This window comes from Kitasatospora sp. UYEF31, from assembly GCF_057291755.1.
Map to the genome: position 1 here is coordinate 1 of NZ_JBXAWK010000008.1, position 115,343 is coordinate 115,343.

Below are 115,343 nucleotides of genomic sequence, written 5' to 3' on the forward strand. Positions count from 1 at the left end.
GGACAGTCTGACTGCGTGTCAGTGGCGCAGATCACACAGATTGGCCACTGGTGCGGCTGCCGGGAATGATGGGCGACATGCACAAGGAAGACGCCGCCACACAGGTCCACGGACTCCTCCTCGCCGCCGGCGGCGGTCGCCGACTCGGCGGGCGGCCCAAGGCGCTCCTCCCGTACCAGGGCCGGCCCCTGGTCGAGCACGGCGTCGAAACCCTGCGCGCGGGCGGCTGCGCGGAAGTTCACGTCGTCCTGGGTGCGGCGGCCGGTGAAGTCGAAGCGAGAGCCGACCTGACCGCTTGTCATCCCGTACGCAATGAAAGCTGGGAAACCGGCATGGGTTCGTCCCTGCGTGCGGGCCTCGCGGCGCTTGACAAGGCAGAAGCCGGCTGTACGGGCGCGCTCGTGGCGTTGGTCGACATGCCGGGGGTGACGGCGCAGGCGGTGGCGCGGCTCCTGGCGGCGCACACCGGTGCGGACGACCTGCTGGCGGCCTCGTACGACGGGAAGCGTGGCCACCCGGTGCTGTTCGGGCGGAACTGGTGGCCCGAGGTCCGCGACAACGCGGTCGGCGACGAGGGCGCCAGGGCCGTGCTCGCCCGGAACGCCGAACGGCTCCGCCTCATCGAATGCGCCGATGTGGCGGAGCCGTACGACATTGATCACGAGGGTGACCTGAAGCGACTCGGTGGCTGACGGTCGCTCAGGTCACCAGGTGCCGTCCTCACGCACCCGGGGCATGGCGCTGCCGGCGACCAGGGTGTTGAGGGCCGCGTTGATATCCACGCCGAGGAAGTACTCGCCGGTGTGGTCCGCGGAGAAGACCCGCCCTGTCGCGTCGGCCACCAGGAACGCCGCGCCGTCCTGGAGGTTCCCGAGCGGCGCTACCGCGTGTCCCAGGCGCTTGCCGAAGGCGGCGCAGAACCCGGTGGTGTGCAGCGCGGTGGTCGGGTCGACGGTGAAGGACGGGAGCGCGAACTCCGCACCCGCGCCGCGCTGTTCGACGTGCATTCCGCCGTAGACAGCCCAGATCTCCACGACCGCGGAGGGGACGGTGTGACTCTGGCCGCTCCGTGAGTAGTGCGCGGACAGTTGGAATCGCCAGAACCGGGCCCGGCTTTCGTCGCGTCCGCCGGGCGCCGAGCCGGACAGGGCGAGTTTGGTGCCGATGCTGAGGGGCGTGGGGGTGCTCATACTTCGTGGGCCTCGATCCCGAAGTGGTCCAGCATCGCGGCGCACGCGCGGCACGGGGGTTGGTAGGTGCCGTGTGTGGGGTCGCCCTTTTCGCGGATCCGGCGGACGGTCACCGCGGTGTTGTACCGCTGGAAATACTCGCGAGCCCACTTGGAGCCCATCACCCGGTCCCCCCAGTCCTCCTGCATCTCCCACAGCATGTTGGAGACGAGTACCGCTTCGGCACAGCGGCCCATCCCGGGCTCACGGGATCTGGCAGGCAAACCGTCGAAGAAACTCTGCAACAACGGGTGGAGGTCGGGTTCGCCATCGCCCTTAGCGCTCGTGTGGCTGTATACGTAGTCGCCGCATGCCATGCTTCCCGCCGTGGCGGGGAGGAAGTCCGCGGGGACCGCCTGGTTGACTGTGGTTGGTGCGTCTTCCTGTCCTTGGGCAGCACCGGGAGTCTCCGGGATCTCTACTTTTTCCCCCTTGACCCCACGGACGAGCGCGATGAGTGTGGCATCCATGGAGTTGCCTTGATGGAAGAGTCCGCCGACCGGATGAAAGAGGTAGACCCTTCCGCTTTCGCCCATGATCAGTTCGCTGGGGCCGTCCGCCGCGCTACCGAACCAGAGAGTCAACTCCCCGAGCCAGTCCCTGAATTCCTGCGTGTCACCGGCGTTGAGCCACGGCTCGACGTCTCCGATGGCAAAGTCGCATCGGGCGACGTCCACCCCCGGGCCGTTCAGTTCGACCGAGAGGCCACCGAATTCGGCCAGAGCGGCCCGTAGGGCGGGAAATACCTCGCCCGGAATCCCCTTCTCCTGCATCTGCTGTTCCATCGCAGAGACCCAACCGGAGAAACCTTCGCCGACATCGCGACCGGGGAACCATCCTGCCGCGCGCAGAATTTGCGATACATCTTCTGGGAACCGTTCAGCAGGCAATGCATGCTCCTTATCGGGTCGTCATGGAAGGGGAATGTGGTTGACGCCAAGGTAATCGATGACTGGGCGGCAGGATTTGCACGCATCCACATACTGACCGTGAGGTGTCAGCGACTTGTGATCGTAGGCGATGGCGTGGGTTGTCATCTCCCCACCTCTGAGGAGGTCCCGGGCTTCCTCGCGTGTCATTGGGGGAAGCCCGTCGATTGCCCGCTGTGCGTCTGCGGCGTACATCCGGTCGGACAGTAGGGGGACCTCGGCACATTGGCCGTGGCTACGCCGCTGTTGGTCTATAGGGACCTCGTCGTAAAGTTCTTTCAGAACGGGATGAGTGTCGGGAGGAGCGCCGCCGCGCATCGACGTGTGACTGGTGACGACTCCGTCGTGGTTGAGCGCTCCGGCCATTCCAGGCCGGGTTTTTCTGCCGACGGTGTCATCTAGGGTGACCTCGGCGAGGGTGTCGTCCGCGAGAGTCATAGAGGTGTCCCGCATGACCTCGTGGGGAGTCCGGGGATCGTCGGCCAGATTCGTCGTCGGGCCTTCATAACTGACGTGTGCAGGCGCAGCGGTTCGGCCTTCACTCCGGCGGATCCGGGGGTTTTGACCTGGACCGCCAGGGGCGGGCGGTTTGCCGCCGCCATTTCCTCCCCCACCACCTGAGCCGGGCCCTTTCTTTCCAGGCCCCTTCGGCGCTGAGCCTACGGGCTTGTTCAGCGACGGAGCCTGACCCGGCTTCCCGCCCGCAGGCACCGAAGTGGCGTTCGGCCCCTTGTTGTTCCCGACGCCGTTGCCGGCCGGGCCGCTCGGCCCGCCGGGCGGCCCGCCCGTCCGCCCCGTCGGCCCCGTACCGCCGGTCCCCGGTGTCTTGACCGCGTCGATCCTGGTCTTGGCCTTCTTCTCGCCGCCGCGCATTGTGGTGGCGTTGCCCTTGAGTCCGTCGCCGGTCTTGGCGACGGTCTTCTGGAGGGTCTGTCCGGCGCGGCTGTGGCCGTCGGCTAGGGGCTGGAAGGCTTTGGCGAAGGCCTGGCCGATGCTGTCCCGCTGCATGAAGTCGCCTTTGGCGGTGATCACGCCGGTGAGTTTGTCGTGCGGCCCCGAACTGGGCGGACCGTGCGGGCCCTTGCTGTGTTTGCTCACCGGCCACCGACCTTGTCCAGCCACCCGGGAATCGTGCTCCGCATCCGCGATCTCTACAACGTCGACTGCCCCGTAGTCCCACCGGGCTCACGGGCCCCGGGAGACAAAGTCGCTGCCGAACCTACCGTCGGATAAAGGCTGGTGCGTCGACTGACTACATGTCAGTGGGCCAGGTCACCTGCTGGGGGAAGTCCTCGCCTGGAACGCCGAACGGCTCCGCCTCATCGAATACACCGATGTGGCGAAGCCGTACGACATTGATCCAGAACCGACGATCCCGAACGATCAGACCCGAACAATCAGGCCTGGTTGAAGAAGCCGTCCTGGTTGTGCTGCGACGGGTCCCCGGTGAGCATCGCGGTGTCCGCCGGCAGCAGCAGGAAGACCCGCTTCGCCATGCGCTCTATGGCACCGCGTCGGCCGAAGGTCAGACCGGACGCGAAGTCGACGACGCGTTTGGCGTCACTGTCGTCCATCGCGGTCAGGTCGATGATCACCGGCACGTCGCGCCGGTAGTACTCGCCTATCGCGCGAGCCTCGTGGTAACTCTTCGGATGCACGACGGCGATATTGCTCGTCGTCGGGCGCTCCGGCTCGCGTGCTGCGAACACCTCAGACGACGGCACCACAGCACCCTCCAATGGACGGGAGCGGGATTCCTCCGGCTCTTCGTCCTCGTACACCCAGCCTGTCCCGGACTCCGCGTCGTACGTACCTGTTTCGTACCTGCCCGCACCGTCCCGGTAGAGATCGTCCTCGTCCCCGGAGCCGAGTCCGAGCCAGGAGCCCGCCTTGCGCAGTGCGCCGCCCATGGGCACCTCCTTCTCCGACTGTCCCGGCCCCGACCGGGATATGAGATGACCCTCCACTCGACCGAACTTTATTCCAGTCGGCACCGTGCCCAGCGCAGCGACGCGCGGGCGGAAGTGTGACTATCGCAGCAGGTCAACTAGGCCGATGGTGATTCCGGTGCGCCAGACGGCGTAATCGTGGCCGCCACTGAGCTCTGTATAAGTCAGTTCATATCCCTGCGTTTCCAGGGCGTCGCGCAATTCCCTGGCCTCGTCCAGCAGCATCCACTCCTGGAGGCCGACCTGCACGTGGAAGCGAGCCTCGACCCGGGGCCCCGCGGTGATCCGCGCGGTCAGCCGGCCGTCCTCCCACCAGAAGGAACCCGACTGGACGAGCGCCGCGCCGAACCTGTGCGGCGCGGTGAAGGCGGTGAACGCGGCGCACAACCCGCCGAAGCTCTGACCCGCGATGACCGTGCGGGCGGGGTCGTTGGTGATCGGGAAGCGCTGACCGACGTACGGGAGAAGTTCTTCAGTCAGGAAGGTCGTGTATGTGTCTTCACACGCGTAATCCGTCCCACGGCTGTCCCCGCCGGAGACCATCACGGTCAGCAGCGGCGGTGTGAGGCCGGTGGCGTCCAGCATGTCCAGGTCACGGCCGAAGTCGAGGTGCTCGGCCCACACCTGGCCGTCGAGCAGGACGAGTACGGCGAACCCCCCGGGCGGCGGCGGTGTGGCGGGGGTGTGGACCCACACCTCGCGCCCGGCCACCTCCATATGGTTCACGATGCCGGGCTTGGGGGTGTCACTGCCGGGCGGCACGGGTGCGTCGGGCAGTTCCAGCAGCGAGGACTCGCCCTCGCCGGCGCGCACGGACGGGAAGCGGTCCGGGTTCAGCGGGTCGGGCACAGCCTGGGCGAGTACGGATTTCCAGGTGTCCCGGTCCGCTTTGAGGCCGGCGCCGAGGATCTTCCGGATGCCGGGCAGCAGTTGGTACGAAGCGCGGTGGTCGGCGCGCAGCCGGTACGTACGGAATCCGACGCCCGTGCCCGGGATCTCCTCCGTCACATGTGGTGACAGATCGTCACGGTCCTTGTCGGTGACGGTGTGCAGGAGCACGAGTGTGTCCGGCTCGTCGAAGGTGACAAAGGTGACCAGCCGGTGGTCCGCGTCGTCGGCGGGCTCGACGAGGGGGGTTCCCGTACGGCCGACCTCGTCTTTGAACTCCTGGACGGTGTCAGCGGTCACGGCGGCGATGCGGGGGCTGTTCATGGCTTGCTTCTGTCCTCACGCTCGGTTTCCAATCGCACAGGCGTTCACGCCTTCCGGTCGGTCAGCAGAACCCACAGCAGGAAAGGCCCGCCGACCAGCGAAGACACCACACCCACCGGCAGCTCCGCGTTGTCCACCGCGACCCGGCCGAGCGTGTCGGCGAGGGTGACAAGCAGCGCTCCGGCCAGCGCGGACGCCATGACGGGCACCCGGATCTCCCCGGTCAGCCGGGTGGCGATCACCGGCGCGGCCATCGCGATGAACGCGATCGGCCCGGCGACGCCGACCGCGAGTCCGGCCAGCGCGACGGCGAGCAGCAGCGCCAGGCCGCGGGCGCGGCGGACGTTCAGGCCGAGCGAGGCGGCGACGTCCTCGTCCAGCCGCAGGAGTCGCAGCCGGCGTCCGGCGACCAGGGCGAGCGGAAGACAGACCACAAGCCCGTACGCGACGGGTGTCGCATAGGTGTAGTCCCGCCCGTTGAGACTGCCGATGGACCAGGCCTGCACAGCGGACGCGGCGGACAGACTCTGCCAGGACATGACCACGTCGGTGACCGCACTCGCGACCGTGGTCACGGCGAGGCCGACGACCAGGATCCGGTAGCCGTGGGTGCCCGAGCCACCGGCGATCAGCAGGACCACAAGTGCGGCGATCGCGGCACCGGCCGGCCCGGCCCACCACAGGCCCACGCCGCCGGCGGTGGTTCCGGCGGCGGCGATGACAACCATGACGGTCGCGCCGTGGTTCACGCCCAGCAGGTCGGGCGTCGCGAGCCGGTTGCGGGCGAGGACCTGGGTGAGGCAGCCGGCCGCGCCGAACGCGGCCCCGGCGAGGATCCCCGCGACGATGCGGGGGAGCCGGATGTCCTGGATCAGCAGGACCTGCCCGCCGGTTCCCTCGCCGAACAGTGCGCGGAGCGATTGTTCCGGGGACATCGCCGACTGACCGGCGACCACCGCGAGGGCGACTGCCGCGCAGAGCGCTACTGCCAGGGCCACGCCGACGACGATCGTACGGATGTCAACCAGGAAGGAAAGGTTTTTCACCCGCACAGTGCGCGGCTGTGCGGGAGCCGCCGTACGCGATTTGCCCGACCGTTGTTCCCCGCCCTGCTCCAGCGTCAACAGCGACTTCGACCGCGCGATGACGATCAGCAGTGGCCCGCCGAGCACCGCGATGAACACCGCCACCGGGCTTTCGTACGGTCGGGTGACCGTCCGGGCGACCAGGTCGGCGGCCAGGAGGACGGTCGCGCCCACGCCTGCGGCGATCGCTGTCTGCGCGACCGTCCGGGGCCCGGCGATCCGGCGGGCGACGAACCCGGCGAGCAGGCCGAGGAAAGCCACCGGGCCGACCAGTGCGACGGAGGCGGCGGTGAGCGCGGTGACCACACCGGCGACCAGGATGCGGGTGGCGGTGGGCCGGTGGCCGAGCGCGCGGGCCGCGTCGTCGCCCAGGGCGAGGGCGCTGAGGGGCCGTGAACAGACAAAGGCGACGATCAGCCCGACGGCGATGACCGGCAGCATCTTGACTGTCGCGTCCTTGGTGACGCCGGACAGTGAGCCCAGGATCCAGAAGCGGTACTGGTCGTACGTGGCCGGTTCGCGCATCAGGAGGTACGAGGTCGCCCCGCCGAACGTGGCGGACAGTGCGGCTCCGGCGAGGATGAGCCGCAGTGGCGAGACGGCCTTCCTGGCGGCGGCGATCAGCAGGACGAGGGTCCCCGCCAGTGCCGCGCCGGCGAACGACCAGCCCAGATAGGCGTACGGGGTACCGGCCGAGGCGTAGGTGATGCCCAGGACGACACCCAGCGCGGCACCGCCGTTGATGCCGAGCAGCCCGGTCTCCGCGAGGGGGTTGCGGGTGACCGCCTGGAGCATTGATCCGGCCGCGCCGAGGGCCAGCCCGACGCCGAGCCCCGCGAGGGTGCGGGGCAGGCGCAGATCCATGACGACCAGGTGGAGTTGGGCGTCGGAGCGGGCGTCCGAGTGGTCGAGCAGGTAGTCGATGATCCGCCCGGGGGCGGTGTGCCCGGCGCCGACCAGCATCGAAGCGGTGGTCAGGGCGAGCAGGACGATCGGGAGCCCGATGGCCGCGTACGTGAGAACTTGCGCTTTTGTGCCGGATGCTCGGGTCTTTTGCGGCTTTTGATACCGGTTGCCAGGTATCGGCGGGTCGATTGTCGGGCTGGCCACTTGCGTCACTCGGCTAAGGTAAGGCTAACCTAACTTCGGGTCAATCGGCCGGGCCTGTTCCCGCTCGGCCGCGGCCTTGTCGCGCTCCTTCGCGGCACCCGCCTTTCCGCGTGACCTCGTTCTGTTCAAGCCTTCCCCCGGAGTCCCCTGATGTCGTCCCGTCGCCGTCTCACCATCGCCGCAGTCGGCCTGCTGGCCACCAGTCTTTCCCTGACCGCCTGCGGGGATTCAGATTCCGGATCCGGCGACAAGAAGGCCGCAGACGCGAAGTCGGCCGCCCCGGGCGCGCCCGCCGTCGACCAGAAGGGCGACCGTCAGATCAAGGACGCCACCGGCGCCATGGTCACCGTCCCGGCCAACCCCAAGCGGGTCGTGACACTGACTCAGGAAGACCTCGACTCGGCGGTCTCACTCGGTGTGAAGCCGGTCGGCATCACCAACGGGCAGGGCCAGACCACCCCGCCGAAGTACCTGGACAAGGACATCCAGGGCATGACGGTGGTCGGCGACCTCCTGCGCCCGGTGATGGACAAGGTCGTCGCCGCACAGCCCGACCTGATCCTCGCCGGCGACATGCAGGACGCCGCGGTGCTCGCCCAACTGAAGAAGATCACCCCGGCGGTCGTGGTCACCATGGCGCCGGCCGACGACTGGAAGCTGGCGTTCAAGGGCGTCGCCAACGCGCTGAACAAGATGGACAACGCCAACTCGGTCCTGGCCGACTACGACAAGAAGGTCGCCGACGCCAAGGCGAAGCTCGGTGCCAGGGCCACCTCGAAGATCAGCATCGTCCGGTGGAACCCGCAGGGCCCGAGCTGGATGGAGAAGGGCCAGTTCGCTTCGACCGTCGCCACGGACCTCGGTCTCCAGCGCCCCGAATCCCAGCAGAAGGACGGCACCGCGCACTCCGCGCCGGTCAGCCTGGAAGCGCTGAAGGAGATCGACGGCGACTGGCTGTTCGTCAGCAGCCTGACACCGGACGGTGCGAAGGCACTCGCGGACATCAAGAAGAACCCGGCGTTCGGTCAGCTGGAGTCGGCGAAGGCCGGGCACGTGAGCGACGTGGACGGCACGGTGTGGTCCACCCGCGGAGCGCCGAAGGCCGCGCTTAAGGTCGTGGAGGACATCACTAAGGCGCTCGCCGGGTCCTGATGTCGAGTCAGGCTTTGAGTCCGGTTCTGAGCCGGACTTTGCGAGCTTGAAAACCGTACAAAAAAGATTGCCGGATGACGGGCGACCGTCACCCGGCGATCTCCTCCGTGGTGGTTCTACTCCGCTGCGATCACGGTGACCGGGGCGATGTCCAGCGCCTCGATCTCCGCGCGGATCACTGCGGCGTCACCCTCGATGAGGATCAGCAGGTTGCCGGGCTCGACGCGCGCCGCGGCCACCGCGTCGAGCTGAGCTTTCGTCAGGGCCTCGACGCGGGCGTACTCCTGGGTGACATGGTCGTCGGCCAGGCCGAAGGTGACGATGTCCACCAGCCGCGGGCCGACCGCGCCCGGGGTCTGTAGCTTGATGGGCAGTGAGGCGTTCATCGCCGTACGACTGTCGGTGACCTCGGCCTCGGTGACGCCCCCGGCGTGGATCTTCTCCACCTCGGCCAGCATGTCGGCCAGCGCCGGGGCGGTGACCTCGGTCTGCACATTGGCCTGGGTGTAGAACATGCCGGTGTAGCGCTCCAGGGACAGCGTGCCGGACGCGCCGTACGTGTAGCCCTTCTCCTCACGGAGTTTCAGGTTCAGCCGCGACCCCAGGTGCCCGCCGCCGAGGATGCGCGACACCGCGGACATCTCGGTGGCGTCCACCGCGTCCCGCTTCGGGGCGTGGTGCGCGGTCAGGAGCACCGACTGCACGGCACCCGGACGGTCGAAGACGATGATCTCCCGCCCGGTCCGTTCCCTCGCCCCCACGAACGGCACGGAGACGTCGACGTCTGACGCGGTGTCACCGAACGCGGTTCGCGCCAGATCGTCCAGGTCAAGCGTCGCCAGGTCGCCGACGAGCACCAGGGTGCCGCCTGCGGCAAGGCGCTCGGCGTGGAACTCCCGCACGTCGTCGAGCGATACGGCCTCCAAGCCCTCGACGGAACCGCGTTCCATGATGGAGAACCGGCTGTCGGCCGCGTACAGCAGCTCGTGGAGTTTGACGATCGGCTTCACGCCCGGGTTGCTGAGCATCTGCTTCATCCCCGACACCAGGTCCTGGCGGACCCGGATGAGGTCGTCGGCGTCGAAGCGCGGCGTGCGCACGGCCTCGGCGAGCAGCGCCACCGCCTCGGACAGCCGGTCGCCCGGCGCGCTGACGGTGAGCTTCATGACCTCCGCGCCGACACCGCCGCCCCAACCGCACCCCAGGGATTCGAGCGCCAGCGAGAACTCAGCCGCGTCACGTTTTGTGGTGCCCTCGCGCAGGAGCGCCCGCACGACGCGGGCGACACCCTCCTTGCCCCGCGGCTCACGGACCGCGCCGGCTTCCAGGACCAGGCAGGCGTACGCCATCTGATAGCCGGGCATGTCGGCGGCCACGATGGTCCCGCCGTGCGCCGAGTACCGGACGACCGGCGGGAACGTGTAGGGCCGGGACGGCTTTCCGGCCGGGCGCTCGGAAACGATGGTCGTCGTCATGCTGCGTCCTTCGCGGTGTCCGTGCTGTCCTTGGCGTCCGTGGCGTTCCTGCCGCCCGTGTTGCCCGTGTTGTTCGTGCGGTCTGTGCGGTCTGTGCGGTCTGTGCCGTCTGTGCTGCCGGCCGGCACGGCTTCGGCCCCGGGGTCCGCCACCGGGAGGTAGGTCAGCGTGATCCGGTTGTCCGGGTGCAGGTAGGTCTCCGCGACGGCGCGGACGTCCTCGGCGGTGACCGCCGCCAGCTCGTCGAGGTAGGTGCGCAGCCGGTCGGGTGAGCCGAGCACTGTCGTGTAGTTGTTGATCAGGTCCGCGCGGCCCGAGTAGCCGGCGACGCCGTAGTGCCACCCGGCGGTGAGCCTGGCTTTGGCGCGCCCCAGTTCGGCGTCTGTGAGGAGCGTCTCCGACGCGTCGTCGAGGACTGCGTAGTACGCGTCGGCCAGGTCGCCGACCGCCACACCCGCACGCGGGTTGAGGGTGCCGAACATGACTGACGCGCCGTGGTTCAAGTCCCAGACGGAGGAGAACGACTCGGATGATTCGGCGAGCTGCCTGTCAGTGACGAGTGCCTTGTACATCCGCGACCCGCGACCGCTGCCGAGTGCGACGGACAACAGCTCCGCGGCGGCGAACCGCTCATCGGTCCAGGCGGGGAACCGCTGGATGATGAACAGGCGTTCGGTGGGCACCTTCGGGTCGTAGACCGTCTCGCGGACCTCCGCGCCGATGCGCTCGGGAACGGTGCCGTCCGGCGCCGGGGGGATGTCCGCGCACGGCTCGATGCCGCCGAAGTACTTCCCGGCCAGCGCGACGACCTCGTCGGCCGTCACGTCGCCGACGACCGTCAGCACCGCGTTGTCCGGCGCGTAGTAGGTGTCCCGGAAGATCTGGAAGTCCGCCAGCGTCGCCGCCGAAAGGTCCTCCATCGAACCGATGGTGGTGTGGTGGTACGGGTGCCCTTCGGGGAACAGCAGCGCGAACGCGCGCACGGGCCAGTCACCGTACGGCGGGTTCTCGTAGTTCTGCCGGCGCTCGTTCTTGACGATGTCGCGCTGGTTGTCGAGGTTCTCCTGGGTGAGGTTCAGCCCCGCCATGCGGTCGGCCTCAAGCCACAGGGCCACCTCCAACTGCCCCGCGGGGACCGTCTGGAAGTAGTTGGTGCGGTCCGGCGAGGTGGTCGCGTTCATCGCGCTGCCGCCGATGTTGTTGACCGTGGCCATGTGCTCGCCCTTGGCCACGTGCGCGCTGCCCTCGAACATCAGGTGCTCGAAGAGGTGCGCGAAGCCGGTCTTGGTCTTCGGCTCGTGGCGGGAACCGACGTCGTACCAGAGGTTCACCGTCGCGATGGGCGCGGTGGAGTCCGGACAGACGACGACGCGCAGGCCGTTGGCCAGCGTCGTCTGGTGGAGGGGCCAGGGGAAGGACGCGTTCGCGCCGTCGTTCGTGGTGGGGCTCTCCTTCGACAAGGAGGGGCTCCCTTCAGTGGGTTTTGTGGGAATGGACCGGTCGGTCTTCTACCCCAACCTTCACGCACTGGCGTCGTAATCCCTGTACCGATGCCGGAAATTGGTGGAGGCCGCCGACGCGGCGGGTAGGTCCGCGTCGACTGTTCACCCAGTTCGCCGCTTGGACCGGCGTGGTGAACGACTGCGCGGAACAAATGTGGAACTCCATGCTCCAAGTCCACTCGATCGAATGAAGATGGTCCTTTTTTTCTGGTTACGCATCCAAGGCTCTGGCAACGTGTCCTGACATGGTCGATCAGAACGAGAACGCAGCCGCCCGGCTTTGGCCGGATTCGACTAGGCGACAGTCTGTTGCTCAATTGTCCTGGGGTCGCATCATCGACCTGCTGGGCACGCTGAAAACCAGCTCTGGCCAGGGAATGTGTGCTGTCAGCGCGGAAAATCGCCGCTGTTCGGCACCCAAGGAACAATCCGGGATGCCAAGAACGCGGCAAGCCCATCGCTGAGCTCATCCCTGCCGGAATCGCTTCCACCGGCAGCCTCTGGCTTGACCGCCTGATCGCCGAAGGCAAGGTCAAGCGTCCCGTTGTGCAGGGCCCGCTGCGTCGACCTCTCCGTGGGGACGCAGGGATCAGCGCGTCCGACGCTCTCGTTGAGATGCGTGAGGAGGAACGGTGGTGATCTATCTCGATTCCTGCGCATTGATCAAACTGGCACACCCAGAGCAGGAGACCGACGCCCTGATCAAACACCTCACTCTGCGTGACGAGGCTCTCCTGGTCGCCTCGGCGCTTGCGCAGGCCGAAGTCAACCGGGCCCTACGTCGGGCCGATCCCGCTGCGCTGGTAGAAGTGCCCCGCGTTTTCGACCAGGTGATGTGCGTGCCGATCGACGCCACAGTCCTGGCCACTGCGGGAGCCTGGCAGGATCCCCTGCTTCGCACCCTGGACGCCATCCACCTGGCGACCGCGCATCTCATCGGAAACGTCTCCGAGTTCATCACCTACGACAAGCGCTTGGGTGAGTGTGCGGAGAGCATCGGGCTCACGGTGGTCGCACCTGAAGGCTGAGCTGAAGCGCGACGCAGAGGTGGCCGTGGTCAAGGTGGAATCGTTCAAGCAGGCGCTCAGGGCGTTGTGCCCCATCGATCCCCAGGTTCGGATCGGCGAGGCCTCGGTAAGCATCTGGTCGCCAGGTCTGCCGATCAGTGCTCAGAGTGCTGACTTCGGCGGTGCTGTCGACGAGTTTCTCGGCGCGATGCGCGATTACGCAGAGCTGTGGGTGCAGGACCTTCGCCAGTACCCGAACCATCATGAATTCTGGGATCTGGTGAACCTGACACTACTCAGCGACGACGAAGAACTGCGCAGGCACGCGTTCGGGGAGTGAGTGGCAGACCTGGCTGACCACAGGCCAGCGGCCTCCCGACGGTGAACATACGCCGCAGGAACGATGACGCCGAGTCAGGCCCGCCACTTCGCGATATTCACCAGCACCCGGTGTAGGTCGAAGACCGGACCCGCCCCTGAGCGGCGGGCGCCGTCAGGCGTTCAAGTAGGCCAGCACCGCCAGCACCCGCCGGTTGTCGTCCTCCGACTGCGGCAGCCCGAGCTTCCCGAAGATGCTGTTCGTGTGCTTGCTGACGGCCTTCTCCGTGACGAACATCTTCGCCGCGATGGCCGCGTTCGACCGGCCCTCGGCCATCAGCCCCAGGACTTCCTTCTCGCGCGGTGTCATCCGCCCCACGGGTTCGTCCTGCGCGCGCCGGTCGAGGAGCTTCGAGATCACCGTGGGGTCCATGGCCGTGCCGCCGTCGGCGACGCGGCGTACGGCGTCCACGAACTGCTCGACGTTGGACACCCGGTCCTTCAGTAGGTAGCCGACGCCGCCGGTGCTGTCGGACAGCAACTCCCGTGCGTACAGCGGCTCCACGTGCTGCGACAGCACCAGCACCGGCAGCCCGGGAACCTGCCGCCGGGCCTCGATCGCGGCCTTCAGGCCCTCATCGGTGAAGGTCGGCGGCAGCCGGACGTCCACCACGGCGACGTCCGGGCGGTGCGCCAGCAGTGCCCGCAGCAGCGAGGGGCCGTTGTCGACGGCTTCGACGACTTCGAAGTCGTACGCGGTCAGCAGTCGGATCAGGCCGTCCCGCAGGAGGGCGAGGTCTTCGGCGAGGACGACGCGCAAGGCAACTCCATGGTGACGACGGTGGGCCCGCCGGGCGGACTGGTCACCGAGAGTGTGCCATCGAAGGCCGCCAGCCGTCGCTGCACACCCGGCAGCCCGCTGCCCTTACCCAGTTCCGCGCCACCGCGGCCGTTGTCCGTGACGGTGATCCCCAGTGCGCCGTCCGCCTGCCACAGGTCCACCGCCGCGGACGTGGCGCCGCTGTGCTTCACCACGTTGGTCAGGACTTCGGCGATGGCGAAGTACGCGGCCGATTCGAGCGGGGCCTCATGCCGGGAGACGTCCACACAGACGTCCACCGGCATCGGCAGGGCCATCGCGAGCGCCCGCACAGCGCCGTCGAGCCCTCGTTCGGCCAGCACGGGCGGGTGGATTCCCCGTACGAGGTCCCGAAGTTCGATCAAGGCTTCGCCGCTGGCCTCGCGGGCCTCCGCCACCAGGGCCATGGCCGCTTCCGGGTCCTTCTTGAACAGCACCTCAGCCAGGCCCAGGTTCATGCCCAGGGCCACCAGACGGGCCTGTGCCCCGTCGTGCAGGTCGCGCTCGATGCGGCGCAGTTCGGCCGCCGACGCGTCCACAGCCTCGGTCCGGGTCTCGGTCAGCATCCGCACGCGGGCGGCCAGTTCGGCCTTGCGGGTGGGGGCGAGGAGCGTGCGGTCGTAGCGGGCCTGCAAGCGGAAGATGACCGGCGTCAGGTAGAGGCCGAGCAGCAGGACGGCGACGCCCTGCGGACCGGCGAACCAAGCTTCGGCGCGGTTTTCGATCGGCCAGTCGGCGAGGTAGCCGTACTCGGCGGGCAGCAGGCCGCCCTCCCACAGGAGCGGCACGACGAAGATGCCCTCCAGCCCTTCAAGGAGCAGCGCGGCGGGCAGGATGCCGAGCACGAAGCCGAGGACGGACCCGGGCAGCAGCCAGGCCATGTCCCGCCACGTCGCCGGGTCGCCCATGATCCATTTGCAGCGCTGCCAGCAGCCGATCACGCCGTAGCCGGTCCCGGGCGGCAGGGTCCGGTACGGGACGGTGATCTGCACGTCGGTCCACCGGCAGGCGGCCTCCCGGCGCAGGTTGAGCAGCCCCCGTACGGCCGTCGTGACCGCCGGCAGCAGGAACACACCGACCCCGATCGGCACCAGGACGAGCGACACCACCGTGAAGACGAAACCGACGATCCCGCCGACGAGGGTCAGGACCCCGAGCATCAGCCCGCGGGCAGCGGCCAGCGGGCTGCTCGCCGCCCGGTCGCTGATCGTTCCGTGGGTCATGGCAACAGTCCCGCCGTCGAGGTCGTAGTCGTACGGGATTCATTCTGGTGTCCGGCGCCAAGCCCGGAGAGTAGGGGTACGTCCACCAGTCTGGTGGGGTCGGCTCACCGACGCATCGGCAACCGCACGCTGAACACCGACCCCCGGCCCACCGTGCTCGTGGCGGTCACCGTCCCCCCGTGCGCCCCGACCAGCTGCTGGACGATCGCCAGACCCAGCCCGCTGCCGCCCGTGTGCCGGTTGCGTGACTTCTCGGCCCGCCAGAAACGATCGAAGATGTACGGGAGTTCATCCGGCGCGATGCCGCTCCCGGTGTCGATGACATCGATGACCGCCGTCGGCCCGTCCGGATAGGCCAGGAGCTGCACCCGGCCGCCGGCCGGAGTGTGCCGGACCGCGTTCGACACGAGGTTCCCCACAGCCTGACGCAGTCGTACGGCATCCGCTTCCACGATCAGGTCCGCGGCGGCCGACAGGGTCAGCTCCAGACCCGCCGCCTTCGCCCGCGCGTAGTGCGCCCCGGCCACCTGCTCCAGGACTTCCACGACCGGGACCGGCGTGGGGTGCAGGCTCAGCTTGCCCGCGTCCGCGGCGGCCAGGTCCCGCAGGTCGTCGATGATGTGCTGGAGCAGCAGCGCTTCCTCAAGCAGCGACCCGATCAGCGCGGGATCGGCGTCGGCGACACCGTCCTCCACCGCTTCCAGCCAGCCGCGGATATTGCTCAGCGGAGTCCGGAGCTCATGCGCCACGTCACTGACCATCGCCCGGCGCTGCTCCTCCAGACGGGCCCGCTGCTCGGACATGTCGTTGAACGCCGCGCCCAGGCGGCCGATCTCGTTCCCGGTGGTGACCGGGACCCTGGCCGTGTCGTCGCCGTCCTTCATCCGCTCGGCCGCGCCGGTCAGCGCGCGCAGCGGACGGATGAGGCGGGCCGCGACCAGGAACGTGACCAGCGCGGTGCCGGCCAGGACCAGGCCGGTCACCCCGGCGATCCTGGCGGTGTCGGAACGGGAGAGGCGGAAACCCGGCACAGGGGAGTCGACGCCCTCGTTCCCGACGAACACCAGCGCGGCGGGGGCGACGTAGGCGCCCAGCTGTTCGCGGCGGTTGCTGTCGACGCACGCGGCCGTGTCCCGGTCCCGTGCGCTGAACTCCTCGATCACGCTGGGCCTGATTTCCTCCGGGACCCAGGTGAGGTTCAGATTCAACCGGACCGGCGGGATGCTCCGGCGCTTGAGGCAGTCGTTGACCAGACCGTTGAGTTGACTCAGCGCCTTCTTCTCACCCGCTGTGGGCTTGTTGAGCCGGGTGGCCACCCCGCAGAAATCGGGCTCGAGCCGGCTCGGGAGCCCGCCGAGGACCGAAACCTGGGGCCGCCCGGTGCCGGTCTCCGTGATGCTGCCGGCGATGCCGCTCAGCCGCAGACACGAGACGATGTTCTCGGCGGCGCCGCGCAGGTCGGTGCGGTCCTGGCCGGACAGAGTGAACGGCCCGGTGGCGCGCGGGTCGATCCGGTCCGCACCCGTGCCGGTGACCAGCGACGGGTCCACGTTCAGCGGGTCGATGACAGCCGAGACCTGAGCGGGGAGCGGGCCCGGCGGAGCGTCCGAGTCGGCGAGCGGCTCCCGCGCCGAAGTGGTGAGGCTGATCCGCCGACCGGTCTCCCGGGCGAGATCCGCGACGACCGGACCGACCTCCACCCACGTGTGATGCGTCGCCGCGTAGCCGGACAGGGTGCTGTAGATACGGGCGTCGTCGGCGAGCAGCCGGCCCTGTTCGTGGCGGATCGCCCCCGAAGTCGTCTGACTGGCCAGCCACGCGGTCGCGGCCACCGCGCAGGTCGCGATCAATATGGACGACGCGAGCAGCCGGACAAGCAGACTCCGGTGGAACGGAACCCTGCCGCCGTTACGCGCCACGGGTGCCGTCGACCAGTTTGTAACCCACACCGAAGACGGTCACCAGATACTTCGGCCGCCGCGGCTGCGCCTCCAATTTCTTGCGCAGGTTCATGATGTGCACGTCGACCGTACGGGTCGTGATGTAGCGGTCGAAGCCGTGGATCCGGTCGAGCAACTGGTCGCGGCTGAACACCCGCCCCGGCTGCGTCGCCATGGCCACGAGCAGCTGGAACTCGCCGGGAGTCGACTCCACCAGCTGTCCGTCCAGGGTGACTTCGTGCCGTACGGGGTCCACACTGAGCGGCCCGACCCGCAGGACGGGGTCAGGTTCGGGCACCGCCTGGGCGACCTTGCTGCGGCGCAGCAGCGTCCGGACCCGGGCCATCAGCTCACGGGGGCTGTACGGCTTGGTCATGTAGTCGTCGGCCCCGAGGTCCAGACCGAGCAGCAGGTCGTCCTCGGCGGACCGGGCGGTGAGCATCAGCACCGGAAGATCGGTCTCAGCGCGCAGGACGCGCAGCACGTCCAGGCCGTCCGCCTTAGGCATCATCGTGTCGAGGACAAGCAGGTCAGGACGACTGCGCCGGACCTCGTCGATGGCAGCCCGGCCGTCGTGCACAACGGTGACCCGGTGCCCCTCCCGTTCCAGGTAGCGGCGGACCAGTTCGGCCTGTTTCTCATCGTCTTCGGCAACCAGGACATGCACAACCATGCGCATGATCGTATGCGAGCACCAGAACCAGGACGGTCGCGTACGGGAGCACCCGTACGCGATCGTCATGCTCGCCTGACAACTTCCTGACAACTGTCCGGAAGCATCGGCCGCATGTCGAAACCCTCCCTGCTGCGCACCGTCGCGGTCTCCCTCACCACCGTGGTCTGTCTGACCGTGCTGAGCGCCTGCAGCGGTTCCGGCGACGGGAAATCGGACAAGTCCGCCGCGAAGTCGGCGAAGGTGGCCACCGCGGCCGTGGTCAGGACCGATCTGTCCGACGCCCGCAACCTGCCCGGCGCGCTGGGCTACGGCACCGAGCAGTCGCTGAAGGGTTCCGGGAAGGGGAGGGTCACCTGGCTCCCGAAGACCGGCGAGACGATCGACCGCGGCAAGCCGGTGTACCGGGCGGACGACAAGCCGGTGACCCTGTTCTACGGGGGCACTCCGATGTTCCGGGCGCTGGGGAAGCAGCCGGAGGAGACCCCGCCGGTCGGACCGCCCGCCAGCGCACCGCCGGACCCGAAAAAAGACGACGTCAAAAAAGACGACGTCAAAAAAGACGACGTCAAAAAAGACGACGTCAAAAAGGACGACCTCAAGAAAGACGACGTCAAGAAGGCCTCGCCCCCAGCTCAGGGCCGCGACGTCAAGATGGTCTCCGACAACTTCAAGGCCCTCGGCTACCCCGTCGGCACTCAGCCGAAGGGCAACAAAGAGGGCGAGTACACCTGGACCCCGGCGCTCACCGACGCACTCAAGCGCTGGCAGCAGGCCGTCGGCCTGCCGCAGAGCGGCACCCTGGAGGTCGGCGACCTGGTTGTACTGCCCGGCAGTGTCCGGATCGGCGCGCTGAGCGCGGCCCTCGGTGACGAAGTCGCCGCCGGTGCGCTGCTAATCATCACCCCGACCGACCGCGCGGTCACCGTGTCGGTCGCGGCCACCGAAGTCGGCGGGATCGTAGCCGACGCCCCGGTCGTCGTCATCCTCCCGGACGGCACCGAGGCACCCGGCAAGGTGTCCGCCGTGAGCCGGGTCGCGGAGAGCAAGTCCGTTATGGGCGAAGCCGGTCCGGCCAGGATGAGCGTGAACGTCACGCTGGACGACGAGGCCCCGGTCCGTAAGCTCGACGCGGCCTCCGTCCAGGTCAGGTTCACCACCGAGACGAAGAAGGACGTGCTCGCCGTACCGGTCGGATCTCTGGTGGCGCTGCGCGAAGGTGGTTACGCCGTGCAGGTCTCCGGCGGCGGTCTCATCGCGGTCAAGACCGGACTCTTCTCCAAGGGCATGATCGAAGTCAGCGGGGAAGGCCTGAAGGCCGGCGACCAGGTGGTGACCGCCTCATGACCGCGGTCCTGGAAGTCAACGGCGCGACCAAGGCATATCCCGGCGGAGTCAAGGCGCTTGACGATGTGTCATTGATCATTGCGTACGGTGAACTCCTGGCCATCCTCGGCCCGTCCGGGTCCGGGAAGTCCACCCTGCTCAACCTGATGGGCACGCTCGACAAGCCGACCAGCGGCACGGTGTCGATCCTCGGCCAGGACATCGACGATCTCTCCGACCGTCAGCTGTCCGCCCTGCGCGGGCGCTGGCTGGGTTTCGTCTTCCAGCAGTTCCACCTCACCGACGGGCTGAGCGCGGCGGAGAACGTGGCCACCGGCCTGCTCTACGCCGGAGTTCCGCGCCGCAGGCGCCACCCGCTGGCCGTCGAGGCGCTCAACCGGGTCGGCCTGGGGCACCGCGTCAAGAACCACCCGAACCAGCTGTCCGGCGGGGAGCGCCAGCGGGTCGCCATCGCCCGCGCCCTGGTCAACGAACCGGCGCTGGTCCTGGCCGACGAGCCGACCGGCGCCCTCGACACCGCCAACGGCCGGACGGTCCTTGACCTGCTGATGCGGCTGAACGCCGAGGGGACCACCATCGCGATCATCACCCACGACCGGGACATCGCCGCGCGGTTGCCGCGGCGGATCGAGATCCGCGACGGCCGGCTGATCTCCGACACGGCCCAGCCGTCCCTCCTGCCGCTCCTGGAGACCGGACGATGAAGCAGCCCGACCACACGAAGACCAAGCCCGTACGGCTCGCCCCCACGGACATCGTCCGGCTCGGCCTCCTCGGCATCCGCACCCGTAAGATGCGGGCGGCGCTGTCGGCCCTGGGCATTTCCATCGGCATCGCCACGATGATCATCGTGATCGGCATCCCGGCGTCCAGCCAGAAGGCCCTCATGCGGGAACTGTCAGCGATGGGCACCAACATGCTCCGCGCAGAACCGCAGCCCGACCAGAAGCCGCCGGTCAAACTCCCCGAGGAATCAGTGGCGATGGTGGCCCGGATCGGACCGGTCATCCTCAGCAGCGCCGTCGCCAACACCCATACTGTGGTGCGTCGTTCGGACCGCGTCGACCCCACCGACGGCTCCGGGCTGACCGTCCTGGCGGCCAGGCTCAACCTCCTGGAGGCCGTGCACGGCACCGTCCGCTCCGGGAAGTTCCTCGACCCGGTCACGGAGAAGTTCCCGACCGTGGTCCTCGGCTACGAGGCCGCCGTACGACTCGGGTTCGGCATTCTGACACCGGGCCAGCCCCCGCCGCAGGTCGCCGTCAACGACCGCTGGTTCACCGTCATCGGCATCCTCGACCCGATGCCGCTGGCCCCCGACCTGGAACGCTCGGTGCTGGTCGGCTGGGACGCCGCGAAGGCGAACCTCGGCTTCGACGGGCACCCGACGGTGGTGTACGTCCAAGCGGAGGAGGACCAGATCGAGAACGTCCGCGCTGTCCTCGGCGAAACCGTCTACCCGCAGCTGCCCGGCACGGTCCAGGTGAGCCGCCCGTCCGACGCGCTGGCCGCCAAACGGGCCACCGAGTCCACCTTCTCCGCCCTGTTCCTCGGCCTGGCCGGGGTGGCGCTGCTCGTCGGTGGCATCGGCGTGGCGAACACGATGTTCATCTCGGTCCTGGAGCGCCGCAAGGAGATCGGCCTGCGCCGCGCGCTCGGCGCCAACCGGGGCCAGATCCGCAGCCAGTTCCTCACCGAATCGGTGGCCCTGTCCGGTCTCGGCGGCATCGCCGGCACGGTCCTGGGCGTCCTGGCGACGCTCGGCTACGCCTACTACCAGGGCTGGCCGCCGGTGATCTCGTTCAGTTCGGTGGCCGCCGGCTTCGGGGGAGCGGTGGTGGTCGGCATGCTCGCGGGGGTCTACCCGTCGATCCGGGCCTCCCGGCTGACCCCCACCGAGGCACTGGCCTCGACGTAGGACCTCGCACGACCAAGGACCCGCAGCCCTCTCAGGGTTTCGGGTCCTTCGTCAGGTCGGGGGAGCGGTCAGACAGCGTGCGAGTGCGTGGCCGGGCGCGGGTGGTAGTCGGCCTCCGGGCGGACGATGCCGTAGATCTCGTCAGCCTTGCGCATGAATTCAGCCTGCTGCTCAGGCGTCCCGTCGTCTGGGATGTCTAGGTTGTACTTGAGGCAAAACTCCATGACCCAAGCGTGGGCACGCTTGTGCCGAGCCAAACGCTCAGGCGAGGGGCGGACAGCGCTCATAGCCACAGCACTCCCTTCCAGCTGGCCTTGTCGTCCAGCACGCGCTTCCCGAGGAAGCTTTCGGATCCAGGATACCGGCCAAGCGCAGCGATCTCCGAAGGAGCCGGATATCTGGAGTCCTCGTACGGCAGATTTCGGAAGCGTTCCAGGACCTCCAGTCCTGCGGCCTGCTCAGCGGCGGTATTCGGAACCCTGGGATCCTTGAGTTTTGCAGCCAGCCGTCGCATGATGCCGCGAGCGCTCGCCTCGTCCGACCCTTCGTATTCGAGTTTGGCCCAGCTGTAAGCTCCGTCGTCCTTGCCCGCAGTCAGTTCGATGCGAACCAGGCCTGAAGCCCGGTACCAGGCTTCGAGTCGTCCACTGACCTGGATGCCGAAGCCGCTGCGCCGAAGATGTGCGTACTCGTTTTCGATCTTGACGATGTCGTGGTGCACCCACAATCCCCGTCTACCTCGCGGTGAAAGGTCCGGACGATGCGGCCGACCGCAGCCCCGTCAGGCGCCATAATCCGACCGTCCCAGCCGAGACAGTCCACGCCCGGATAAAGATCAGTGATCTCGATCCACAGTCGGTTCCTGCCGTATTCCCCGGCCACCGCCCGCTGCAGCTCAGCACGCACCTTCGCCGGGTCAAAGCCCGCCGGATCCACCGGAATCAGCTCTCCGACGGCGGGCAGGTCCGCATCGTCACCGGCCGTGCCGTACCCCACGCCGCGTCGCCTCCGTCTACACCTCCCACTACTCCTTGGGAGTGGTTCATGTACCGAAAGCAACGAGAAGGAGGTGCATGTGGTTACGCCGTACGGCGGAAAAGTGCGCACGCGAAGGATGCCGGGCCGGTCCGTCACAGCCCCCGGGCAACGCGAAAGCCCCAGTCAGTGAACTGACTGGGGCTTTCGTTTCAGGTGCGCCGCCAGGGACTCGAACCCCGGACCCGCTGATTAAGAGTCAGCTGCTCTAACCAACTGAGCTAGCGGCGCTTGACCTGCTTTTCCCGCCTGCGCTCCCAGCCGGGTTTCCCTGGCTCGTCGCGCTGACAGAAGAAATACTACATGATCCGGAGGATGCTGCCGCACCGGTTTCTTTCCGGAGTCGCCCCGCAGGTCAGCGGCTCAGCCGGGTGCGGATCCGGTCGAGGAGCCGACGGCCTTCCAGGGTGGTGAACCACTGGGTGTGCCCGGTGAAGTAGTCGTACGCCAGTGCGGTGCTGGCGGCCGAGCCGACCACCCCGTGGAAGTAGTCCACCTCGGAAAGCGCGAAGTCGGTCTGGACCAGCGGCAGCAGATCCGGCAACGCGGCTGACTCGGCCGCGGAGAGCTGCCGCACCGACAGGTAGCCGTCGAGCAGCGCGTCCAAATGGTCGAGATGGAGCGCCTGCGGCCCCAGCGTGTCCAGGTCCAGCCACTGCACGATGTTCCGCTCGATCGCGGTCGCCAGGTCGTGCACGGCGGTTGTCAGATCGCACAGTCCGAAGTCCAGCACGGTGGAAACCCGGCCCTCAGCAGTCCACAACAGGTTCGACGCGTGCCAGTCGCCGTGCGTCCACAGGGGCTCCAGGCCGACCAAGTGCACCCGCAGCCGATCGTGGAACGGCAGATGGACCGCCCGTACGTCCGCTTCCCAGGCTCTTCCCGCCAAGTAGTCACCCAGTGCGGGCCGCGCCGCGGCGAACCGCCGCAGCGCCGCCAGGGGATCCTGCGTGGAGAAGACCTCAAACGAGGTCACCAGCGGTTGCGTCGCGCGCTTCGACGCGGCGTACGGCGCGGCGGCCAGGTGCAGCCGGGCCAGCTCCGCGCCGGCCGCCTCCGCATGGCCGGTCGAACTGAAGGGCGACCACGAGATCGCATCCCGGTACAGGTCCGCGCCGGTGCCGACCGTATGCACCTCGTACGTCCAGACGCCCCGCTCAACGGCCGTCCGGCCGTCGTCGGCACACAGCACCTGGACCACCGGGACACCCCGGGTGCTGAGGAAGGCGATGAAATCGTGCTCCTCAGCGAGCCCGGCGGGTGTCCGGACCCGCTGGTGGTGGCGCTTGATGAAGAACTTTCCCGTACGGGATTCAACCAGCGCGGCCGACGACAGCGGCCGCGGACTGTGCCAGGTGACCCGTACCGAATCGGTGTCTTCGACCTGTGGATAGTGCCGCAGGACGGCCGCGACCTCGGCCGTCGTCAGCAGCGGCCAGTCCGGTTCGACCCACTCGGTGCCCAGCCCGTGGACAAGGGTCGGCTGGGCGGGCGGCTGGACTGTGCCGGTCATACGGTTTTCTCCGGGTCGGACGGATTCGCGCTGCCGCGCCGGAGCGCGTGGAGCACCCGCTGTTCGAGAGCGGTGAATTCGGTGGCGGCGAAGTCGTCGGTGCCGCGCGGGCGACTCAGGCCGACGGACACACTTTCGATGATGCGGCCCGGCCTGGCTGACAGCACATGCACGGTGTCCGCGAGCAGCACGGCCTCCCGGATGTCATGCGTGACCAGGACGACCGTCCAGCCGAAACGCTGCTGCATGTCGGCGAGCCACAGCTGCATATCCGTACGGGTGAGCGAATCAAGCCCGCCGAACGGCTCGTCGAGCAGCAGCACGGGACGGCCCAGGACAACCGTCCGAAGGAGTGCCGCACGCTGCCGCATGCCGCCGGAGAGCTGCCGGGGGTAGACGTTCTGGAACCCGTCCAGGCCGAACGCCTCGAACAGCTCCCCGGCCTGCTGACGTGCGGCTTTCTTCGGGACTCCGGTGGCCTCCAGGCCCAGCGCGGTGTTCGCGAGGACCGTGCGCCACGGGAAGAGGAGGTCCTTCTGTGGCATGTAGGCGACCTTGGGAGCCTTCGTTGGCGCAGTGGCGACCTTGGGAGCCTTCGTTGGCGCAGTGGCGACTTTGTCGCCGCGCACGGAGATCGGCTCGCCGTCCACCAGGACCGTGCCGGTCGTCGCCCGCTCCAGGCCGGTGACCAGGTTGAACAGCGTGGACTTGCCACTGCCGCTGGGCCCGACGATCGCCGCGAACTCACCGGAGCGGACGGCCAGATCGATGTCCCGGAGGACTTCGAGGTCACCGAACGACTTGCCGAGGCCGCTGATCTTCAGGCTTTCCGCCTTTTCCGCACTCATGCCCCACCCCGGTGCTTGTACGGCAGGACCAGACGTTCCAGCGCGTACGTCGCACCGAACAGCGCGATGCTCAGCAACGCCACGATCCCGACGGCGGCGAGCACCAGGTCGGTGCGGAACGCGCTCTTCTGCGCCTGGATGAAGATGCCCAGGCCCTTCTCCGCCCCCGCGTACTCGGCGAAGACCGCGCCGCTGACCGCGTACGTGATCGACACCCGCAGTCCGGTGAAGAAGTACGGCATCGCGCTCGGGACCCTGACCAGCAGGAACGACCGCCAGGGCCCCGCGCCCATGGACTTCAGCAGGCGCATGGCGTCACCGTCCGCCGAGGCGAACCCGGCGGCCAGCGAGGTCGTCAGCGCGAAGAACGTCACCAGCGCCACGATCAGCATCTTCGGCAGCAGCCCGAACCCGAACCAGATGATCATCAACGGGGCGATGACCACGATCGGGATCGTCTGCGAGGCCACAAGCAGCGGGTAGAGGCTGCGCCGGGCGAACGCGGAGAAGTCGAGCAGCGTGGCCACCAGCCACGCGAACACGAACGACAGTCCGAACCCGGCGGCGGTCTCCTTCAGCGTCGGAACTGTCTGGTCCCACAGGATGTCCCGGAACGCCCAGCCCATTTCAACGACCCGCTGCGGCGACGGCAGCGTCGTCGGGGCGATCCCGGAAGTGGTGCAGTACAGCTGCCAGCCCCCGATCAGCACCGCTGCCAGCAGGATCGGGGGCCACAGGAGAGCGAACGTACGTTTCACTTCACCGTCAGGAAGTCGTTGCTGAACATCGCCTTCGCGTCCGGGGCCTTGTCGAGCTTCTTGCCCTGGGCGTCGGCGAGGATCCCGGCTGTTGCCATGAAGTCCGTGAACTGCTGCCAGCGCGGGCCGTCCTGCACGCCGAGCTTGCCGTCGGCGGTGCGGTAGTAGTCCTTCACCAGCATGTCGATGCTCTGCTTGACCAACTCGGTGTTGGTCAGCTCGGCCTTGTTCGCGTCGAGCAGGATCGTCGCGGCCTCCGCCGGGTGGTCCACCACGTACTGGTATCCGCGCTCGGTGGCCTGCACGAACTTCTTCGCGGCGTCGGGGTTCTTCTTCAGGTAGGTGTCCGAGGACGCGACCAGGAAGGAGTACGCCTGCGGGGCCCCGAAGTCCGACAGCGGCCAGCCCTTGAGCGGCTTGCCCATGAGCTTCGCCTCAAGCATCTGCCACGTCGGCACGGGCATCGCGAAGTCGGCCTTGTCGGCGTACAGCGCCTCGTACGCGCCCGTCTCCAGGTTGACGTTCTTGAAGTCGCCCTTGCCGCCGGCCTTCTTGATCACGTACTCCAGCAGCGGCTTTTCGTACGGCGCGCCGTAACCGGCGTACGTCTTCCCGTCGAGGTCCTTCGGGGACTGGATGTCGTCCCGGTTGGCCTTGACCGCGATCTCGACGTCCGGCTTCTGGGTGATCGCGTACACCGATGTCAGGTCCTGACCGGAGGTCCGGCCGAGGATCACACCCTCGCTGTAGGAGATGCCGAAGTCCGCCTGGTGGCTGCCGACCAGCGTCTCCGCCGACGTCGAGCTGTACGGCAGGAGCTTCAGGTCGATCCCGGCGTCCTTGTAGTAGCCGAGCTTCTGGGCGACGTAGATGCCGGTGTGGTTGGTGTTCGGCGTCCAGTCGAGGGCGAGGCTGACCGAAGTCAGGCCGTCGGCCTTCTTCTTGCCGCCGCTGTCACCCCCGCAGCCTGCCGCAGTCACCGATATCGCCGCGACCAGGGCGAAGGTGGTCAGGTGGCGGCGCATGGGGTTCCTCCGGGGAGCGGGCTGTGGCGGGTACCACTCAATGATCCCGGGTCCCCGGGTGCTTGGCGCACCGGGGAGGGGCTGCACGTGTAAGCGCAACCCCTCACCCGAACGTCAGCGCCGCAGGAACGCCCACGCGTCCGTGATGATGTCCGTCAGTTCCGGCCGCTCAGGGACCCAGCCGAGCTCCCGCTGCGCCTTCGCGCCCGACGCCACCAGGACCGCCGGGTCACCGGGGCGGCGCGGGGCCTCGACCTCGGGGATGGCGTGCCCGGTCACCCGGCGGCACGCGTCCACGACCTCCCGGACTGAGAACCCGACCCCGTTGCCGAGGTTGCAGATCCGGTGCGTGCCGGGCACGCCCTTCTCCAACGCGAGCAGGTGGGCCCTGGCCAGGTCCACCACGTGGATGTAGTCGCGGACGCACGTGCCGTCCGGCGTCGGCCAGTCGGAGCCGCAGACCTTGACGTCCGTGCGGCGGCCCGCCGCCACGGCCAGGACCAGCGGGATCAGGTGGGTTTCCGGGTCGTGCAGCTCACCGACCCGGCCTTGGGTTCCTCCGTACGCCCCGGCGACGTTGAAATAGCGCAGGCTTGTCGCCGCCAGCCCGTATGCGGGGGCGTAGGCGGACAGCAGGTGGTCCACGGCGAGCTTCGACGCACCGTAGGCGTGCCCGGGGCGGGTCGGGTCGGTCTCCAGGATGGGCGTGCGCTCCGGCTCCCCGTAGGTCGCGGCGGTGGACGAGAACACAAACCGCCGCACGTCCGCCGCGCGGACCGCGTCGAGCAGCGCCATCGTGCCGCCGACGTTGTTGTGCCAGAAGTCCTGCGGATCGCGCACCGAGTTCGCGACCACCGAACGGGCGGCGAAGTGCAGCACCCCGTCGAAGAAGCCGCGCTGGAGGACCTCGTGGGAGTTGCGGATGTTCTCGACGACCAGCTGCGCCTTCACCGGGACCGCCTCACGGTGCCCGGTCGACAGGTCGTCCAGGACCGTGACGTCGTGCCCCGCGTCGAGCAGGACCGCGGTGGTGATCGAACCGATGTAGCCGGCGCCGCCGGTGACCAGCAGTCTCATTGGATGTGAACCCTCCCCTGAGCAGTGGGATGAGCCATGGGATGAGCCGTGGGACGGGGCGTGTGCGTCCGGAAACCCCGTCCCAGCACCCTCGCACGGCCGATCGGCTGCGGGGCGGAATCGTCACTCATTCAGCAGGACGGGTGACTCCACGGTGACGCGCCCGCCCGGCTCAGGACCGCAGCAGTAGCGCGCTGTCCCCGAACTCGTGCCACAGGTATCCGCCCGGCACCGCTGCGGCGTACGCCCGCTGGACCACCTCGGGCCCGGCGACCGCTTCGAGCAGCAGCAGGTGCGACGCCTCCGGTTCATGCCATCCGGTGACGATCCCGTCGACGTTCCTGACCGGATTGTCCGGACCGAGTACGGTCTCAGTCCACCCTTCGGGACCCGGGCTTTCCAAGGCTCGGACTACCGTCGTCCCCACCGCGATGACCCGGCCGCCGGCCGCCCGGGTGTCCGCCACCAGACGCGCGGTGGACGCCGGGACCTTGAACCGCTCCGGCTGCGGCGGCTCGTGCGCCTCAAGCGAGGAAACCCCGGTGTGCAGGGTGATCGGGGCGACCGCGATGCCCCGGGTGATCAGGTCGAGCACCAGATCCATGGTGAACGGACGTCCAGCGCTGGGCATTTCGGCACTGGCCCGACCGTCGGGACCGGTCCGGGCGAACACAGTCTGATAGTCCGTCAGCGGCCAGCGTCCGGAGACGTAGTCGTACGCGATCGGCCGGCCGTGCCGCCCGAGCCACTCCGGTACGGCGAAGGACGGCTGCGTCGTCCACAGTCGGGGCGAACTTCTATAAGGCGCCCGGAGCGTGAGCACGGAACCGTCCGGCAGCGTGAAGTTTTCCCCGGAGTACGCGCCGCTCAACGGACCCGGACCGCTCGCCGGACGGGGTTCGACCACCCACGTCCCGTCGTCCAGGTCCGTGGAGAAGTGGATGAGCGCGGGACGGCCGTCGCCGCGCACGGCGTCCACGGCGGCGGGCAGCGTCGCCGAGGTGTTGACCACCACGAGGTCGCCGGGGCACAGATGGTCGCCGATCCGGTTGAACGACGTGTGCGTGACCGCGCCGGGCGAGCCGACCAGGAGCCGGACCCGGTCCCTGGCTGTGCCTGACACCTCCGGCGGTTCGACGGCGGAGAGCGCGGGGGGGAGGGTGAAACGCGTACTGGGCAAGGCGAGTGTCGTCATGTCAGATCTCCCAACAACTTCAGTGACCCGGAAACTCAAGTAGTGCGGTGACTCGGTAGTGCGGTGACCCGGAAGTCCGGTGACTCAGTGGCCCAGCAGTTCGGCCGCGCGGTACCGGCCGTTCGCGGGCGGTGCGTCGAGCAAGCGCAGGAAGGCCGGGACGACGCTCTCCGGAGTGGGCCGGTCGGAGATGTCCTCGCCCGGGTAGGCGTCCTGGTGCATCTGCGTCCGCATGTCGCCGGGGTCGACGGAGAACGTCCGCAGCTTCGGATGCTCAGCCGCCAGCACGGCGATCAGCTAGTCGAAGGCGGCCTTGGTCGCGCCGTACAGGCCCCACCCTTCGTACGTCTCGACGGCGGCGTCCGAACTCACGCTGACGAGCGTCCCGGAGCTGGCGCCCAGGAGCGGCAGGACCAACTGGGTCAGCGCGAGCGGCCCGAACACATTGGTGCGGAAGGCCGTTTCGACCGCGTCCTGCGAAATGGCGTTGACCTGCGGCAGCGGGCTCGGTCCCAGCGTGCCCGCGTTGTTGACCAGCAGGTCGAGCCGGCCGACGCGGTGGACGGCGCTGGCGAGCTCGGCCCGGTGGGCGGGGTCGGAGATGTCGCCGGGGAGGACGGTCACCTCGGCGGCCTCCTTCCGGAGTGAGATCGCGGCGATGTTCAGGGCCTCGGTGCCGCGGGCGTTCAGGACGAGCGTCCAGTGGCGTTCGGCGAGGGCGCGGGCCAGGGCGAGACCGAGGCCGCGGGAGGCTCCGGTGATCAGGGCTACAGGCATGGTGTGAACTCCCAGGAATCGGTGGTGTTCTGCTTGTTTCCGATCCTGCAAGTTGAACTAGGGTTCAACTCAAGGCTTGCGCGGGGGAGATTTCCAGAAGGAGCAGTCGTGAAGGACACAGACCTGCTGACGGTCAGCGAGGTTTCGCACCGCAGTGGCAGTGCGGCCTCCGCTCTGCGGTTCTACGAGCGCGAGGGGCTGATCCACGCGCACCGGACCGCCGGGAACCAGCGGCGTTACGAACGCCACGTGCTGCGCCGCCTCGCGTTCATCCGCGCGGCGCGGAACGTGGGCCTGAGCCTGGACGAGATCCGCGCGGCCCTGGGCACGCTGCCGGAGTCGCGGACGCCGAACAAGGCGGACTGGACGCGGATCTCCCTGGCCTGGCGCGGTCGCCTCGACGACCGGATCGAGGCGTTGGTGCGACTGCGGGACGGCTTGGACTCCTGCATCGGCTGCGGGTGCCTGTCGCTGAAGCGCTGCAAGATGTCGAACCCAGACGACGCCGTGGCGGCGTACGGCTCGGGCGCGCGCTTCCTTCCCGCGGCGGTGCGGGATGAGAACGGCGCGAGCGCGCAGTGCGGCGCCACTGCGTCCGGTTAGCCCAGTCGGTGGTCATGCCGGGCCGTCCAGGTGACAGAGATGTCCAAATTGTAGGTTTTTTATAACTTAATACCGATTTGTTGTTATTTTCCGGACTCGCGGGTACTGATCGCCCAGACCGGCAGCTCAGGTACGACAAGCGGAGATGGCCATGACAGATCTGGATCGCAGAACCGTACTGAAAATCGGCACGGCCGCAGCCGCGGGGACCACTTTCCTCGCGTCATCGACCACTGCTCAGGCGGCGCCGGTGATGTCGGCCGCCGCCGCGGCGGACCCGGGGCTGATGACACTTTCCAAGGATCCGAACCTGACCTTTCAGACCCAGATGGTCGTAGGCGGCGAAAAACTGCGCCTCAACGTGCTCCGCGTCTCGGGCGAGGGGCGCTACAAGTTCACAAAACAGCCGCAGCTGACGACCCCGCTGACCCCCGCACAGATCGCCACCTGGCGGCTCAACAACGACTGGCTGGCGCTGATCGACTTCTTGGCCCCCGACCTCGGGCCGCTGACCGGCGGGGATGTCACGCACCGGCTCGACGGCTACCGCGAGCTCTACAGCGCGCCGCTCGTTCCGCTGCCCGACATCGCGGCCGGTTTCCAAAACAACGAGCGGTATGCCGACTTCTTCGTGGCCGGCCCCGACCCCACCAGGCTGACCAGGCTGACGAAGATCCCCGGCAAGTTCCCGCTGACGACCGCCCATCTGCGCTCGGTGAAGGAATTCGCCAGTGACAATCTCGCGACGGCGGTCAACGCCGGCCGCGTCTACTGGGTCGACTATGCCGGCACGTCGAGCCTGGTGCCCGGAAGCCAGGACGGAAAGCCGAAGTACACCTACTCGCCGATGATCGCGCTCTGTGTTCCGCCGGACGGCGGGGCGCCGCGACCGTTCGCGATCCAGTGCGGCCAGGATCCGGCGGGCCGCGAGATCTACACCCCCGCTGACGGGTACAGCTGGATGCTGGCGCGCAACTGTGTCCAGGTCGCCTACACCGTCCAGCACGAAATCATCGCGCACCTGGCCAACACCCACATGGTCGCCGACACCCTGTTGCGTGCCGCGCTGGCGAGCTTCCCGGCGAAGCACCCGGTCGCGATGTTCTTGGCCCGGCACTTCGAGGGAACGCCGTTCATCAACAGCCTCGTGCCGCCGATCCTGACCGATCCCGGCCGCTGGCTCGACCGCCTGTTCGGCACGGATATGCCGAGCATGAAGGCCTGGCTGGCCAAGGAGCGCGCGTCCTTCTCCTTCCGCGACAATTCCCTGCCCAACCGGCTCCGGCGGAACGCCACCGCGGACAACAAGGCCCTGCCGTACTACCCCTACCGGGACGACGGGCTGCTGGTCTGGAACGCCATCGAGGCGTGGGTGTCGGCATTCGTCGACGGCGTTTATCCCTCGGACGCCGCAGTACGCGCCGATGCGGCTCTCACCAGCTGGTCCAGCCGTGTCGCCGCGACCGGGGAGATCCGTGACTTCGGTGCCACACCCGGCGCGATCACGGACCGGAAGGACCTGATCGAGATCCTCACCATGACGGTGTGGACCGTCGGCCCGGAGCACGCCGCGGTCAACTTCCCGCAGCCCGACTACATGGGGTACACCCCGGCCTGCCCGACCGCGGGATTCACCCCGGAACCCCGTGGGAAGGGCCACAGTCAGCAGGACTGGCTGGACAACCTGCCGCCGATCGACCTGTCGTTGCTTCAGATGTGCATGATGGTCACGCTCGGTCAGGTCCACGACGTCGCCCTCGGCGAGTACGGCAACGACTTCACCGGGACAAAGGCCGAGGGACCTCTCCGGGTGTTCAAGCAGAAGCTCGCGTCGATCGAAACCGAGATCGGCCAGCGCAACAAGAGGCGCAAGACGCCCTACAACTACCTGACGCCGTCGCAGATCCCGAACAGCATCAACGTCTGATCCGAAGTGGATCCGGGACCGTCCCGGGTGTCGGTCCGAGTGCGCTGATGCGCACTGGGGCGACACCTGGGGCGGTCTCTTCTTGCTGAAGAGCCTCAGCCCGCCGTTGTGACCGGCGTCCGGCGGCGCGACAGCACCGGCCGCCGGACCGCCGGTGTGCGGCGGCCCGCCGCGCGGTGCGGCGACCCCGTACGCAGAACCGTGGTGCGGCTGACCACCCGCCCGCGGCGGAGCACGATGCGGTCCTCGGGTGCCGCGGCGATCGCCTCGGCGAGCGACGAGGCCCGTACGGCCAGCAGATCGGCCCGGAGACCCGGCTCAAGACCGGCCTCCGGAAGTCCCATCGCCCGGCGGGCGTGTGTACTGACGGCCGCGTACGCCTGATCGACCGTCAGCCCGGCGCAGGTGATCAGCAGCGAGGCCGTCTCCAGCGCGTCGGCCCGGCCCATCGGGTTCATGGAGTCCCGCAGGTGGTCGCCCCCGGCCGCCACCGGGATGCCCGCCGCGAGCAACGCCCGCACCGGCAGCGGCACACCCTGCTGACGCGGCCCCGCCGGCCAGTTCGGGCCGTGCAGCCGCAGTTGCGTCGACGGCAGGCCGATGACGCTCATCCCGGACGCTGTGATCAGCTCGGCGACCCGGGACAACGCGGGACCGCGCAGCAAACCGAGCCCGCTGACGTGGCTCGCGGTGACCGGCTGGCTGAAGCCGGAGGCGCGCAGCAACCGGGCCAGGTCGGCGACGGCGAGGATCCGCGGGTCGGGCTGGTCGTCCAGGTGCAGGTCCAGGCCCACTTCGGCGCGGTCGGCGAGGCGGAGCAGCGACCGGGTCTCGGCCCGTACGTCTTTCGCCCGGCCCGGCGAACCGCCGAGCAGGTCGGCTCCGGCGTGCAGCGCGTCCAGGATTGACTTCTCGTTCAGGCCGGGCTCGGCCACGGCGACGATCTGGAGGTCGATGGTCCGGCCGAACTCCTCGCGTAGGTCCCGCAGGCCCTCCACGGCACGGATCCCGGCCGGTGTGCCGTCGATGTCGATGTGGGCGCGTACGGCGGTCGTCCCGTGCGCGGCCAACGTGTTGAGCGCGGCCCGCGCCCGGCGGCGCAGGTCGTGGGTTCCGTAGTGGGCCGGCCACGCGCGCCAGGCGCGTACTGAGTCAGAGGGCCGGTCCGGTTCGACCGGCTGCCAGGTCAGTGCCCGATCCAGGTGGATATGCGGCTCAGCCGGCGCGGGCATCAATACGTAACCGGTCAGGTCGAGTGTCGAAGTGGTCGGATCTGGCATACCTACGGGCCGCACCTGCTTGACGCAGCCGCCTTGCAGGACCACGTTCCTGATCCGTCCGTCCGGCAGGGTCGCGCCGGTCAGCGTTGTCGTGTCTTCGCGCACAGCGTCTCCTCGGGCAGCGTGCCGGGTGGTCGCTTACTACTTTGACCGGGAGAGGTTGCCGCTCGGTTACTTGCGGGTTACATCAGCCGAGGTGTGTTTGAAACTGCTGAAGTGTGTTGATTTGCCTGGGTATTGCCTAGTGCGTAAAGAGTTTGCGCAACACCGGGAACCCGTTCGATAACGTCGCCTGCAACACAAGGAGACCCATGCTGATCACCGATGCGCATCCGTGGCCGACCGGCGAGACCGAGGCGCGGGCCGTGCAGGAACGGCTGCGGCCGTTGGTCGACACCGTCGGCCCGGGCCCGTCGACGGTCAGATACGTGGCCGGCCTTGATGTCGCCTACGCCGAGGACAGCGACCGGCTGGCGGCTGCGGTTGTTGTACTCGATGCGGCTTCTTTGGAAATCGTGGAAACGGCGACGGTCGTCGGCGTGGCCCAATTCCCGTACATCCCCGGGCTTTTTGCCTTCCGGGAGGCTCCCGCTTTGCTCAAGGCCCTCGAACTGCTCACCATCACCCCGGAGTTGCTGGTGTGCGACGGCCAGGGCCTCGCGCACCCCAAGCGGTTCGGGCTGGCCTGCCACCTCGGGGTCCTGACCGGCCTCCCGTCGATCGGCGTCGGCAAGACCGCGTTTGTGGGGACCTTCGAAGAACCAGGCGTCGTACGGGGTTCAGCAAGCGGTCTGCTGCTCGACGGTGACCTGGTCGGGCGGGTCCTGCGTACCCAGGACGGGGTCAAGCCGGTCTTCGTCTCGGTCGGCCACGCCGTCGACCTCGACACCGCGTGTGCGCATGTCCTGTCGCTGGCTCGGGAGTTCCGTCTTCCGGAGACGACCCGGGCGGCGGATTCGGCCTGCCGCCAGGCGCTCAAGGACGTTCAGCCTGACGTGCAGTCTGACGTTCGGTCAGACGTTCAACCGGACGGTCAACCAGACGGTCAACCAGACGGTCAACCAGACGTTCAACCGGACGGTCAACCGGACGGTCATTGAAAAACCCCGGCCCGCGTCGGTGCGGACGCGGACCGGGGCTCTTCCACCCGGTCAGCCGTCGCTGGCGATCGCGTTCAGGATGTTCAGCCGCGACGCCCGCAGGGCCGGCATCAGCGCGGCGAGCAGTCCGACCACCGCGGAGGCGATGGCCACCGTGGCGATCGTGCCCCACGGGATGACCAGGACGTCCAGTCCGGAGACGGCCAGGACCCGCTGGGCGGTGATGCCCCAGGCCATGCCGAGCACCAGTCCGATGACCGCGCCGAACACCGCGATGACCAGGGACTCCAGGCGGATCATCCGGCGGATCTGCCGCCTGCTGGAGCCGATCGCCCGCATCAGGCCGATCTCCCGGGTGCGTTCGACCACCGAGAGCGCCAGGGTGTTGATCACGCCGAGGATCGCGATGATGATCGCCAGGCCGAGCAGCCCGTAGATCATGTAGAGCAGTCCGTTGATCTGGTCCTTGACCAGCTTCTTGTAGTCGGCCTGGTCACGGGACTTGACCTGCGGGAACGGATCCAGGGACTTCTTGATCGAGGTGCCCACCGCGGCCACGTCCTGGCCCTTGGCCGCATCGGCGAACATGATGATGATCTGCGCGTTCGGCATGGCCTTGAGCAGCGTGTCCGCACTGAGCATGATCGCGTTGCCGTTGCCGACCGAGGCGCCCTTGGCCTGCTTGCGGATCGCGCCCACCGGGACCTTGACCGTCGGGCCGTCGGCGAGGGCGACCTCGATCTCGGAGCCGACGGTCAGGCCGTGCTCCTTGGCCCAGTCCTCGGGGACGATGGCCTGGTTCTTCTTCAGCGCCTCGTCACCCGTGCCCTTGATGTAGTCGGTCGTGATGGCACCGTCCAGACCGGGGTCGCTGCCGAACACTTCCTCCTCAAGCGGATTGCCGTTGCCGCCCTTGATCTTCGCCAGGACGCTGTACTCACGTACGACGTTGTCCACACCGGGGGTCTTCTTGACCGCGTCGGCGATCTCCGGAGTGAACGCTCCGGTCATCGACTGGACGGTGAAGTCCGCGCCGAAGGCCTTCTCGATCTGCTTGTCGAACGATCCGCTGATTGAGGAGGCGACCACCGACAGCGCGGCGACCAGCGAAACGCCGATCATCAGCGCGGCGGCGGTGGCACCGGTGCGACGCGGGTTGCGCAGCGCGTTCTGCCGGCTGAGGACACCGACCGGGCCGAACATCTTCGGGAAGCCGGCCGACAGGACCGGGACGATCAGCCGGGCCAGGACCGGGCCGAGCACGATGAACGCGATCATGGTGAACAGCACACCCAGGCCGAGCAGTTGGCCGCCGGTGCCGCCGCTGTCCGCGGTGGCACCGCCGATCAGGCCCACGGCGCCGATCAGGGCGAGCACGATGCCCAGGATCGTGCGCTTCCGCAGCGACTTGTGCGCCGGGGCGCCGGCCTCACGCAGGGCCGCCATGGGGGAGACCCGGCTCGCCCGGCGGGCGGGGATGTACGCGGCGAGGAGGGTGACGATGATGCCGACGACGTACGCGGCGATCGGCGCACTCGGGTTGATCACCAGTGAGGTGCCCTTGAGGTTCATCCCGAACGACGTGATCAGCGCCTTCAGTCCGAGGGCCAGGCCGATGCCGCCCACGAAGCCGAGGGTGGAGCCGACGACACCGAGGAGGAGTGCCTCCGTGAGCACCGACCGGTTGATGTCCCGGCGGCTGGCGCCGATGGCCCGCATCAGGCCGATCTCCCGGGTGCGCTGGGCGACCAGCATGGAGAAGGTGTTGAAGATCAGGAAGATGCCGACCAGGACGGCGATGGCGGCGAAGCCGAGCAACGCGTACTTGATCACGTTCAGGAACTGGCCGATCGAGTTGGCGGCTGACTTGGCGGCCTCCGCGTTCGTCTCGATCTTGTACGACTGCGGGTTGCCCAGGGTCTGCGCGACCGTCTTCTTGAGCTGGTCGTCGGTCGTTCCGGGCACGGTGTCCAGCGCGACGGAGGTGACGACGTCCGGCTTGCCGAGCAGTTTGCCGGCCGCTGTCGACTCGTCGAGGAACACCAGGGTGGCGCCCGGGTTCGTCGTCGTGAAGGTGGCGATTCCGACGACCTTCACCTCGAAGCCGCCGGGCGCGGCGATGATCCGCAGCGTGTCGCCCAGCTTCACCTTCTTGTTCTTGGCGGTGTCCGCGTCGATCACGGACTCGTTCGCGCCCTGCGGCGCGTGACCACTCGTCAGCTTCACCGGGCTGCGGTCCGTCTGGTACCAGGTGGTGCCGATCGTCGGCGCGCCGCCCGCCGGGCCGACGGACTTGTTGTTCTTGTCGACGACGGTGAGATTCTCCACCGAGACGTCGCCGTGCGCCTTCTTGACCCCGGGGACCGTGCCGAGCTGCTGCACCAGGCTGGCCGGCAGCGTCGAGGTCTGGCCGTTGCGGGCGAGTCGATCGGCGTCGAACTCGGATTCCGGTGAGACCGAGACGTCCGCGGCCGTCGACTTGAACAGGTCGTCGAAGGTCTTCTGGATCGTGGCGGTGAACACCAGGGTGCCGGCGACAAAGGCGACCGACAGCATCACGGCAAGGGCGGACAACACCATTCGGCCCTTGTGGGCCAGGAAGTTCTTAAATGTGGCTCTCAGCATGACCTGCCCCTTACTGCTTGCGCTGGCGGTCGAAACGCTTCATGCGTTCGAGCACCGCGTCGGCGGTCGGGCGCAGCATCTCGTCGACGATGCGGCCGTCGTCCAGGAACAGGACACGGTCGGCGTACGACGCCGCGGTCGGGTCGTGCGTGACGATCACGATCGTCTGACCGAGCTCGGTGACCGAGTGGCGAAGGAAGTTCAGCACCTCGGAGCTGGAGTGCGAGTCGAGGTTTCCGGTCGGCTCGTCACCGAAGATGATCTCCGGTCGGCTCGCGAGCGCCCGGGCGCAGGCCACCCGCTGCTGCTGGCCGCCGGACAGCTCGGTCGGGCGGTGCTTCAGCCGGTTGCGCAGGTCCACCGTGTCGATGACCGTGTCCAGCCACGCCTTGTCGGGCTTCCGCCCGGCGATGTCCATCGGCAGTGTGATGTTCTCGTACGCGGTCAGCGTCGGCAGCAGGTTGAACGCCTGGAAGATGAACCCGATGTTGTCCCGGCGCAGCTGGGTCAGCTGCTTGTCCTTGAGCGAGGTGATCTCGGTGTCGCCGATCCACACCTGCCCCGCGGACGGGGTGTCCAGGCCGGCGAGGCAGTGCATCAGCGTGGACTTGCCGGAGCCCGACGGGCCCATGATGGCGGTGAACTGGCCGCGGCCGATCTCCACATCCACATTGTCCAGGGCGACGACCCTGGTCTCGCCGTCCCCGTACGCCTTGGTGAGCTGGCGGGCGGCTGCTGCTACACCGGCGCCCTGTGGCTGAGTTCCGGTCGTGTCGGCCATGGCCGTGGTCACGGTGATTCTCCCCGCGGTCAGCCGGACAGGGCCCGGCGTGAAGGTTGTTGACGCACCGTCCGGAGTCTGCGCCGGCGGGCTGTGATCACCGTACGGTCCAGGCGGTGTCCGGCGGATCGTCCGAGGGGTGTGACCGGACAGTCCTACGCAAGGAGGACCGGTGACCGCCTTGTCACTCGTTTCCCGTAGGGGGTGCCCTGATCTTCCGCCCCGAGGCTGACCCTGCCGATGAGGGTGCGGTCTGCGCATGATGGTGGGATGACAACTTGGGACGACTTCGCCAAAGCCGAGCCTGACCTCGAAGAGGCGGTACGGACCCGGTTCGGCAAGCAGAAGCACCACATCCTCGGCACCCTCCGCAAGGACGGATCGCCCCGGCTGACCGGTTTGGAGGCGCACTTCCGCAACGGGCAACTGCTGCTCGGCATGATGCCCGGCTCGCTCAAGGCCCGCGACCTGCGGCGTGACCCGCGATTCGCGGTGCACGCGAACCCGGGCCCGGACGCCGCGATGGCGGGCGGCGACGTCCGCGTCTCAGGGCGGGCCGTGGAGCTGACCGACCCCGCTGAGAAGTCAGCCTACCTCGCGGAGGGCGATCCGGCCGGGCCCTCGCACTACTTCCTGGTCGACGTCACCGAGGTGATGCGCACCGCCATCGACGGTGACGAGCTGGTCATCGAGACGTGGAAACCGGGCGGTCCGGTCCGCACGGTACGCCGGAATTAGCCGGAGGGGCGGCCACCCGGGCGCCCCTCCCGCCTTGCTTACCCAGTGGCGGCACTCCCGCCTTACTTACCCAGTGGCGCCATCCGCGCCTTGCTTACCCAGTGGCCGCGTTCGCGCGCTGCTTACCCAGTGGCCGCGTTCGCGCGCTGCTTACCCAGTGGCCGCGTTCGCGCGTTGCCGCTGGACGAACAGCCCCACCACGACCCCGACCACCGCGACCAGGAGCATCAGCCCGGTCTGGATCTCGAAGGCCCGGCTGAAGCCGCCCACCGTCGCGTCCGCCGGACTGGTGCCCGACTTCATCAGGTCCTTGGTGTGTGTGGTGGCGATGGTCACCAGGACGGCGATGCTGACTGCCGCGCCGATCTGCTGACAGGTCGTCACCATGGCCGAGGCGAGCCCGCCGTCGCTCTCGCCGACACCGCCCGTCGCCACCTGCATCAGTGCGACGAAGGCGAAGCCGAGGCCGGCACCGGTGATCAGCAGCGCGGGGGCCAGACCCGTCCAGAACCCGCTGTCCGCGTGCAGCCGGCCGAGCAGCCACATCCCGGCCGCCGCGACGGCCGGGCCGACGGACAGCGGGATGAGCGGCGACTTCTTCTCCAGGAACTTCGAGGAGACGCCTGCGCCGACACCCATGCCGAGGCTGAACGGCAGGAACGAGAGCCCGGTCCGCAGCGGACCCCAGTGCTGCACGTTCTGCATGTACAGCGTCATGAAGAAGAACATCGCGAACAGCCCGCTGGAGGCCAGGAAAATCATCAGCTGGGCGCCGAGGATGCTGCGCATCTTCAGCAGTGCCCGGGGGATGAGCGGGTCGGCCGCGGTGCGCTGGCGCAGGGCGAACCCGGCGGCGAGGACGGCCGCGCCGACCAGCCCGAGGACCGTACGGGCCGACGTCCACGCGTGGTTGCCGGTCTCCACGACCGTGTAGACGAGCAGCAGCACCGCTGATGTGCCCAGGAGGGCGCCGGGCAGGTCCGGGGAGTTCCCCCGTACGTCCGGAACGTCGGCCGGGAACACCCGCGGGATCGCGATGAGGGCGAGCAGCCCGATCGGCAGGTTGATCAGGAAGATCCAGCGCCAGTCGGTCAGTTCGACCAGAGTGCCGCCGAGCAGCAGGCCGGTGGCCGCGCCGACGCCGGTGAGCGCGGCCCATACGCCGAGGGCCTTCGCCCGCTCGGCCGGGTCGCGGAAGACGGCGAGCAGGATCGACAGTGCCGCGGGGGAGAGCAGCGCCCCCGCGACGCCCTGTATCGCGCGGGCGCCGATCAGGACTTCGGCGTTCGGTGCGGCCCCGCACAGCGCGGAGGCGGCGATGAAGCCGATCAGGGCGATGGTGAACAGCCGCCGCCGGCCGAGGCGGTCGGCCAGTCGGCCGCCCAGGAGCAGGAAACCGCCGAAGGTGAGGAAGTACGCGTTGGTCACCCAGGTCAGCCCGCCGGTTGAGAAGTCGAGGGACTTGCCGATATGCGGAAGGGCGACGTTGACGATCGTGTCGTCGATCAGGAGGACGAACTGGGCGACGCAGACGAGGAGGAGGACCAGCTTCTGGTTGACCCGCCCTCCTGACCCTGTGGTGGGAGCGGAGCCGACGGTTGTGGCAGACATCGCGTTCTCTCCTGCGCTTGGAGAAATGACTTCTACGATTGTAGAGAATTCTTCGCCAACTGTTAACGATTGGTGCATGCTGCTTCTATGCAGGACAAGAGCGAGGCCGCAGACGTGACATCCCGTCGGCCCGACCGCCGCGTCCTCCTCCTTGACGCGGCGATCGGGCTCACCGCCGCGCAGGGGCTGCGGGGCGTCACCCACCGGGCCGTCCAGCAGGAGGCGGGACTGCCGCACGGGTCGGTCACGTACTACTTCAAGGACCGGCGGCAGCTGATCGCGGCCATGGTCGAACGGGCCGCCGAACGCGACAAGGAGGCCGTCTCGGCGATGGTCCACACGTTGCTCATGGCGCTTGTGGGCACCGCTGACGCACCCGACTACGAGGACCTCGCGAACCGGTTCCGGGTCTGGCTTGAGGACGGCCGGGAGGTCCATCTCGCCCGGATGGAACTCGACCTCGAAGGCGCCCGCGACCCGCAGCTGATGGCCCTCATGAGCCTGGGGGCGGCCGAGTTCTGGAAGGTCGGCGAACTCATCGCCGCGGCCCGGGGGGTCGCGGACCCGGCGCTGGACGGCCGCATCCTGGTCGCCATGCTCCTGGGGCTGATGACCGACTACTTCACCCGCACGCCGCCGGACCCCCGGGTGCTGTCCGCGGGGTTGCGGCGGGCGGTGGAATCGTTGCGGCTCTGAGCCGGCCGGCACCGCCGGGGCCGCCTCGCTGGGGATGCGTTCCTGACGCGTCCTGACGGCAAAAAGAACCGGCCTCCCTGAAATGTGTCAGGAAGGCCGGTTCTCTACTGTGCGCCGCCAGGGACTCGAACCCCGGACCCGCTGATTAAGAGTCAGCTGCTCTAACCAACTGAGCTAGCGGCGCGTGCTGGCGTGCGGCACCTTGCGGTGTCGTGCGCTTGCGGAAGAGACATTACCAGGATCGGCCGGGGATCCGGAAACCGAGTCCCGACGATTGCCCAAGAGGGGCGGAACGGGCGGATCGGACGTTGATCCGGTTGGTTGTGCGTGCCGCCTGCGGGCTTGCGGCGGCGGGAGGCCGCGGACAGGACGCGGGTGAGGACACGGGGAGGACATCGAAAGAGGGACATCCCGCAAGAGGTCCCCAACGGGCCCCTGCGGCGGGTACCGTCAGGATCACGGCCCGCACAGTCCACATCTGTAAGAGTGAAACCAACGAGTCTGCCGGGGAGGACGCCGATGGCCATGCGGCAGGGTGCCGGCTCCGCATCGGGAAATGTCCGACTGAAAGCACTGCGGCACGCATACGGCTGGGTCTCCCAGCAGCAGCTCGCCGACGCTTTCGAGGAGAAGGCCCGGGAATGCGGGTTACGGCTCGCGGTCAGCGTGCGCCAGGTGCGCCGCTGGGAGAGCGCCGACCCCCCGTGGCCGACGCCCGACTACCAGCGCGTCCTTCAGGAACTCTTCGGCCGTCAGCTGGACGACCTCGGTTTCACGCCACCGTGGGACCTGACCGTCCTGGACGACATCGGCCTTGAGGGCGCTCCGGCGGACCACGGGATCAGCGGCACTGTCGTCCGTGGCCGCGACGCGTACGACGATGAATACCCCGGTCAGCACCCCGACGACGGCTTCGGCCAGTTCGGCGGGGAGCGTGCGCACCGGCCCGACTCCGGAGCGCCGTCGCGCGGGCCCGGCGGCAACCAGGGCAACGGGCCGTTGCACGGCGCCGCCGAGATCCCCAGAGCGAAGGTCCGCCACCGGCAGCCGGACAACACCGGACACGGTCAGGCCGGGCGCGGCCCCGGCGGCACCCGGGGACCGGTCGGCGGCGCGGGCGGCAACGGCCGACGGCCGGTGCCGCGGCCACTGCCCTGGCCGTCGGACACCCCGGGGACGCCGGACGGGCACGACTACGACGACCACCTGAACCGCGACGGTGCCGACTTCGACCGGGCCGGTCACATCGGCACCGGTCACCACAGTGCCGACTTCGACCGTGCCACCTTCGGCCGCGCCGGGTTCGACCCGCGTACAGCCCCCGGGCACCCCGACAGGGACGCCGACGGACCTGACGCGCTGCTGCCCGGATTCCCCGCCCCCGCCCGGGTGGTCGGGCCGGGCACCACGCTTCCGCTCCCGCCCCGCAGGGGACACCCGGAACGGGCCCCCGGCATCTTTCCGGAGTCGGCGCGGCAGCCGCTGCCCGGACCGGCCCAGTCCGGGCTGATCCTCCCCGGCGACCCGCGCATGCTGGACCGGCCGGTGCCGGCGACCCCGGCAGTCCACCGGGCCCGCCGCGACCCGCACGCCGCCACTTCGCGGCTCATCGGCGGTCTGGGCGACGACGACGGGCGCTGGCCGACGATCGACATGCCGTCGGACGGGCCCGGCGTGAGCGGGCGCCTGGGCACCGTGGTCGCCGAGCAGTACGGCCAACTGACCGCGACCTACCGGCAGATGTACTGGGTGGCGCCCGCAATGATGACCTTCCAGCCGGTGCGCGAGCACATCCGGATGGGCCAACTGCTCATGCGGGCACCGGGCCCCGCCCGTGCGCGGCGGATCGTCGCGGCGTCGGTGGCCGAGGCCGCGATGCTCGCGGGGCGCATCGCGTTCTTCGACATGGCCAAAGAGCAGGTCGCACACGAGTACTACAACTTCGCCTGGGAGGCGGCGGTCGAGGCCCAGGACGCCATGCTGGCCATCGCGGTGCGGGCGCACCAGTCGTTCATCCCGGGCTTCAGCGACAACTACGCCGAGGCCGAAGGGCTGATCCAGGTGGCCCGGCGGATGGCCGAGCAGTACGACGCGCCGTCGCAGATGCGCTCCTGGCTGATGGCGGTCCACGCCGAGATCGAGACCCGCGCGGGCCACCCCGATGACGCGCTGCGCCTGATCGACCTGGCCGAGGGCCTCGGCCAGCACCCGGGGGACCAGCCCAAACCCGTGTGGATGGACTTCTACGACGGAGCCAGGCTCTGGGGTTTCCGCGGTGCGGCCGAGCTGGCGGCGGGCCGCCCCGACCGGGCCAGGGACGCCCTCAACGACGCGATGGCCGATCTACCCGCCCTGGCGGTCAAACAACGCGCGGTGATCTTCGCCGACCTGGCCGACGTCGCCTATGTCGGCAACGACCTGGACGAAGCCTGCGGAATGCTGTCCCGCGCCCTCGACACCCTCACCCAGCAGTGGTATTCCACCGCGATGGCGAGGATCGTCATCGTCCGCGGCAAGCTGCACCAGTGGGGCAACGCCCCGTGTGTGAAACGCCTGGACGAGTCCCTTGAGCTGTGGCGCGGCGGCGCGGAGAAGCCGTCCGAACCGCAGGCCGACCGCCCGGCCGCCGGCCGGGGCGTGCCCCGGGCCAGGGTCAGCCGCGGCGACGACCGCAGGCAACTGCGCTCCGGCGAGGAGGACGGCAGACGCTGAGCGTTTCCAGACGGCCTGATGTCAGTCCCGTCCGTCACACTGGGTCGGGACCACGCAGTCGTCAGCCGCAGGAGTAGCCGAACACACCATGAGCACCACCGACACCGGCTCCAGGCTGGACCTCCTGCGCGGCACACTCCCCGCCCGCAACCACACCGCCCGCACCGTCGCGGCACTCGCCGCCAACCCCGGCTGCGCCCGCCGCGGCGTGCTCGACGCGGCCGGGATCGACAAGACCGCGCTGGCCCAGAAGCTCGGCAACCCGGCCCGCTACGGGCAGTCGCCGTTCGCGATCGCCCGCGGCCACTTCTTCGAGAAGCAGGTCAAGGCCGACAACGGGGCCGGGCTGCGCGAGTTGCTGGCCGACAAGCTCGGCGCCGACCTCGACGAGGGGCGCTACGAAGAGGTCGGCGGCGACCGCGACGGGGACAGGCTCACCCGTGAAGAACGGGTCGGCCGTACGAGAAGACTCCTCGCCACGGGCGACTGCGCGATCCTCGACCACCCCATGCTTCCGATCGACGTCGCCGGACACCGTGCCTACCTGGAACCGGACGCCCTCGCCTGCCGGATCGACGGCCGGCTCCACATCGTCGAGATCAAATCCTTCGCGATCATCGACGGGCAGGCCGACCCCGGCAAACTCGCCGCCGCGGCCGGACAGGCCGCCGTGTACGTCCTGGCTCTCCAGGACCTCGCCCGCGACCTCGGCCTGCCCGACGGCACCGTCGCCACCGACATCGTCCTGGTCTGCCCGCAGGACTTCTCCAACCGGCCCACCGCCGCACTCATCGACGTGCGCAGGCAACTCGCGGTCAACCGCAGGCGGCTGGCCCGGATGGCCGGTGTCGACCTGCTGCTCGCCGACCTCCCCGAGGGCTTGAGCTTCGACGTCGAAGCGGTCCACGAGGCCGTCGCCCAGGTCCCCGCCGCGTACGTCCCGGACTGCCTCGCCGCGTGCGAACTCGCCCTGCACTGCCGCGCGGAGGCCAGGGGCTGCGCCGGCGGCGGGACCGTCGGCGCGCTCGGCACCAACGTCCGCGGCGCACTCGGGGGCCTCGACCGCGTCGACGCGGCCCTCGACCTGGCCGACGGACGTCGCGCGCCCGCGCCGGGCGAAGAGGAGACGGCGCGCCTGCTGCGCCGGGCCGAAGAACTGCGACGTGAGGTCCTGGGACAGCCGTGAGCACCATGCAAAGCCTCGCCCGCCTGCGGGCGGCGAAGACCGGCTGGGCCCAGCCCAAGGCGACCGTACGACACCGCCATCTGTCCGACCGGCCGCTGGTCTTCGTCCCGTACGCCCTGGCCGGTGAGGCCTTCGCCCCGCTCGCCGCGCTCGTGGGCACGCACCTCGACGGTCCACAGCTGCTGATAGTCCCGCAGCCCCGCGACCGCGGAATGCGGTTCGCGTACGCGGCCGGCCTCGCGGACATCCTGCTGCCGCACCTGACCTCCCCCGCGGCGGACACCGAGACGGTCGAGCCCCGCCGCAAGGACGCCGAAGCGTACGAGCGGTCGCTGGACGCGCCGCAGATCCTCGTGCCCAGCCACAGCGGCATCGACTACCTGCGGCTGCTGGGCCGGTCCACCCGGTTCCGGAAGACCGAGGGCGAGTACGCGGTCGCCGAATCCGTGCCGCTCCTCGGCCGTTGGTGCACCTACCTCGCCGAGCGGACCCGTACGCCCGGGTCCTCGGTCCTCCTGGCCATAACCGAACTACTGACGCAGACCTGGACCACCGGGCAGAGCTCGGTGGAGGACGGCGACCTGGCCGCACTGTCCGGCTGGATCGACCCGGCACCGGGGTTGACCGGCGCGCAGGCGGCTGCCGGGGCCGAGAGTGAACCGAGCGCGGGTCCGGCCACCGATCCGGAGTTCGACGAAAGACTGGCACCGCTGGTCGCCGACTTCGACAAGGCCCGGAAGGCGGAGGACTCAGGCGCGCGGGAAAAAGCCGAATCGGCTCTCTCCGACATACTGCGCGCCGAGCTGATGCCGACCTGGCGGCGCATGTGGCGCGGCCTCGACCTCCTGCGTGAACTCCCGGCGGGGGCCTCTGTGGCCGGACGCTGGGAGTCCGACCGTACGTCCTACAGCTTCTTCACCGTCGGCCTGGCCGAGCCTGATTCCCGGCCGCAGCCCAGGGTGCCGCAGGCCGTCGCCGCCGCGGCGCAGCTGAACGCCCGCGAGCGGGCCGCCGAACGTCTGATGGTCGAGGAAGTACGGGACGACCCGCTGCTGATGGCCGAAGTCCGGTTGGGTGGCGAGGCGTTCCGCGGCCCGGTCACGATGGTCGAAGCGGACCGCACGGTGCTCGAACCGGGCAAGAAGTCGACGCGTCCGCGTCCGCTTCTGGTCATCCGTACCCAGGACAGCCCGGTGATGCTGCCCGGGACGACCCTCTCCTGTGTCGAACGCCCGGACGCCAAGGCGCGGTTGGTCGACATCGACGGTGCCGCTGTGACCCTCGAACTGACCGGCGGCATGGGCGGCGCGAAGAAACCCAAGGAGGGCAGCGTGCCCGAAGTCGGCGAAGTCCTGTGCTGGACCTCGTTGTCCGCGGACTTCCGGGGCGGTCCGGTGTGGCCCGAAGTGGAGGACACCCCGTGGACACACGGCGGTCCGCCGGTGGAGCCGACCACGGAAGAGGAAAGGCGCGACGCGACGGAGTCCTGGGCATGAGTTCCTTCAATCCGGCGCATGAGGCCGGCCTGGTCACCGACGCGGTCCTGGCCGACCTGGTGTCCGGAAAGCACCGCGGAGTGGTCGTCGACTCGCCGCCCGGTGCGGGGAAGTCCACGTTGGTGGTCCGGGCGGCCGGGGAGATCGCCGGGCGCGGCGACCGGCTGATGGTCGTCGCCCAGACGAACAACCAGGTCGACGACCTGCTCGAGCGGATGGCCGAAAAACATCCGGGCCTGCTGATCGGACGGCTGTCCGCGACTGGACACACCCCTGCGGTCGCGCTGCTCCAGGCCGGAATCCTCAACGCGGAGAAGCCGGACGCCCTCGAAGCCTGCGCGGTCATCGTCGCCACGGCGGCGAAGTGGGCCACGGTGAAGGAACGCAGCTGGCCGTGGGCGATCGTGGACGAGGCCTACCAGATGCGCTCCGACGCCCTGATGCTCGTCGCGCCACTGTTCGAACGGGCGTTGTTCGTCGGGGACCCGGGCCAGCTGGACCCCTTCGCCACCGTCGAGGTCGCGCACTGGCACGGCCTTTCGTACGACCCCTCGCAGAGCGCGGTCGTCGTGTTGCGGCGGCACAATCCGGACCTCCCGGTCCACCGGCTGCCAGTGTCCTGGCGGCTTCCGGCCACCGCCGCGCCGCTGGTCTCCACGGCTTTCTACCCGTTCACGCCGTTCCGCGCGGGTACCTCGTACGAAGACCGCAGTCTTTCCTTCGCCCGGCCCTCCGGTGGGGATCCCTACGACCGGGTCACCGACCTCGCCGCGGAGACCGGCTGGGGTCACCTCGAACTGCCGGCCCGGTTCACGCTCCCGGCGGATGAAGAGACGGTCCTGGCAGTCGCGACGGTCGCGGCCCGGTTGCTGCAACGACAGGGCACGGCCGTCAGCGAACGGGGGAGTGCGGCGCTGGACGCCTCCCGGATCGCGGTCGGTGTTGTGCACAGGGAACAGCGCTCCCGCGTCCAGGCGGCCCTGAGAGGACTCCGGGAGGACGTGCCCGGGGCGGAGGACATCACCGTGGACACCGCGAACCGCCTCCAGGGGCGGGAGTTCGACGTCACCGTGGTCCTCCACCCGCTGTCCGGACGGCGCGACGCCACCGCTTTCCACTTGGAGACGGGGCGGTTGTGCGTGCTTGCCTCCCGGCACAGGCACGCCTGCATCGTGGTCGGCCGCGCCGGAATCCCGGAACTCCTGGACGCCCACCCCTCAGCGGACCCGGTGCACCTGGGCGTCCCGGTGAGTTTCCCGGACGGCTGGGAGGCGAACCAGGCGGTGCTGGAGCAACTGTCCCGGTCCCGCGTGCGGATCGGCGCAGGTAGCGTGCAGGAAAACCAGGCGGTCGCACCATCGAACGCGGACGGGGTAGGGATGTGAACGCAAGCGTGAAATACCGGGTGCGGATGAGTCCGACGTCAGTGCCTGACCGGACCCTTCAGTGGACCTCGTCCGCGAGCAGTTTCCGCCCGTGCTCGACCATCTTCTCGGTGTAGGCCTCGCTCCAGCCGGTGCGCTGGGCGAGTTCAGTGGTGGGGAGGCGGTCGAAGCGGCGTGGGTCGGCCAGTCTGGCCACGGCGGTCGCCTGGTAGTCCACGGCCTTGTCGGCCGCCGCCCGGAAGGCTTCGGCCAGCTGGGTGGCCCGCGCCAGCTGCTCACCCGGGTCCGCGATCTCCTCCAGGTCGAAGAAGTGCTCAGGTCCCTGGCCGGGCAGTTCCGGGTCGAACTTCAACTGGACCGGACGCACCCGCCGGGTCGCTGCGGACTCTGACGGCTTTGCGGACATGGCGCACTCCCGGGCGGTGGGGGACTGTCGGGTGGATCAGTCCATTGTCACTGCCCGGGAGTGCGGGGGAAGCCCTCAACGGAGGGTGAAGTGCCAATACCGGCCGGGGTCGAGCAGTTTTGGGGGAGCCGCTCGTGTGGATGTCAGGTCTCCCCGACCGGTACTGCCTGTGGGGAGGTCCGCGTCAGCAGACCTGGGGGCGCACCTCGGCGAGGGTTCCGGCGGCCTCGGCGATGGCCGCGTGGACGTGGCGCAGGGACGTCAGCCTGTTGTCGCGGTCCGGGGGGACCAGCCACACCAGCGGGCCGTCGAGGGAGTCGTTGGGCGGCACGGTGATCCAGGCGCCGCGCCCGTGGTGGCGGGGGCCGACCCGGCGGTCCCGGGCGGACATGCCGGTCACCGGGGCGGGTGGGACGAGGAAGCCGATCCGCCGGTAGCGCCGGTCGGAGATCACCGGGCCGACCGGTACCCCGTGGGCCCGGAGCGCGCCCAGGGCCTCGTAGCCGAGGCGGTCCTCCACCTCGATCACATCGAACGTCTCGCCGGCTGCGACCAGGCGGGGCGCATGCGGGTTGCGGAGCGCGTTCTGCGGCACGACCGCGGTCATCGTCCGGTTCAAATCGGCGTTCACGATGGGGTCCTTCCCCTCTTCCTCGGATTCCTCGGATCGTCCCCGGCTGCGTCCTGGAAAGCGACGAAAGCGTCAGTGGCGGTCTTGCTGTGTGCTTTCCGTGCGCCTGCTGTGTGCCGCACGGAACCCGGGCTCACGCTGTGTTCGTCTGGCGTTCAGCTCCGTGTTGCCCTGCGATGACGATGCAACCAAAGTCACACACCCTGTGACGAGGTCCCGGACGGGACATCTGTAGGACGCGTACCGGCCAGCTCACTCGTACGGGGGACATCCGACCGGGGTGCTCCGGACGTGCGAAGGACGGCTTGAGGACTTCTGGTGGCACCGGACGGGTTACGCGTAGCGCCATTGGTGACGCTAGGTCAGGATCCTGATCAGAGCAGGTCTCTCCCGATACCGGCCCCCGCCCCGCCCGCAGTTTTCCCAGCGGTCACCGTCGGCGGACACCGGACAGGACGGGGGCAGCAGCGGCACCGGACGGGTGGACACGGACCCGGGGTCGTGAACAGTTTCGTCGAGTCGGGCGGTTGTGCGCTGATGACCTCAACGCGTATGGAGGACGCAGTGCAACGACGAACTTTCCTCGCCGGCGCCGCGGTGGCAGGGCTGGCCGCGGCCGGCCCGGTCGCCGCGGCCGCCGGTGTGCCGCTCGACGGCCGCAACGTGTCCCCCGATCCGGCGGACTACGTGAAGGCCACCGCCGCACTGCGCCAGCAGTACTGGACCCAGACCCCGGAGACGCTGCTGCCCCAGGTCGCCTGGCATGCCCGGACGGGCGCCGCGCTGATCGGGCGTACCGCCTACCGCAGGCTGGCCCCGGCGGTGGCCGAGACGGCTCTGCTCGCCTTCCGGCTGTCCTTCTTCGACCTGAGACAAGGCGAAGCGCAGTCCCGTTCCTGGCAGTGCCTCGCCTTGGACGCCGCCGACGCGGCCGGGGACGACGCGCTGGCCGCCGCCGTACTCGGGCACGCGGCCTTCCCGCCGGCCTGGGCGGGCCGGGCGGACGAGGCCAGGGGTGCCCTGGAGGCCGCCCGCGAACGCGCTAGAAACGGGGTGCCCTCGATCCTGACCGCCTGGCTGGACGCCATCGCGGCTGAGGCGGAGGGCCGCCTCGGGAACCCGGAGGCGGCGTTCGCACTGCTCGACCGGTCGGCGCAGACGCTCAGCAACGGGGAGACCGGCTCGTGGACGGGGTCCTCACCCGCCTGGTTCGACTGGTTCTCGGTCGCCAGGCTCGCCGGATTCCGCGGCGGCGCACTGGTCGCCGCCGGGCGGGGTGCGCAGGCCAGGGTCACCCTGGAGGGCATGCTCGCCCAACTGCCGGCGAAGGCCGGGAAGCAGCGCGCGGTGGTGTACGCGGACCTCGCGGCGGCGGCCGTGTCGGACGGCGAGCTCGAAGGGGCTTGCGTCGATCTGGACCGGTCGCTCGACGAACTTGAGCGGCAGCGTTACGCCACGGGTTTCGAGCGGGTCAATGAAGTGCGCAGGCGGATGGACACCTGGGCGGACACGGCGATAGTGCGCGGTCTGGACGAGCGCCTGCGGTCGCTGACCGCGGCCGGGGCCAGGTGAGGTGGCCGGGCGGTGGCGTCGGCAGCGGGACTGAGGCAGGGGGAAAGTGAGTGCGTACCAGGCAACAGGAGGAACGGCGATGAGCGATAGCGTCACATGGGAACCGGTGGAGATAGCACGGAATGTGCGGCCATCGAGGGTAGGAGCAGGAGTCATGAGAATCAGCGCTGTGGTCTTCGATGTGGGCGAGACCCTGGTCGACGAGACCCGCGAGTACGGCACCTGGGCCGACTGGCTCGGGGTGCCCCGGCACACCTTCGCCGCGGTCTTCGGGCAGACGCTCGCCCGGGGACGTGACTACCTGGAGGTGTTCCAGGCGTTCCGTCCCGGCTTCGACCTGGCCGTCGAGCGGGCCGCCAGGACGGCTTCGGGGCGGCCCGAATGGTTCGGCGAGGACGACCTCTACCCGGATGTGCGCGACTGTCTCAAGACACTGCGCGACCAGGGTGTGTGGCTGGGTGTGGTCGGCAACCAGACCACGAACGCGGGACGCCTGCTGCGCGGGCTCGACCTGGGTGTGGACCTGATCGCGACGTCGGACGACTGGGGCCTGGTCAAGCCTGAGCGGGAGTTCTTCCAACGGCTGGCGCACGAGTGCCCGTACCCGGCCCGGGAGATCCTCTACGTCGGGGACCGGCTGGACAACGACATCGCCCCGGCCCACGCGAGCGGCCTGCGCACCGCGCACGTCAGGCGCGGCCCCTGGGGCTATCTCGTCGCCGACGACCCGGTCCTGCGGGCCATCGCCGACCTGCGGCTGAACGGGCTCGACGAGTTGCCGGCCGCGGTCCAGGAGCTGAACGCCAAGGTCGGCGACGAGGTCGCCGCCTGATGCGTGACGGGCGGCGTCAGCCGCCCTTACCCACCGACTGTGCGGGGTCGACCCGCCGGCCGGCCTGCGCCGGGATACGGGCGGCCGCGGCGGTGCCCCCGTCGTGCCGGCCGCGCAGGCGGTCGGTGCCGCGCAGCACCAATGGCGACAGGGCCGCGCCCGCCGCCATCACGGCGAGCCCGGCCAGCACGTCGGCGAGGTAGTGGTTCGCGGTGCCGAGCACCACGACGATGATCAGCAGGGGGTAGAGCACCCCGGCCGCCCGCGTCCACCGGTGCTGCCCGTGCAGCCACAGCTGCCAGCCGCACCAGGCGGCCCAGCCCACGTGCAGCGACGGCATCGCCGCGTACTGGTTGGTCAGGTGCCCCAGGCCGCGCGGCGCGCTGGCCTCAGCACCCCACCAGCCGTAGTGGGCGAACTGCGCCATGGTGTCGGTGAAACCGTCCAGCATCCGCGGCGGCGCGGTCGGGAAGAGCATGAAACCGGCGAGTCCGATGATCGTCGCGACGGCGAGGGTGGTGCGCGCCCGCCGGTAGGTCTCCCCGCTGGTCCGCCACAGCCACACCAGCACCACCGGCGTCACCACGTAGTGCAGGGTCGCGTACGCGTAGTCCAGCGGCACGCCGAGCACAGCGTGGTCGGTGATGATCCGGTTGAGCCAGGTCTCCGGGTGCAGCCCGGTCAGCTTCTCCAAGTGGAGTATCCGCGCGGCGTTGTGCGTCGCGTCGGCCACGTCACCGCGGACGATCATCCGGGAGCCGCTGTACGCCGCGTAGAGCCCCGCGATCAGCAGCAGCTCAGTCCACCAGCGTGGCCGTCGGCCGGTCCTCCACAGGTCTGTCCGGACCGTCGGTGCGGTGCTGCTCATGTCGCCTCCGGGGAACGTGCGCGCCCGTGGCGACACTTCTCGATGCCCTTGTCGATGCTCGTGGCCGACGTCCGCGCGCTCAGGTTCTCCGCGCGCCGGGGACGACCGGCAGTGCCTACCAGGGTACGTCGTCGGATTCCGGCCACAGTCACCGTCGAGGTTTTGGCGGGGCCGCCGGTGCCGTGATGATCACAGGCCCGGTACGGGCTTTGCCCCTTGAGGGCACGTGTCGACCGTGATAGAACGCGTTGCACTTTCCGGTGCGGATCCGCACCGGGGCCTGGAGGGGGAAACCGTGTCCGACGCCGTCGACAAGTCCGAGGTCGAAACGGGGGGCAGTGCAGCTCCCAGCAGCCCGGAGGCCATGGTCCGCCCGCAGACCAGCACCCGGGACGCGGCCGAGATCCAGGGGAAGATCACCGCCTGGCTGGCCGGGCACCTGCCTGCGGGGGCCGACCCCGGGGTCTCCGAACTGACCACCCCGTCCGGAAACGGCATGTCCAGCGAGACGCTGCTGTTCGACGTCGAGTGGAACGAACAAACCACGGACGCGGAAGGCGTGGTCCGGCGCCGTGAGCGCTGCGTCATGCGCATGCGCCCCGCCCTGGACGCCAAACCCGTCTTCCCGACCTACGACATGGCCAGGCAGGCCAGGATCATGCGCCTGGTGGGGGACAGGGCCGACGTCCCCGTCCCGCAGGTGCTGTGGGCCGAAGACGCGGAGGAGCCGCTCGGCGCCCCGTTCTTCGTGATGGCCCGCGTCGACGGCGCCGCCCCGCCGGACGTCCTCCCGTACACGATCGACAGCTGGCTGCTCAAGGCTTCACCTGAGGACCAGCGCCGGCTCCAGCGGGCGTCCGTGGAGGTCGTGGCGAAGATCCACGGCATCACCACGGCCGACGGCGAGCTCGACTTCCTGCGCCTGGACGTGCCGGGGGACACCGCGCTGCGCCGCCACCTCACCGACCTGCGGGCCTACTACGACTGGGGCATCGAGGGGCGCACCGTCCCTGTCATCGAACGCGCCTTCGCCGTGCTGGAAGAGCACTTCCCGGCCGACCTGGAAGACGACTTCATCAGCTGGGGCGACGCCCGGATCGGCAACGTCCTCTACGAGGACTTCACGCCCACCGCGGTGCTGGACTGGGAGATGGCCACCACCGGGCCCCGGGAACTCGACCTGTCCTGGATGATCTTCATTCACGACTTCTTCCAGGACATCGCCGAGCGTTACAAGCTCCCAGGCATCCCCGCCTTCATGAACCGCGACGAGGTCGTCGCGCAGTACACGGAACTCACCGGGTACGCGCCTCGGAACATGGACTACTTCCTGCTGTACTCCGCGCTGCGGCAGGGCGTGGTGATGGCCCGCGTCGCGCTGCGCCGCGACCTGTTCGGCGAGGCGCCGCTGCCGGAGAACCTCGACGACGCGCTTCCGCACGCGAAACTGCTCGCCAGAATGCTGGACGAATACGGACAGTGACGACCTGACAGTGACGGACCCCACGGCGGAACGGCCCCGGCCGGAACCGCTGTGGGGAACAGCACCCCGGAGTCCGGAGTACGATCACACATCGCCGTTTTCACCCTTGAGGGTGATGCTTTGCGGTGAGCGACATCACGCGGACACGGTCCGTGGTGTTGTCGGTAGCATGAATCACCGGGGCTCCCCCAGGTCCGCTCCGGTGCTGGCTGCCGGAGGTGCCTCATGACGATCGGCGGACTCAACCCGCCCGCCGGCGCGGGCGTGCCCGACCGCGGTCTGACCCGTTCCACGAAGTACGAACCCCGGACCGTCGAGGACCAGGTGCCCCAGGACACCGTCCCCGGCGAGGCGACGGGCCCTCCCGCGGGCCGTCCCGACGCAGTCCGGCCGGGCGGCGCCCGGCATGTGCCGGGCACGACTTTCTCCGGGCGCGCGCTGCGCCGCTCCGGGCAGCGCTTCAGTCTGGCCGCGGTCACCTTCATCACCTCAGGCCTGTCCGGACACCGCAGGCGCGGCACCCACGACGCCATCGGGCCGCTCGTCCAGGTGCACCGGACCCACCACCCCAAAGCCGACTTCGACCTTCTGCAGCAGGCCTACGCGGTGGCGGAGCTCTCGCACCGCGGCCAGATGCGCAAGAGCGGCGAGGCGTACATCACCCACCCCATCGCGGTGGCCACGCTGCTCGCCGACCTCGGCGCGGACACCACCACGCTGGTCGCCGCCCTGCTGCACGACACGGTCGAGGACACCGAGCTGACCCTCGCCGAAGTCCACGAGCGCTTCGGCGGCGATGTGGCCTACCTGGTCGACGGCGTCACCAAACTGGAGACGGTCGACCTCGGTGACGCCGCGGAGGCCGAGACCATCCGCAAGATCATCGTGGCCACCGGACGGGACGTCCGGGTCACCGTGATCAAACTGGCCGACCGGCTGCACAACATGCGCACCATCCGCCACAAACGGCGGGCCAGCCAGATCCGTACGGCCGAAGTGACCCGGGACGTCTTCATCCCGCTCGCCGAACGCCTCGGCCTGCACGTGGTCAAGACCGAGCTCGAAGACATCGTCTTCGCGACCCTCGAACCCGAGCAGCACGCGGCCACCGCGCACACCGTCACCGAGCGGGCCGACCTGCGCGACGCGGCCCTCGCCGACTTCACCGACGCTGTCGGCGGCGCGCTGCGCAGTGCCGGCATCAACGCCGAGGTCACCACCCGGATCCGCCACCACGTCTCGGCGAACAGGGTTCTGCAGCGCCGGGGGGTGGACTTGGCCGGCCCGTTCGACCTGGCCCGCGTGATGGTCGTCGTGGACGAGGACACCGACTGCTACGGCGCGCTCGGTGTGCTGCACACCCACTGGTCGCCGATGCCCGGCGGCTTCAAGGACTTCATCGCGACACCGAAGTTCAACCTCTACCAGTCGCTGCACACGGAACTCTCCCTCCCCGGCGGGGAAGTGGCCGAGGTGCTGATCCGCACCCGCCGCATGCACCGCATCGCCGAGTGCGGCGTGGTCGCCCACACGGCGGAGAAGATCCCCGGGCAGCTCGAGGGCGAGGAGGCGGTGGGCGGCGATTCGGGATCGCAACTGGGCTGGCTGCGCAGGCTCCTGGAGTGGCAGGGCGGCACCCCCGACGCCGAGGAGTTCTGGTCCTCGCTGACCGCCGACCTCTCGGTGGACCGCGAACTGACGGTCTTCACCCCCGGGGTCGGCGCGCTCACCCTGCCCGCCGGTTCGACGTGTGTGGACGCCGCGTACGCGATCGACGAGCAGACCGGGAACCGATGTATCGGCGCCCAACTCAACGGGCGCCTGGTCGCACTGTCGTCAATCCTCGCCGACGGCGAGACCGTCTCGATCATCACCGCGAAACCGGTCGCGGGCGCACCCGCGCAGGGGCCGTCCCGCGAGTGGCTGTCCTTCGTCCGCAGCCCGCTGGCCCGGGTCGCCATCGAGAAGTGGTTCATCGAGCACGCCGGCGACGAAGCGGTGGCGGCCGAACCCGCCGTGGTCCTGCCGCCGGCCGCTGACCAGTCGACGCCGCGCCCGCGGGCCGCGCGGATCCCGGTGAACGTCCCCGAAATCCCGGACGCGGTGATCCGGCTGGCCCGCTGCTGTACGCCGGTCCCGCCCGACGAACTGGCCGCCCTGCCCATCCGCGGCGGCGCGGTGGCGGTCCACCGGGCCGACTGCGCGAACATCGTCCAGATGCGGGCGGCCGGCCGCACGATGGTCGCCGCGGAATGGCCGGAGCGGGACCAGGCGGCGGCGGAGCCGGGCTACCGGGTCACCGTGCAGCTTGAAGCGCTCGACCGCCCCCGCCTGCTCGCCGACGTGACCTCAGCCATCGACGCGGCCGGCGCGGACATCAACTCGGCGTCGATCTGCGCGCCGCGCGAGATGCGGGTGCGGCAGACGTACACGATCACGCTGTCCGACCTGGCGGGCCTTCCACAGCTGCTGCGGACGCTGCGCCGGGTCGAAGGGGTCTACGACGTGTACCGGGCGAAGACGGCCTGACCGCCGGGTCGACGGGCGGACGGCCGGGTCGACGGGCGGACGGCCGGGTCGTCGGGCGGGTCGCCGGGTCGCCGGGTCGCCGGGTCGTTGGGCGGACGTGCCTACGGCCTGACCGCCGGGTCGACGGGCGGGCTGAACGGTTTCGCAGCTGGATCTGCATCAGAAGCGGGAAAGCCCGCTGTCCAGACCTGTGGACAGCGGGCTTTCGCGTTCGTCCGGCGTGCGGCCTATTCGCCGCGCAGCACCTGGTTGAACCGGGTGAGCTGGGAGGCCAGCAGTTCCAGCTCCTTCTCCGGCCAGGCGGAGAAACGTTCCAGCAGGACGGTGAGAGCACGCTGCCGGGCGTCGACCAGGCGTTCGCGGCCCAGCGGGGTGAGCGTGATCAGCTGGGAGCGGCGGTTGGCAGGGTCCACCGTCCTGGTGATCATCGCGGCGTCCTCAAGGGCGGCGAGCTGGCGGCTCACCGTCGTCTTGTCCAGGCTCAGGCTGGTCGCCAGGTCCTTACCGGTCGAGGTGTTGTACTCCTCAAGCAGGGCCAGGAGGTAGTACTCAGCCTGGGTGATGCTCGCGGTCGCCAGCGGCGGTGCCATCAGCTGGCGCAGCAGCCGGGCGGTCGAGCCCACTTCCCGCAGCACCCGGCGCCCGGGGCTCTGCTCGTCCATGCCTGGCCCGGCCGGTGCCTGGTCGTTCGCGTTGCTCGCAACGTTCGCGGCGTTCACGGACATCTGCCCTTTCTCACGCCCCGCCGGTCCTACCGCCGACGAGGAATCCAGGGTGCACCACAACAGTTGCTTTACACAACAGCAGTGCGGCGTGCAGCCCTGTCCAGCGGCAGGGGGGCAGCCTCCGGCAGGCTCAGTAGCTCAAGGTCGGATACGGCGGCATCAGTTCCGGCGGGATGTCCGAACTCACCCGCATGGTGAACTTCGGGTCGCGCTTCTCCAGGAACGCGGTGACGCCCTCGCGGACGTCCGCCGACTGACCCGTCCAGTACAGCGCACGGGATTCCAGGACGTGGGCGGCCTCGGGATCTGCCACCGACTGCATGGACCACAGGAGCGCGCGGGTCAGGGCGACCGCCACCGCCGGGGTGTTGCGGGCGATCTCGCCGACGATCTCCAACGCCCGTTCGAGCAGCCGCTCCGGGGCGACGACCTCGCGGACGAGCCCGGCGGCCAGCGCCTCGTCGGTGCCGAAGATCCGGCCGGTCACGCACCACTCAAGCGACCGGTCCACACCCACGACGCGCGGCAGGAACCAGGTCGAACAGCCGTCCGGAGTTATCCCGCGGCGCAGGAACACGAACCCGAACTTCGCCTGAGTGGAACAGATCCGTACGTCCATCGGCAGGGTCATCGTCGCGCCGACGCCCACTGCCGCGCCGTTGATCGCGGCGATCAGTGGTTTCTGACTGCGGTAGAGCCGCAGGACGAGTTTCCCGCCGTCGTCCCGGAAATCGGCGGGGATGTCGGAGACCGCCTCCGTGCCCGCGAGCTCAGCCCTGGCCTCCTTGTGACGTGACGCGTTGAAGGTCTCCGCGCCCATCTCCAAGTCGGCGCCCGCACAGTACGCCTTGCCATGGCCGGTGAACACCACCGCGCGCACGTCGTCGTCCGCGTCGGACTTGTCCAGGACGTCGGTGATCTCCTGGCGCATCAGATATGTGTACGCGTTCATCCGCTCGGGCCGGTGCAGCGTCACGATCAACGCCGGGCCACGCTTCTCCGTGGTGATCTGTTCGTACGGTCCGTACTCCATGAGCAGCCTCCTGGAAGTCCAGTTGATCGCGGGCCACGATGCCCTGCGCGACGCGCGGAAACCAGAGCCGGAAGAAAAGTGTTCTGATCCCCGCCGCGATGACCTACCGTGGTCGCGCTCCGCCGGGGGTCCACCGAAACACGGCCGCACCCCCGCGCCGTCAGCGCAGACCGATGGAGGTGCGACGTGACCATGTCCAGCACACCCGGCACAGCCCGAACCGTCCCAGGCGGCCCACCCACCGCCAGGGACGAAGCCATCGCCGCGCTGACCGGACCCGGATCGGTGTACGAGATCGAGGAGACCGACCACGACGGGATCCCGTGGCGGATCTTCCCCCGCGCCCCGCAGACCCTGCGGGAGGCGTTCCTTTCAACCATCGCGTACGGGGAACGCGAGGCACTGACCCACGACCAGGGAAGAATTTCGTACGGGGAACAGCACCGCCTTGTCTCGCACCTGGCCCGCCACCTGGCCTGCCGGTACGGCGTCCGCCGGGGCGACCGGGTGGCCATCGCCATGCGCAACCACCCCGAGTTCGTGCTGTCCTTCTGGGCCGTGCAACTGCTCGGCGCGGTCGCCGTGCCGCTCAACGCGTGGTGGGCGGTCAGCGAACTGCGGTACGGGCTCACCGACTGCGAAGCCGTGCTGCTCATCGCCGACGGCGAACGCGCCAAGCTCCTCGCCGGACACCTCGACGACCTGCCGCTGCGCGGACTGCTCGTCGCACACCCGGTCGAGGGCAGCGCCCCCGCCGAGGATCTGACCGCGTTCCTCGCCGGCGTCGAAGGCCCGTGCGAACCGCCGGAAGCCGACCCCGACCCGGACGACCCGGCCGTACTGATCTACACCTCAGGCACCACCGGCCGGCCCAAGGGCGCCGTCGGCACCCACCGCAACCACTGCACCAACCTGCACACCATGCACCTGAGCCAGGCCGTCCAGATCCTCGGCCTGGGCCTGCCCGCCGAACTGCTCACCGACGGACCGGCCGCGCTCCACCGGGCCATGCCGGACCTCCCGCAGTCCTCCGTGCTCCAGTGCTACCCGCTGTTCCACATCGCGGGACTCTCCGGCATGTACGTCACCGCCGTCGGCGGCGGGAAGATGACGCTGATGGGCCGCTGGGACACCGAAGCGGTGCTCCAGACCATCGAACGCGAACGCATCACGAGCGCCACGATGGTGCCGACCCTGCTGCGCCGACTCCTGGAGTCCCCTGAGCGCGGGAAGTACGACCTGTCCTCGCTGCTGATGCTCGGCGCCGGGGGTGCTCCCGTACCGCCCGACCTCGTCGGGGAGGTCGGCCGGATGTCGAACGAGGCGATCAACCCGCTGAACGGCTACGGGATGACCGAGACCACGTGTGTGGCCACCGCCAACACCGGCGCGGACTACTACGAGCACCCCGACAGCGTCGGCCTGCCCGTCCCGGTGATCGACCTGCGGATCGCCGACCCCGTCACCGGAGACGAGGTCCCCACCGGCGGGCTCGGTGAGATCTGGTTCCGCGGACCGCACATAGTCGCGGGCTACTGGCGACGCCCCGAGGAGACCGAAGCGGCCTTCCCCGACGGCTGGTTCCGCACCGGCGACCTCGGCCACCGCGACGCGGACGGTTATCTGTACGTGGTCGACCGGCTGAAGGACGTGGTGATCCGCGGCGGCGAGAACGTGTACTCCGTCGAGGTCGAGGCGGTCCTGTTCGAGCACGAGGCGGTGGCCGACGTGGCGATCGTCGGGGTTCCGCACCGCGACCTGGGTGAGGAGGTCGCCGCCGTGGTCGAACTCCAGCCTGGCGCGACCGCCACCGCGGCCGAGCTGCGCGGACATGTGGCCAGACGGCTCGCAGCGTTCAAGGTGCCCACGATCGTCCACTTCGCCCGGGACCCGCTGCCGCGCAATGCGGTGGGGAAGGTCCTCAAACGGCAGTTGCGGGACATGCTGACGGGGTGACCCCGCTGAGTCAGCCCCGGCGTGGTTGAAAACCGTACGAAGACCTGTCTGCTCCGGTCAGCGGTCTGGGTCGGCGGTCTGGGTCGGCGGTCTGGGTCAGCGGTCTGGGCTTTGGTTTGGACTTTGACCCGGTTGTGACCCGGCAGGCCACGACGTCGCTGAGCGGCCGTATGAATGTTCACCCCGGACCGCCCTGGTGAACGGGTGGTTCGGGCCGAACACCCGCACGCTGTCGGTCAGGAGCTCACCGAACAGGTCGGCGGCGACCCGTTCGTCGCCGGCCTGCCGGGTGTACGCGGCCTGCTCGCGGCGCACCGCCAGGCGTTCGCGCAGGGCGGGCTCGTTCCCGGCGGGCAGGTCGGGGAGTAGATCGCGCAGTATGCGCGCCGCCGTCCGCGGTTCGCCGCCGGCCGCCGTCCAGTAGGCCAGGTTGCGGCGGCAGCGCAGGACCGCCGTGTGCCCCGGGCCGTGCAGCCGGCCCTGGTCACCGATCAGGGCGCGGACCCAGCGCACCGCGCTCTGCGGCGATCCGCCCGTGCCCAACTGGTAGGCGACCGCCTCGCGGATGGTCAGCGTGTGCCGGTGGTCGGGCCCGTGCCCGGCCAGGTGTTCGGCGAGCAGCGCGCGCAGGATCCGGCCCGCCTCCGGGTCGGGGAGGGCGAACGCCTCGTCGAGGCGTTCGCCCAGCTCCCGCGGACGGCCGCGCAGCGGCGGGTGCAGCCGCAGGACCCCGCCGCTGTCAGCACTGTCGACCTCGCTGTTGCCGCTGTTGCCACCGGCGGCGCGGGGCGTACTGAATATGTCCGTCAGATCGGCGGAGAAGCTGCCGCTCGCGGCGTAACGCCCTGAAGTCATCGTCGACACCCCGGAGTCCGACCACCCGGCGGACGAACCCGGTGTGTCGAAGCCGCCCGGTGGCGGCATCAGCCGGGTGGGCGCGGGCGTGGGACGCGCGGCGGCCGGGGACACGGCCCGCAGCGGAGCGCGCGCCGGCATCGGCGGGACCGGCGGGGACAAGTCCTCGACGGTGTTCGGCGGCAGCAGCGCGCACAACCGGTCGGTGACCGTGCGGGCGTCCGCCGGGCGGTCCTGCGGGCGCTTCTCCAAAAGCTCCAGGACCAGCTTCTCCAAGTCGCGCGGCAACTCCGGGCGGCGGGCCCCGGGCGGCGTCGGCCGCTGCGTCAGGTGCGCCCGGACCAGCCTGCCCGGCTCGTCCACCCCGAACGGGGGAGCGCCGGTCAGCAGTTCGTACAACAGACAGCCCAGCGAGTACAGATCCGTACGCGCGTCCACCCGGCGTCCTTCGAGTTGCTCGGGGGCCATGTACGCGAGCGTGCCGATCACGCTCCCCGGCTGGGTGATCACCGCACTGGGGTTGAGGGTGCGCAGGAACTTCGCGATACCGAAGTCCAGGACCTTGACCCGGCCCTCCCAGGTCACCACGGCGTTGCCCGGCTTGATGTCCCGGTGGATCACCCCGCCCTCGTGCGCCGCCCGCAGCGCCTCGGACAACTGGACCGCCCACCCCACGGCCTTGAGCACCGGGACCGGCACCCGGTCGGCGACTATGTCGGCCATCGACCGGCCGCGGACCAACTCCATCACAACGTAGGCGGTGCTGCCCTGCCCGTGCGGGGCGAGCGGACCCTCCCGCCCGCAGTCGTACACAGTCACGATGCTCGGGTGGTCCAGGTTGCCGGCGACCTCGATCTCCAGCTCGAACCGTTCGTAGGCATGCGGCAGCCCGGTCAGGTGGTTGAGCACCTTGACCGCGACCGCGCGCCGGACCCGGTCGTCCCAGCCGCGCCACACCGTGGCCATGCCACCGGACCCGACCACCTCGTCGAGGCGGTACCGGCCCCCGAGCACCCCGCCGGCCGGGGACACCTGCACCTGCGACCACCTCCGCTACTCAGAGCGACCGACAGCAGGTCTCGTCGCGTCACTCTTGACGGGCCCGATTCTTCCGCAGGGCGCGGGCTGAGGGAACGCACTTGAGTACCGACCGGGTCCCGAACACGAACCAACCGAACAGGCGGATCAAATTCTGCGGCCTATTCACCCGTACACAATGATTTGCGCTCCCTGCCTGTTCCCTGTCTGATGACCTCAAGTGATCCACAGCTGATCGAAAAAGCGCGAACAAGGGGACGTGGCGACCGGTGACAACCGCAGGAGGACCTCCGGTGCGGTCGCTGGACGCCCCCGACGAGCACTGGCTCGCCCGCGCGCTGCGCCCACAGCGCCCCGCGACCCCCTGGTTCGCCGCACTGCGCGCACTCATCGGCATGGCCGCGCCCGTCGCCGTCGCGATGGCCTGTGACAAGACGGCGTACGGAATCCTCCTGGCCCTCGGCGCGATGATGGCGGTGTTCGGCGACCGCCCCGCCCCCTACCGGCTGCGACTCCTCGGCTTCCTCCCCGCCCAGACCGGCGCCGCCGTCGGGATCCTGATCGGCAGCCGGTTCTCCGGCGGCGGCTGGACCGCCGTTGCCATGATCACCCTGATAGCGATGGTCGCCGGGCTGATCAGCCCGATCGGCGCCTTCGCATCTGTCGCCGGCCTCAACCTCGTGGTCATGGCCGCCGTGGGCACCGGCGTACCGGTGCCCGACCCGTGGTGGCTGCCGCCACTCCTGATCTTCAGCGGTGGGCTCACCATCCTGCTGCTCTCCCTGCTGCCGTGGCCGCTGCGCCGCAACCTGCCCGAACGCAGCACTGTCGCCGAGGTGTACCGCACCGTCGCGGCGCTGCTGCGGACATCCGCCGGGACCCCCGAGGAGACCGCGGTCCGGCGCAGACTGAGCGTCAGCATCGACACCGCGTACAACATCCTCGTGCGCTACCGGGCCCGTACGCCCGGCCGTGTCCCCGCCGCCCAGCGGCTGATGGTCCTGCTGAACGGCGTCACCCCGCTCCTTGAGGCGTCGGCCGCCGCCACCCGGCAGAAGGGCCTCGACGGTGTGTACGCCGACGCCGTCGACCGGCTCGCCGACGCGGTCGAACGCGGCGACCGGCAGGCAGTGCTGCCCGAACTGACACCCGCGACACCCGGCGAACGCGCGCTGGCCGCGGGGCTGCGGCACGCGGTCGGGTGCCTCAACCTGCGTCCTCCGGACCGGGCCGCCGGGTCGGGTGGTCCGGGTGGCCCGGTCGGCCCGGTCGGCCCGGTCGGCCCGGTCGGCTCGGGTGGTCCGGGTGGTCCGGGTGGTCCGGGTCGCCCGGTCGGTTCGGGGGAATCCCCAGCGGCACCCGGCACCGAACCTGACCTGCTCGGCCTGCCGGACCGCCCCTGGGGCCCGCGCGGAGCCGTGGTCCACCTGCGCAGAGTGCTGGCCGGACCGGCGCCCTGGCTGTACGGCCTGCGCCTCGCCCTGTGCATGGGGGTCGCCGGGACCGTCGGCGAAGTGTTCGAGCTGCCGCGTACGTACTGGATCCTGCTCACCGTCGGCCTCGTCCTCAAGCCGGACTTCGGCTCGGTGTTCGTCCGCGGCCTCCTCCGGGCCCTCGGCAGCGTCGTCGGCGTGGCCGTCACCGCCGGACTCCTCATGGTCGTGCCCCGCGGCTGGCCGGACGTCGTCACCGTCGCGGTGTTCGCCGGGCTGCTGCCGATCGCGATCTCCCGCAGTTACGGCATGCAGACCGCCGCGATCACCCCGCTGATCCTGATCCTCACCAACATCCCGCACCCCGGCGACCCCGCGACCATGGCCCGCGAGCGGCTGATCGACACCTTCATCGGCTGCGCGGTGGTGCTCGTCTTCGGCTACCTCCTGTGGCCCGGCTTCCGGCAAGCGAAACTCCCGCTCCGGCTGGTGGAAGTCACCGGGCAGGCGGGCGACCACCTGCGGCGGCTGCTCGACCCCGAGAACCCGGGGACGCCGGACGCGGGGGGTTACGCGGCACGCTCCCGGGCCCGGCGCGGGGCGTACGCGACCCTCACCCGCACCCGGACCACCTTCCAGCAGGCTCTGGCCGAACCGCCCCCGGCGTCCCGGCGGGCCGCCGCGTGGTGGCCGTACCTCGTCCAGATCGAACGGGTCATCGACACGATCACCGCCGCTTCCGCGTTCGTCGACCACGGCGGCATCCGGCCCGCGCAGGCACAGGTGGACCACCTGGCGGATGAGCTGACAGCGCTGGCCGCGTCCATCGGCGCCGGGGAGCCGCCGTCCGCGCTGCCCAGGGCTACCGTGCTGGAGTCCCTGCTCTCCGACGCCGCGACGACCGACAGCGCCGCCACCGCGCTCGACGGGGTGGCGGTGGAGATCAGCACCGCGCGAGCGCTGGCGGCGCAGATCCTGGCCCCCAACGGTGACTCCGCCTCACCACGGTGACCCCGCCTCACCACGGTGACCCCTGAGCAGTCGCCCGCCTCGACTACCGTGGACGGATGCATCCGGTCGCCGTCCTCCTCCCCGCAGATCCGCCGCGCGAAGGCCGGGTCGCCCTGTGGGCGCCGGACGGCGGCGAACTGCCCGAGATCGGCGAACCGGGGGAGTGCCCGGTCGTCCTGCCATCAGCCGGATCAGCCGGATCAGCCGGATCAGCCGGATCAGCCGGATCAGCCGGATCAGCCGGATCAGCCGGATCAGCCGGATCGGACGGATCAGCCGTACGCCGCCAGGATGTCCCCGTACGCTTCCTGACCGCACGCGAGGCCGTCGCGTGGCTGCCGCGCGCCGCGAAGAGCCCGGACGCGCACCCCGCCCTCAAAATCTGGGCCTCGGCCACCGTCCTGGCTCTCCAACTCGCGGCGCGCGGCCGACTGCTGCCCGGCGTCACACCCGACGGCAACGACGCCTGGCGGGCCGGGCCGCTCGACATCGCCGACGGCGACCGGCTGCGCTCCCTCGCCGCCGCGCTGCCACCCGAGGGCTACGCGGTGCCGCTCCCCGACGCCGAGCCGTTGACCGTCCCCGACCCCGAACAGCTCCTGCGCGCCTGGCTCGACGCGGTCGCCGACACCCTGCCGCGGACGCCCGCCGCGACCGCGCTCGCCCGCAGCCGGCCCTTCGCCGCCGCCGAACCCCAGAAGGTTCCGCACCTGCGCGAATGGGCCCGCGAGACCGCCGCGGGACGAGACCAGGGGGTGCGTGTCGTGCTGCGCCTCGACCTCCCGCACGACCACGACGGGCTCCAGGTTGTCGTCCAGGTCCGTTCACTCGCCGACCCAACCCTCGTCGTCGACGCCGCCGAACTGTGGAACGACACCCCGGCCGGCTTCGGCGACCGCGCGCACCTCGACGTGCTCCTCGCGCTGCGCCGGGCTGCCCGCGTCTGGGAACCCGTCGGCCGTCTGCTGACCCGGCACGTGCCAGACTCGCTCGACATCGACGACACCGAACTCCTGGAACTCCTCGGCCCCGCCGTCGCCAAACTCAGCGCCTGCGGCATCGAAGTCCACTGGCCGCGTGAACTCGCCAAGGACCTCACTGCCACCGCCCGCATCGCCGACAAACCGCCTCAGGGCGGCCGCAAGGAGCCCACCGGCCTCTTCGGGCCCGACCAACTCCTCGACTTCCAATGGCAGTTGGCCGTCGGTGGCCGACCGCTCAGCGAAGCTGAGATGGAAGCGCTCGCCGAAGCGCGCCGCCCCATCGTCCGGCTGCGCGACCAGTGGGTCCTGGTCGATCCCGAACTGGCAGCCAAAGCGCGCCGCCGCAAGCTCCGGGACCTCCAGCCCATGGACGCCCTGCAAGCGGCCCTCACCGGCACCGTCGACATCGGGGGACGTCCCGTCGGAGTCGACGTCACCGGGCGCCTTGCCGACCTCCGTGCCCGCATCGCCGACCCCGCCGCCCGCGAACTCCTCGACCCGCCGGCCAAGTTGCACGCCACTTTGCGTGCCTACCAGCAGCGCGGCCTCACGTGGCTCGCCACCATGGCCGACCTCGGCCTCGGCGGCTGCCTCGCCGACGACATGGGCCTGGGCAAGACCGTCACCCTCATCGCGCTGCACCTGCACCGGCAGGAGTCTTCCCAAGCCCCGACTCTGGTGGTCTGCCCGACGTCACTGCTCGGCAACTGGCAACGCGAGATCGAACGCTTCGCCCCGGGAACCCCCGTACGCCGACACCACGCGGGCACCCGCGACCTCACCGACATCCCCGCCGACGGCTTTGTCCTCACCACCTACGGCACGCTGCGCCGCGACCGGAAACTCCTCGCCGACATCCCCTGGGGGATCGTCACCGCCGATGAGGCCCAGCACGTCAAGAACCCGAACTCGGCCACCGCCAAAGCCCTGCGGACCATCCCCGCGCAGGCCCGCATCGCGCTGACCGGAACCCCCGTCGAGAACGGCCTGTCGGAACTGTGGGCGGTGCTGGACTGGACCACACCCGGCCTCCTCGGCCCGCTGAAGACCTTCCGCACGCGCTACGCGAACGCCGTCGAAGCCGACCGCGACCCGAAGGCCGCCGCGCAACTGTCCGCGCTCATCCGGCCGTTCCTGCTGCGCCGCCGCAAGGCTGACCCGGGAATCGCCCCCGAGCTGCCGCCCAAGACCGAAATCGACGACACGGTCCCGCTCACCCGCGAACAGATCGGGCTCTACGAAGCCGTCGTACGGGAGAACCTGGCCGCCATCGGCGACTCCGCGGGCATCGCCCGGCGCGGACTCGTACTCAAACTCCTCACCGCGCTCAAGCAGATCTGCAACCACCCCGCGCAGTTCCTGAAGGAGACGGGCCCGACGGCCCGCCGCTCGGGGAAGCTCGACCTGCTCGACGAACTCGTCGACACGATCACCGCCGAAGGGGAGTCCGTGCTCGTCTTCAGCCAGTACGTCGCGATGGGAAAGCTGATCGAGAGCCACCTCGCCGACCGCGGCGTGCCCACCCTCTTCCTGCACGGAGGAACCCCCGTCAAGAAGCGCGAGGAGATGGTCGAACGCTTCCAGAACGGCGAAGTCCCGGTGTTCCTCCTGTCGTTGAAGGCCGCCGGAACCGGCCTCAACCTCACCCGCGCCGGGCACGTCGTGCACTTCGACCGCTGGTGGAACCCGGCGGTCGAGGACCAGGCCACTGACCGGGCCTACCGCATCGGACAGGACAAACACGTGCAGGTCCACCGCATCGTCACCGAGGGCACCGTCGAGGACCGCATCGCGCAACTGCTCCAGTCGAAACGCGAATTGGCCGACGCTGTGGTCGGATCCGGTGAGGCCGCGCTCAGCGAACTCACCGACGTCCAGCTGGCCGAACTGGTCGCCCTGCGCAGGCCGTGATGATTTCCCGTACGAAAGTCTTCCGGGCTCTGCCACCCACGACCGGACGCGGCGCGCTCGCCACAACGTGGTGGGGCAACGCCTGGGAGTCGGCGCTCTCTTCCATGGACCCGGCCAGGGCGTCCCGGGGGCGCTCCTACGCCCGCGCCGGCAACGTCCTCGACATCACGGTGTCCCCGGGCAAGCTGTCCGCCCCGGTCAGCGGCAGCCGCACGCGCCCCTACCAGGCCACGATGTCGATCCCCGTCCTGGCCGACGCCGACTGGGAGCGCTTCCTCGACACCGTCGCCGCCAGCGCCGGGCATCTGGCCGCGCTGCTCGACCGCGACATGCCCGCAGGCCTCATCGAGGACGCGCTCGAAGCCGGAGTGACTCTGCTCCCGGGCGGGCGCGAACTCCGGCCGACGTGCACCTGCCCCGACTGGGGCAACCCGTGCAAACACGCCGCCGCGCTGTGCTTCCAGGCGGGCCGCCTGCTCGACCAGGACCCCTTTGTGCTCCTGCTGCTGCGCGGCCGCACGGAGGACGAAGTCATGGCGGCGCTGCAAGCGCGCAACGTCCGGGCCGCGGTGTTCAACCCCAGGGAAGAAGGCGTACGGAAGACATCCGGCGTCCCGGCACAGGAGGCCTACGCGCGAACCCTCGGTCCGGTGCCGCCCGACGCTCCCGGCGTTGAGATTTCCGGTTCGGCACCTGAGCTGAGCAGCGCACTCCTGGGCGCCCCCGACGGTTCGGGCCTGGAACGGCTGGTCGCCCAGGCTGCCTCGCAGGCCCTGGAGCTGCTGCGCACGGGCACCGACCCGGTCGCCGGGCTCAGCCGCGCCGACGACTCAGTCCGCCTCGCCGCCACGTTCACCGAACTGCGTACCTACACGGCGCTTCTGAAGGCCTCAGGCCGCAACCCGACCCTGTTCGCGTGCGCGGTCCGTGCGTGGCGCCACGGCGGACGGGAGGGCCTGGAGGTCCTGGAGCACCCGTGGAGCCCGCCCGCCGACGTCGCGGCCAGGCTGCTCGTCGTGCTGGCCGGGGACGAACTGCCGGCCGAGGGGGCACCGTCGGCCGGAGTGGTGCTGTCGGCCGAAGTGGCGCCGGGGCCGCTCAAGCAGTGGCGCAACCGCTGGACGGCAGGGGACATCCAACTCCGCTACGGCCGGGACGGCCGCTGGTATCCATACCGCAGGGAGACCGACGGCTGGTGGCCCGCGGGGCGACCGGGGACGGAGCCGGGGGAACTGCTGGCGGAGCTCGCTGAGCCTGTGGGGTTTGCAGGTTAAGGGAGATCTATAGGCCAAATGACGTAACCCTTGCCGGAGTAGTGCGTTAGTCGTGACGGAAAGGTGCTCCGACTTTGATGTGGTGCACCTTGAGGCCGAAGCGGCGGCGAAGAGGGCTGCGACGTGAGCTTTCTGATCGACAAGTCCGCACTGGCCCGCTGGTCTCAGGAGCCCGTGGGGGAAGTCTTGGACCGGCTCTCGGAGAAGGGCTTGCTCACGGTGTGCGGCGCGGTGGAGATCGAAATGATCCACAGCGCACGCAACAGCGAGGAGGCTGACCGAACCCGTGACATGGTTTCCTGAGCCAGGAGGCGGGCTCCTGAGGGTCCTTCATGACGGTTTCCTGGGCGAGCACCCAGCCGGGCGGCCAGTTGTGCTTGTGATCGTTGACCAGGCCGCGGAAGGTCTCGGCCTGGGGGAGGTCCTGGAAGTTCTCGGACTCCTGCTTGCCGCCGCGTTTGCCGCCGGCGTTCCACCGGACGGTGTACGTGACGCCGCCGTCGCGGCGGAGGCGATCTCGGATGCCCGCCATGCGGGGGACTGTAGTCAGGCGACCGGGCGGATGTTTGACGCCGTATTGACACGGCCCCGGAAAACGATCAACGGTCTGACCGTTCTTGCTGGTCAGACCGTTGATCTTCTGGGGTGAGTAACGGGACTTGAACCCGCGACTTCCTGGACCACAACCAGGTGCTCTACCAACTGAGCTATACCCACCATCGCGTTCCCGGTCAGTAACCTGTCCGGTGCGGCGAAAAAAACTATACAGGGTCTGGGCAGGTGCTCGCCGCCAGGTTTCCCCTAGCGGCCCGCACGCGCGTGCGAACCCGGCGTGACACCGGGCGGACGCGGGCCAGGCGGCGGTCAAGTCGGGACGGACAGCGATCAAGTCGGGACGGACAGCGATCAAACCTGAGCGGACAGCGGTCAAGCCGGGACGGACAGCGACGGCCCCGAGGTCAAGCCAGGGTCGGACAGCGCTCGCCCTGAGGTCAGGCGGTGTCGGCGGCAGTCGGCGCGGGGGTTTCCGCGGCGTCCTGCGGCATGACCGGCAGCTTGTGCCGGGCGGAGATCGCCTTGGCGGTCTCGGTGTCCGGGCCGGGCTGCGGCACGAACAGGGCCTCGCGGTAGTAGGCCAGCTCCTGGATGCTCTCCCGGATGTCCTGGAGCGCCCGGTGGCCGCCGGCCTTCTTCGGGCTCTGGAAGTACACCCGGGGGTACCACCGGCGGGCCAGCTCCTTGACCGAGGACACGTCGACGATCCGGTAGTGCAGCCAGCCTTCGAGGTCCTTCATGTCCCGCGAGATGAACCCGCGGTCGGTGGCGATCGAGTTGCCGCACAGCGGGGCCTTGCCGCTGACCGGCACCCACTCCTTGATGTACGCCAGCACCATCGCCTCGGCCTCGGCGAGGGTCACCCCGTTGTCGAGCTCGTCGAGGAGCCCGGACGAAGTGTGCATCTTCCGCACCACTGCGGGCATGTTGGCGAGCGCCTCGGCGGGCGGGCGGATCACCACGTCCACACCCTCGCCGAGGATGTTCAGGTCGGAGTCGGTGACCAGTGCGGCCACCTCCACCAGCGCATCTTTATCCAGCTCGAGGCCGGTCATTTCGCAGTCGATCCACACCAAGCGGTCACTCATGGAGACCAACCCTAAGCGGTGTCAGCGGTGACCGGTCGGGACGGGCACCTCCTCGGCGGCCGACTTGCCGCGGAACGCCTCCCGGTACGCGGCCGGGGACAGACCCACGTGCTTGCGGAAGTGCCCGCGCAGGGCCACCGGTGAGCGGAAACCGCACCGGGTCGCTATCTCCTCCACCGGGGTGTCGGTGGATTCGAGGAGCCGCTGGGCCTGGAGCACCCGCTGGGTCAGCAGCCACTGCAGCGGAGCGCTGCCGGTGAGCGTGCGGAACCGACGGTCGAACGTCCGGCGGCTCATGTACGCGCGGGCCGCCAGCGCCTCGATGTCGAACCGCTCGGCGAGGTTGTCCCTGGCCCAGGTGAGGACCGGGGCGAGCGGGTCGCCGCTGATCTCCTCGGGCAGGGCCAGGTCGAGGTACTGTCCGGCCGGGAACGCGGTGGCGCTGCGCTGGGTGGGCAGCACGAGGCGGCGGGCCAGTGCGTCCGCGGCCTGCGGTCCGTGGTCCGTACGGATCAGGTGCAGGCACAGGTCGAGGCCCGCGGTGGTGCCGGCGCTGGTGAGGATGTCGCCGTCGTCGACGTACAGTTCGCGCGGGTCCACCCGCACCTGCGGGTACTTCTTGGACAGCGCAGGCGCGTACATCCAGTGCGTGGTGGCCGGTCGGTCGTCGAGCAGCCCGGCGGCGGCCAGGACGAACGCCCCACCGCCCAGGCCGACCACCCGCGCGCCGTCACGGTGGGCCCGGCGCAGTGCTTCGAGTATGGGCAGGGGCGGGATCCGTCCGGGGGAGCGCCAGGCCGGGACGATCACGGTTCCGGCCTTGTCGACGGCGTCCAGGTTGTACGGGGCGGTCAGTTCGACACCCGCCGTGGTGCGGAGCGGTCCGGGTTCGGCCGCGCACACCATTAATCGGTAGGCGGGGACTCCGGCGTCGCGTCGGTCCACGCCGAACACCGAGATGGGGATGGAACTCTCCAGCATCGGCGCGCCGTTGAACAGCAGCACCGCGATGGTCTCCGCGCGGCGCCGGCCGGTGAGCCGACGGGCCCACGCGGGCGTGGTCAGGTCGGTGGGGGCTTCGGGGGCCGGGTCTGCGGCGGCTGGGTCCCGCTGCGGGTCGGCTTCGGCGGACTGCGGTCCGGGCGAACGAGGAGCGGGGACCGCGGGTCTGCCGTCCGGGCGCGGGCTGGTGTCGGTCACCGGGGTCGGTGAGACTCCGGGACCGCCGCTGGACGCCGTCGGCTGGTTCTGTGTGGCAGTCGCTGCGACGGTCTGTGCCCGCCGCCACGTCTGGTGCTTGTCGTCCCCGCGCATGGCTCCGATCGCCCCCTTCGCTTCCTCCGCGCCCCGTCGGCGATCGCCGTACGAGGGATCAAGCGGTGTGCTGCCTGCCCCAAGGACAGTGAACCCCACGAGTTCACAGCAGTCACACGCGCAACCCAAGATCGGAACTTACTCTCTCTCACCTTCCCTATGCATGATGTTCTCGACGTGGCGTTAAGTAGATATTCCTGTTTGTGACCTCGGTCACACCAAAATCAACGCAGTATGTGGGCAAACGAGGGCAGAACCCCCGATCATGCGAGTCGCGTCTGATATATGGTCAAAAGCCTCACTGGGGAGCATAATTCGGACTTGATTCATCGGTCCGAGCGGAAGATGATCAAGTCGTCAAATCGACAAAACGTGGTCACCGCCCGCGGATCAGCCTGAACCGCGTCCCGTGGTCCGGGCGACGTGCAGGAGCCGCACCGCCGACTCGGGGAGCTCGCGGCCCCGCACCCACACGGCACGCAACAGCCGTTCCAGGGGCGGCTTGAGCCCGTCGTCGAGGACGACCTCGACCAGCCGGCCCTCAGTCAGGTCGTCGCGGACCGCCAGTACGGACAGGGCCGCAGGTGCGGAACCGGACACCGCGGCCGACCGCAGTGGCGCGGTCGCGCCGAGCTCCAGTACCGGGACGGCCACGCCGTCGTACGCGGAAAGCGCCCGCTCCAAGGTCTCCCGGGTTCCTGAACCCGGCTCGCGCAACAGCAGTGGCGTGGCGGCGAGTTCGGCGGCCGACACGGGACGCCGCCGCCGGGCCCACGGGTGGCCGGGCGCGACCACGACCACCAGTCGGTCCCGGCCTACGGTCGCCGCCCGCAAGTCCTCGGGGACCCAAGGGCCTTCGACGAAACCGAGGTCGGCTTCGCCCGCCCGCAACGCCTCGACCACGTGGTGGGTGTTGGTCACCTGGAGCCCGACGTGCACATCCGGCTCGGCCTCGCGCAGCGCCACCAGCCAGCCCGGCACCAGGTGTTCGGCGATGGTCAGGCTCGCGGCCACCCGCAGCCGCCCCTGGGGTGCGGCCCGTAGCGCCGCCGCGCCCTCCACGAGGGCCCGCGCCTGCTCCAGCACTCCCCGTGCCCAGTCGGTGACTACGAGGCCCGCAGGGGTGGGCTGGGAGCCGCTGGTGCTGCGCAGGAGCAACTGGACGCCCAGGCGGCGCTCCAGGGTGCGCATCCGGGCGCTGGCTGAGGGCTGGCTGATGCCGAAGCGCGCGGCGGCCCGGCCGAGCGAGCCCGTCTCGACCACGGCGACCAGGAGGTCGAGGGTGTCGAGGTCGGGGAGGCGGCGGGGCGGCTCGGCGATCGGCGACGGAGAAGCCGGTGGCCGGGAGGTCGGCTGCGGGGTCGGAGGCTGTGGGGTCGGAGGCTGTGGGGTCGGAGGCTGAGGGGTCGGAGGCTGAGGGGTCGGCGACTGAGGGGTCGGAGGCTGTGGGGTTGGCGACCGAGGGGTTGGCGACTGAGCGGTCATAGGCAAACCCTATGAGCTCCCAGTCGATCGGGCGCTACCGGCGGCGCGCGGCGGAACCCAGAGTTGATCAATGTGACCCTCCTCCACCGGCCCTCCGGTCCAGCCCGCGACAACGATCCTGGAGTCTCCGGGGCGCTGTGCCCGTCATCGGGCGCCCCGGAGACTCCAGGATCGTTGCTGTGGCGCGGCCGGGAGGCCGGAGTGCGACAGGCCCCGGGTGTCGTGTACGCGGCCGCCGGAACCGCTTTGGCCTGGTTTGTGCACCACTTCGTCCCCGCCGTGCCGATGCTCAGCGCCGCGATCGTGTTCGGCGTCCTGGCCACCAACCTGCGCGCCGTGCCGGAGGTCGCCCGCCCCGGGCTCAGGACCGCGGGCAGCCGCTTCATGCGGGTCGGCGTCGTACTGCTCGGCCTGAGCCTGGCGCTCGGCGACATCCTGGACCTCGGCTGGGCCGTCGTCGCCATGGTCGTAGCGGTGGTCGCCGTCACATTCTCCGGCACCCAGTGGCTCGGCCGTCGCCTCGGTCTCCCCGGCGACCAGCCGCTGCTGATCGCCACCGGCTTCTCCATCTGCGGGGCGTCAGCCGTCGCTGCGATGAGCGGCGTCACCCGCAGCAAGGACGAGGACGTAGCCGTCCCGGTCGCGCTGGTGACGCTGTGCGGAACCCTCGCGATCATCGTCCTCCCGCTGCTGCGCGGGCCGCTGGGGCTGCACGACGCCGACCTGTTCGGCATGTGGGTGGGTGCCAGCGTGCACGACGTCGGGCAAGTAGTCGCCGCCGCCCAGCCGGCCGGTCCGGCGGCGCTGCACGGAGCCGTGGTGGTCAAGCTCATGCGGGTGCTGCTGCTGGCCCCGCTGGTGGCCGCCACAGCCCTGACGTTCCGGCGGCGGCGGACCGCCGCCGTCTTCGAGCACGGCAGGCGGCCCGCGCTGGTCCCGCTGTTCGTCGTCGGTTTCACGGCGATGGTCGCGGCCCGCAGCACGGGGTTGCTGCCGCAGGGGTTCCTGGACACCGTGACGGCCGTACGGGAGCCGCTGATGGCGGCGGCCCTGGTGGGCCTGGGCAGTGCGGTGGACCTGCGGAGCCTGGTGCGCACCGGCGGGAAGGCGCTGCTGACGGGGCTGCTTTCCTGGGTGCTGATCGGCGCGGTGGCCTACGGGGGTGTCCTGCTGGTCGGCTGAGACCGGGCCTGAGGGTCAGGTGGAGCCTGAGGCTCAGCGCCTGCGGGTGTTCTGCGGCCGGTCCGCGCCGGTGACGCCCAGGACGTAACGGGTCACCGCGCCGACGATCAACAGACCGCCGCCGACACCCGCCGCGGTCCCCGCGCCCTTGCCGCCGACCAGCAGGGCCAGTGCGGCCGTGGCCGTGCTGAAGGCGTACCACCCGGTCAGCTCGCCCACCGCGACAGCGGGACGCGCGCTCTCCTCCCGCGCGCTCTCCTCCCGCGCGTTCTCCTCCTGGGCGGTCTCCTCCCGCACCGGCTCCTCCATGGCGGGGATCCCACGGCGCCGTCCCGTAGGGCGGACGGCTTCAGCGCGGGAGTCATCCGTACGCACTCGGCTGCTTTGGTTTTCGTTGTTCCAGGGCTCTGTGTTCCAGGGCTCCGCCGCAGGGGAGACAGCCGGGAACAGGGCGGTCGCCGGTTCATCCCACGGTGTCGGTGGCGGGTCGAAGACCGGCTCCCCGGCGCTGCCCCAGTCCTGGACGGACGGCGGAGCGGTCACGGTGAACTCCTCAGCGGCTGGCAGGGGGACCGGACGGTGAAGCCTGCTGACGGCCCGGCGCTTGCCGGACCGTCAGGAGGGTGTGCGGGTCGGCGTCCCGGAACTGCGCAAAATGGGATCGCCGCCCAATGCGCACGGTGTCTACCTGTGCAACGCCGCAACCACCGGATCGGTCACGGTCCACGTCACCCGGACGGGCGTTCGGTACCCGCCGGATGGGCGTCGGCCGGGCCCCGGATGGGCGCGGGATAGCGCCGGGGACTCCCCACAGAGCCGCTCGTGCGGATATCGTGCCGTCCACCTCCCGATGAGGCCTGTCCGATTCCCGCCTCACCACGTAATCTGTCCTATATATCCACACGAAGAATGATGTTGGGCTGTTCGCAGGCCGACAGGGTTCTTTCAGGCACGGATGTCTGATTGCCATGGCTGCTTTCGAGTTCAGTGACCTGCCGGATGGCACCCCATTGGTCCGGTCCGAAGACGCGCGTGCGCGCAACCCCGCGTTCCTCCACCCGGTCGTCGTCGGATTCGACGGATCCGACGCCAGTGAACGGGCCCTTTGCTATGCCACCGGCATGGCCCGGCGCCAAGGCGGCGGCCTGGTGATCGTCCATGTCGCCAACCGCATCCCCGCCACCGTGTGGGCCGGCTGCGAACCGCCGGTGTTCATCGATGTGCCCGACGGCCGTTCCGAGGCGCTCGGCCTGGAGCTGTCCTGCGCCGACCACCTACGGGACGTGCCGTGGGTGCTGGTCGAGCGCGGCGGTGACATCTGTCACGAACTGGAGGAAGTGGCAAAGGAGTTCGCTGCCGACGCCATCGTGGTCGGCTCGTCCACCGGGCTGGTCAGCCGGGTGTTCGGGTCAGTGTCCGGGCGACTGGTGAAGCACGCCCGGCGGCCGGTGGTCGTGATCCCCTGAACACCCCTGCGCCGGAAGTCGACTGACGGTGTGTCGGCCCGGTACGGGGTGGCGGTCTCGATCGTCCGCCCCGTACCGGGTGGGTTACTGTGCCTTGCCAGGTGATGTCCTCGTACGTCTGCCCGCTGCGGAGCAGCCGTACAGCAGAGTCGCGGCGCCGCGGGTGGACCGGGGCGGGGGCCGGAAGTGCAAGGGAACGTCATTCGTGGTTGATCGCGTGGCTGAATACCGGATCGAGGACCTCGCGCGCGAGGGCGGCACAACGGTCCGCAACGTACGCGCCTACCAGGACCGCGGGCTGCTGCCCCGGCCGCGCCGACAGGGCCGGGTGTCGCTGTACGACGCCGGTCACCTGGCCCGGCTGCGGCTGATCGGCCGACTGCTCGACCGGGGTTACAGCCTGGTCAGCAGCAAGGAACTGCTCGACGCCTGGGACGCGGGCCGGACGCTGGGCGGGGTGCTCGGTCTGGCCCCCGACACCGGCGGACTGTGGGGCGACGAGACCGCCGGACGGATCACCCGCACCGAACTGACGGGCCTGCTCGGCGGCCTCGACGACCCGGTGGTCCTGGCCGGCGCGGTCCGGCTCGGCCTGCTCGAACCCGAGGACGACACCCTGACCGTCTTCCGGGTGCCGAGCCCCCGGGAACTGGCCGTCGGCGCCGAACTGCACGCCGCCGGTGTCCCGGCGACGGTCGTGCTGGAACACCTGAGTGCGTTGCGTACGGATATGGAGCGCGTCGCCGACGGCTTCCTGGAGCTGGTGGAGACCCACCTGTGGCCCCGCCGGCTGGCCGAGGACGCAGTGACCGATGAGCCACAGATCGCCGAACTGGTCGGCAGAATGCGCCCGTTGGTCCAGCGGGTGGTGGAGAGTGAGCTGGTGCGGGCCATGCGGCAGCAGACCGCCCGGCGGGTGGGCGGGACGCTCGGCCGGGCGATGCTGGACGACGCGCGGACGACCCCCGCGCGGACGGCCCCCGCATCGACGCCCCCCGCACCGGAGGAGAAAGCCGGCCTGGAGCGCTACGCGTTCATGTCGGACGACTGGATCTCGGCGGTCGCCAGGCTCAGCCGCATGATCACCCCGGACCCGGAGCGACGGACGAAGCACCCCGCGGTGGTGGACATCATGGTCGTCGACGTGCCGGGGCGGGACGATCCCGCGGAGCTGCACCTGGACGTGTTCCGCGGGCGGGTGCTGGTGCGTCCCGGGCATCTGCCGGGCCCCGACCTGATGATCCACATGGATTGCGGCACCGCGCGGAGTCTGATCCTGGAGAACGACCGCTCCATTGCGCGGGCGGCACTGAAGGACGGGCGGCTGAGTGCTACCGGGGACCTCTTCGCGCTCACCGTGTTCAAGGAGGCGCTGGCGAGTATTTCCGGGTGGGACCTGGGGGCCGTCCTCCAGGAGCTGACCGCTTAGCGGCCGCTGCGCTGCCCTGCGGCAGAGGGACTAGGAGTGCTGCTTGATCCGCGCCAGCAGGTGTTGCGCGTACTCCCGGAAGATCGACGGCATGTCCACGTCCTCCGGGGCGAGCAGCCACTGCAGCTGGATGCCGTCCATCACCGCGAAGAGCTCCCGCGCGGTGTACTCCGGATTGACGTCCGGGCGCAGCTCGCCGCTCTCGATCCCGTGGCGCAGTGACTCGGTGAGCCCCACAGTGAGGGCGCGGTAGCGCTCCTTGGCCCAGGCGTGCGCCGGATGGTCGGTGGTGACCGCCTCGCCCGTAAGTACGGTGAACAGTTGGACCAGGCCCGGCACCCGGGCGTTGTGGTCGACCAGGGCGATCAGGTGGTCCAGTGCAGCCTCGGCCCCGAGACCCGGAACGGCGGTCAGGTCGAGCCGCTCGCTGTCCATCCGGTCGCGCAGGTCCAGGACCGCGATCAGCAGGTCCTGCTTGCTGCGGAAGTGGTGCAGCAGTCCGGCCTGGGTCAGCTCGGCCCGCTCGGCGATCCGGGCCAGTGAGGTGCCCCGGTAGCCGTTCTCGGCGAACTCCTGCAGCGAGATGTTGAGGATGCGTGCCCTGCGGGCGTCACCGGTGGCGTAACCCTGCCCGCTGCGCCGTCCGCGACGCGGTGGGGTGCTGCCCGTGCTTTCGGCGGCTTCAGCCGCCCCTCCTGCTGCCATGGCCCCATCTTGTCGTGCCCGGGTGCCGCTCCGGCCTCCGGTGCGAGATAGATCTCGTACTGGTAACAAAACTACCGCCTATTAGGTTTTGGAGTTACGGTTTCAGCAGAGAAACCCCGGCAACACGGGCGACCCCGGCCGCAGAAGCTGTGACCACCCGGGGGGCGGCCCCCGGACTCCCCGAAGGTGGACGATGACGACCACGCCCAACGTCGTAACCGACGCACAGCTCACCGCGCTCCTGGCACAGCTGACCCTCGACGAGAAGGTCTCACTGCTCTCCGGTGCGGACTTCTGGTCCCTGCCCGAGCTGCCGAAGATCGGGCTGCGCAAGCTGAACATGTCCGACGGCCCCGTGGGCGTCCGCGGCGTGGTGTGGGACGAGCGCGAGACCTCCCTGCTGTTCCCGAGCCCGACCGCACTCGCGGCGGCCTGGGACCCGGAGGTCACGCGGACCGCCGGTTACCTCATGGGCACCCAGGCCCGCAGCAAAGGCATCCACGTCCTGCTCGCGCCGATGGTCAACATGCAGCGCACCCCCAAGGGCGGCCGGCACTTCGAGTCCTACTCCGAGGACCCGAAGCTCACCGCGGACCTCGGCGTGGGCTTCGTCACGGGCGTCCAGTCGGCCGGCGTCGCCGCGACGATCAAGCACTACGTCGGCAACGACTCCGAGGACGAGCGCTTCACGTACGACACCCGGGTCGACGAGCGCGCCCTGCGCGAGGTCTACCTGCTGCCGTTCGAAGAGGCCTGCAGGACCGGCCACGTATGGCTCATGATGACCGCGTACAACTCGGTCAACGGCACCTCCATGGAGAAGAACACCCACCTGCAGAACACCGTCGCCCGCGACGAGTGGGGCTGGGACGGCGTGTTCGTCTCCGACTGGGGCGCCGTGCGCTCCACGGTCGACGCCGTGCTCGGCGGCACCGACATCATGATGCCGGTCGGCGACCTGCGCGGCGCCAAGCTCGTCGCCGCAGTCAACGACGGCGAACTCGCCGAGTCCGAGATCGACAAGCTGGCCGCCCGCGTGCTGCGCCTCGCCGCCCGTGTCGGCGTCCTCGGTGACTACACGCCCGTCGGCGGACACCCGACTCCGGACGACGCCTCGCAGACGCTGCGCCACATCGCCGCCCAGGCCATGGTCCTCATGACCAACCCGAAGGGCATCCTGCCGCTCGACACCGCCAAGCTCGGCAGGGTCGCGCTGATCGGCCCGAACGCCGGTCGCACCTCCGTCCAGGGCGGTGGCTCGGCGCACGTCAACGCCGCGTACGAGGTCTCCGTCGTCGAGGGCCTGCGCGCCGCGCTGCCCGCCGGTGTCGAGCTCGACGTAGTCGAGGGTGCGTTCACCCACGACGTGCTCTCGCAACTGCCCAAGGACCGTACGGTCGACCCGGTCTCCGGCGACAAGGGCCTCAGCGTCGAATTCATCGACGCCGGAGGCAGGTCGCTCGGCACCGACCACCGCCTCGGCTCGGTCCTGCTGTACTGGCCGGGCACCTTCCCCGCCGGTACCGCCCGGATGATCGCCCGCGCCCGGGTCACCCCCGAGGTCGACGGCACGCACCTGCTCGACGTCATCGGTGTCGGCCACTACGAGCTGACCGTCGACGGTGGTGGGACGCAGATCATCGACGGCGCCCTGCCCGAGGGCTCCGACCCGGTGCTCGCGCTGATGGCCCCGCCGGCCACCCGTGTCACGGTCGAAGCCAAGGCCGGTCAGCCGGTCGAGATCGTCCTGGACGCCCACCTCGTCTCCGGCGACAACGCGCTCGGCATCGACCTGGCCTCCTTCGGCCTCGGCTGGGGCAACCCCCAACGTACCGAGGAGGACGAACTCGCCGCCGCCGTGGAAGCCGCCCGCGGCGCCGACGTGGCCGTGGTCGTCATCGGTACGACCGACGCCATCGAGTCCGAGGGCTTCGACCGCAAGGACCTTGAACTGCCGGGCCGCTCCAACGCACTGGTCCGCGCGGTGGCCGCGGTCAACGCGAACACCGTCGTCGTGGTCAACGCCGGTTCGCCGGTGATCCTGCCGTGGCGCGACGAGGTCGCCGCCGTGCTGTTCGCCTGGCTGCCCGGCCAGGAGGCCGGACACTCGGTCGCCGACGTCCTGTTCGGCCACACGGAGCCCGGTGGGCGCCTGCCCACGTCGTACCCCGCGGTCGAGGCCGATGTCCCGGTCATCATCCCGACCAACATCGACAACGACTACACCAAGCAGTCGTCGGCTGTCGGCTACCGCGCCTGGGAGGCGGCCGGTGTGACCCCGGCGTACCCCTTCGGTCACGGCCTGGGCTACACCACCTGGTCGTACGACGGCGTAGTCGCGAAGGGCGGTGCTTCCGGCGTCACCGTCGGGGTCACGGTGTCCAACACCGGCGCCCGCGAAGGCAGGGAGGTCGTCCAGGTCTACCTCGACACCCCCGGCGCCGAGTTGCAGGGTCACGCTGAGCCGACCCGCCTCGTCGGCTACGCGGCCGTCGACGTCGCCGCGGGCACGTCGAAGACGGTGGAGATCACCCTCGACACCCGCACGCTGTCCCGCTGGGACGTCGCCGGGAACGCTTGGAAGGTCTTCCCCGGGACGTACGTCCTGCGCACCGGCGGCAACGCGGCGACCGCCGCGCTGACCGCGCGGATCACGCTCTGACTCATCGTCAGTAGCGCTCAGAGACCGACGCGGGCGGCAGGGGGTCACGGCCTCTGCCGCCCGCGTCGCTGTGTCCCGGCTGAACCGGACCGCCGCGGCGGTCCTGCCGACGGGGCGACCCAGGAGGCTGAAAACAGCGAACGGCGGCGGCGGGCGCATTGTGCGCCCGCCGCCGCCGTCGTACTGTGCGTGGCGCGCCACCGGGGTGACGGCCAGTCAACTCACTCCGGCCATTTCTCCCCGCCCGTACCGGAAGGGACACGACGAGCTGATGGACGACGAGAAGACCGCGCTGTACTCCATGGACATGACCGGAGCCGAGTGGACGCGCTTCGGCGAGGACACGACCGGCGAAGGCTGCGTCGAGCTGGCGCACCTGCCCGGGGGCAACGTCGCCATGCGCAACTCGGCGAGCCCCGAGGGGCCGGTGCTGAGGTTCACGCCCGGCGAGTGGGAGGCCTTTGTCCTGGGAGTCCGCGACGGGGAGTTCGATCTGGACCGGCTCTGACGGGTCGGCGCGGAGCGCGGGTCCACCCGTACGGCGCATTCCTGCCCTTGGGCTTTCGGCCCGTTGGGTGCGGCCTGCGTGTCGGTTTGCCCACAACGATGGGGTGATTTGGGGGAAATCGCCTAGCGCGCGTTATATGCCGTAAGGGTGACGTCGGCGTACGTAACCAGCCTCGACCACAATCGGATACAACACACGCTTTAAGCTCGCGGCCGGGAGACACCCAGCAGGAGCGCCGACTTGCACAGCCGCGGGGATGCTCCGCCACAAACGGGGAGGACACGAGATGAGCGACGACGTGACCGCCGACTCCATGGGCACCGGCGAGGCCGCGGATGTCGAGGAGACGATCTTCAAACTGCGCAGGGTGGCCGAACGCAAGGTCGAGGACCTGGGCGCCGACCACCCCGAAGCGCTCCAGGCCCGGGCCGCCTGGGCCCGCGCGGTGGCCGACGCCGGACGCTTCGCCGAGGCCGCGGGTCTGTTCTCCGAAGTGGCCCAGGACTACTCCCGGGTTCTCGGCGCGCAGTTCCCCGAGGCCCTGCTCGCCCGGCACAACCAGGCGTTCTGTATGGGGGTGAGCGGCAACGCCGTCACCGCCGAAGCGCTGGCCCGTGAAGTCGCGGCCGACTGCGTCCAGGCACTGGGCGCCGACGACCCGGACACCCTGAACGCCCGCGCCGCGTGGGCGCGCTGGGTCGGGGAGACCGGCGACGCCGCGCAGGCCGCCAGGCTGCTCAAATCAGTCGTGGCGGGTTACGGGGATGTGCTGGGCCCCGTACATCCGGATGTGTTGACGGTGCGTCACCAACAGGCGCACTGGCTGGGCCGCTCCGGGGACGCCACCCAGGCCGCGGCGCTGTTGTCCGACGTGGCCGGTGAACGCGGCGAGGTGCTCGGCGCGCAGGACGAAGCGACGCTGTCGGCCCGGCACGACCACGCGACCTGGACCGGAGAGGCGGGCGATGTGTCGCTCGCCCGGGACCTGCTGCACACGCTGACTGAGGACTACGTGGCCGAGCTCGGGGCCGACCACCCCGACACGCTCATCGTGCGGCACAACCACGCGCACTGGACGGGTGCGGCCGGGGACGCGGACGGCGCGGCGGAACTGCTGGGCCAACTGGTCACCGACGGTGAGCGGGTGCTCGGGGGAGACCACCCCGACACGCGTAATGCCAAGCGGGCGCAGTTCTGGTGGAGCGAGGGGCCGAGGGCGCCGATTCCGGTGCCGGGGTCGGCGCAGGCGGCCTGAGCGCTTGTGCGGCGCCGCCGCGTGGTTCCTGACCGGATTGCTGTGCCGGGAGATCGGTCCACAACAGGTCCGCGGACCCGGCCACCGGGCAGGCGTGGCGGGGCCCTGACCGGTCCGATGGAGGTGTAGCCACCTGCTCTTCCGGCTGCGCGAGGCCCGGCCGCGAGCGGCCCGGTGCCCGGAGCTCCGGACCTGCCCATGATCAGAAACTCGCCGAAAATGTGAAATATGGAACAGTAAGGTCATATCCGGAACCAGTGCGGTCGCGCGACTCGTCATGTCGGTCACGGAACCGGTCCACCAAGGGACCGGAAGCGGACTCGGGGGTTCGGGTTCGACGAAGGTGACAGACACGCCGTGCAGGACAAGGACAGAGACGACGCGAGGACGCCTGTGGGCGCCGAATCCGGCTCCCCGGGTGCCGACACCCCGGGTACCGCTTGGCCGGGCCCGGCCGGCCCCGGCCGGGCCGCACGCCGCCGGGCCGGGCGCAGCCGCCGCAGGCGCCGGATCCTCGGCGGGACGGCGATCGGCCTGGCCGTCCTCCTGATCGCGCTCGGCGGCGTCGCCTGGTGGGCCTACGACCGGCTCAACGGCAACATCAAGTCCGAGGACTTCGCCGCCAGCCTGGACGAGAAGGAACGCCCCATCCCCACCGAGGCGACCAACGTGCTGATCATCGGAACGGACTCGCGGGCCGGGGCCAACTCGGCGTACGGCGGCGCGGAGGACAGTGAGCGCTCCGACACGGTGATCCTGGTGCACGTCCCGGCAGGGCGGAAGACCGCGACCGCGGTCAGCTTCCCCCGCGACCTGATGACCGGCATCCCCGCGTGCGTGCTCAAGAGCGGCGGCCGGTCCGACGCCACCTTCGGGATGTTCAACAGCGCCTACCAGACGGGCGGCGCGGCCTGCACGATCAAGACCGTGGAGAAGCTCACCGGTGCCCGGGTCGACCACCAGGTCACCGTCGACTTCACCGGCTTCAAGGGCGTCGTGGACGCGCTCGGCGGGGTGCCTATGCACCTTGACCGGGCGATCGACGACAAGGCCGCCGAGTTGAAGCTCCCGGCCGGCGACGTGGTGCTCAACGGCGAACAGGCGCTCGGCTTCGTCCGGGCCCGCAAGACGCTGGGCGACGGCAGCGACATCCAGCGCATCGAACGCCAGCAGCAGTTCATGAAGAACATGCTGGCCAAGGCGGACGACACCGGGCTGCTCAGCGACCCGAAGAAGCTGTTCAACGTCATGGAGGCGGTGACCAAGTCGATCACCACCGACCCCGGTCTGGCCTCGCTGAAGTCGCTGTACGACTTCACTTCCGGGTTCCGCGGCATCCCGCGGGACAAGATCGAGTTCGTCACGGTGCCGCTGACCGGGTACGTCCCCGACCCCAACCGGGTGGCCCTGAAGCAGCCGGAGGGCGGGCAACTGTTCGCCCGGTTGCGCGATGAGGCGACCCCGGGCGCCGCAGGTGGGACGCCGTCCGGCGCCACCGGATAGGGCACTCTTACGGGGGGCTGATCCCCGTACGGCACGTAAGCGACCTTGGACGCCGTTACCGTGGTGCCTTATGACGGGTCGTGTTCTACAGGTCGTACAAGCCACACGCTGGCGCCGCCGGACGGGGGAGTACCCCACCATCGGCTCCGCGGTCCAGGCCGCAGCACCCGGTGACACCATCACCGTGCAGACCGGCACCTACCGCGAAGACCTGGTGGTCGGCATCGCGGTGATCATCACGTGCAGCGACGGCCCCGTCATCCTGCAGCCGGTCGACACGGTCGCCCTGACCGTCACGGCCGACGCGACGCTGCACGGGCTGACTGTGGAAAGCGACTTCGGCGGCCTGTCGCCCGCGGTCGTGATCGCCAAGGCCGCGCCGGTCCTGGAGGAGATCACCGTACGGGCGGCCTCGGTCGTCGGCGTCGAACTGCGCGACGGCGCGGACCCCGTCCTGCGCCGCTGCCGCATCAGCAACCCGCAGGGCATCGGTGTCGGCGTCACGGGCGGTGCGCGGGGCACGTTCGAGGACTGCGACATCTCCGGCACCGGGCGGGAAGGCGTCGACGTCCGCGAAGGCGGCCAGCCGACCTTCGTCAACACTCAGATCCACGACTTCTGTGGGCACGGCCTGCGGTTCTCCGGGCCCGGCACCCGCGGCACGCTGCGCGGCTGCACGGTCTACAAGGGTTCCGACACCGAGCCTGCCGTGTTCCTCGGCGACCAGGCGATCGTCGGGCTGACGGGCTGCCGCATCTACGACGTCACCGGCGGCGGCGTCTGTGTGGCCGGCGGCGCGACACCCACCCTGACCGACTGCCGGATCGAGCGGGTCGGCTGGGCCGGCATCTCCGTCGGCGGCCAGGGCAGCGGCGGCAGCGCCGTACGCACCGAGATCGGCCCGGTCGACGGCACGGGCGTCCAGGTCGACGACCTCGCCTCGTTCACCCTCGCCGAGTCCACCCTGCACGACATCAACAACGACGGCGCCTCCGTCGACCGGGGTGCGAACCTCACCCTCGTCGGCTGCACCATCCGTGACACCGGCCGCAACGGCGTCGACCTGCACGGGCACAGTGAAGTCACCCTCACCGGCTGCACCGTCCGCAGCTTCGGCCGCAGCGGTCTGTCGCTCAGCGACACCGGCGCGCGCGGCTCGGCCATCGACTGCGAGTTCCACGACTCCACCGGCGGCCACCCCGCGGTCAGGGTCGGCGACGGCGCCGACGCGGCCCTGGGCGACGTCCACATCCACGACGTCCTCGACGGCATCCGGGTGGACGGCACCGGCACGGGCCTGTCCATGCAGGGCTGCAAGATCCACGACGTGGACGAGACCGCGATCGGCATCGGCACCGGGGCCGTCGTCTCGGTGAAGGACTGCCGCATCCGCAAGGCAGCCACCGGCATCTGGTTCAAGGAAGCCGACTGCGGCGGCATCGTCACCGACACCAGCATCGAAGACGTCACCGACGGGTTCTCCGTCACCGGCGCGGCCAGCCCCACCGTCCTGCGCGTCACCGTCGACCGGGCCACCGGCGACGGCATCAGGATCACCTCCGGGGGCCGCGGCGACTTCGAGTCCTGCGAGGTCACCGGCAGCACGGGCTACGGCATCCACGTCCGCGAAGGCTGCCAGCCGGTGTTCACCGGCTGCACCACCCGGCGCAACGCCAAGGGCGGCTTCGAGTTCGCCGACGCCGGAGCGCTCGCGCGGGACTGCAACTCGCAGGGCGACGGCACCGGCGAGGTCGCGCCGCCCGCCGTCGCCAAACTCACCGCTGACGGCATCCCGACCCCGCGCGCGGGCGAGACCGACGATGACGACGAGCGGGTCCCCGGCCGCGGCGCTGACGAACTCCTCGCCGAACTCGACCTGTTGGTCGGTTTGGAGTCGGTCAAGACCGACGTCCGCAACCTGATCGACCTCATCGTCGTCGGCCGCCGCCGCGAAGAGGCCGGGCTCAAAGCCCCCACACTCCGGCGCCACCTGGTCTTCACCGGTTCACCCGGCACGGGCAAGACCACCGTCGCCCGGCTGTACGGGGAGATCGCCGCGGCCCTCGGCGTGCTCAGGAAGGGCCACCTGGTCGAGGTGTCCCGTGTCGACCTGGTCGGCGAGCACATCGGTTCGACGGCGCCCCGGACAAAACAGGTCTTCGACGCCGCGCGCGGCGGCGTGCTGTTCATCGACGAGGCGTACGCGCTGTCCCCGCCGGACCCGTCCCGTGACTTCGGCCGCGAGGCCATCGACACGCTGGTCAAGCTGATGGAGGACCACCGCGACGATGTGGTGGTCATCGTGGCCGGGTACACCGACGAGATGGCGCGGTTCCTGGAGACGAACCCCGGTTTCGCGTCCCGGTTCTCACGCACCATCACTTTTGACGACTACTCCGCCGACGACCTGCTGCACATCACCCGCAAGCTTGTCGGCGAGCAGGAGTACGAACTGACGGACAAGACCGAGACGGCCCTGCTCACGCACTTCCGCCGGATGCCGCGCGGGGCCTCCTTCGGCAACGCCCGCGAGGCCCGCCGGACGTTCGAGGCGATGATAGAGAAGCACGCGACCCGGCTGGCGAAGCTGCCCGGGGCGACGATGGACGAGTTGCAGACGCTGCATCCGGAGGATCTGGTCGAGGTGTGAGCGGTCGAGTCAGAAAGGTGACATCTCATCGAGCCCGCGTCCGGCGAGTTCGATGACCGCTTCGACGTGCTGGAGGTCTTCACGTACGTCGGCGGCGGTGATCTCGGGAGTTTCGCCGGAGGGGTAATCAGCCTGGTTGCGACGTCGGCGCATCCGGTCGAAAGGGCGCAGGACTTGGTGCGGATCCCCAGGTTCGATCGCGGGGATCCGCACCGTCATCGGGTCACGGCATCGCCGGCGTCCCCACCCCCGAGTCCGCGCACTTCAGCTCCGTGAACGAGTTCCGCAGCCTCTCCCACAGGAACGCGTGCAGGTTCAGCGCGTCGTCCGGGGACTTCGCCGCGGTCAGCAGCGCCTTGGCGAGCTCGAAGCGGGCCGGTGCGACGGTGGCCAGGTTCCGGCAGTACGCCTTCGGGCTGCCGGGCGCTTGGGCGAGGGGCGGCCAGTTGATCGCTGCGCGGCGACACGGAAGGGTGGCAGGTTGCGGATTTCCCCTCACGAACCGGTTAATCTACATAATATGAGGCTGATTTTAGGTAGATTAGCGGGTCCGTGAGGGGAAACGATGCGTAGCTTTGCTGACCTGGACCAGGTCATCGGGCATGTCCCGGGCCGACTCGTCACCGTGCTCAGTGGGATCGACATCGGCCGTGGCACTGAGGCGCTCTATCGAGAACAGCTGCCCGGACTGCTCGGCACGCTGGCACACCGGGCGCGGGTGGCGAGCGTGACAGCTTCCTCGGCCATCGAGGGGATCATCGTCCATGACCCCACCCGTGCGGACCAGATTCTCCAGGGTCGGGCGAAGGTGCTGCGCGACCGCAGCGAGCAGGAACTGGCGGGATACCGCGACGCCCTCGACTACCTGTTCCAGGAAGACTGGAAACCGTTCGGTAGCGGACTGCTCCTGCATCTGCACCGACTGCTCTTCGCGCATACCCAGGTTCCAGGCGGCTCCTTCAAATCCCAGGACAATCTGGTGGTCGACCGAGCTGTGGACGGTAGCGTCGCGGTGCGTTTCCGGCCTGTTCCGGCAGCGCAGGCGGATTTTTACGTCAGGGAGTTGGTCGAGCGCTTCGACAGCGCGATGCGGGGTGGCCAGCATCATCCGGTGTTGCTCGTGGGTCTTTTCATCCTCGACTTCTTGACAGTTCACCCTTTCGAGGACGGCAATGGCCGAGTCGCCCGGGTGGTTACCAACGCACTACTGGCGGACGCGGGCTACGGCGCCGTCCGGTACGTAAGTCTTGAACAGGTGATCGCTGACAGTGCGGAGGAGTACTACCGGGCGCTGCTCGGCTCGACCCGGGGCTGGCATGAGGATGAAGCCGATCCGTGGCCCTGGCTGGAGTACTTCACGAACACCCTGGCCGACGCTTACCGGATCTTCGCCCAGCGAGCCGCAGCTGATCGCTCGCCGGGAACCAAGCAGGAGCGGGTGCGTGAATATGTACTGCGGCATGCGCCTGACGTGTTCAACGTCAGTGATGTGCGTGGTGCTCTGCCGGGGATCAGTGACCCGACGATCCGGGTCGTCCTCAGTCAGCTCAAGGTAGAGGGCGTTATCAAGCCTGACGGGGCGGGACGCTCTGCGGTCTGGAAAAAGCTGCGGGGCGCGGGGGTGGAGCGTGAAGCGAACCGGATTGCCGATGCGGCTTGGCTGAAGGATCATCCAACTGGTCAGGCGGATCCAGCTGTGTACAGGTGATGGACTGGTGTGAACACTCAGCTCCGTTCCCCGTGCGTGAAATCCCGCACACCCGCGGCCGGGGTGTGTGGGATTTCGCACACCGTCAGCGCATCAGCGCATCACGGCATCGCCGGCGTCCCCACCCCCGAGTCCGCGCACTTCAGCTCCGTGAACGAGTTCCGCAGCCTCTCCCACAGGAACGCGTGCAGGTCCAGCGCGTCGTCCGGGGACTTCGCCGCAGTCAGCAGCGCCTTGGCGAGCTCGAAGCGGGCCGGTGCAACCGTGGCCAGGTTCCGGCAGTAGGCCGTCGGATCGCCGGAGGTCTGGGCCAGCGGCGGCTGGCCGACGGCCGCGCGGTACAGGTCGGTCTTGGCCCGGCTCGGCCTGTCGTCCACCAGTGTCATCGGATTGTTGAGCGGCAGGTAGGCCACGGGCGCGGCCTGGGCGGCGGCCTGGAGTTCGAGCAGCGGCAGTGCGGCGACGGCGCTGCCCGGGTCGGCCAGGTCGGGTGCGGTGAACGGCGTACAGCCGATCGCCGGGTCGACGAACCGGGCGAGCAGCGTGTTGTCACTGCCGTTGGCCAGCGGCGTCGCGCCCTTGAGCTTCGCCGCGTTGGCGGCGGTGGCCTGCGCGGTACGGCCGTTCCGGGTCGCCAGGTAACGCGTCGTCAGATTGTCGCTCTGGTCCTGGTCGACGATGGAGAAGTCACGCACGGTCGGGCAGGGCTGCCCGTCCTTCGCGGTGCCGGGCGGCGGGACGGTGAGCTTGCCCTCCTTGACCGCGGCGTTCGCGGCCGTGAAGAACGCCGGGCCGTTGCAGTGCGCGAACTGACCGAACTGCGAGCCGCGCAGCCCGTTCACGCACTGCCCGGCACGCAGGGCCCGGCCGTCGGCGCCCTGGAGGGTGAGCGTGTCGCCGTTGAAGCCGAACCAGATGCCGACCACGGCGTTCGCGGGCAACTGCGGCGGAGTCGGCCGTACGGCGGGCCTGGACCGCTCGTCGACCACCAGCGGCTGGTAGACGCCCAGCGTTCCGGTGGCCGGGTCCAGGATCACCGCCTGCGCGAACGCGCCCTGGCCGGCGTTCGCCTCACGGCAGCCACCTTGGCGCCGGTCCGTCGCGGTGAGGCGGTACGGGGTCGCGAGTCCGGCCGCGCTCAGCGGATCGGCCGGGACGGTGAGCGTGCAGTTGGGGTTGGGCTCGGCCGGCTGCTGCGGCCGCTTCTTGTTGTCCTTCTCGACGTCCCCGGCGTCCGGCGGCTGCCCCTTGCGGGCGTCCGCCTCCGCAACGGGCCTTCCCTCCTTCTGCCACGGCGGGTCCGCCGCCTGGGAGACCCCCAGGAACGCCAGGATCAGCACCGGGACGAGCAGCGGAAGGCCGAACAGGAACAACCGGCGGCGACGCCGGGTCCGTTGGGTGGAGCGCAAGTGTGCGGGGCGCACGTGGGTGGAGCGCATGGAATTCCATTTCGTACGGATGTCGGAAACGCGGGCCGGATCCAGGAGTGGATCCGCCGGGCACCGTACGCACACTCGAAGACCGCTCCGGAGCGCTTCGGGGCAACTGACCGCCACCTGATCGGGAGGCTTCCGTGAATGGCCGGAGGTGTTCCAAAACGCCCGCGCAGCGACCGGAAACGCAGCTCAACTCCGTACAAAATCCTCTAACGATAGACCCAACAGGCTTGCCGTACACGGTAGTTCCAAGACTGTGACCCCTGCGTGGCTGAGTTGCCTACTGTCGCGGCCAACAAGGAGGTGACCCGAGCCGTGTCCGACACAGCCACTCACAGCACCGCTCCGCCCGACCCGGCCGCCGTCCACCTGCCGGCCAGCCACCGCATCCCCCGGGGGCCCGGGACCTGTGCGCGGCAGCTGTCGCGGATCGCCAGACTCGCGCTCTTCCTGCCGGCCGCGGCCGTCCTGTGGTTCTGGCACACCGCTATGCCACCCGGAGTCAGCGCCGTCGCCGCCGCCGGACAGGCCTGCGGGCTGCTCGCCGGCTACCTGCTCCTGGTCCAGCTCCTGCTCGTCGCACACGTCCCCTGGCTCGACCGGGCGGTCGGCGTCGAAGGACTGCTGCGCATACACGCCCGCCTCGGCATGGCGCTTGTCCTTTTGGTAGCCGCGCACGGCGTCTGCGCCGTCGAAGCCGAACGGCACCGCATGGGCAGCCGGGTCCAGGTGCTGTCCGAGACGCCATATGTTCTTCCCGCGACGCTCGGCGGCCTGTTCCTGATCGTCCTAGCCGTGTTCTCGTTGCGCCGGATCAAGAGCAGACTCCCGTACGAAACCTGGTATTTCGTGCATCTCATCGGCTATCCGGCGGTCGCGCTGGCGTATGTCCACCAGGTTGTCGTGGGGCTGCACTTCCTCAACTCCGAGCGCGCCCGTACGGTATGGATCGTGCTGCACGCGGCCACCGCTGCGGCGCTCCTGCACTACCGGGTGCTGCGCGTTGTGGGGCGTAACCTGCGGCACCGGCTCAAGGTCGTCAAGACCGTGCAGGAAACCCCCGGGGTGGTCTCGCTCTACATCACCGGCCGCAATCTGGAACGGCTCGGCGCGCAGGCCGGGCAGTACTTCCGGTGGTATTTCCTGACCCGTGGACGCTGGTGGCAGGGCCACCCCTTCTCCTTGTCGGCCGCACCGACGAGCACCTGCCTGCGGGTGACGGTCAAACAGATCGGCGACCACACAAGGTCGTTGGGTGAACTGCGGCCCGGCACCCGGGTTGTCTTCGACGGGCCGTACGGGGGACTCGCGCCGCGCGCGCCCGGCGGACGCCGAGTCCTGCTGATCGCGGGCGGCATCGGTATCACCCCGATCCGCTCGCTGCTCGCCGGAATCCCCGCAAGGCGCGGGGACATCACCCTGATCTACCGGGCCCGCAGCGCCGAAGACCTGGTGTTCCGCGCGGAGTTGGAGGAACTGGCGCGGCAGCGGCACGTACACGTGCGTTATCTCGTCGGCCGCCGACGGCCCGGCACCGACCCGATGGGGCCCGCCGTACTGCGTGGTCTGGTCCCCGGGCTGCACCGGCACGAGGCCTACCTGTGCGGCCCCGACAGCCTCGTCGACGCGGCGGTCGCCGGGCTCCGCGCGGCCGGGGTACCGTCGGGCCGCATCCACACCGAACGCTTCGGCGGGTGATTGCGCCGGGCGTCCCACTCGCGGATCATCGCGATCCAGGCGATGCTGACCTGAGCTATGACATCGGACGGCTGCGGGAGGACACACGGTGACGCAGGTCGCAGGGCCCGTGATGGGCATCGACATCGGCGGTACGGGGATCAAGGGCGCGCCCGCGGATCTGAACCTCGGAGGGCTGGCCAAGGAACGCGTGCGGTTGCTGACACCGCAGCCGTCCGAGCCGGCGGCGGTGGCCGAGGTGACCCGACAGGTCGCGGAGTCCTTCGGGAAACTCACCGGGCCCGTGGGTGTCGCCTTCCCCGCTGTGGTCACCCAAGGGATCACCCGTTCGGCCGCCAACGTCGACAAAGGCTGGATCGACCTCGACGCCGACGCGCTGTTCACCGAGGTGCTGGGCGTCCCGGTCACGATGATCAACGACGCGGACGCGGCCGGGCTCGCCGAGATGCGCTTCGGCGCGGGCAAGGGCAAGCGGGGCACGGTCCTGCTGCTGACGTTCGGCACGGGCATCGGGAGTGCGTTGTTCGTGGACGGGGTTCTGGTGCCCAATACGGAGCTCGGCCACCTCGAACTCGACGGACACGACGCGGAGAAGCACGCCGCCGGGAACGTCCGGCAGGACAAAGGGCTGTCCTGGGAGCAGTGGGCCAAGCGGGTCGAGCACTACCTGAAGCACGTCGAAATGCTGTTCTCCCCCTCGATGTTCATCCTCGGGGGCGGAGTGAGTAAGAAGCCGGAGAAGTTCATCCCGCTCCTGAAGGGGATCCGGGCTGAGGTGGTCCCGGCGACGCTGGGGAACGACGCGGGGATCGTGGGGGCGGCGATGGCGGCTCGGGAGGCGGCGGGGCGGTCTGCGGAGCAGGAGTACTTGCACTGAACTGTTTTGCCGCTGCTGCCGCTGCTGCCGCTGCTGCCGCTGCTGCCGCTGCTGCCGCTGCTGCCGCTGCGTCGATCGGGTAGAAAATCTTCTTTTGGAGATCGCTGGGGGATTTTCTACCTGATCGACGCGGCGGGATTCCGGCGGGACGTGTCCGGCAGCGGGGTGGATCGTTTCTTCTAGGTGATCTTCAGTAAGAGGACGAAGCCCCCGGCCACACGTACGGTCCTGCTCCCCGGGTTGCCGGTCCCGGAGGCGGGTGCGGCGGTGGCGGTGCGGGCGCTGGCGCTCTTGCGCGACCCGTACGTGCGGCTGGTCGCCCGTACGGGACCTGAGGACTATCGCGTCGAGCTGGAGAAGCTGGCTGCCGAGCTCGGTGTGCTCGACCGGCTGACGTTCACTGGGGATGTCAGTGGGCGGCTGTACGGGGCGGTGGATGTGGTGGTGTGCCCGTGGACTTCGGCGGAGCTGTCGGGGGACTGCGTGGTGACTGCGATGGCTGCCGCGCGGCCGGTGGTGGTGTCCGACATCGGCTGCCTGCCCGGGATCGTGGGGCTGTGCGGCGACGCGGATGCGATTCCCGGGATGTGTGTGGTCACGGCGGGGGAGGCGCTGAGTCTGTCGATTGCGCTGCGGGTGGTGCTGCGGAATCAGGGGTTGGCGAAGGGGATGGGGCGGGCGGGGAGGCGGCGGGTCCGGCGGCTCCGCGTCAGACGCTGAAGTCGACTCAACCGATTGCTGTGCTTGTGTCCGGGAATCTGACACGACATCGCCCGGTTCTCAGGATTCGCTGGTTACTTTTGTTGTGTTCTCAAACTGCGGATAGTTGAATATGGTGAATCCCGGGCCTGCGGGGTTGAGGATCGAATTTTCGGCACACCAGTGGAATTTGCGTGTCTGCATACGCGCGGCCTGTCCGTGTTTCGCAACTCAGTTCCTTTCTGCAAGGCGCTGCCCGGAACCTGTCGATTGTCGCTGTTGGGGGAGATTGTGGGTTTTGGTCGGATTGATCTCAGGGCTGGCATATTTCCCGTCGGCTTCGGGAGTGCTGGATGATGTCCTCTGACTCGGAAAATATAGGAACGATAGCGATATTGCATTGGGCCCGACTCCCGGTCGTGGGTGGTGTCGAATCACATTTGTGGGATTACTGCCAGCGCTTGGTGGCGGATGGGTATGATGTCTTACTGATTACGGGAGTTCCGGATGTTGAAGCAAGCGGCCTGGATGCCCGAGTCGTTTACCATCCGCTGCTGAATCTTGACAACTATCAAAAATCAATACGCTTGGAAGACGTAGATTCATTCGTCGCAGAGCTTTCCGGGTTCCTGTGCGAGATATTCTCGGAATTCTGTGTGAAGATCGTGCACGGGCATAATTTGCATCTCTTCGACTGTGTGCCGGCCAAAGCTTTGTTGGCGGTCAGGGAGCGTCTGGGTGAGATTGGGACCGAGGTTCTTTTGTTTCATACATACCACGGTAACCAGGGGCTCCAGGTGCGTGCGGCAGAGCAATGCATTGATTTCGACACACACTTCACGGTCTCCGAATTCATGCGCGAAAACTGCAGACTTGAGCTCGGCATTGACGCTGAGGTGGTATATATGGGGATAGAATCCTCATATTTTTCCGCAGCGGAGTTCAAGGGGCCAGGTCGGATCAACTCTATTTTGTTGCCCGGCAGGTTGGTCCCCGCTAAGGGAGCCCTCGTTGCTGTTCGGGCGTTGGCGTTGATCCGGAAGTGGCAGCCGCCGGAGCTTGCGGAAGTCGAGCTGATTCTGACGGAGACACCGAGTGCGTTGGACTTGAAGTCCGAGGGGGTCGATTTCAGAGAGGAAATCCAACAGTGTGCGGAATTTTTGGATGTGTCTGACGGGATTCGATGGGTCACCGCACCACATGACGAAATGGGCGCCCTGTACCGCCAGGCGGATATAGTAATCTGTCCTTCGATTTATCCTGAACCATTCGGGCTTGTTGCCCTGGAAGGAATGGCATCGGGTCGGCCCGTTGTCGTATCGGACAACGGAGGACTTCCGGAAACCGTGGGAAGACCGTCGTCCCCGTGGGCCGTTCCTGGTCCGTGCATAGTCACACCGGATGATCCGGTGGCTCTGGCTTCCGCAATCCTCGAAGTGCTTATCGATCGAGATCTGGCCGTGCGGATGGCTGAGGCCGGTCGCCGCCGTATCGCGACGTTGTTCGATATCGGAATTTATACCGAAGAGATGACAGGACGATACAGAAAAGCGATAGCGCAGAGGACCCCGTCGTTGCCTGGGCCGCGCCGGCGGGAGGCACACGATGCTTCCGCGACCTGATGGTTCTGTAGTTGCCTCAGCGGACTGAGCGGCGCACAAGCCTGTGCGCCGCCACCCGGGCCTGCGTTCCCCTCCTCGACGCGGTCCCGGGTGCAGGCCCGGATCCGGTGTCGGCGCAGGTCCCGGGCGCGGCGCGGTCTGGGTGACCCGCTGGCCAGGGGGTGGATCAGTGTCGCGGCAATACGTCAGTACGGCGGTCCAGCAGTCCAGCGGTGTAGCAGTGCGGCGGTGCCGTCAGTTGTCCAAGCACCGGTAGACGGACTCCACCAGAGACAGCGCCCGCTGGTCGGTGTGGGCCGGGGTCTGCCGGTTGCTCACGTACGCGAAGGCAAGCCCGGTGGCCGGGTCGGCGAAGGCGATCGTGCCGCCGCTGCCCGGGTGGCCGAAGCCGTCCGGGTTCGGGGTGACGCCGAAGAACGCGGTCTGCGGCTTCATGAACCCGAGGCCGAACGCGGTGTGTTCGCCCAGGATCCGGTCGGTGCCGGACACCGCCGTGGCGGTGACCGCGTCGACGACCTGCGGGGAGCAGAGCCGTACGCCGTCCAGAGAACCTCCGCCGGCGAGTGCCGCGTACATCCGGGCCAGGCCGCGGGCGTTGGTCACGCCGAGACCTGACGGCACCTCAAGGCGCAGGATCTCCGGGTCGTGGTCGGCTCCGGGGCGGGCCAGGTCGGGCAGGGCGAGCATCGCGCGCAGCAGCGGCGATGCGGTGTCCGACCAGATCTGCCGGGCCGGCTGCGGGTCGGGCACCAGGACCGCGGCGCGGGCCGCGGCGTGCGCGGGGGTCCCGATGTACGCCTCGAAGTCCAGCGGCCCGGCGATCTCGTCGGCGAAGAACCGGCCCACCGTGCGCCCGTCCATCCGCCGGACCAGCTCGGCGGCGTAGAAGCCCCACGTCACCGCGTGGTACCCGTGCGCGGTGCCCGGCTCCCACACCGGCTTCTGCCGGGCCAGGTCGGCGGCGAGGCCACCGGGCTCGGCGAGCCTGGCCAGCCGTACGGGCTCGTCGAGGTAGGGCAACCCGGCCTGGTGGGACAGGAGCTGACCGACGGTCACATCCTGTTTGCCGCCTTCGGCGAACTCCGGCCAGTAGCGGCACACCGGCAGCCCGGGTTCGAGGCGGCCGCGGTCGATCAGCACCGCGAGGCAGGTGGCGACCAGGCCTTTGGTGGCCGACCACAGCACCTGGAGCGTGTCGGATTCCCAGCGCCGCCCGGCGGCCGGGTCGGCGTACCCGCCCCACAGGTCCACGACAGGGCGGCCGTGCACGTACACGCACACCGACGCGCCGATCTCGCCGCGGTGGCTGAAGTTCGTCTTGAACGCGGCTTCGACGGCCGCGAAGTCGATGGAGACCTGGCCGTCGACCAGACCGCTGCCCCGGTCGATCCGGGTGACGCGGGCGTCGCCGGGGAACGGGTTGACGCCGTGGCGCCGGGCAGCGCCGGGCGGGGCCACGTGGTTGGTGACCGATGCGGTGTCGGCGGGACCGAAGGTGGCGTGCAGGGCGGTCTTCACGGCGTGCTCCTACTCTCGGTTCGTTTTGGTCGGCAGGTCGTCGCGGGGGCGGATCCCGTCAACGCCGCCGACCGGTATGGGATCCGGAGCGGTGGGCGGCGTCGCCGCGCGGGGGATCACGCCGTCCAGGACCAGGCTCAGGAACTGCTCTTCGAGTTCATCGAGGCTGAGGCCGCACGTGCGGTACCAGCCGACGGAAAGCCACAAGGGGAAACTCAAGTAGCGGTAGGACACTTCGGGGTCGATGTCGCTGCGGAAGTCACCGCTCGCGGCCCCGTCCTTGAGCGTGTCCACCCACAGGTCGTGCAGGGTCGCCCCGGCCTCGGCGAGGTAGGCGAACCGCGGCATCATCGATAAGTACGCGTAATCACGCAGGTAGAGGGTGCATGCCGACGGGTGTGCGCTGATCGTCTGCAGGGCGGCCCGGACGAGACCGCGCAGCCTTGCACGCGGGTCGAGACCGGCCGGTGCGGCCTCGCGGTGCCAGCGGCCCAGGTCCTCCATCGCCCCGCCCAGCAGCTCATCGACCATCTCCTCCTTCGATTCGAACCAGTGGTAGAGGCTGCCGGCGAGGATTCCGGACGCGTCGGCGATCTCCCTTACTGTCGTGGCCGCCACGCCCTTCTGCGCGAACAACAACGCGGCCTCGTGGAGGATCACGTCTTTGCGCGGGGGTGCCTGCGGCTCGTCGGGTCCGGGTTTCCTGCGGCGCATACGGGTGTCCGTTCGTGCAGTCGACAGGGCGCTGGTCGCAGCGCCTGTCCGGGCTGTTCATCCGGGACTGTGGGGTGCTCTGAACTGTGCCGCGGTGGTGGGGGACGGACGCGGGGCGGTCCTGGTGGGTTCCGTGCCGGTCGCCTGTCTAACGCTTGTTAGGGATCTGTCTAACGCTTGTTAGTGATCCACCTAACGCTTGTTAGGTTGTTGACTCCACTTCTACGCCTGCGGTTGAGTCACCGTCAACCCCCTTTGGATGAACGGTCTTTCCGGCGATCGATGTGAGGGATTCCCCTCCAGGCCTTGTGGGCTTCGACGCGCCCGCCCTACCGTTGCCGCACATCCGTGGGGGATGGGCACGAAACGGGCGGAGACCGACCGAAAGGTGTCTCCCATGAGCCCCGCAAGCACCCCGAGGAAGCAACTCCTGCGCCTGGCCTGCGTCTTGTCGGCCGCGGCCCTGGCCGCCACCGCCTGTGGCGGATCGGACGACGACCAGGACAAAGGCTCGTCCAGCAACTCTCCGACGGCTGGAAAGGGCGCCCCCGCGAAGATCGTCGCGCTGTGGCAGGTCAAGGGCGAGGACCCGAACGCGATCGACGACTACAACAACGGCGCGCTGATCGCCGTCGACCAGATCAACGCGGCCGGGGGTGTCCTCGGCCAGCCGTTGCAGTACGAACGCGTCTCAAGTCCGCTCAACCCGCAGGCCGCCCGTACGGCCTTCCTCCAAGCCGTCGACAAGAAGCCCAGCGGCATCGTCGGCTTCCCCGGCGGCACCGAAGCCGAAGGCCTGACAAGGGACTTCGACCAGGCGGGCATCCCGGTCATCAACGTGAACAACCACACCCCACTCGCCTTCGGCCAGAAGGCCGGCAGTCAGTGGATGTTCTCGACCAACCCGTACGACGTCGCCACCGCGAAGAACATGGTGGCCCTCGCGCAGAAGCAGGGCTGGACCAAGGTCGGCATCCTCGGCAACGACATCGGCTACGGCCGTGACGGTACGGACCGCTCGAAGAAAGCCGCCGAGGGGACGGGCGTCAGCATCGGCACCACCCGGCTGGTCCCCGTCACCGCGACCGATGTCACCGAAGCCGTACTGGCCATGAAGGACAGTCAGGCCGTGCTGTCGTGGACCTACCCGAACGTGCTGGCCGCACAGTTGAACCAGATGGCCCAGAACAAGATCGACACCCCGGTCGTGGGCGGCGGCTCGGCACCCGTCGTCGCGAACAACAAGCTCGCGCCGCCGTCGGCGGTCAACCAGCTGTACTCCGTACTCGCGTGCATGCCGAACACGGACCCCCGCCCGTCGGCCAAGGCGTTCGAGGACGCCTACAAGGCGAAGTTCGGCAAGTCGGCCCCGCCGCTGGCCGCCGCCGCGCACGACGCGGTGTGGATGCAGGCCGAGGCGATGAAGAAGGCCGGCAGCACCACCGACCACACGAAGATCCGCCAGGCACTTGAGACGCTCTCCTGGGCTGAGGGGGCCTGCCAGCCGGAGTACAAGTCCGACGGTTCGCACTACCTGGCGCACCAGCAGATCGCCATCAAGTACGACGCGCAGGGCACGGCCACCGTCGTCGACACCTACCAGATCCCCGAACTGGCCAAGGGCGCTTCATGACTGAGTCCTGTGTGCGCGGGCTCGGCATGAATGGGTCCCGCATGAATGGGCTCGGCACGAGAGGGTCCCGCATGAACGAACCCCGCGTGACCGGCGTCGCCGACCGGCGGAGCCGCTGAATGGCCACGTTCATCGCGTTGACCGCGTCAGCGGTCTCGTACGCCTCGGTCCTGACTCTGGCCGCGCTCGGCTTCCTGCTCCTCCACAAGGCCACCGGGGTGGTGAACTTCGCCCACGGCGACCTGCTGACCCTCGGCGGGTTCCTGGCCTACTGGACCGTGCACGACCTCGGAATGCCGGTGATCCCGGGCTACTTGCTCGCGATCGTCTTGCTGACGGTCGCCGGGGTGGCCCTGGAAAGGATCGCGTACGCGCCGCTGCGGCGTCGGCCCATGATGACTGTCATCGTGGCGACCCTCGCCGCGGCGCTGGTGATCCGCGCGCTCCTCGGCATCAAGTTCGGCTCGACCCCGCGCAAGCTGAAAGGCCCGGTGGGTGACGGCGCGTGGCACGTCGGCGGGGCGGCGATCGCCTACCAGCGCATCCTCATCATCGGTGTGACCGTCGTGGTCGTAGCGGCCATGGTCTTTGTGTTCCAACGGACTTCGTTCGGCCGCCAGGTCCGCGCGCTCGCCGCCGACCCGATGGCCGCCGAGCTCTGCGGGGTGCGGGTCCGTACCGTCTCGATGATCGCCTGGGGTCTGTCCGGCGCGCTCGCCGCCCTCGCCGGGATCCTGGTCGCCCCGCTCACCGTCCTTGACCTGAACTTCGGGTTCGCCATCATGCTCGGCGCGCTGGCCGCCGCGGTGGCCGGCGGCTTCGGTTCGCTCGGCGGCGCGGTGCTCGGCTGCCTCGGCGTGGGCGTCATCCAGCAACTGGTCGGCGGCTACTGGCTGCGCGACTACGCGGGAGCGCTCCCGTACCTCGCCCTGTTCGTCGTGATCGTCGTCCGGCCACAGGGCCTCGTCCGGATGCAGGGGGCGCGGCTGTGACGCTTCTGGAGCGGTTCGACGGGATCCGGGGCACCGCCCGGGCGCTCCCGAAGCCACCCGCCTACCGGCGGCACCAGTACGCGGCGGTGCTCTGCTTCGCGGCACTCATCGCCCTCGTGGTGCCGAAACTCGCCACCTCCGCTTCCGCCGCCAACCTCGTCGACCTGTGGCTCATCTACGCCCTCGCCGGGCTCGGCTTCTACTGGATCTTCGGCCTGGGCGGGCGGTTCGCGTTCTGCCAGACCACGATGATGGCCGTCGGCGCGTACGCCGCCGCCTACGCGGCGCTGCACGACTGGCCGTTCTGGGCCAGCGCCGCCGCCGGAGCCGCCGCCGCCGGGACAGTGGCCTGCCTGGTGGGACTGGCGCTGTCCCGCGCCCAGCACTTCGCGTTCGCCATCGGCACCCTGGCCGTCTCCCAGGTCGGCCTGGTCGTCTTCAACCGCAGCTCCGGCTTCACCGGGGTCAACGGCCAGGTGCAAGGCATACCCTTCGCCTCCGTCGCCGGCCACAGATTCACCACCGACAAGGGCGCGTTCTGGCTCTTCCTCGGCTTTCTCACCATTGCGCTGCTTCTCAGCGCGTGGATCGAACGGTCGCCCCTGAGAAGGGAATCGGTGGCAGCGCGCGACAGTGAGCTGGTCGCCCGTACGGCCGGTGTCCCCGTCCGCCGCATCCACCTCACCCTGTTCATCCTCGGCTCGGCACTCGGCGGCGTCTCCGGCGCGCTGCTCGCGCACTGGCAGGGGTTCGTGGGCGTGGACTCGTTCGGGCTCGACCTCGGGATCGGCATCTTCCTGATGGTGATCCTCGGCGGTGCCGGTTCACTGTGGGGCCCTGTTGTCGGTGCGGCCTTCTACGTATGGGCTCCTGAGGTCCTGTCAGGATTCGACGAGTACAAGTCGGTGGTCTACGGCGGAACCCTGCTCCTCATGATCATGCTGTGCCCGCAGGGCCTGGCCGGCCTGGCGGGCCAGCTCCGTTCGTACGTCACGCGCAGGAGAAGCGATGCCTGACCCCGCAAAGCCCGGTCCCGCAAAGCCCGGTCCCGCAAAGCCCGGTCCCGCAAAGCCCGGCCTCTCAAGGCCCGGTCCCGCCAAACCTGAACCCGCCAAGCCTGAACCCGCCAAGCCTGAACCCCTGATGCCCCACCCCCTCCTCCAGGCCACCGGCGTCACCGTCACCTTCGGCGGCGTCCGGGCCGTGGACGACGTTTCCGTACGGATCGACCCGGGCGAAGTCCTGGGGGTGATCGGCCCCAACGGCTCCGGCAAGACCACGTTGCTCAACGCGTTCACCGGGGTGGTCCCGGCGGCCGGAAAGCTGACGGTCGCGGGAACTCCCGTACGCATGGGAAGCCCCGAACGCTCCCGCCGCGCGGGGCTGGTGCGCATGTTCCAGACACCGCAGCCGTACCGCGAACTGACCTGCCAGGAAAACGTCCTCATCGCCACCGACGACCCGGTGTGCCGGGGCTTCCTCGGAGCCTGGCTGGCGCGGCCCGTGATGATGCGTCACGAACGTGCTCGGTGGGCGGTGGCGATCGAGGCGCTCGACCGGGTGGGCCTCGGCTCGCGCGCGGCGACCCCCGCTGCCGCGCTGACGTACGGCGAGCAGCGGCTGCTCGACATCGCCCGGGGCCTGGCGGCGGTGCCCCGGTTGCTGATGCTGGACGAACCGAGCGCCGGCCTGAACGACGAAGAGACGGCCGTTCTGCTGGAGTTGCTCCGTACGGTCGCCTCCGACAACACCGCGCTGCTTGTCGTGGACCACAAGATCGACTTCATTGACGCGTTGTGCGACCGCATCACCGTCCTGGCCACGGGCCGCACCATCGCCACCGGAACGCCCGCCGAAGTCTGGTCCCACCAGCAGGTCATGGACGCCTACCTCGGGGTGGCCCACGATGCTTGAGATAGACAGATTGCGAGTCTCGTACGGGACGACTCGCGCGGTCCGTGGCCTCTCGCTGCGCGTCGGCCAGGGCGAGGCAGTGGCGCTGCTCGGCCCCAACGGCGCCGGCAAGACTTCGACGCTGCACGCGATCAGCGGCCTTGTGCCGTACGAGGGGACGGTGACCTTCGACGGAGCTCCGCTGACCGGCCGTCACGCGTCAGCCGTCGCCCGGCTGGGGCTGATCCACGTCCCTGAGGGGCGGCACGTCTTCCCGACGCTCACCGTGCACGAGAACCTGCGGATGGGCCGGACTGCGGCGGCCGGCCGGAAAGGTTGGTCTGAGGACGATGTGTACGGCCTGCTGCCCGCTCTGACGCCGCTGCGGAACCGGCTCGGCTTCGCCTTGTCGGGCGGGGAGCAGCAGATGGTCGCCCTCGGCCGGGGGCTGCTGTCGGCCCCACGGATGCTGCTTCTTGACGAACCGTCACTCGGCCTGGCGCCGACTGTCGTCCGTACGGTCTATGACGCTCTCGCCCGCATCGACGTGCCGATGCTCATCGTGGAGCAGAACACCACGGAGGCACTGCGGTTGTGCGCGCGGGGGCAGGTGCTGGCCGCCGGGGAGGTCGTGCTCACCGGGACCGCGGCTGAGCTGGGGGACCGGGACTCGTTGCTGGCGTCCTACCTGGGGCGCCGGGACGCGGCCTGAGTGTCCGCCGCGTGGATCATGTACAAAATGCCCCTCAACGATCTCCAAAGGGGAATTCTGTACATGATCCACGCGGCGAATTCCGGGGTCAGGTCAGTGGGCGGGAGTGGTCCGCCGGGTATTTGCGGGCGTTCTTCACCATCTTGTCCTTGAGCGCCTGGGCCAGGTCGATGCCCAGGGTGTTGCAGACGCCGATGAGGTAGGCGAAGACATCCGCCACTTCCTCCCGTACGTGCTCGCCCTTCGCCGGGTCGGACATGATCTCCGCGGCCTGCTCCGGAGTCAGCCACTGGAAGATCTCCACCAGCTCGGACGCCTCCACGCTCAGCGCCATCACCAGGTTCTTCGGCGTGTGGAACGGCTGCCAGTCCCGCTCGGCGGCGAAACCCTGCACCAGGGCGGACAGCTCGGACAGCTCGGACAGCTCGGAAGTGTGCTCGGTAGGCATGCCGACATGCTGCCGCATGTGGCTCTGTGGTGTCGGCTCTGTGGTGGGGGCTCTTTGGTGCCGGCTCTGCGGTTTCGGGCCTGCGCTGTCGGACCAGCGGGGGACAATGGGAGCGCCCTACACCCGGATAAGGCAGGCACCCGTTGCGCATCGTCACCTGGAACGTCAACTCCATCACCGCCCGCCTGGAGCGGCTGACCGCGTGGCTGGAGAAGAACCAGCCCGACGTCGTGTGCCTCCAGGAGCTCAAGACGACAAACGAGACTTTCCCGCACCTGCCCCTCCAGGCCGCCGGCTACGAGGCCGCGGTCAACGCGCAGGGCCGCTGGAACGGCGTGGCGATCCTGTCCAAGGTCGGGATCACCGACGTCGTCGACGGATTCCCGGGCGTCCCGGCGTACGAAGACCTGGTTGAAGCGCGGGCGATCACCGCGACCTGCGGGGGAGCGCGGGTGACTTCGGTCTACGTGCCCAACGGGCGTGAGGTGGACCACGCGCACTACGCGTACAAGCTGGAGTGGCTGAAGGGTCTGACGGCCTTCTCGGCGGGCGAGGCCGCCAAGGGGGTTCCGTACACCGTGCTGGGCGACTTCAACGTCGCGCCGACGGACGCGGACGTCTGGGACATCGCCGACTTCGACGGTCTCACGCACGTCACTGAACCCGAGCGGCAGGCGCTGCGGGCCATCGAGGCGACCGGGCTGCGCGAGGTCATGCCGCGCGCGCTGAAGTACCCCGTGCCGTTCAGCTTCTGGGACTACCGGGCGCTGATGTTCCAGAAGAACAAGGGCATGCGCATCGACCTGGTGTACGGGAACCCGGCGTTCACCGACGGTGTCACGGACGCCTACGTGGACCGGGACGAGCGCAAGGGCAAGGGCGCCTCGGACCACGCGCCGGTTGTGGTGGATGTGGACCTGTAGGAATTGAAGATCCCCGTGTATCTCACAGGCTGAATACAGCCTGTGAGATACACGGGGATCTTCGTTCTACAGGTACATCCCGAAGTCCGCCTCCGGCATCTTCGCCTCCACCGGGGTGCCGCCGTTGCGCAGGGCGTAGAGCTCCGCCAGCGACAGCGCACCGTGCACCTGCTCGGGGCTGTCGCCCAGCCAGGCCCGGGCCTCGCTCTCCGGCAGCGGGCCCATGCCGATCTGCGCGAGGCACCGCCCGGGGCGGACCACCGCCGGGTGCAGCCGGTCCAGGCCCTCGTTCGTCGTGATCGCAACCAGCACGTTGCGGCCCTGGCCGAGCAGGCCGTCCGTCAGATTGAGGAGCCGGGAGAGCGACTGCCCCGACGCGCGTTTCGCATCACCGCGGATCAGCTCGTCGCAGTCCTCCAGGACCAGGAGCCGCCAGCGCTTCTCCGTCTCGTCCTCCTCACCACCCCGGCCGATCGCCACGTCGGTCAGATAACCGGTGTCGCCGAACATCACCTCCGGGTCGAGCACGAAGTCGACGCTGCACCAGTCCCGCCACTCGCGGGCGAGGGTGCGCAGCACACTCGTCTTGCCGGTGCCGGGCGGGCCGTGCAGCAGGATCAGCCGGCCTGAGACGTCGACGCGGGTGACGGCCATGAGTTTGGCCAAAGCGCCGGACGCCAGCGCCGAATAGTTGCGGGAGATCTCCTCCCACGGCTGCGCGTTGATCGACCGGGTTGTGCGGTAGGGGCCACCGCGTCGTGAGGAGAGGTACCAGAAACCCATCCGTACGGTGTCCTCCGGGCCCTGCGGCTCAGCGGAGGCCTCCTCGACCGCCTGCTTGAGGACGGCGCGGCCGGTCTCCTCGTCCACGGCGGTGACGGTGACCTCCCCGCCGCCGCTGCGCCAGCGCACCGCGCGCAGGGTCCAGCCGTCGCCGGACGCGAGGCGGGCGTCACGGTCGTCCTCGACGACCGTGCGCAGGACCGTGGCGCCGGGCGGGACGAGGGAAGCGTCGGGGCGGATGCGGTCGAGTCTTGAAGTGGACGCCCACGGGTGCCGGCCGGCCACGAACGGGGCCAGGACCAGGGCGTCGATTACGTCGTACGGAGTGTCCGCGTCGTCCAGACTGACGACAAAGGGCAGCAGGCCGGTGGGGTCGCACAGATCTTCGGTGGGTTCTTCGTGGCTGAGTCGCGGACGACCCACCGCGTCCACCAGGGCCGGGAGCTGACGGGTATTCGGGAATTCCGGCATGTCTCGATGATCGGGGCGTACGGCGCGCGCGTACAGCGGTTTTGCCGGTTCGTGCGGAACCGTGCGGGGAAGGGTCTGGTCGGTTCGTGTGGAACCGCGCGGGGAGGGGTCTGGCCGGTTCGTGCGGAACCGTGCGGGGAAGGGTCTGGTCGGTTCGTGTGGAACCGCGCTCAGCCGAACGCAGCCCGGAGCGCGCCGTCCACCGCTTGCAGCGCCTCGGCGTGTGACAGACCCAGGCGGCGGGCCCGGTCCGCGTACGAGGCCGCGGCCTCCTCCGCCTGCCGTTGCACGGCGTCCCCGACCGAAGCGATCACGGTGCCGCCCCGGCCCCGGGTCTCGACCACACCGTCGGCTTCCAGCTCGCGGTACGCGCGGGCGACCGTGTTGGCCGCGAGGCCGAGCGACTCGGCCAGCTTGCGCACCGGCGGCAGCCGCATGCCGGTGGGCAGCAGCCCGGTCCGGGCCGATTCGGCGATCTGCGTACGGATCTGCTCGAACGGTGGGACGGCGGAGGCGGGGTCGAGGGCGATGAGCATCAGGAAAGGGCCTCCTGGGCGAGCTGTCGGGGGAGTCGGCGGCGGTACCGCTGACGGACTTTGGGGATCATTTCCGCCGATTCAGCGAGTATCACCCACAGGGAAGCCACAGCGAACGCGGTGTACACCCACATGGGCAGCGGATTGTCGATGGTATGAGCGGCGAGCAGCGGCCACAGGACCGAGGCACCGAGCACGAACCCGATTGCCACCGGAAGTGGCGCCAGCGCCAGCGCGGCCTGGGCGCGGAAGGCGTCGTCAAAGGCGGTCTCGTGCGGCGACCTGGCGTGCTGGGGACCGTTGAGCACCCGGCGTTGCAGGGCTTCGACGCCCAGCGGGACGGCGATGCCCAGGACGGCCGCCACCACGCACCACCACGGACGTACGGTGAAACTCCGCGTCCCCAGCGTGTGCTCCGGCCAGGTGAGCATCGCCAGCGCGGCCCCGGCGGGCAGCAGCGCACCGACCCGGTTGATCCACGTCATGACCGGCGGAACCGCGTCTTCGAGCCGGAATACGTCAAGGCGGGCCAGTCGCGGCCCGGGTTCCAGCCGGATGCGGTGGATGGCATAGAGGTGGCCCAGCACCTTGCCCGCTCCATTGACGATCACCATGGTGATCGCGGGCAGCATGGCCAGGTCCAGCGGAGGAAGACTGTTGTGGGAGCGGATCTGAATCCCGTAGAAGACCGTCAGGAGCCAGAAGCCCGGCAGAGCCACGCAGGCCGCGAAGTTGGCCTGTCGTTTCGTCCGGTCCGCTATTCGGTCCACCAGTTCCGGGCGCAGTTCCAGGTTCAGCTGCTTGGCGAACGCGTCAGCGCGCTTGAACCGCCGGACGTCGGTGTCCCGGAACCGTGACCACAGTAGGACGCCGACCAGTATGAATACGGGCAGAGACCCGGCAGTGAGGAAGAAGATCGTATGTGAGTCCATGGGACTTCCCGCCTGAAAGGTGACGCATTGTCAGTGGGTGACGGGCTGCTGGGGGCTGCCGCTGCGACCACTGCGCCGGCGTACCACCACGGATGTACGGAGAAGTGCTGCCCGCCCAGCGAGTGGCCGCGCCAGACGAGCACTGCCACTGTGGCCGCGACGGTCAGCAGTGGTCCGCACCGGATCAGCCGGGTGGCCACTTGAGCGAAGACTTCTGGAGTCAGTTCCAAGTCGGCGCGTTGAGCGAACCTGTTGGCCCGTTCGAAATGCCGCTCCGGGGAGTCGGTGGAGCGGAACCAGGCGACGAAGCATGCCAGGGCCGCCAGGGCGGCCGGAGCTGTGACCGAGAGGTAGGAAAGGAACATGGACGCAGGAGAACTCCACCCCGAAGTTTTGTAGCAACCATTGTCGCAACTTTGGGGCGGGCTTGTCGAGTGGGTCCGCTGCGGTGATCACGCGTCGCGCACCCTTCAGGGCGCGCTGAACGGTGCGCGACGCGTGATCACCGCGCGGGCGTCGGCTACTTGCGCACCGCCGCAGCGACGTCCTTGCCCGTGTTCGCCATCCCGGCCGCGTTCGGGTGTAGCAGCAGCGCCTGGCCGGTCACGGTCATCGGCTCGATCCAGCGGGTTCCGGCAGGGGTGCAGGCGTCGTGGCCGGCACTCGACGCGGCAGTGTCGACGTACGTCGCCCCGGTGTCCTTCGCGGCCTGCTCCAGTTGGGCGTTCAAGCGGCGCATCAACGGCTCCAGGTAGGCGACGTCCCCGTCGGACAGACCCATCGGGACCTTGCACGCGCCGTGCGCCTGAGCGGGCAGCACGGTCGGGTAACCGATCACGTACACCCGGGCGTTTCCGGCCTTCGCCCGCACCGCGCGCAGCGCCCCGGCGACCTTCGGGCCGACCGCGTCGATCTCCGGGGCCAGGGTGTCCTTGCCGTCCTTGAACTGGGCGTCCTTGCACGGAGTGCCGTTCTGGAGACCGGCGTGCAGGAGGTTGTCCGTCCAGCAGCCGATCACCTTGGTGATCAGCCCGGCGTCATTGCCGCCGATTCCGATCGTGACGACCCGTACGCCGTCGTTCAACGCGTCGACCTGGGGCGGGTTCTCGCCGAACAACGGGACCGACTGCGATCTGGTGATGTTCTCCGTCGTCGCCCCGGCACAGCTGACGTCCGTGAACGACCGTGGCTTCACGTCCCGCGCCACCACCGACGGGTAGTTGTTCGTCGACCGCGCGCAGCCGATCGGGCTGCCCGTGAATGACGGGATGAACGGGCCTGAGGTGTACGAATCGCCTAGAGCGACGTACGGGCCTACTGTCGGCGCAGCCGCCTGCGCGGGAGTGGCGGCGAGCACCGCCGCGGCGGACAGGGCGACGGACAGCAGGCGGGGGACGCTGCGCATGGGGGTGTGCCTCTCGGGTCGGGAACGGGCACACGGTAGGGGCGCGGTGGTTGTTCGGAGGGGCGCCAGGTGTCGGATTCGTCCGTACGGGGGACGTTGTTTCACCGGGTCAGGTGCACCGGGCGGCGCTGTTGCGCTCCCAGCGGAAGTCGTTCACGCACAGCGGAAAGAGGTTGGCCGCAGGCACATCGGGGGACAGGCTCGACCACATGAGACTCCTGGTTATCGGCGGTTCCGTCTTTCTCGGCCGCCACTTCGTGGAAGAGGCCCTGAAGCAGGGCCATGAGGTCACAACTTTCAACCGGGGCCGTACGGGGGTGGATGTCCCCGGAGCCGAGGCCGTGCGCGGTGACCGCGAGATTCCCGCCGACCTGGAAAGGCTGGTGACGGGCCGTCACTGGGACGCCGTCATCGACGTGTGCGGGTTCGCGCCGACGGTCGTCGGGTCCTCGGTGCGGGCGCTCAACAGACATGTCGACACGTACGCCTTCATCTCGTCGATCTCCGCCTACCGCGACTGGCCGGGGGAACGGGTGACCGAGGAGTCCCCCTTGTTCGACGGCAAGCCGGACAGCGACGACGGCGACTACGGCGTCAAGAAGTCCGGGTGTGAGCGCGCCGTCGAAGAGGGCTTCGACGGCCGCACGCTGATCATCCAGCCTGGGCTGATCGTCGGCCCGTACGAGAACGTCGGACGGTTGCCGTGGTGGCTGCGCCGGGCGGCACAGGGTGGGCGCGTGCCCGCCCCGGGCGACCCGGCACGGAGCGTGCAACTGGTCGACGCCCGGGACATCGCGCTGTTCACCCTCGGACAGATCGAGCAGGGCGGCACGGGGCACTTCATGACAAGCGGACAGCCGGGGAACGCGACGTACGGCGGGATGCTGCGGCTGTGCGTCGAAGCCACGGGTTCGGACGCGACGCTGACGTGGATGGACGACGCGTTCCTGGTGGAGCGGGGAGTGGCGGAGTGGACTGAGCTGCCGCTGTGGACGCCGGGCACGGCGGAGTACGCCGGGATCTGGCTGGCGGACCCGGCGAAGGCGCTCGCCGCCGGGATGACGTGCCGCCCCGTCGCGGAGACGGTGCGCGACACGTGGGCCTGGCTGAAGGACGTGGACGGGCCGCTGCCCAGTTACCGCGTCGTCGGGCCGACGATCGGCATGACACCGGAGCGCGAGGCGGAGCTCTTCAGCGCATGGGACGCCCGTACCTGATCAGGCCCGAACCTGATCAGGCCCGAACCTGATCCGGCCCGTACCTGATCCGGCCCGTACCTGATCAGGCCCGTACCTGATCCGGGCCCTGCCTGATCGGTGTCCTGCCGATTGCTGCTCCGTGCAGCCGCTGAGCGGGCCTGGGGTTTTGTCCAGTCCTTTACCTGACGGGTACCTGTCCAGCGAATATCCGGAGGAAGTCCGACGCACTCCGGAATATGGTAGATGGTGTGCTCATTCGACTTCTCCGAACGCAACTGAGGCCCTACCGGGGCCCCGTCGCGCTGATCGTGCTGCTGCAGCTTGTCGGCACGCTCGCAGCCCTGTTCCTGCCCAGCCTCAACGCCGACATCATCGATAAAGGCGTCGTGACGGGCGACACCGGTTACATCCTGCGCACCGGCGCGGTCATGCTGGGCATCTCCGTGCTCCAGTTGGCCTGTTCCATCGGTGCCGTCTACTACGGTGCGCGCACCGCCATGGCGGTCGGCCGTGACATCCGCGGGGCCCTGTTCAAGCGGGTGCAGACCTTCTCCGTCCGTGAGGTCGGCCAGTTCGGCGCCCCCTCGCTGATCACCCGGACGACCAACGACGTCCAGCAGGTGCAGATCCTGGCCCTGATGACCTTCTTCCTGCTGGTCTTCGCCCCGGTGATGTGCGTCGGCGGCATCATCATGGCGCTCCAGCAGGACGTCCCGCTGTCCATGCTGCTCGTCGCGCTCGTCCCCGCCCTGGCGCTTGTCGTCAGCGTGATCGTGATGCGGATGCGCCCGCTGTTCCGCAGCGTCCAGGAAGGCACCGACAAGGTCAACCGGGTCCTGCGCGAGCAGATCACCGGCACCCGGGTGATCCGCGCGTTCGTCCGCGAAGCCCACGAGAAGAAGCGCTTCGCCGAGGCCAACGACGAACTGCGGGACGTGTCGATCAAGGTCGGCCGGCTGATGTCGCTGATGTTCCCGCTGGTCATGCTGGTGGTGAACCTCGCTGTAGTCGGCGTCATGTGGTTCGGTGCCCACCGCATCGACAGTGGAGACATGCAGATCGGCGCGCTGACCGCGTTCCTCAGCTACCTGATGCAGATCTTCATGGCGATCATGCTGTCCACCTTCGTGTTCATGATGGTGCCGCGCGCCGAGGTCTCCGCCGAGCGCATCCAGGAGGTCCTCGACACCGAGACCACGCTGGTCCTGGCCACGGACCCGGTCCGATCGCTTGCCCGCCACGGCACACTCGAACTGCGCGACGCCGCATTCAGCTACCCGGGGGCCCAGGACCGGGTGCTGTGCGACATCAACCTCACCGCGAACCCCGGCGAGACCACCGCGGTCATCGGCAGCACGGGCTCAGGCAAGACGACGCTGCTCAACCTGATCCCGCGGCTCACCGACACCTCCACCGGGCAGGTCCTGGTCGACGGGATCGACGTCCGCGACCTGGAGCCGGCGCTCCTGGCCCGAACGGTCGCCCTCGTCCCGCAGAAGCCCTACCTGTTCTCCGGAACGGTCGCGACCAATCTCCGGTACGGAAAACCCGACGCCACGGACGAAGAGCTCTGGGCGGCCCTGGAGACCGCGCAGGCGCGGGAGTTCGTGCAGAAGTTGCCCAAGGGGCTCGACTCCCCGATTTCCCAGGGCGGCACCAACGTCTCCGGCGGCCAGCGGCAGCGTCTGGCCATCGCCCGCGCGCTGGTGCGGCGTCCGGAGATCTACCTGTTCGACGACTCGTTCTCAGCCCTCGACTACCGCACGGACGCCGCGCTGCGTGCCGCCCTCGCACTGGAGACCGCTGACGCGACCGTTGTCATCGTCGCTCAGCGGGTCAGCACCATCCGGGACGCGGACCGCATCCTCGTGCTGGACGCGGGCCGGGTCGTCGGCGAAGGAACACACGACGAACTGATGGACACCAACGAGACGTACCGCGAAATCGTGCTGTCCCAGCTGACTGCGGCGGAGGCGGCATGAGCGAGAACAAAACCCAGGCCCGCCCCGCGGTCGGCGGCGGACCGGCCGCCCGCATGATGGGCGGCCCGCCGCTGGAGAAGTCCAAGGACTTCAAAGGCTCCCTCGTCCGGTTGATGCGACTGCTCCACCCCGAACGCGCCAGCATCTACGTGGTGCTGTTCCTCGGCCTGCTCAGCGTCACCCTGTCGGTCATCGGCCCCAAGATCCTCGGTCAGGCCACCGACCTCATCTTCGCCGGGATCGCCGGGCGCGACCTGCCCAAGGGCAGCACCAAGGCCGAGGCGATCCAGCACCTGCGGGACAGCGGCAACGACACCATGGCCGGCATGCTGGCCAAGGTCGACTTCACCCCCGGCGCCGGAATCGACTTCACCGCCGTCGGCCAGGTCCTGCTCTGGGTCCTGGCCATCTACGTGGTGGCTTCGCTGTTCGGTATCGTCCAGGGCCGGCTGGCCACCCGCGCGGTCCAGCGCAGCGTCCACCGGCTGCGCGCCGAAGCCGAGGCCAAGCTGTCCCGGATGCCGCTGTCGTACTTCGACAAGCAGCCACGCGGCGAGGTGCTCAGCCGGGTCACCAACGACGTCGACAACATCGGCCAGACGCTTCAGCAGACGCTCAGTCAGATCATCACGTCGCTGCTCACCATCATCGGTGTGCTGGCGATGATGTTCTGGATCTCCCCGCTGCTCGCGGTGATCGCACTGCTCGCCGTGCCGCTGTCGATCCTGGTCACCGTCAAGGTCGGCAAGCGCGCCCAGCCGCAGTTCGTCGGCCAGTGGAAGAGCACGGGCAAGCTCAACGGGCACATCGAGGAGATGTACACCGGGCACGCGCTGGTCAAGGTCTTCGGCCGCCAGGAAGAGGCGGCGGCGACCTTCGACGAGCACAACCAGGCGCTGTACGAGTCGAGCTTCCGGGCGCAGTTCATCTCCGGCATGATCCAGCCGATCATGGGGCTGATCGGCAACCTCAGCTACGTCGTGGTCGCCGTGGTCGGCGGACTGCGGGTGGCCTCGGGCAGCCTCACCCTCGGTGAGGTGCAGGCGTTCATCCAGTACTCCCGGCAGTTCAGCCAGCCACTCACCCAGGTCGCCGGTATGTCCAACCTGGTGCAGTCCGGTGTCGCCTCGGCCGAGCGGATCTTCGAACTGCTCGACGCCGAAGAGCAGTCGCCCGACGCGGCCAAGGCCGCGAAGTGGACCCCCGCCCGCGGTGAGGTCGTCTTCCACGACGTGTCCTTCAGCTACACCAAGGACAAGCCGCTGATCGAGGGCCTCAACCTGATCGCCGAGCCGGGCCGCACGGTCGCCATCGTCGGACCCACCGGAGCGGGCAAGACCACCCTGGTCAACCTGCTCATGCGGTTCTACGAGGTCACCGACGGAAAGATCACGCTGGACGGCGTCGACATCGCCACGATGCACCGGGACGACCTGCGCTCGAACATCGGCATGGTGCTCCAGGACACCTGGCTGTTCGGTGGCACCATCGCGGAGAACATCGCGTACGGATCGCGCGGCGAGGCGACCCGCGAACAGGTCGTCGAAGCGGCGCGGGCCGCCCACGCGGACCACTTCATCCGTACGCTGCCCGACGGCTACGACACCGTCCTCGACGAGGACGGCGACAGCGTCAGCGCCGGTGAACGCCAGCTGATCACCATCGCCCGCGCGTTCCTCGCCGAACCGCGGATCCTGGTCCTCGACGAGGCGACCAGCTCGGTGGACACCCGCACTGAAGTGCTCATCCAGCACGGCATGGCGCAACTGCGCACCGGACGCACGAGCTTCGTCATCGCGCACCGGCTCTCCACGATCCGCGACGCGGACGTGATCCTGGTGATGGAGTCCGGAAGCATCGTCGAACAGGGCACCCACGACGGCCTGTTGGCCGCCGACGGCACCTACGCGCGGCTCTACGCGGCGCAGTTCACGGCTCCGGCGGTCGACGCGGAGTAGACCGGGATCTGAGATCAGAAGGTCGGCGTACGGTCCGCGGTCGCGGACCGTACGCCGACCTTTTTGTCTACTGGGGCGGCTGGGCGGCGTAGCCCGTCGGCTGGGCGTCTCCGGAGGTCTTCCACGTCCCGTTGAGTACCACGGCCTTCAGCTGATCCAGCGTCAGGCCGGGCTTCGGGCGGGTTGCCGGGCCGGACTGGGTGCCCGAGTTGAACTCGGCGGCGACCACGCGCAGGCCGTTGGAGTAGAGCGCCTCGGCACCCCACTGCGCGGCCGAACCACCCTTCTCCGCAAGGCCGGTCGTCAAGACGATCTTGGTGCCGTCGGGCAGCGTCTCGGCCTTGCAGGTGGTCGCGTCCGACCGGGGGCAGGACATCCGGCCCTTGATGGCCTCGGTCATGTCCGCCTGCACGTTGACCTCAACCAGGGTGCGGCCCTTGCCGTCGTCGAACGTGATGCTGCCGTACCCGGCCTGGCCGTCCTTGACGACCACGGTGGAGCCTGCGGGCATCAGTGCGCCCAGGGCCTTGGCCACCGTGTCGTCCGGGGCGTCACTCCGCGGGTCCGGGGCCGACGGAGCCGCCGGGGGCACCGGCACCGGCATCGCCGAGACGACCTTGACCCACGCCGGGCTCTGGACGATCCCGGACATCTGGTCCGTGCTGACGACCGGGTCGGCCTTACTGGTCGACGCCTTCTCGCCACCGCCGCCGTAAGCGCTCATACTGATCCGCGCGCCGTCCGCGCGGTCCAGGATGACCTCCCAGTTCTGCTGGGCCCTCCGCGGTGCGTCGGTGTACGTGAACCCCTTGATGACGGTCAGGGCGGAGTTGTCGGGCAGGTGCTTGATGTCGCACTTGATCCCGGCCTCCTCCGTGTCGCGGGGGCAGGGCGCCGGCTTCTGGGAGTTCCCGCTCATCCGCTGTACCAAGAGGGTGAGGCCGCTCTTGCCCTTGGGGGTGGTGAGGGTGAGCGACGCGAGGGGCGCCGACGGGAAGGACCTCTTGATGACCTGCGGACCGCCGGGCTGGTCCTCCGTTCCGTGACTTGACTCCTCCGAGTACGAACCCCCTTGCGGCAGAAGGCTCTTGAAGATCTCCTGCATCGCCGCCGCACTCACCGGCGGCGTAACCGTCGAGGGGGCCGCGGTGGGTTGGGCTGCGGTCGGTTGGGCGGCGGTCTTCGACGGCGCGGCGGCCGGGCCCGACTTGTTGTCACCGTTGGACCCGTCAGTGAGGAACACCGCCCCGCCGCCGATCAGCAGCACAGCCGCGGCAGCCGCGGCGGACACCTGGAGGTTGCGCACCCGCTTGATCCGCTTGCCACGGGTGACCCCGCGCTGGACCAGGTCGGGGGAGTGGTCTGGGAAGGCCTCAGTGCCGGCGCGGAGCGCCTCGGGCAACTGCTGCTCAAAGGAGTCGTCAGTTCGGGACATGGCGGATCACCGTTCGTCCGGGTCGTGGATCTGTGTGTATGGCGGGTGGGTGTGCGGGTGGTGCGCGTACGGCGGAGCTAACGCATCGCAAGGTCCGGAATCTGGTCGCCGAGAATCAGCCGCAGCCGCTTCAGCGCACGGAACGACTGCAGCCGCACCGCGCCGGTGGACAGGCTCAGCGCCTTCGCGGTCTCGTCCACGGAGCGGTCCTCCCAGTAGCGCAGGACCAGCACAGCCCGGTCCCGGGTGGACAACTGCGCCAGCCCGTCCAGGAGGGTGAGCCGCAGCTCCGTGTCTTCCTTGCTCCCCTGTGTCTCCGGCAACTGCGCACTGGGCCGCTCGCTGGAACTGCGCCGCCGCTTGTGCGACAGGAAAGTCCGGACCAGGACGGTGTTGGCGTACGCCGCCGGCGAGTCGATCCGGTCGATCTTCCGCCAGGAGGCGTACATCTTCCCCAAGGTCTCCTGCACCAGGTCCTCGGCCAGGTGCCAGTCCCCGGTGAGCAGGCACGCGGTACGGAACAGCGGTTTGCTGCGCGCGGTCGCGAAGTCCAGGAAGTCCCCGGCTGCGCGCCGCCCGGCTTCGCCCCCTGCGACTGAATCCCGGTCCAGGGTGTTCCCCACGGTGTTGCCCCCTCGATGTCGTCATCCCCTTAGACGCGGCAGGGGCGAGTGGACGTTACAGGCGGTGGGGAGTGTGACCCGGGGCACAGGTCGGCCAGGCAGTCACAGTCCGGGTGGCGGTCACCGGTCGAGCAGCAACGCCGCCAGCTCCCAGGGCGTCTGCGGCCCCGGCCCGTGGTGGGCGTGCGCGTCGGCCAGCGGGACCGTGAAGTCCGCGGCGCGCTCGCCGGAGACACGCTCGACCACGGTGGTGCCCGTCTCGGCCTCCAGGACCGGGGCGAAGCCCGCCGCCCGCAGCGCCGACAGGGTGGACCCCGGGTCGGCGGTGCTGATGAGCACCGTCGGGGCGATCCGGCGCAGACCCAGCTTGGCGAGCGCCCGGGTCTTCGACAGCTCCAGGACCAGCGCCTCGTCGTCGGAGCGGACGCAGCACGCCGAGCGGACCACCCGCATCCTGCCGTGCGTACGGGCCGTGTCCTTGATCAGGTATTCGAGCGGCTGCGGCAGGGCCGGACCGCCTTCCGCCACGGCGGCGAGGCTCTCCAGGAGTCCGGCGGAATCCAACCCGGCGTCCAAGGCGCGCCGTACGGACTTCGCACTGAACCGCCAGACGACAGCGTGCCCTTCGGACTCACGGTCGGCACAGTCGCCGAGCAGATCCGTGAGCCCGGCGGCCGCCGCCCCGGCGACGACGGCGGTCAGGTCGGCCTGGAAGCGGGCCGTCGTCTGCGGTTCGGGAAGCAGGCCGGACAGGGCCCGCGAGAGCTCGCGTACCGCACCCTCCAAAACCGGACGGTCCGTCAGGTCCGTTCCGGTTCCCGGGACCGCGGGGAAGTGCCGGGCGGCACCCGCGCGCAGCAGGGCGAGCACCGCGTGCCCGACAGGGGTGAGGGCGCCGTGCGCGGTGACGCCGAGGAGTTCGGCCTCAGCCAGCACCTTGATCGTGCGCTCATAGGCGTCATCGTCCGCGGCGAGCGCCATGGGCCGGAACGCGAGCGCTTCGGAGACGAGTTGCTCAACCGCACAGGCGTCGACGGGGGAGCCGACACCCTGCCCGTCCGGGATCGTCGTGAGCGCTTCGAGGAGGCCGTGGCGGAGCGGAACGGCGTACGGGTCCATCGGCGAGATCAAGGCGACCGGAGTGTCACTGTTCTCGCCCGGCCAGTAGGTGAAGATCTCCGGAGTGACCGCCCACGTCGCGATGACCGGCAACAGCCGCGCGGCGGGCCCGGCGGCGACCCACGTGTCGTACTTCGCCGTCGGCAGCATCCGCGCCGGCGGTTCCGGAGCCGGCTTGCGGCCCCGCGCGGGCGGCGCCGCATCGCGGTGCGGCGCGATCAGCCCCGCGTTCGCAGCCAGGTCCAGCCACAGTCGCGTCTGCTGTTCAGTCGCCCCGATGGCCTTGGCGAGCCGTTTGGTGTCCCGTACGGCGATCCCGCCCGTCTTCCGCACCGCCAGCGGCTGCCCGGCCACGGACCGCAGCAGGAGTTCGACCGTGGACGCCGCCG

At 69.4% G+C, this 115,343-nt stretch carries 97 protein-coding genes, 3 tRNA genes and 1 pseudogene (1 of these 101 running past the window's edge); 49 read left to right on the forward strand and 52 right to left on the reverse strand.

The window, feature by feature from the left end:
* The first annotated feature begins 77 nt into the window (after nt 1–77).
* Complete coding sequence (locus AC0Z36_RS05835) at nt 78–692, forward strand: nucleotidyltransferase family protein (RefSeq protein WP_485461605.1); 615 nt, start codon at nt 78–80, stop codon at nt 690–692.
* A 12-nt stretch (nt 693–704) separates the two neighbouring features.
* Here AC0Z36_RS05835 and AC0Z36_RS05840 read toward each other — a convergent pair whose 3' ends face one another.
* The 6 genes from AC0Z36_RS05840 to AC0Z36_RS05865 all read right to left on the reverse strand — a co-directional run bounded on the left by AC0Z36_RS05840 (nt 705) and on the right by AC0Z36_RS05865 (nt 7,514).
* On the reverse strand, nt 705–1,190 hold the full coding sequence (locus AC0Z36_RS05840) for an SUKH-3 domain-containing protein (protein ID WP_485461606.1): 486 nt from the start codon (nt 1,188–1,190) through the stop codon (nt 705–707).
* Nucleotides 1,187–2,119 (reverse strand): SUKH-3 domain-containing protein, encoded by a 933-nt coding sequence (locus AC0Z36_RS05845; RefSeq protein ID WP_485461607.1) that lies wholly within the window; start codon nt 2,117–2,119, stop codon nt 1,187–1,189. Before AC0Z36_RS05845 ends, AC0Z36_RS05840 begins: the two co-directional genes overlap by 4 nt.
* A 21-nt stretch (nt 2,120–2,140) precedes the next feature.
* Nucleotides 2,141–3,256, reverse strand: coding sequence for a YwqJ-related putative deaminase (locus tag AC0Z36_RS05850; RefSeq protein WP_485461608.1), 1,116 nt, complete (start codon nt 3,254–3,256; stop codon nt 2,141–2,143).
* A gap of 299 nt (nt 3,257–3,555) precedes the next feature.
* Nucleotides 3,556–4,068 (reverse strand): cell division protein SepF, encoded by a 513-nt coding sequence (locus tag AC0Z36_RS05855; protein WP_485461609.1) that lies wholly within the window; start codon nt 4,066–4,068, stop codon nt 3,556–3,558.
* 120 nt (nt 4,069–4,188) lie between these two features.
* The gene (locus tag AC0Z36_RS05860) at nt 4,189–5,319 is read right to left on the reverse strand and encodes an alpha/beta hydrolase-fold protein (protein ID WP_485461610.1); all 1,131 of its coding nucleotides are present in this window, start codon (nt 5,317–5,319) and stop codon (nt 4,189–4,191) included.
* Nucleotides 5,320–5,363: 44 nt separating this feature from the next.
* On the reverse strand, nt 5,364–7,514 hold the full coding sequence (locus tag AC0Z36_RS05865) for an iron ABC transporter permease (RefSeq protein WP_485461611.1): 2,151 nt from the start codon (nt 7,512–7,514) through the stop codon (nt 5,364–5,366).
* Between the two features lie 150 nt (nt 7,515–7,664).
* Between AC0Z36_RS05865 and AC0Z36_RS05870 the strand changes: the two genes are divergently transcribed.
* Nucleotides 7,665–8,666: an ABC transporter substrate-binding protein gene (locus AC0Z36_RS05870; RefSeq protein WP_485461612.1), complete on the forward strand. Its 1,002-nt coding sequence runs from the start codon at nt 7,665–7,667 to the stop codon at nt 8,664–8,666.
* Nucleotides 8,667–8,782: 116 nt separating this feature from the next.
* Here AC0Z36_RS05870 and AC0Z36_RS05875 read toward each other — a convergent pair whose 3' ends face one another.
* Both AC0Z36_RS05875 and AC0Z36_RS05880 read right to left on the reverse strand, forming a co-directional pair.
* Nucleotides 8,783–10,141, reverse strand: coding sequence for a M16 family metallopeptidase (locus AC0Z36_RS05875; protein ID WP_485461613.1), 1,359 nt, complete (start codon nt 10,139–10,141; stop codon nt 8,783–8,785).
* Entirely contained in the window at nt 10,138–11,601 is a 1,464-nt protein-coding gene (locus AC0Z36_RS05880) for a M16 family metallopeptidase (protein WP_485461614.1), read from the reverse strand. The genes AC0Z36_RS05875 and AC0Z36_RS05880 overlap by 4 nt, the downstream gene beginning before the upstream one ends.
* Nucleotides 11,602–12,275: 674 nt before the next feature.
* Between AC0Z36_RS05880 and AC0Z36_RS05885 the strand changes: the two genes are divergently transcribed.
* Nucleotides 12,276–12,671: a type II toxin-antitoxin system VapC family toxin gene (locus AC0Z36_RS05885; RefSeq protein WP_485461615.1), complete on the forward strand. Its 396-nt coding sequence runs from the start codon at nt 12,276–12,278 to the stop codon at nt 12,669–12,671.
* Between the two features lie 25 nt (nt 12,672–12,696).
* Entirely contained in the window at nt 12,697–12,990 is a 294-nt protein-coding gene (locus tag AC0Z36_RS05890) for a hypothetical protein (RefSeq protein WP_485461616.1), read from the forward strand.
* Nucleotides 12,991–13,143: 153 nt separating this feature from the next.
* Here AC0Z36_RS05890 and AC0Z36_RS05895 read toward each other — a convergent pair whose 3' ends face one another.
* From AC0Z36_RS05895 to AC0Z36_RS05910, 4 genes are all read right to left on the reverse strand, one after another.
* On the reverse strand, nt 13,144–13,788 hold the full coding sequence (locus AC0Z36_RS05895) for a response regulator (protein ID WP_485461617.1): 645 nt from the start codon (nt 13,786–13,788) through the stop codon (nt 13,144–13,146).
* Nucleotides 13,740–15,050, reverse strand: a complete 1,311-nt coding sequence (locus AC0Z36_RS05900; RefSeq protein ID WP_485461618.1) for a sensor histidine kinase — start codon at nt 15,048–15,050, stop codon at nt 13,740–13,742. The genes AC0Z36_RS05895 and AC0Z36_RS05900 overlap by 49 nt, the downstream gene beginning before the upstream one ends.
* A 104-nt stretch (nt 15,051–15,154) precedes the next feature.
* Entirely contained in the window at nt 15,155–16,969 is a 1,815-nt protein-coding gene (locus AC0Z36_RS05905; RefSeq protein ID WP_485461619.1) for a sensor histidine kinase, read from the reverse strand.
* The gene (locus AC0Z36_RS05910) at nt 16,959–17,663 is read right to left on the reverse strand and encodes a response regulator transcription factor (protein WP_485461620.1); all 705 of its coding nucleotides are present in this window, start codon (nt 17,661–17,663) and stop codon (nt 16,959–16,961) included. The genes AC0Z36_RS05905 and AC0Z36_RS05910 overlap by 11 nt, the downstream gene beginning before the upstream one ends.
* Nucleotides 17,664–17,777: 114 nt before the next feature.
* On the opposite strand from AC0Z36_RS05910, the gene AC0Z36_RS05915 reads away from it, so the two are divergent.
* Genes AC0Z36_RS05915 through AC0Z36_RS05925 form a run of 3 tightly spaced genes read left to right on the forward strand, consistent with a single transcriptional unit; the run spans nt 17,778 to nt 20,928 of the window.
* On the forward strand, nt 17,778–19,010 hold the full coding sequence (locus AC0Z36_RS05915) for an efflux RND transporter periplasmic adaptor subunit (RefSeq protein WP_485461621.1): 1,233 nt from the start codon (nt 17,778–17,780) through the stop codon (nt 19,008–19,010).
* Nucleotides 19,007–19,714: an ABC transporter ATP-binding protein gene (locus AC0Z36_RS05920; RefSeq protein ID WP_485461622.1), complete on the forward strand. Its 708-nt coding sequence runs from the start codon at nt 19,007–19,009 to the stop codon at nt 19,712–19,714. Before AC0Z36_RS05915 ends, AC0Z36_RS05920 begins: the two co-directional genes overlap by 4 nt.
* Complete coding sequence (locus AC0Z36_RS05925) at nt 19,711–20,928, forward strand: ABC transporter permease (RefSeq protein WP_485461623.1); 1,218 nt, start codon at nt 19,711–19,713, stop codon at nt 20,926–20,928. Before AC0Z36_RS05920 ends, AC0Z36_RS05925 begins: the two co-directional genes overlap by 4 nt.
* A gap of 68 nt (nt 20,929–20,996) precedes the next feature.
* Here the strand turns inward: AC0Z36_RS05925 and AC0Z36_RS05930 are convergent, their stop codons facing one another.
* From AC0Z36_RS05930 to AC0Z36_RS05975, 10 genes and pseudogenes are all read right to left on the reverse strand, one after another.
* Nucleotides 20,997–21,152 (reverse strand): hypothetical protein, encoded by a 156-nt coding sequence (locus AC0Z36_RS05930; RefSeq protein WP_485461624.1) that lies wholly within the window; start codon nt 21,150–21,152, stop codon nt 20,997–20,999.
* Between the two features lie 59 nt (nt 21,153–21,211).
* Complete coding sequence (locus AC0Z36_RS05935; RefSeq protein WP_485461625.1) at nt 21,212–21,649, reverse strand: hypothetical protein; 438 nt, start codon at nt 21,647–21,649, stop codon at nt 21,212–21,214.
* A gap of 471 nt (nt 21,650–22,120) precedes the next feature.
* Nucleotides 22,121–22,194 (reverse strand) — tRNA-Lys (locus AC0Z36_RS05940).
* Between the two features lie 124 nt (nt 22,195–22,318).
* Nucleotides 22,319–23,476: a phosphotransferase enzyme family protein gene (locus AC0Z36_RS05945; RefSeq protein ID WP_485461626.1), complete on the reverse strand. Its 1,158-nt coding sequence runs from the start codon at nt 23,474–23,476 to the stop codon at nt 22,319–22,321.
* Nucleotides 23,473–24,324 (reverse strand): ABC transporter ATP-binding protein, encoded by an 852-nt coding sequence (locus tag AC0Z36_RS05950; RefSeq protein ID WP_485461627.1) that lies wholly within the window; start codon nt 24,322–24,324, stop codon nt 23,473–23,475. Before AC0Z36_RS05950 ends, AC0Z36_RS05945 begins: the two co-directional genes overlap by 4 nt.
* Complete coding sequence (locus tag AC0Z36_RS05955) at nt 24,321–25,082, reverse strand: ABC transporter permease (RefSeq protein ID WP_485461628.1); 762 nt, start codon at nt 25,080–25,082, stop codon at nt 24,321–24,323. The genes AC0Z36_RS05950 and AC0Z36_RS05955 overlap by 4 nt, the downstream gene beginning before the upstream one ends.
* Nucleotides 25,079–26,107, reverse strand: a complete 1,029-nt coding sequence (locus AC0Z36_RS05960) for an ABC transporter substrate-binding protein (RefSeq protein ID WP_485461629.1) — start codon at nt 26,105–26,107, stop codon at nt 25,079–25,081. Before AC0Z36_RS05960 ends, AC0Z36_RS05955 begins: the two co-directional genes overlap by 4 nt.
* A 114-nt stretch (nt 26,108–26,221) precedes the next feature.
* The gene (gene galE, locus AC0Z36_RS05965) at nt 26,222–27,184 is read right to left on the reverse strand and encodes a UDP-glucose 4-epimerase GalE (protein WP_485461630.1); all 963 of its coding nucleotides are present in this window, start codon (nt 27,182–27,184) and stop codon (nt 26,222–26,224) included.
* 172 nt (nt 27,185–27,356) lie between these two features.
* On the reverse strand, nt 27,357–28,379 hold the full coding sequence (locus tag AC0Z36_RS05970; RefSeq protein WP_485461631.1) for an S-adenosylmethionine:tRNA ribosyltransferase-isomerase: 1,023 nt from the start codon (nt 28,377–28,379) through the stop codon (nt 27,357–27,359).
* Between the two features lie 84 nt (nt 28,380–28,463).
* Nucleotides 28,464–29,156, reverse strand: a pseudogene (locus tag AC0Z36_RS05975) (SDR family NAD(P)-dependent oxidoreductase).
* Between the two features lie 108 nt (nt 29,157–29,264).
* Between AC0Z36_RS05975 and soxR the strand changes: the two are divergent.
* Nucleotides 29,265–29,759, forward strand: a complete 495-nt coding sequence (gene soxR, locus AC0Z36_RS05980) for a redox-sensitive transcriptional activator SoxR (RefSeq protein WP_485461632.1) — start codon at nt 29,265–29,267, stop codon at nt 29,757–29,759.
* 151 nt (nt 29,760–29,910) lie between these two features.
* Nucleotides 29,911–31,686 (forward strand): lipoxygenase family protein, encoded by a 1,776-nt coding sequence (locus AC0Z36_RS05985; RefSeq protein ID WP_485461633.1) that lies wholly within the window; start codon nt 29,911–29,913, stop codon nt 31,684–31,686.
* A gap of 95 nt (nt 31,687–31,781) precedes the next feature.
* On the opposite strand, the gene AC0Z36_RS05990 is transcribed toward AC0Z36_RS05985, so the two are convergent.
* Nucleotides 31,782–33,071, reverse strand: coding sequence for an amidohydrolase family protein (locus AC0Z36_RS05990; RefSeq protein ID WP_485461634.1), 1,290 nt, complete (start codon nt 33,069–33,071; stop codon nt 31,782–31,784).
* 206 nt (nt 33,072–33,277) lie between these two features.
* On the opposite strand from AC0Z36_RS05990, the gene AC0Z36_RS05995 reads away from it, so the two are divergent.
* On the forward strand, nt 33,278–34,066 hold the full coding sequence (locus AC0Z36_RS05995; RefSeq protein WP_485461635.1) for an endonuclease V: 789 nt from the start codon (nt 33,278–33,280) through the stop codon (nt 34,064–34,066).
* Between the two features lie 51 nt (nt 34,067–34,117).
* Here the strand turns inward: AC0Z36_RS05995 and AC0Z36_RS06000 are convergent, their stop codons facing one another.
* Together AC0Z36_RS06000 and AC0Z36_RS06005 are read right to left on the reverse strand one after the other, a co-directional pair.
* Nucleotides 34,118–36,691, reverse strand: a complete 2,574-nt coding sequence (locus AC0Z36_RS06000) for an ABC transporter permease (RefSeq protein ID WP_485461636.1) — start codon at nt 36,689–36,691, stop codon at nt 34,118–34,120.
* A gap of 10 nt (nt 36,692–36,701) precedes the next feature.
* Nucleotides 36,702–37,472 (reverse strand): ABC transporter ATP-binding protein, encoded by a 771-nt coding sequence (locus AC0Z36_RS06005; RefSeq protein WP_485461721.1) that lies wholly within the window; start codon nt 37,470–37,472, stop codon nt 36,702–36,704.
* Between the two features lie 270 nt (nt 37,473–37,742).
* On the opposite strand from AC0Z36_RS06005, the gene AC0Z36_RS06010 reads away from it, so the two are divergent.
* The gene (locus tag AC0Z36_RS06010; protein ID WP_485461637.1) at nt 37,743–38,210 is read left to right on the forward strand and encodes a pyridoxamine 5'-phosphate oxidase family protein; all 468 of its coding nucleotides are present in this window, start codon (nt 37,743–37,745) and stop codon (nt 38,208–38,210) included.
* 150 nt (nt 38,211–38,360) lie between these two features.
* Here the strand turns inward: AC0Z36_RS06010 and AC0Z36_RS06015 are convergent, their stop codons facing one another.
* A complete protein-coding gene (locus AC0Z36_RS06015; RefSeq protein ID WP_485461638.1) occupies nt 38,361–39,821 on the reverse strand; it encodes an MFS transporter in 1,461 nt (486 codons plus the stop codon).
* An 87-nt stretch (nt 39,822–39,908) separates the two neighbouring features.
* Here AC0Z36_RS06015 and AC0Z36_RS06020 point away from each other — a divergent pair, with 87 nt between their 5' ends.
* The gene (locus AC0Z36_RS06020; RefSeq protein ID WP_485461639.1) at nt 39,909–40,517 is read left to right on the forward strand and encodes a TetR/AcrR family transcriptional regulator; all 609 of its coding nucleotides are present in this window, start codon (nt 39,909–39,911) and stop codon (nt 40,515–40,517) included.
* 110 nt (nt 40,518–40,627) lie between these two features.
* On the opposite strand, the gene AC0Z36_RS06025 is transcribed toward AC0Z36_RS06020, so the two are convergent.
* Nucleotides 40,628–40,701 (reverse strand) — tRNA-Lys (locus AC0Z36_RS06025).
* Between the two features lie 335 nt (nt 40,702–41,036).
* On the opposite strand from AC0Z36_RS06025, the gene AC0Z36_RS06030 reads away from it, so the two are divergent.
* From AC0Z36_RS06030 to AC0Z36_RS06045, 4 genes are all read left to right on the forward strand, one after another.
* On the forward strand, nt 41,037–43,229 hold the full coding sequence (locus AC0Z36_RS06030; RefSeq protein ID WP_485461640.1) for a helix-turn-helix domain-containing protein: 2,193 nt from the start codon (nt 41,037–41,039) through the stop codon (nt 43,227–43,229).
* 88 nt (nt 43,230–43,317) lie between these two features.
* Complete coding sequence (locus AC0Z36_RS06035; RefSeq protein ID WP_485461641.1) at nt 43,318–44,415, forward strand: hypothetical protein; 1,098 nt, start codon at nt 43,318–43,320, stop codon at nt 44,413–44,415.
* Between the two features lie 5 nt (nt 44,416–44,420).
* A complete protein-coding gene (locus AC0Z36_RS06040) occupies nt 44,421–45,911 on the forward strand; it encodes a hypothetical protein (RefSeq protein ID WP_485461722.1) in 1,491 nt (496 codons plus the stop codon).
* A complete protein-coding gene (locus tag AC0Z36_RS06045) occupies nt 45,908–47,296 on the forward strand; it encodes an AAA domain-containing protein (protein ID WP_485461642.1) in 1,389 nt (462 codons plus the stop codon). Before AC0Z36_RS06040 ends, AC0Z36_RS06045 begins: the two co-directional genes overlap by 4 nt.
* A gap of 58 nt (nt 47,297–47,354) precedes the next feature.
* Here the strand turns inward: AC0Z36_RS06045 and AC0Z36_RS06050 are convergent, their stop codons facing one another.
* Nucleotides 47,355–47,702, reverse strand: a complete 348-nt coding sequence (locus AC0Z36_RS06050; protein WP_485461643.1) for a hypothetical protein — start codon at nt 47,700–47,702, stop codon at nt 47,355–47,357.
* 184 nt (nt 47,703–47,886) lie between these two features.
* On the reverse strand, nt 47,887–48,333 hold the full coding sequence (locus AC0Z36_RS06055) for a hypothetical protein (protein ID WP_485461644.1): 447 nt from the start codon (nt 48,331–48,333) through the stop codon (nt 47,887–47,889).
* A gap of 552 nt (nt 48,334–48,885) precedes the next feature.
* On the opposite strand from AC0Z36_RS06055, the gene AC0Z36_RS06060 reads away from it, so the two are divergent.
* Nucleotides 48,886–49,905 carry an NsdA family TPR-like regulatory protein gene (locus AC0Z36_RS06060; protein WP_485461723.1) on the forward strand — a complete coding sequence of 340 codons (1,020 nt, stop codon included), beginning with the start codon at nt 48,886–48,888 and terminating at the stop codon, nt 49,903–49,905.
* A gap of 154 nt (nt 49,906–50,059) precedes the next feature.
* Nucleotides 50,060–50,737 (forward strand): HAD family hydrolase, encoded by a 678-nt coding sequence (locus AC0Z36_RS06065; protein WP_485461645.1) that lies wholly within the window; start codon nt 50,060–50,062, stop codon nt 50,735–50,737.
* A gap of 16 nt (nt 50,738–50,753) precedes the next feature.
* Here AC0Z36_RS06065 and AC0Z36_RS06070 read toward each other — a convergent pair whose 3' ends face one another.
* Entirely contained in the window at nt 50,754–51,605 is an 852-nt protein-coding gene (locus AC0Z36_RS06070; RefSeq protein ID WP_485461646.1) for a phosphatase PAP2 family protein, read from the reverse strand.
* A gap of 295 nt (nt 51,606–51,900) precedes the next feature.
* On the opposite strand from AC0Z36_RS06070, the gene AC0Z36_RS06075 reads away from it, so the two are divergent.
* Together AC0Z36_RS06075 and AC0Z36_RS06080 are read left to right on the forward strand one after the other, a co-directional pair.
* Entirely contained in the window at nt 51,901–53,088 is a 1,188-nt protein-coding gene (locus AC0Z36_RS06075) for a phosphotransferase family protein (RefSeq protein WP_485461647.1), read from the forward strand.
* Nucleotides 53,089–53,313: 225 nt separating this feature from the next.
* On the forward strand, nt 53,314–55,617 hold the full coding sequence (locus tag AC0Z36_RS06080; protein WP_485461648.1) for a RelA/SpoT family protein: 2,304 nt from the start codon (nt 53,314–53,316) through the stop codon (nt 55,615–55,617).
* Between the two features lie 227 nt (nt 55,618–55,844).
* Here AC0Z36_RS06080 and AC0Z36_RS06085 read toward each other — a convergent pair whose 3' ends face one another.
* Both AC0Z36_RS06085 and AC0Z36_RS06090 read right to left on the reverse strand, forming a co-directional pair.
* On the reverse strand, nt 55,845–56,342 hold the full coding sequence (locus tag AC0Z36_RS06085) for a MarR family winged helix-turn-helix transcriptional regulator (RefSeq protein WP_485461649.1): 498 nt from the start codon (nt 56,340–56,342) through the stop codon (nt 55,845–55,847).
* Between the two features lie 130 nt (nt 56,343–56,472).
* The gene (locus AC0Z36_RS06090; protein ID WP_485461650.1) at nt 56,473–57,375 is read right to left on the reverse strand and encodes an enoyl-CoA hydratase-related protein; all 903 of its coding nucleotides are present in this window, start codon (nt 57,373–57,375) and stop codon (nt 56,473–56,475) included.
* Between the two features lie 192 nt (nt 57,376–57,567).
* Here AC0Z36_RS06090 and AC0Z36_RS06095 point away from each other — a divergent pair, with 192 nt between their 5' ends.
* Nucleotides 57,568–59,331, forward strand: coding sequence for a class I adenylate-forming enzyme family protein (locus AC0Z36_RS06095; RefSeq protein ID WP_485461651.1), 1,764 nt, complete (start codon nt 57,568–57,570; stop codon nt 59,329–59,331).
* A gap of 96 nt (nt 59,332–59,427) precedes the next feature.
* On the opposite strand, the gene AC0Z36_RS06100 is transcribed toward AC0Z36_RS06095, so the two are convergent.
* On the reverse strand, nt 59,428–61,224 hold the full coding sequence (locus tag AC0Z36_RS06100) for a serine/threonine-protein kinase (protein WP_485461652.1): 1,797 nt from the start codon (nt 61,222–61,224) through the stop codon (nt 59,428–59,430).
* Between the two features lie 293 nt (nt 61,225–61,517).
* On the opposite strand from AC0Z36_RS06100, the gene AC0Z36_RS06105 reads away from it, so the two are divergent.
* The 5 genes from AC0Z36_RS06105 to AC0Z36_RS06125 all read left to right on the forward strand — a co-directional run bounded on the left by AC0Z36_RS06105 (nt 61,518) and on the right by AC0Z36_RS06125 (nt 68,485).
* Entirely contained in the window at nt 61,518–63,668 is a 2,151-nt protein-coding gene (locus AC0Z36_RS06105; RefSeq protein WP_485461653.1) for an FUSC family protein, read from the forward strand.
* Between the two features lie 56 nt (nt 63,669–63,724).
* A complete protein-coding gene (locus AC0Z36_RS06110; RefSeq protein WP_485461654.1) occupies nt 63,725–66,562 on the forward strand; it encodes a DEAD/DEAH box helicase in 2,838 nt (945 codons plus the stop codon).
* Nucleotides 66,562–67,836, forward strand: a complete 1,275-nt coding sequence (locus AC0Z36_RS06115; protein ID WP_485461655.1) for an SWIM zinc finger family protein — start codon at nt 66,562–66,564, stop codon at nt 67,834–67,836. The genes AC0Z36_RS06110 and AC0Z36_RS06115 overlap by 1 nt, the downstream gene beginning before the upstream one ends.
* A gap of 123 nt (nt 67,837–67,959) precedes the next feature.
* Nucleotides 67,960–68,139, forward strand: a complete 180-nt coding sequence (locus AC0Z36_RS06120; protein WP_485461656.1) for a PIN domain-containing protein — start codon at nt 67,960–67,962, stop codon at nt 68,137–68,139.
* A gap of 76 nt (nt 68,140–68,215) precedes the next feature.
* Complete coding sequence (locus tag AC0Z36_RS06125) at nt 68,216–68,485, forward strand: hypothetical protein (RefSeq protein ID WP_485461657.1); 270 nt, start codon at nt 68,216–68,218, stop codon at nt 68,483–68,485.
* Here the strand turns inward: AC0Z36_RS06125 and AC0Z36_RS06130 are convergent.
* The 4 genes from AC0Z36_RS06130 to AC0Z36_RS06145 all read right to left on the reverse strand — a co-directional run bounded on the left by AC0Z36_RS06130 (nt 68,478) and on the right by AC0Z36_RS06145 (nt 72,113).
* Nucleotides 68,478–68,553: transfer RNA gene (locus tag AC0Z36_RS06130), tRNA-His, on the reverse strand. The two genes, AC0Z36_RS06125 and AC0Z36_RS06130, sit on opposite strands and share 8 nt — an antisense overlap.
* A gap of 275 nt (nt 68,554–68,828) precedes the next feature.
* Entirely contained in the window at nt 68,829–69,479 is a 651-nt protein-coding gene (gene orn / locus AC0Z36_RS06135) for an oligoribonuclease (RefSeq protein ID WP_485461658.1), read from the reverse strand.
* Nucleotides 69,480–69,500: 21 nt separating this feature from the next.
* Nucleotides 69,501–70,793 carry a GlxA family transcriptional regulator gene (locus tag AC0Z36_RS06140; RefSeq protein WP_485461659.1) on the reverse strand — a complete coding sequence of 431 codons (1,293 nt, stop codon included), beginning with the start codon at nt 70,791–70,793 and terminating at the stop codon, nt 69,501–69,503.
* Nucleotides 70,794–71,183: 390 nt separating this feature from the next.
* Entirely contained in the window at nt 71,184–72,113 is a 930-nt protein-coding gene (locus AC0Z36_RS06145) for a LysR family transcriptional regulator (protein WP_485461724.1), read from the reverse strand.
* 339 nt (nt 72,114–72,452) lie between these two features.
* Here AC0Z36_RS06145 and AC0Z36_RS06150 point away from each other — a divergent pair, with 339 nt between their 5' ends.
* Nucleotides 72,453–73,460, forward strand: a complete 1,008-nt coding sequence (locus AC0Z36_RS06150) for a YeiH family protein (protein WP_485461725.1) — start codon at nt 72,453–72,455, stop codon at nt 73,458–73,460.
* A 33-nt stretch (nt 73,461–73,493) separates the two neighbouring features.
* On the opposite strand, the gene AC0Z36_RS06155 is transcribed toward AC0Z36_RS06150, so the two are convergent.
* Nucleotides 73,494–74,003, reverse strand: a complete 510-nt coding sequence (locus AC0Z36_RS06155; protein WP_485461660.1) for a hypothetical protein — start codon at nt 74,001–74,003, stop codon at nt 73,494–73,496.
* A 425-nt stretch (nt 74,004–74,428) separates the two neighbouring features.
* Here AC0Z36_RS06155 and AC0Z36_RS06160 point away from each other — a divergent pair, with 425 nt between their 5' ends.
* Together AC0Z36_RS06160 and AC0Z36_RS06165 are read left to right on the forward strand one after the other, a co-directional pair.
* Nucleotides 74,429–74,926, forward strand: coding sequence for a universal stress protein (locus AC0Z36_RS06160; protein WP_485461661.1), 498 nt, complete (start codon nt 74,429–74,431; stop codon nt 74,924–74,926).
* A gap of 205 nt (nt 74,927–75,131) precedes the next feature.
* Nucleotides 75,132–76,355: a MerR family transcriptional regulator gene (locus AC0Z36_RS06165; protein WP_485461662.1), complete on the forward strand. Its 1,224-nt coding sequence runs from the start codon at nt 75,132–75,134 to the stop codon at nt 76,353–76,355.
* A 30-nt stretch (nt 76,356–76,385) separates the two neighbouring features.
* Here the strand turns inward: AC0Z36_RS06165 and AC0Z36_RS06170 are convergent, their stop codons facing one another.
* Nucleotides 76,386–77,060, reverse strand: a complete 675-nt coding sequence (locus tag AC0Z36_RS06170) for a TetR/AcrR family transcriptional regulator (protein ID WP_485461663.1) — start codon at nt 77,058–77,060, stop codon at nt 76,386–76,388.
* 193 nt (nt 77,061–77,253) lie between these two features.
* Between AC0Z36_RS06170 and AC0Z36_RS06175 the strand changes: the two genes are divergently transcribed.
* The 5 genes from AC0Z36_RS06175 (at nt 77,254) to AC0Z36_RS06195 (ending at nt 85,638) form a co-directional block, all read left to right on the forward strand.
* The gene (locus tag AC0Z36_RS06175) at nt 77,254–79,722 is read left to right on the forward strand and encodes a beta-glucosidase (RefSeq protein WP_485461664.1); all 2,469 of its coding nucleotides are present in this window, start codon (nt 77,254–77,256) and stop codon (nt 79,720–79,722) included.
* A 271-nt stretch (nt 79,723–79,993) separates the two neighbouring features.
* Complete coding sequence (locus tag AC0Z36_RS06180) at nt 79,994–80,230, forward strand: DUF397 domain-containing protein (protein ID WP_485461665.1); 237 nt, start codon at nt 79,994–79,996, stop codon at nt 80,228–80,230.
* Between the two features lie 286 nt (nt 80,231–80,516).
* Nucleotides 80,517–81,485 (forward strand): tetratricopeptide repeat protein, encoded by a 969-nt coding sequence (locus AC0Z36_RS06185; RefSeq protein WP_485461666.1) that lies wholly within the window; start codon nt 80,517–80,519, stop codon nt 81,483–81,485.
* A gap of 393 nt (nt 81,486–81,878) precedes the next feature.
* Nucleotides 81,879–82,988 (forward strand): LCP family protein, encoded by a 1,110-nt coding sequence (locus AC0Z36_RS06190; RefSeq protein ID WP_485461667.1) that lies wholly within the window; start codon nt 81,879–81,881, stop codon nt 82,986–82,988.
* A gap of 70 nt (nt 82,989–83,058) precedes the next feature.
* Nucleotides 83,059–85,638, forward strand: a complete 2,580-nt coding sequence (locus AC0Z36_RS06195; protein WP_485461668.1) for a right-handed parallel beta-helix repeat-containing protein — start codon at nt 83,059–83,061, stop codon at nt 85,636–85,638.
* 9 nt (nt 85,639–85,647) lie between these two features.
* On the opposite strand, the gene AC0Z36_RS06200 is transcribed toward AC0Z36_RS06195, so the two are convergent.
* Nucleotides 85,648–85,857, reverse strand: coding sequence for a hypothetical protein (locus AC0Z36_RS06200; RefSeq protein WP_485461669.1), 210 nt, complete (start codon nt 85,855–85,857; stop codon nt 85,648–85,650).
* 4 nt (nt 85,858–85,861) lie between these two features.
* Nucleotides 85,862–86,137, reverse strand: coding sequence for a hypothetical protein (locus AC0Z36_RS06205; RefSeq protein WP_485461670.1), 276 nt, complete (start codon nt 86,135–86,137; stop codon nt 85,862–85,864).
* A 66-nt stretch (nt 86,138–86,203) separates the two neighbouring features.
* Here AC0Z36_RS06205 and AC0Z36_RS06210 point away from each other — a divergent pair, with 66 nt between their 5' ends.
* Nucleotides 86,204–87,346: a Fic family protein gene (locus AC0Z36_RS06210; RefSeq protein ID WP_485461671.1), complete on the forward strand. Its 1,143-nt coding sequence runs from the start codon at nt 86,204–86,206 to the stop codon at nt 87,344–87,346.
* A gap of 101 nt (nt 87,347–87,447) precedes the next feature.
* Here the strand turns inward: AC0Z36_RS06210 and AC0Z36_RS06215 are convergent, their stop codons facing one another.
* Nucleotides 87,448–88,785: a hypothetical protein gene (locus AC0Z36_RS06215; protein WP_485461672.1), complete on the reverse strand. Its 1,338-nt coding sequence runs from the start codon at nt 88,783–88,785 to the stop codon at nt 87,448–87,450.
* 312 nt (nt 88,786–89,097) lie between these two features.
* On the opposite strand from AC0Z36_RS06215, the gene AC0Z36_RS06220 reads away from it, so the two are divergent.
* The 5 genes from AC0Z36_RS06220 to AC0Z36_RS06240 all read left to right on the forward strand — a co-directional run bounded on the left by AC0Z36_RS06220 (nt 89,098) and on the right by AC0Z36_RS06240 (nt 93,678).
* Nucleotides 89,098–90,480 carry a ferredoxin reductase family protein gene (locus AC0Z36_RS06220; RefSeq protein WP_485461673.1) on the forward strand — a complete coding sequence of 461 codons (1,383 nt, stop codon included), beginning with the start codon at nt 89,098–89,100 and terminating at the stop codon, nt 90,478–90,480.
* A 112-nt stretch (nt 90,481–90,592) separates the two neighbouring features.
* Entirely contained in the window at nt 90,593–91,357 is a 765-nt protein-coding gene (ppgK, locus tag AC0Z36_RS06225) for a polyphosphate--glucose phosphotransferase (RefSeq protein WP_485461726.1), read from the forward strand.
* A gap of 6 nt (nt 91,358–91,363) precedes the next feature.
* A complete protein-coding gene (locus AC0Z36_RS06230) occupies nt 91,364–91,540 on the forward strand; it encodes a hypothetical protein (RefSeq protein WP_485461674.1) in 177 nt (58 codons plus the stop codon).
* On the forward strand, nt 91,541–92,077 hold the full coding sequence (locus tag AC0Z36_RS06235) for a glycosyltransferase (RefSeq protein WP_485461675.1): 537 nt from the start codon (nt 91,541–91,543) through the stop codon (nt 92,075–92,077).
* A gap of 398 nt (nt 92,078–92,475) precedes the next feature.
* Nucleotides 92,476–93,678, forward strand: a complete 1,203-nt coding sequence (locus tag AC0Z36_RS06240) for a glycosyltransferase family 4 protein (protein WP_485461676.1) — start codon at nt 92,476–92,478, stop codon at nt 93,676–93,678.
* 234 nt (nt 93,679–93,912) lie between these two features.
* On the opposite strand, the gene AC0Z36_RS06245 is transcribed toward AC0Z36_RS06240, so the two are convergent.
* Together AC0Z36_RS06245 and AC0Z36_RS06250 are read right to left on the reverse strand one after the other, a co-directional pair.
* Nucleotides 93,913–95,196 carry a serine hydrolase domain-containing protein gene (locus tag AC0Z36_RS06245; protein ID WP_485461677.1) on the reverse strand — a complete coding sequence of 428 codons (1,284 nt, stop codon included), beginning with the start codon at nt 95,194–95,196 and terminating at the stop codon, nt 93,913–93,915.
* Nucleotides 95,197–95,205: 9 nt separating this feature from the next.
* Nucleotides 95,206–95,910, reverse strand: a complete 705-nt coding sequence (locus tag AC0Z36_RS06250; RefSeq protein WP_485461678.1) for a TetR/AcrR family transcriptional regulator — start codon at nt 95,908–95,910, stop codon at nt 95,206–95,208.
* 397 nt (nt 95,911–96,307) lie between these two features.
* Here AC0Z36_RS06250 and AC0Z36_RS06255 point away from each other — a divergent pair, with 397 nt between their 5' ends.
* The 5 genes from AC0Z36_RS06255 to AC0Z36_RS06275 all read left to right on the forward strand — a co-directional run bounded on the left by AC0Z36_RS06255 (nt 96,308) and on the right by AC0Z36_RS06275 (nt 101,140).
* Nucleotides 96,308–97,543, forward strand: a complete 1,236-nt coding sequence (locus AC0Z36_RS06255) for an ABC transporter substrate-binding protein (RefSeq protein ID WP_485461679.1) — start codon at nt 96,308–96,310, stop codon at nt 97,541–97,543.
* A gap of 119 nt (nt 97,544–97,662) precedes the next feature.
* Nucleotides 97,663–98,535, forward strand: coding sequence for a branched-chain amino acid ABC transporter permease (locus AC0Z36_RS06260; RefSeq protein WP_485461680.1), 873 nt, complete (start codon nt 97,663–97,665; stop codon nt 98,533–98,535).
* The gene (locus tag AC0Z36_RS06265; RefSeq protein WP_485461681.1) at nt 98,532–99,551 is read left to right on the forward strand and encodes a branched-chain amino acid ABC transporter permease; all 1,020 of its coding nucleotides are present in this window, start codon (nt 98,532–98,534) and stop codon (nt 99,549–99,551) included. The genes AC0Z36_RS06260 and AC0Z36_RS06265 overlap by 4 nt, the downstream gene beginning before the upstream one ends.
* A gap of 127 nt (nt 99,552–99,678) precedes the next feature.
* Nucleotides 99,679–100,449, forward strand: coding sequence for an ABC transporter ATP-binding protein (locus tag AC0Z36_RS06270; protein ID WP_485461682.1), 771 nt, complete (start codon nt 99,679–99,681; stop codon nt 100,447–100,449).
* On the forward strand, nt 100,442–101,140 hold the full coding sequence (locus AC0Z36_RS06275; RefSeq protein ID WP_485461683.1) for an ABC transporter ATP-binding protein: 699 nt from the start codon (nt 100,442–100,444) through the stop codon (nt 101,138–101,140). Before AC0Z36_RS06270 ends, AC0Z36_RS06275 begins: the two co-directional genes overlap by 8 nt.
* 88 nt (nt 101,141–101,228) lie before the next feature.
* Here the strand turns inward: AC0Z36_RS06275 and AC0Z36_RS06280 are convergent, their stop codons facing one another.
* Entirely contained in the window at nt 101,229–101,588 is a 360-nt protein-coding gene (locus AC0Z36_RS06280) for a nucleotide pyrophosphohydrolase (RefSeq protein ID WP_485461684.1), read from the reverse strand.
* 143 nt (nt 101,589–101,731) lie between these two features.
* Between AC0Z36_RS06280 and AC0Z36_RS06285 the strand changes: the two genes are divergently transcribed.
* Entirely contained in the window at nt 101,732–102,511 is a 780-nt protein-coding gene (locus AC0Z36_RS06285) for an exodeoxyribonuclease III (protein ID WP_485461685.1), read from the forward strand.
* A 66-nt stretch (nt 102,512–102,577) separates the two neighbouring features.
* On the opposite strand, the gene AC0Z36_RS06290 is transcribed toward AC0Z36_RS06285, so the two are convergent.
* From AC0Z36_RS06290 to AC0Z36_RS06305, 4 genes are all read right to left on the reverse strand, one after another.
* Nucleotides 102,578–103,765 (reverse strand): DUF5925 domain-containing protein, encoded by a 1,188-nt coding sequence (locus AC0Z36_RS06290; protein WP_485461686.1) that lies wholly within the window; start codon nt 103,763–103,765, stop codon nt 102,578–102,580.
* A gap of 170 nt (nt 103,766–103,935) precedes the next feature.
* Nucleotides 103,936–104,301, reverse strand: coding sequence for a GntR family transcriptional regulator (locus tag AC0Z36_RS06295; RefSeq protein WP_485461687.1), 366 nt, complete (start codon nt 104,299–104,301; stop codon nt 103,936–103,938).
* Nucleotides 104,301–105,233, reverse strand: a complete 933-nt coding sequence (locus AC0Z36_RS06300) for a hypothetical protein (protein WP_485461688.1) — start codon at nt 105,231–105,233, stop codon at nt 104,301–104,303. The genes AC0Z36_RS06295 and AC0Z36_RS06300 overlap by 1 nt, the downstream gene beginning before the upstream one ends.
* Before the next feature lie 520 nt (nt 105,234–105,753).
* A complete protein-coding gene (locus tag AC0Z36_RS06305) occupies nt 105,754–106,638 on the reverse strand; it encodes an SGNH/GDSL hydrolase family protein (RefSeq protein ID WP_485461689.1) in 885 nt (294 codons plus the stop codon).
* A gap of 209 nt (nt 106,639–106,847) precedes the next feature.
* Between AC0Z36_RS06305 and AC0Z36_RS06310 the strand changes: the two genes are divergently transcribed.
* The 3 genes from AC0Z36_RS06310 to AC0Z36_RS06320 all read left to right on the forward strand — a co-directional run bounded on the left by AC0Z36_RS06310 (nt 106,848) and on the right by AC0Z36_RS06320 (nt 111,777).
* Nucleotides 106,848–107,855: an NAD-dependent epimerase/dehydratase family protein gene (locus tag AC0Z36_RS06310; protein ID WP_485461690.1), complete on the forward strand. Its 1,008-nt coding sequence runs from the start codon at nt 106,848–106,850 to the stop codon at nt 107,853–107,855.
* A 230-nt stretch (nt 107,856–108,085) separates the two neighbouring features.
* A complete protein-coding gene (locus tag AC0Z36_RS06315) occupies nt 108,086–109,819 on the forward strand; it encodes an ABC transporter ATP-binding protein (RefSeq protein WP_485461691.1) in 1,734 nt (577 codons plus the stop codon).
* Nucleotides 109,816–111,777, forward strand: coding sequence for an ABC transporter ATP-binding protein (locus AC0Z36_RS06320; RefSeq protein WP_485461692.1), 1,962 nt, complete (start codon nt 109,816–109,818; stop codon nt 111,775–111,777). The genes AC0Z36_RS06315 and AC0Z36_RS06320 overlap by 4 nt, the downstream gene beginning before the upstream one ends.
* Before the next feature lie 67 nt (nt 111,778–111,844).
* On the opposite strand, the gene AC0Z36_RS06325 is transcribed toward AC0Z36_RS06320, so the two are convergent.
* From AC0Z36_RS06325 to AC0Z36_RS06335, 3 genes are all read right to left on the reverse strand, one after another.
* Nucleotides 111,845–113,212: a hypothetical protein gene (locus tag AC0Z36_RS06325; RefSeq protein ID WP_485461693.1), complete on the reverse strand. Its 1,368-nt coding sequence runs from the start codon at nt 113,210–113,212 to the stop codon at nt 111,845–111,847.
* Between the two features lie 77 nt (nt 113,213–113,289).
* Entirely contained in the window at nt 113,290–113,835 is a 546-nt protein-coding gene (locus AC0Z36_RS06330; RefSeq protein ID WP_485461694.1) for a SigE family RNA polymerase sigma factor, read from the reverse strand.
* Nucleotides 113,836–113,955: 120 nt separating this feature from the next.
* Nucleotides 113,956–115,343, reverse strand: partial view of a helicase-associated domain-containing protein gene (locus tag AC0Z36_RS06335; RefSeq protein WP_485461695.1) — the 3' portion only. Its footprint extends 967 nt past the window's final position; 1,388 of the gene's 2,355 nt are visible here — the last part of the coding sequence; its start codon lies beyond the right edge, outside the window — the gene reads right to left on this strand; its stop codon occupies nt 113,956–113,958.

Bases quoted from the DNA above. Each gene is read 5' to 3' on its own strand.
- AC0Z36_RS05925 (WP_485461623.1), top strand. From the start codon at position 19,711: ATGAAGCAGCCCGACCACACGAAGACCAAGCCCGTACGGCTCGCCCCC.
- AC0Z36_RS06270 (WP_485461682.1), top strand. From the start codon at position 99,679: ATGCCCCACCCCCTCCTCCAGGCCACCGGCGTCACCGTCACCTTCGGC.
- galE (WP_485461630.1), bottom strand. From the start codon at position 27,184: ATGAGACTGCTGGTCACCGGCGGCGCCGGCTACATCGGTTCGATCACC.
- AC0Z36_RS06195 (WP_485461668.1), top strand. From the start codon at position 83,059: ATGACGGGTCGTGTTCTACAGGTCGTACAAGCCACACGCTGGCGCCGC.
- AC0Z36_RS06290 (WP_485461686.1), bottom strand. From the start codon at position 103,765: ATGCCGGAATTCCCGAATACCCGTCAGCTCCCGGCCCTGGTGGACGCG.
- AC0Z36_RS06095 (WP_485461651.1), top strand. From the start codon at position 57,568: ATGTCCAGCACACCCGGCACAGCCCGAACCGTCCCAGGCGGCCCACCC.
- AC0Z36_RS06310 (WP_485461690.1), top strand. From the start codon at position 106,848: ATGAGACTCCTGGTTATCGGCGGTTCCGTCTTTCTCGGCCGCCACTTC.
- AC0Z36_RS06035 (WP_485461641.1), top strand. From the start codon at position 43,318: ATGAGCACCACCGACACCGGCTCCAGGCTGGACCTCCTGCGCGGCACA.
- AC0Z36_RS05970 (WP_485461631.1), bottom strand. From the start codon at position 28,379: ATGACGACACTCGCCTTGCCCAGTACGCGTTTCACCCTCCCCCCCGCG.
- AC0Z36_RS06060 (WP_485461723.1), top strand. From the start codon at position 48,886: ATGGAGGACGCAGTGCAACGACGAACTTTCCTCGCCGGCGCCGCGGTG.
- AC0Z36_RS05945 (WP_485461626.1), bottom strand. From the start codon at position 23,476: ATGACCGGCACAGTCCAGCCGCCCGCCCAGCCGACCCTTGTCCACGGG.
- AC0Z36_RS06045 (WP_485461642.1), top strand. From the start codon at position 45,908: ATGAGTTCCTTCAATCCGGCGCATGAGGCCGGCCTGGTCACCGACGCG.
- AC0Z36_RS05870 (WP_485461612.1), top strand. From the start codon at position 7,665: ATGTCGTCCCGTCGCCGTCTCACCATCGCCGCAGTCGGCCTGCTGGCC.
- AC0Z36_RS06115 (WP_485461655.1), top strand. From the start codon at position 66,562: ATGATTTCCCGTACGAAAGTCTTCCGGGCTCTGCCACCCACGACCGGA.
- AC0Z36_RS06015 (WP_485461638.1), bottom strand. From the start codon at position 39,821: ATGTCTGCCACAACCGTCGGCTCCGCTCCCACCACAGGGTCAGGAGGG.
- AC0Z36_RS06185 (WP_485461666.1), top strand. From the start codon at position 80,517: ATGAGCGACGACGTGACCGCCGACTCCATGGGCACCGGCGAGGCCGCG.
- AC0Z36_RS06020 (WP_485461639.1), top strand. From the start codon at position 39,909: ATGCAGGACAAGAGCGAGGCCGCAGACGTGACATCCCGTCGGCCCGAC.
- AC0Z36_RS05915 (WP_485461621.1), top strand. From the start codon at position 17,778: ATGTCGAAACCCTCCCTGCTGCGCACCGTCGCGGTCTCCCTCACCACC.
- AC0Z36_RS06275 (WP_485461683.1), top strand. From the start codon at position 100,442: ATGCTTGAGATAGACAGATTGCGAGTCTCGTACGGGACGACTCGCGCG.
- AC0Z36_RS06160 (WP_485461661.1), top strand. From the start codon at position 74,429: ATGGCTGCTTTCGAGTTCAGTGACCTGCCGGATGGCACCCCATTGGTC.
- AC0Z36_RS05860 (WP_485461610.1), bottom strand. From the start codon at position 5,319: ATGAACAGCCCCCGCATCGCCGCCGTGACCGCTGACACCGTCCAGGAG.
- AC0Z36_RS06250 (WP_485461678.1), bottom strand. From the start codon at position 95,910: ATGCGCCGCAGGAAACCCGGACCCGACGAGCCGCAGGCACCCCCGCGC.
- AC0Z36_RS05995 (WP_485461635.1), top strand. From the start codon at position 33,278: ATGCTGATCACCGATGCGCATCCGTGGCCGACCGGCGAGACCGAGGCG.
- orn (WP_485461658.1), bottom strand. From the start codon at position 69,479: ATGAGTGACCGCTTGGTGTGGATCGACTGCGAAATGACCGGCCTCGAG.
- AC0Z36_RS06010 (WP_485461637.1), top strand. From the start codon at position 37,743: ATGACAACTTGGGACGACTTCGCCAAAGCCGAGCCTGACCTCGAAGAG.
- AC0Z36_RS05840 (WP_485461606.1), bottom strand. From the start codon at position 1,190: ATGAGCACCCCCACGCCCCTCAGCATCGGCACCAAACTCGCCCTGTCC.
- AC0Z36_RS06320 (WP_485461692.1), top strand. From the start codon at position 109,816: ATGAGCGAGAACAAAACCCAGGCCCGCCCCGCGGTCGGCGGCGGACCG.
- AC0Z36_RS05920 (WP_485461622.1), top strand. From the start codon at position 19,007: ATGACCGCGGTCCTGGAAGTCAACGGCGCGACCAAGGCATATCCCGGC.
- AC0Z36_RS06180 (WP_485461665.1), top strand. From the start codon at position 79,994: ATGGACGACGAGAAGACCGCGCTGTACTCCATGGACATGACCGGAGCC.
- AC0Z36_RS05835 (WP_485461605.1), top strand. From the start codon at position 78: ATGCACAAGGAAGACGCCGCCACACAGGTCCACGGACTCCTCCTCGCC.
- AC0Z36_RS05930 (WP_485461624.1), bottom strand. From the start codon at position 21,152: ATGGAGTTTTGCCTCAAGTACAACCTAGACATCCCAGACGACGGGACG.
- AC0Z36_RS06300 (WP_485461688.1), bottom strand. From the start codon at position 105,233: ATGGACTCACATACGATCTTCTTCCTCACTGCCGGGTCTCTGCCCGTA.
- AC0Z36_RS06050 (WP_485461643.1), bottom strand. From the start codon at position 47,702: ATGTCCGCAAAGCCGTCAGAGTCCGCAGCGACCCGGCGGGTGCGTCCG.
- AC0Z36_RS06065 (WP_485461645.1), top strand. From the start codon at position 50,060: ATGAGAATCAGCGCTGTGGTCTTCGATGTGGGCGAGACCCTGGTCGAC.
- AC0Z36_RS05950 (WP_485461627.1), bottom strand. From the start codon at position 24,324: ATGAGTGCGGAAAAGGCGGAAAGCCTGAAGATCAGCGGCCTCGGCAAG.
- AC0Z36_RS06000 (WP_485461636.1), bottom strand. From the start codon at position 36,691: ATGCTGAGAGCCACATTTAAGAACTTCCTGGCCCACAAGGGCCGAATG.
- AC0Z36_RS05875 (WP_485461613.1), bottom strand. From the start codon at position 10,141: ATGACGACGACCATCGTTTCCGAGCGCCCGGCCGGAAAGCCGTCCCGG.
- AC0Z36_RS06175 (WP_485461664.1), top strand. From the start codon at position 77,254: ATGACGACCACGCCCAACGTCGTAACCGACGCACAGCTCACCGCGCTC.
- AC0Z36_RS06200 (WP_485461669.1), bottom strand. From the start codon at position 85,857: ATGACGGTGCGGATCCCCGCGATCGAACCTGGGGATCCGCACCAAGTC.
- AC0Z36_RS06140 (WP_485461659.1), bottom strand. From the start codon at position 70,793: ATGCGCGGGGACGACAAGCACCAGACGTGGCGGCGGGCACAGACCGTC.
- AC0Z36_RS05960 (WP_485461629.1), bottom strand. From the start codon at position 26,107: ATGCGCCGCCACCTGACCACCTTCGCCCTGGTCGCGGCGATATCGGTG.
- AC0Z36_RS06215 (WP_485461672.1), bottom strand. From the start codon at position 88,785: ATGCGCTCCACCCACGTGCGCCCCGCACACTTGCGCTCCACCCAACGG.
- AC0Z36_RS06085 (WP_485461649.1), bottom strand. From the start codon at position 56,342: ATGTCCGTGAACGCCGCGAACGTTGCGAGCAACGCGAACGACCAGGCA.
- AC0Z36_RS06070 (WP_485461646.1), bottom strand. From the start codon at position 51,605: ATGAGCAGCACCGCACCGACGGTCCGGACAGACCTGTGGAGGACCGGC.
- AC0Z36_RS06325 (WP_485461693.1), bottom strand. From the start codon at position 113,212: ATGTCCCGAACTGACGACTCCTTTGAGCAGCAGTTGCCCGAGGCGCTC.
- AC0Z36_RS06255 (WP_485461679.1), top strand. From the start codon at position 96,308: ATGAGCCCCGCAAGCACCCCGAGGAAGCAACTCCTGCGCCTGGCCTGC.
- ppgK (WP_485461726.1), top strand. From the start codon at position 90,593: ATGGGCATCGACATCGGCGGTACGGGGATCAAGGGCGCGCCCGCGGAT.
- AC0Z36_RS06030 (WP_485461640.1), top strand. From the start codon at position 41,037: ATGGCCATGCGGCAGGGTGCCGGCTCCGCATCGGGAAATGTCCGACTG.
- AC0Z36_RS06005 (WP_485461721.1), bottom strand. From the start codon at position 37,472: ATGGCCGACACGACCGGAACTCAGCCACAGGGCGCCGGTGTAGCAGCA.
- AC0Z36_RS06040 (WP_485461722.1), top strand. From the start codon at position 44,421: ATGCAAAGCCTCGCCCGCCTGCGGGCGGCGAAGACCGGCTGGGCCCAG.
- AC0Z36_RS06295 (WP_485461687.1), bottom strand. From the start codon at position 104,301: ATGCTCATCGCCCTCGACCCCGCCTCCGCCGTCCCACCGTTCGAGCAG.
- AC0Z36_RS05910 (WP_485461620.1), bottom strand. From the start codon at position 17,663: ATGGTTGTGCATGTCCTGGTTGCCGAAGACGATGAGAAACAGGCCGAA.
- AC0Z36_RS06280 (WP_485461684.1), bottom strand. From the start codon at position 101,588: ATGCCTACCGAGCACACTTCCGAGCTGTCCGAGCTGTCCGAGCTGTCC.
- AC0Z36_RS05855 (WP_485461609.1), bottom strand. From the start codon at position 4,068: ATGGGCGGCGCACTGCGCAAGGCGGGCTCCTGGCTCGGACTCGGCTCC.
- AC0Z36_RS06170 (WP_485461663.1), bottom strand. From the start codon at position 77,060: ATGGCAGCAGGAGGGGCGGCTGAAGCCGCCGAAAGCACGGGCAGCACC.
- AC0Z36_RS06110 (WP_485461654.1), top strand. From the start codon at position 63,725: ATGCATCCGGTCGCCGTCCTCCTCCCCGCAGATCCGCCGCGCGAAGGC.
- AC0Z36_RS06080 (WP_485461648.1), top strand. From the start codon at position 53,314: ATGACGATCGGCGGACTCAACCCGCCCGCCGGCGCGGGCGTGCCCGAC.
- AC0Z36_RS05985 (WP_485461633.1), top strand. From the start codon at position 29,911: ATGACAGATCTGGATCGCAGAACCGTACTGAAAATCGGCACGGCCGCA.
- AC0Z36_RS06260 (WP_485461680.1), top strand. From the start codon at position 97,663: ATGGCCACGTTCATCGCGTTGACCGCGTCAGCGGTCTCGTACGCCTCG.
- AC0Z36_RS06210 (WP_485461671.1), top strand. From the start codon at position 86,204: ATGCGTAGCTTTGCTGACCTGGACCAGGTCATCGGGCATGTCCCGGGC.
- AC0Z36_RS05900 (WP_485461618.1), bottom strand. From the start codon at position 15,050: ATGACCCACGGAACGATCAGCGACCGGGCGGCGAGCAGCCCGCTGGCC.
- AC0Z36_RS06090 (WP_485461650.1), bottom strand. From the start codon at position 57,375: ATGGAGTACGGACCGTACGAACAGATCACCACGGAGAAGCGTGGCCCG.
- AC0Z36_RS06305 (WP_485461689.1), bottom strand. From the start codon at position 106,638: ATGCGCAGCGTCCCCCGCCTGCTGTCCGTCGCCCTGTCCGCCGCGGCG.